The organism is Rahnella sp. RFA10(1/100) (assembly GCF_004195115.1).
Classification (GTDB): Bacteria; Pseudomonadota; Gammaproteobacteria; order Enterobacterales; family Enterobacteriaceae; genus Rahnella; species Rahnella perminowiae.
Genome location: NZ_SEWR01000012.1, coordinates 1 through 96,718, shown reverse-complemented (window position 1 = coordinate 96,718; position 96,718 = coordinate 1). Strand labels below are relative to the sequence as shown.

The 96,718-nt window shown below is 48.9% G+C and carries 96 protein-coding genes and 3 pseudogenes; 42 read left to right on the top strand and 57 right to left on the bottom strand.

What is annotated here, in order from left to right:
- The 3 genes from ETV65_RS25030 to ETV65_RS23350 all read left to right on the top strand — a co-directional run.
- A partial coding sequence (locus ETV65_RS25030) for a hypothetical protein (RefSeq protein ID WP_205951627.1) occupies positions 1-187 on the top strand: 187 nt, incomplete at its 5' end.
- Between the two features lie 36 nt (positions 188-223).
- Complete coding sequence (locus tag ETV65_RS23355) at positions 224-1,138, top strand: GntR family transcriptional regulator (RefSeq protein ID WP_129955472.1); 915 nt, start codon at positions 224-226, stop codon at positions 1,136-1,138.
- A gap of 210 nt (positions 1,139-1,348) precedes the next feature.
- Positions 1,349-2,710, top strand: coding sequence for an MFS transporter (locus tag ETV65_RS23350; protein ID WP_129955471.1), 1,362 nt, complete (start codon positions 1,349-1,351; stop codon positions 2,708-2,710).
- Positions 2,711-2,814: 104 nt separating this feature from the next.
- Here ETV65_RS23350 and ETV65_RS23345 read toward each other — a convergent pair whose 3' ends face one another.
- The 4 genes from ETV65_RS23345 to ETV65_RS23330 all read right to left on the bottom strand — a co-directional run bounded on the left by ETV65_RS23345 (position 2,815) and on the right by ETV65_RS23330 (position 7,404).
- A complete protein-coding gene (locus tag ETV65_RS23345; RefSeq protein WP_129955470.1) occupies positions 2,815-4,173 on the bottom strand; it encodes a NosD domain-containing protein in 1,359 nt (452 codons plus the stop codon).
- Positions 4,174-4,256: 83 nt separating this feature from the next.
- On the bottom strand, positions 4,257-5,678 hold the full coding sequence (locus ETV65_RS23340) for an MFS transporter (RefSeq protein ID WP_129955469.1): 1,422 nt from the start codon (positions 5,676-5,678) through the stop codon (positions 4,257-4,259).
- A 126-nt stretch (positions 5,679-5,804) separates the two neighbouring features.
- The gene (locus ETV65_RS23335; protein WP_129955468.1) at positions 5,805-6,815 is read right to left on the bottom strand and encodes a LacI family DNA-binding transcriptional regulator; all 1,011 of its coding nucleotides are present in this window, start codon (positions 6,813-6,815) and stop codon (positions 5,805-5,807) included.
- Between the two features lie 247 nt (positions 6,816-7,062).
- The gene (locus ETV65_RS23330) at positions 7,063-7,404 is read right to left on the bottom strand and encodes a helix-turn-helix domain-containing protein (RefSeq protein WP_129955467.1); all 342 of its coding nucleotides are present in this window, start codon (positions 7,402-7,404) and stop codon (positions 7,063-7,065) included.
- A 149-nt stretch (positions 7,405-7,553) separates the two neighbouring features.
- Here ETV65_RS23330 and ETV65_RS23325 point away from each other — a divergent pair, with 149 nt between their 5' ends.
- Positions 7,554-8,537: an NADPH:quinone reductase gene (locus ETV65_RS23325; RefSeq protein ID WP_129955466.1), complete on the top strand. Its 984-nt coding sequence runs from the start codon at positions 7,554-7,556 to the stop codon at positions 8,535-8,537.
- Between the two features lie 211 nt (positions 8,538-8,748).
- On the opposite strand, the gene ETV65_RS23320 is transcribed toward ETV65_RS23325, so the two are convergent.
- A complete protein-coding gene (locus ETV65_RS23320) occupies positions 8,749-9,195 on the bottom strand; it encodes a hypothetical protein (protein WP_238485895.1) in 447 nt (148 codons plus the stop codon).
- A 350-nt stretch (positions 9,196-9,545) separates the two neighbouring features.
- On the opposite strand from ETV65_RS23320, the gene ETV65_RS23315 reads away from it, so the two are divergent.
- From ETV65_RS23315 to ETV65_RS23300, 4 genes are all read left to right on the top strand, one after another.
- Complete coding sequence (locus ETV65_RS23315; RefSeq protein ID WP_238483234.1) at positions 9,546-9,977, top strand: MarR family transcriptional regulator; 432 nt, start codon at positions 9,546-9,548, stop codon at positions 9,975-9,977.
- 27 nt (positions 9,978-10,004) lie between these two features.
- The gene (locus tag ETV65_RS23310) at positions 10,005-10,739 is read left to right on the top strand and encodes an NAD(P)-binding domain-containing protein (protein ID WP_129955465.1); all 735 of its coding nucleotides are present in this window, start codon (positions 10,005-10,007) and stop codon (positions 10,737-10,739) included.
- A gap of 16 nt (positions 10,740-10,755) precedes the next feature.
- Entirely contained in the window at positions 10,756-11,520 is a 765-nt protein-coding gene (locus tag ETV65_RS23305) for an NAD(P)-binding domain-containing protein (RefSeq protein WP_129955464.1), read from the top strand.
- Positions 11,521-11,841: 321 nt separating this feature from the next.
- Positions 11,842-12,582, top strand: a complete 741-nt coding sequence (locus tag ETV65_RS23300; RefSeq protein ID WP_129955463.1) for an SDR family oxidoreductase — start codon at positions 11,842-11,844, stop codon at positions 12,580-12,582.
- Between the two features lie 167 nt (positions 12,583-12,749).
- On the opposite strand, the gene ETV65_RS23295 is transcribed toward ETV65_RS23300, so the two are convergent.
- Positions 12,750-13,373, bottom strand: coding sequence for a pyridoxamine 5'-phosphate oxidase family protein (locus ETV65_RS23295; protein ID WP_129955462.1), 624 nt, complete (start codon positions 13,371-13,373; stop codon positions 12,750-12,752).
- Between the two features lie 270 nt (positions 13,374-13,643).
- On the opposite strand from ETV65_RS23295, the gene ETV65_RS23290 reads away from it, so the two are divergent.
- From ETV65_RS23290 to ETV65_RS23275, 4 genes are all read left to right on the top strand, one after another.
- Positions 13,644-14,432, top strand: coding sequence for an alpha/beta hydrolase (locus tag ETV65_RS23290; RefSeq protein WP_129955461.1), 789 nt, complete (start codon positions 13,644-13,646; stop codon positions 14,430-14,432).
- Positions 14,433-14,535: 103 nt separating this feature from the next.
- Positions 14,536-14,859, top strand: coding sequence for an antibiotic biosynthesis monooxygenase (locus ETV65_RS23285; protein WP_129955460.1), 324 nt, complete (start codon positions 14,536-14,538; stop codon positions 14,857-14,859).
- Positions 14,852-15,244: an amino acid-binding protein gene (locus ETV65_RS23280; RefSeq protein WP_129955459.1), complete on the top strand. Its 393-nt coding sequence runs from the start codon at positions 14,852-14,854 to the stop codon at positions 15,242-15,244. The genes ETV65_RS23285 and ETV65_RS23280 overlap by 8 nt, the downstream gene beginning before the upstream one ends.
- Positions 15,241-15,951: a helix-turn-helix transcriptional regulator gene (locus ETV65_RS23275; RefSeq protein ID WP_129955458.1), complete on the top strand. Its 711-nt coding sequence runs from the start codon at positions 15,241-15,243 to the stop codon at positions 15,949-15,951. Before ETV65_RS23280 ends, ETV65_RS23275 begins: the two co-directional genes overlap by 4 nt.
- Positions 15,952-15,953: 2 nt before the next feature.
- On the opposite strand, the gene ETV65_RS23270 is transcribed toward ETV65_RS23275, so the two are convergent.
- A complete protein-coding gene (locus ETV65_RS23270) occupies positions 15,954-16,619 on the bottom strand; it encodes a glutathione S-transferase (protein ID WP_129955457.1) in 666 nt (221 codons plus the stop codon).
- A gap of 183 nt (positions 16,620-16,802) precedes the next feature.
- Between ETV65_RS23270 and ETV65_RS23265 the strand changes: the two genes are divergently transcribed.
- Complete coding sequence (locus tag ETV65_RS23265) at positions 16,803-17,369, top strand: TetR/AcrR family transcriptional regulator (RefSeq protein WP_129955479.1); 567 nt, start codon at positions 16,803-16,805, stop codon at positions 17,367-17,369.
- A 101-nt stretch (positions 17,370-17,470) separates the two neighbouring features.
- Here the strand turns inward: ETV65_RS23265 and ETV65_RS23260 are convergent, their stop codons facing one another.
- From ETV65_RS23260 to ETV65_RS23240, 5 genes are all read right to left on the bottom strand, one after another.
- A complete protein-coding gene (locus ETV65_RS23260; RefSeq protein ID WP_165383773.1) occupies positions 17,471-18,058 on the bottom strand; it encodes a hypothetical protein in 588 nt (195 codons plus the stop codon).
- 69 nt (positions 18,059-18,127) lie between these two features.
- On the bottom strand, positions 18,128-18,367 hold the full coding sequence (locus ETV65_RS23255; protein WP_129955456.1) for a hypothetical protein: 240 nt from the start codon (positions 18,365-18,367) through the stop codon (positions 18,128-18,130).
- A 1,289-nt stretch (positions 18,368-19,656) separates the two neighbouring features.
- On the bottom strand, positions 19,657-19,932 hold the full coding sequence (locus ETV65_RS23250; protein WP_014333818.1) for a ribbon-helix-helix protein, CopG family: 276 nt from the start codon (positions 19,930-19,932) through the stop codon (positions 19,657-19,659).
- Positions 19,932-20,567 (bottom strand): AAA family ATPase, encoded by a 636-nt coding sequence (locus ETV65_RS23245; RefSeq protein WP_129955455.1) that lies wholly within the window; start codon positions 20,565-20,567, stop codon positions 19,932-19,934. Before ETV65_RS23245 ends, ETV65_RS23250 begins: the two co-directional genes overlap by 1 nt.
- Positions 20,568-21,188: 621 nt before the next feature.
- Entirely contained in the window at positions 21,189-21,665 is a 477-nt protein-coding gene (locus ETV65_RS23240) for a nuclear transport factor 2 family protein (RefSeq protein ID WP_240782871.1), read from the bottom strand.
- Between the two features lie 91 nt (positions 21,666-21,756).
- On the opposite strand from ETV65_RS23240, the gene ETV65_RS23235 reads away from it, so the two are divergent.
- Positions 21,757-22,707, top strand: a complete 951-nt coding sequence (locus tag ETV65_RS23235; RefSeq protein ID WP_129955454.1) for a LysR family transcriptional regulator — start codon at positions 21,757-21,759, stop codon at positions 22,705-22,707.
- Positions 22,708-23,346: 639 nt separating this feature from the next.
- Here ETV65_RS23235 and ETV65_RS23230 read toward each other — a convergent pair.
- The 3 genes from ETV65_RS23230 to ETV65_RS23220 form a co-directional block, all read right to left on the bottom strand.
- Complete coding sequence (locus ETV65_RS23230) at positions 23,347-24,396, bottom strand: RepB family plasmid replication initiator protein (RefSeq protein WP_129955453.1); 1,050 nt, start codon at positions 24,394-24,396, stop codon at positions 23,347-23,349.
- Positions 24,397-25,189: 793 nt separating this feature from the next.
- Positions 25,190-25,897, bottom strand: a complete 708-nt coding sequence (locus ETV65_RS23225) for a GNAT family protein (protein ID WP_129955452.1) — start codon at positions 25,895-25,897, stop codon at positions 25,190-25,192.
- Positions 25,898-26,328: 431 nt separating this feature from the next.
- Positions 26,329-27,336: a LacI family DNA-binding transcriptional regulator gene (locus ETV65_RS23220; RefSeq protein ID WP_129955451.1), complete on the bottom strand. Its 1,008-nt coding sequence runs from the start codon at positions 27,334-27,336 to the stop codon at positions 26,329-26,331.
- A gap of 244 nt (positions 27,337-27,580) precedes the next feature.
- Here ETV65_RS23220 and ETV65_RS23215 point away from each other — a divergent pair, with 244 nt between their 5' ends.
- The 4 genes from ETV65_RS23215 to maa all read left to right on the top strand — a co-directional run bounded on the left by ETV65_RS23215 (position 27,581) and on the right by maa (position 32,374).
- Positions 27,581-28,822: an MFS transporter gene (locus tag ETV65_RS23215; protein WP_014333826.1), complete on the top strand. Its 1,242-nt coding sequence runs from the start codon at positions 27,581-27,583 to the stop codon at positions 28,820-28,822.
- Positions 28,823-28,840: 18 nt separating this feature from the next.
- Positions 28,841-30,274: a glycoside hydrolase family 32 protein gene (locus ETV65_RS23210; RefSeq protein ID WP_129955450.1), complete on the top strand. Its 1,434-nt coding sequence runs from the start codon at positions 28,841-28,843 to the stop codon at positions 30,272-30,274.
- 122 nt (positions 30,275-30,396) lie between these two features.
- Entirely contained in the window at positions 30,397-31,749 is a 1,353-nt protein-coding gene (locus ETV65_RS23205) for a carbohydrate porin (RefSeq protein ID WP_129955449.1), read from the top strand.
- A gap of 73 nt (positions 31,750-31,822) precedes the next feature.
- The gene (maa, locus tag ETV65_RS23200; protein ID WP_205951629.1) at positions 31,823-32,374 is read left to right on the top strand and encodes a maltose O-acetyltransferase; all 552 of its coding nucleotides are present in this window, start codon (positions 31,823-31,825) and stop codon (positions 32,372-32,374) included.
- Between the two features lie 41 nt (positions 32,375-32,415).
- Here the strand turns inward: maa and surE are convergent, their stop codons facing one another.
- Entirely contained in the window at positions 32,416-33,174 is a 759-nt protein-coding gene (gene surE, locus ETV65_RS23195; protein WP_129955447.1) for a 5'/3'-nucleotidase SurE, read from the bottom strand.
- 82 nt (positions 33,175-33,256) lie between these two features.
- Positions 33,257-34,474 (bottom strand): alginate lyase family protein, encoded by a 1,218-nt coding sequence (locus ETV65_RS23190; RefSeq protein ID WP_205951626.1) that lies wholly within the window; start codon positions 34,472-34,474, stop codon positions 33,257-33,259.
- A 314-nt stretch (positions 34,475-34,788) separates the two neighbouring features.
- On the opposite strand from ETV65_RS23190, the gene ETV65_RS23185 reads away from it, so the two are divergent.
- Complete coding sequence (locus ETV65_RS23185; RefSeq protein ID WP_129955446.1) at positions 34,789-35,676, top strand: ATP-grasp fold amidoligase family protein; 888 nt, start codon at positions 34,789-34,791, stop codon at positions 35,674-35,676.
- Positions 35,677-35,930: 254 nt separating this feature from the next.
- On the opposite strand, the gene ETV65_RS23180 is transcribed toward ETV65_RS23185, so the two are convergent.
- Positions 35,931-36,716, bottom strand: coding sequence for a MipA/OmpV family protein (locus ETV65_RS23180; protein ID WP_129955445.1), 786 nt, complete (start codon positions 36,714-36,716; stop codon positions 35,931-35,933).
- Positions 36,717-37,051: 335 nt separating this feature from the next.
- Here ETV65_RS23180 and ETV65_RS23170 point away from each other — a divergent pair, with 335 nt between their 5' ends.
- Both ETV65_RS23170 and ETV65_RS23165 read left to right on the top strand, forming a co-directional pair.
- Complete coding sequence (locus ETV65_RS23170; RefSeq protein ID WP_129955441.1) at positions 37,052-38,194, top strand: efflux RND transporter periplasmic adaptor subunit; 1,143 nt, start codon at positions 37,052-37,054, stop codon at positions 38,192-38,194.
- A complete protein-coding gene (locus tag ETV65_RS23165; protein WP_129955439.1) occupies positions 38,191-41,265 on the top strand; it encodes an efflux RND transporter permease subunit in 3,075 nt (1,024 codons plus the stop codon). Before ETV65_RS23170 ends, ETV65_RS23165 begins: the two co-directional genes overlap by 4 nt.
- A gap of 388 nt (positions 41,266-41,653) precedes the next feature.
- Here ETV65_RS23165 and ETV65_RS23160 read toward each other — a convergent pair whose 3' ends face one another.
- Complete coding sequence (locus ETV65_RS23160; RefSeq protein WP_014333835.1) at positions 41,654-41,821, bottom strand: general stress protein; 168 nt, start codon at positions 41,819-41,821, stop codon at positions 41,654-41,656.
- A 322-nt stretch (positions 41,822-42,143) separates the two neighbouring features.
- Here ETV65_RS23160 and ETV65_RS23155 point away from each other — a divergent pair, with 322 nt between their 5' ends.
- Both ETV65_RS23155 and ETV65_RS23150 read left to right on the top strand, forming a co-directional pair.
- Complete coding sequence (locus ETV65_RS23155; RefSeq protein ID WP_129955437.1) at positions 42,144-42,632, top strand: ferritin-like domain-containing protein; 489 nt, start codon at positions 42,144-42,146, stop codon at positions 42,630-42,632.
- Between the two features lie 62 nt (positions 42,633-42,694).
- Complete coding sequence (locus tag ETV65_RS23150) at positions 42,695-43,210, top strand: DUF892 family protein (RefSeq protein WP_129955435.1); 516 nt, start codon at positions 42,695-42,697, stop codon at positions 43,208-43,210.
- A gap of 102 nt (positions 43,211-43,312) precedes the next feature.
- On the opposite strand, the gene ETV65_RS23145 is transcribed toward ETV65_RS23150, so the two are convergent.
- Positions 43,313-43,795: a CinA family protein gene (locus ETV65_RS23145; RefSeq protein WP_129955433.1), complete on the bottom strand. Its 483-nt coding sequence runs from the start codon at positions 43,793-43,795 to the stop codon at positions 43,313-43,315.
- A gap of 25 nt (positions 43,796-43,820) precedes the next feature.
- Complete coding sequence (locus tag ETV65_RS23140; protein WP_129955431.1) at positions 43,821-44,297, bottom strand: DUF1003 domain-containing protein; 477 nt, start codon at positions 44,295-44,297, stop codon at positions 43,821-43,823.
- Between the two features lie 383 nt (positions 44,298-44,680).
- On the opposite strand from ETV65_RS23140, the gene ETV65_RS23135 reads away from it, so the two are divergent.
- From ETV65_RS23135 to ETV65_RS25265, 3 genes are all read left to right on the top strand, one after another.
- A complete protein-coding gene (locus ETV65_RS23135; RefSeq protein ID WP_129955429.1) occupies positions 44,681-46,003 on the top strand; it encodes a cation:proton antiporter in 1,323 nt (440 codons plus the stop codon).
- A gap of 104 nt (positions 46,004-46,107) precedes the next feature.
- The gene (locus ETV65_RS25270; protein WP_240782870.1) at positions 46,108-46,845 is read left to right on the top strand and encodes an alpha-amylase family glycosyl hydrolase; all 738 of its coding nucleotides are present in this window, start codon (positions 46,108-46,110) and stop codon (positions 46,843-46,845) included.
- 36 nt (positions 46,846-46,881) lie between these two features.
- Entirely contained in the window at positions 46,882-47,736 is an 855-nt protein-coding gene (locus ETV65_RS25265) for an alpha-amylase family glycosyl hydrolase (protein WP_240782869.1), read from the top strand.
- 22 nt (positions 47,737-47,758) lie between these two features.
- Here ETV65_RS25265 and ETV65_RS23125 read toward each other — a convergent pair whose 3' ends face one another.
- From ETV65_RS23125 to ETV65_RS23110, 4 genes are all read right to left on the bottom strand, one after another.
- Positions 47,759-48,745 (bottom strand): SDR family oxidoreductase, encoded by a 987-nt coding sequence (locus ETV65_RS23125; protein WP_129955427.1) that lies wholly within the window; start codon positions 48,743-48,745, stop codon positions 47,759-47,761.
- A gap of 122 nt (positions 48,746-48,867) precedes the next feature.
- Positions 48,868-49,773: a manganese catalase family protein gene (locus ETV65_RS23120; protein ID WP_129955425.1), complete on the bottom strand. Its 906-nt coding sequence runs from the start codon at positions 49,771-49,773 to the stop codon at positions 48,868-48,870.
- Positions 49,774-50,015: 242 nt separating this feature from the next.
- A complete protein-coding gene (locus ETV65_RS23115; RefSeq protein WP_129955423.1) occupies positions 50,016-50,387 on the bottom strand; it encodes a type II toxin-antitoxin system death-on-curing family toxin in 372 nt (123 codons plus the stop codon).
- Positions 50,384-50,605 carry a type II toxin-antitoxin system Phd/YefM family antitoxin gene (locus ETV65_RS23110; RefSeq protein WP_129955421.1) on the bottom strand — a complete coding sequence of 74 codons (222 nt, stop codon included), beginning with the start codon at positions 50,603-50,605 and terminating at the stop codon, positions 50,384-50,386. Before ETV65_RS23110 ends, ETV65_RS23115 begins: the two co-directional genes overlap by 4 nt.
- 123 nt (positions 50,606-50,728) lie before the next feature.
- On the opposite strand from ETV65_RS23110, the gene ETV65_RS23105 reads away from it, so the two are divergent.
- A complete protein-coding gene (locus ETV65_RS23105) occupies positions 50,729-51,421 on the top strand; it encodes a hypothetical protein (RefSeq protein ID WP_129955419.1) in 693 nt (230 codons plus the stop codon).
- A gap of 60 nt (positions 51,422-51,481) precedes the next feature.
- Here ETV65_RS23105 and ETV65_RS23100 read toward each other — a convergent pair whose 3' ends face one another.
- From ETV65_RS23100 to ETV65_RS23075, 6 genes are all read right to left on the bottom strand, one after another.
- On the bottom strand, positions 51,482-52,753 hold the full coding sequence (locus tag ETV65_RS23100) for an alanine racemase (protein WP_129955417.1): 1,272 nt from the start codon (positions 52,751-52,753) through the stop codon (positions 51,482-51,484).
- 11 nt (positions 52,754-52,764) lie between these two features.
- Positions 52,765-53,502, bottom strand: coding sequence for an amino acid ABC transporter ATP-binding protein (locus ETV65_RS23095; RefSeq protein WP_129955415.1), 738 nt, complete (start codon positions 53,500-53,502; stop codon positions 52,765-52,767).
- On the bottom strand, positions 53,499-54,143 hold the full coding sequence (locus ETV65_RS23090) for an amino acid ABC transporter permease (RefSeq protein ID WP_129955413.1): 645 nt from the start codon (positions 54,141-54,143) through the stop codon (positions 53,499-53,501). The genes ETV65_RS23095 and ETV65_RS23090 overlap by 4 nt, the downstream gene beginning before the upstream one ends.
- Positions 54,140-54,874 (bottom strand): amino acid ABC transporter permease, encoded by a 735-nt coding sequence (locus tag ETV65_RS23085; RefSeq protein WP_129955411.1) that lies wholly within the window; start codon positions 54,872-54,874, stop codon positions 54,140-54,142. The genes ETV65_RS23090 and ETV65_RS23085 overlap by 4 nt, the downstream gene beginning before the upstream one ends.
- Positions 54,875-54,923: 49 nt before the next feature.
- Positions 54,924-55,748, bottom strand: coding sequence for a transporter substrate-binding domain-containing protein (locus ETV65_RS23080; protein ID WP_129955409.1), 825 nt, complete (start codon positions 55,746-55,748; stop codon positions 54,924-54,926).
- Positions 55,749-55,859: 111 nt separating this feature from the next.
- A complete protein-coding gene (locus ETV65_RS23075) occupies positions 55,860-56,252 on the bottom strand; it encodes a RidA family protein (protein WP_129955407.1) in 393 nt (130 codons plus the stop codon).
- A gap of 402 nt (positions 56,253-56,654) precedes the next feature.
- Between ETV65_RS23075 and ETV65_RS23070 the strand changes: the two genes are divergently transcribed.
- Positions 56,655-57,407: an IclR family transcriptional regulator gene (locus ETV65_RS23070; protein ID WP_129955405.1), complete on the top strand. Its 753-nt coding sequence runs from the start codon at positions 56,655-56,657 to the stop codon at positions 57,405-57,407.
- Positions 57,408-57,535: 128 nt separating this feature from the next.
- On the opposite strand, the gene araC is transcribed toward ETV65_RS23070, so the two are convergent.
- The 5 genes from araC to ETV65_RS23045 all read right to left on the bottom strand — a co-directional run bounded on the left by araC (position 57,536) and on the right by ETV65_RS23045 (position 64,402).
- Positions 57,536-58,408 (bottom strand): arabinose operon transcriptional regulator AraC, encoded by an 873-nt coding sequence (gene araC, locus ETV65_RS23065; protein WP_129955403.1) that lies wholly within the window; start codon positions 58,406-58,408, stop codon positions 57,536-57,538.
- 27 nt (positions 58,409-58,435) lie between these two features.
- Complete coding sequence (locus ETV65_RS23060; protein WP_129955401.1) at positions 58,436-60,445, bottom strand: beta-galactosidase; 2,010 nt, start codon at positions 60,443-60,445, stop codon at positions 58,436-58,438.
- An 18-nt stretch (positions 60,446-60,463) separates the two neighbouring features.
- Positions 60,464-61,687 carry an oligosaccharide MFS transporter gene (locus tag ETV65_RS23055; RefSeq protein WP_129955399.1) on the bottom strand — a complete coding sequence of 408 codons (1,224 nt, stop codon included), beginning with the start codon at positions 61,685-61,687 and terminating at the stop codon, positions 60,464-60,466.
- A 359-nt stretch (positions 61,688-62,046) separates the two neighbouring features.
- A complete protein-coding gene (locus tag ETV65_RS23050) occupies positions 62,047-63,447 on the bottom strand; it encodes an APC family permease (protein ID WP_129955475.1) in 1,401 nt (466 codons plus the stop codon).
- Positions 63,448-63,586: 139 nt separating this feature from the next.
- On the bottom strand, positions 63,587-64,402 hold the full coding sequence (locus ETV65_RS23045) for a helix-turn-helix domain-containing protein (RefSeq protein WP_129955397.1): 816 nt from the start codon (positions 64,400-64,402) through the stop codon (positions 63,587-63,589).
- A gap of 178 nt (positions 64,403-64,580) precedes the next feature.
- On the opposite strand from ETV65_RS23045, the gene ETV65_RS23040 reads away from it, so the two are divergent.
- The 3 genes from ETV65_RS23040 to ETV65_RS23030 are packed head-to-tail and all read left to right on the top strand — an operon-like array spanning position 64,581 to position 67,542.
- On the top strand, positions 64,581-65,720 hold the full coding sequence (locus ETV65_RS23040) for a tyramine oxidase subunit B (protein WP_129955395.1): 1,140 nt from the start codon (positions 64,581-64,583) through the stop codon (positions 65,718-65,720).
- A gap of 53 nt (positions 65,721-65,773) precedes the next feature.
- Positions 65,774-66,196, top strand: a complete 423-nt coding sequence (locus ETV65_RS23035) for a RidA family protein (protein ID WP_129955393.1) — start codon at positions 65,774-65,776, stop codon at positions 66,194-66,196.
- 53 nt (positions 66,197-66,249) lie between these two features.
- On the top strand, positions 66,250-67,542 hold the full coding sequence (locus ETV65_RS23030) for an FAD-binding oxidoreductase (RefSeq protein ID WP_129955391.1): 1,293 nt from the start codon (positions 66,250-66,252) through the stop codon (positions 67,540-67,542).
- A gap of 65 nt (positions 67,543-67,607) precedes the next feature.
- On the opposite strand, the gene ETV65_RS23025 is transcribed toward ETV65_RS23030, so the two are convergent.
- On the bottom strand, positions 67,608-67,922 hold the full coding sequence (locus ETV65_RS23025; RefSeq protein WP_129955389.1) for a phage holin, lambda family: 315 nt from the start codon (positions 67,920-67,922) through the stop codon (positions 67,608-67,610).
- Between the two features lie 109 nt (positions 67,923-68,031).
- On the bottom strand, positions 68,032-69,279 hold the full coding sequence (gene sacB / locus ETV65_RS23020) for a levansucrase (protein WP_129955387.1): 1,248 nt from the start codon (positions 69,277-69,279) through the stop codon (positions 68,032-68,034).
- 640 nt (positions 69,280-69,919) lie between these two features.
- Between sacB and ETV65_RS23015 the strand changes: the two genes are divergently transcribed.
- A complete protein-coding gene (locus ETV65_RS23015; RefSeq protein WP_129955385.1) occupies positions 69,920-70,132 on the top strand; it encodes an ogr/Delta-like zinc finger family protein in 213 nt (70 codons plus the stop codon).
- 354 nt (positions 70,133-70,486) lie between these two features.
- On the opposite strand, the gene ETV65_RS23010 is transcribed toward ETV65_RS23015, so the two are convergent.
- From ETV65_RS23010 to ETV65_RS22950, 13 genes and pseudogenes are all read right to left on the bottom strand, one after another.
- Entirely contained in the window at positions 70,487-71,032 is a 546-nt protein-coding gene (locus tag ETV65_RS23010; protein WP_129955383.1) for a chorismate mutase, read from the bottom strand.
- Between the two features lie 197 nt (positions 71,033-71,229).
- Positions 71,230-71,685: a DUF5680 domain-containing protein gene (locus ETV65_RS23005; RefSeq protein WP_235174996.1), complete on the bottom strand. Its 456-nt coding sequence runs from the start codon at positions 71,683-71,685 to the stop codon at positions 71,230-71,232.
- A gap of 181 nt (positions 71,686-71,866) precedes the next feature.
- Positions 71,867-72,523: pseudogene (locus tag ETV65_RS23000) on the bottom strand (methyl-accepting chemotaxis protein); the annotation flags it as partial.
- Between the two features lie 248 nt (positions 72,524-72,771).
- Complete coding sequence (locus tag ETV65_RS22995) at positions 72,772-73,902, bottom strand: alkene reductase (RefSeq protein ID WP_129955380.1); 1,131 nt, start codon at positions 73,900-73,902, stop codon at positions 72,772-72,774.
- Between the two features lie 110 nt (positions 73,903-74,012).
- Positions 74,013-74,618, bottom strand: a complete 606-nt coding sequence (locus ETV65_RS22990; RefSeq protein WP_014333868.1) for a TetR/AcrR family transcriptional regulator — start codon at positions 74,616-74,618, stop codon at positions 74,013-74,015.
- Positions 74,619-74,687: 69 nt separating this feature from the next.
- Positions 74,688-74,948, bottom strand: coding sequence for a DUF1471 domain-containing protein (locus ETV65_RS22985; protein WP_129955378.1), 261 nt, complete (start codon positions 74,946-74,948; stop codon positions 74,688-74,690).
- Between the two features lie 132 nt (positions 74,949-75,080).
- Positions 75,081-75,902, bottom strand: a complete 822-nt coding sequence (locus tag ETV65_RS22980; RefSeq protein WP_120163810.1) for an alpha/beta hydrolase — start codon at positions 75,900-75,902, stop codon at positions 75,081-75,083.
- Between the two features lie 135 nt (positions 75,903-76,037).
- Positions 76,038-76,793 carry an alpha/beta hydrolase gene (locus tag ETV65_RS22975; protein ID WP_129955377.1) on the bottom strand — a complete coding sequence of 252 codons (756 nt, stop codon included), beginning with the start codon at positions 76,791-76,793 and terminating at the stop codon, positions 76,038-76,040.
- A 156-nt stretch (positions 76,794-76,949) separates the two neighbouring features.
- Entirely contained in the window at positions 76,950-77,630 is a 681-nt protein-coding gene (locus ETV65_RS22970) for a type 1 glutamine amidotransferase domain-containing protein (RefSeq protein ID WP_129955473.1), read from the bottom strand.
- 330 nt (positions 77,631-77,960) lie between these two features.
- Positions 77,961-79,376, bottom strand: coding sequence for an NAD-dependent succinate-semialdehyde dehydrogenase (locus ETV65_RS22965; protein WP_129955375.1), 1,416 nt, complete (start codon positions 79,374-79,376; stop codon positions 77,961-77,963).
- A gap of 99 nt (positions 79,377-79,475) precedes the next feature.
- Complete coding sequence (locus ETV65_RS22960) at positions 79,476-80,288, bottom strand: helix-turn-helix transcriptional regulator (protein ID WP_129955373.1); 813 nt, start codon at positions 80,286-80,288, stop codon at positions 79,476-79,478.
- Positions 80,289-80,405: 117 nt separating this feature from the next.
- A pseudogene (locus ETV65_RS22955) lies at positions 80,406-80,522 on the bottom strand (IS30 family transposase); the annotation flags it as partial.
- Between the two features lie 150 nt (positions 80,523-80,672).
- The gene (locus ETV65_RS22950) at positions 80,673-81,584 is read right to left on the bottom strand and encodes a LysR family transcriptional regulator (protein WP_047611445.1); all 912 of its coding nucleotides are present in this window, start codon (positions 81,582-81,584) and stop codon (positions 80,673-80,675) included.
- A 165-nt stretch (positions 81,585-81,749) separates the two neighbouring features.
- Here ETV65_RS22950 and ETV65_RS22945 point away from each other — a divergent pair, with 165 nt between their 5' ends.
- A complete protein-coding gene (locus ETV65_RS22945; RefSeq protein WP_129955372.1) occupies positions 81,750-82,448 on the top strand; it encodes a glutathione S-transferase C-terminal domain-containing protein in 699 nt (232 codons plus the stop codon).
- A 625-nt stretch (positions 82,449-83,073) separates the two neighbouring features.
- Here ETV65_RS22945 and ETV65_RS22940 read toward each other — a convergent pair.
- Positions 83,074-83,385 carry a helix-turn-helix transcriptional regulator gene (locus ETV65_RS22940; RefSeq protein ID WP_276320348.1) on the bottom strand — a complete coding sequence of 104 codons (312 nt, stop codon included), beginning with the start codon at positions 83,383-83,385 and terminating at the stop codon, positions 83,074-83,076.
- Positions 83,386-83,778: 393 nt separating this feature from the next.
- On the opposite strand from ETV65_RS22940, the gene ETV65_RS22935 reads away from it, so the two are divergent.
- The gene (locus ETV65_RS22935) at positions 83,779-84,819 is read left to right on the top strand and encodes a tyrosine-type recombinase/integrase (protein WP_129955369.1); all 1,041 of its coding nucleotides are present in this window, start codon (positions 83,779-83,781) and stop codon (positions 84,817-84,819) included.
- A gap of 387 nt (positions 84,820-85,206) precedes the next feature.
- On the opposite strand, the gene tssD is transcribed toward ETV65_RS22935, so the two are convergent.
- The 4 genes from tssD to ETV65_RS25260 all read right to left on the bottom strand — a co-directional run bounded on the left by tssD (position 85,207) and on the right by ETV65_RS25260 (position 87,821).
- Entirely contained in the window at positions 85,207-85,686 is a 480-nt protein-coding gene (gene tssD, locus ETV65_RS22930) for a type VI secretion system tube protein TssD (protein WP_129955367.1), read from the bottom strand.
- Between the two features lie 212 nt (positions 85,687-85,898).
- Positions 85,899-86,591: a hypothetical protein gene (locus ETV65_RS22920; RefSeq protein ID WP_129955364.1), complete on the bottom strand. Its 693-nt coding sequence runs from the start codon at positions 86,589-86,591 to the stop codon at positions 85,899-85,901.
- Positions 86,592-86,728: 137 nt separating this feature from the next.
- On the bottom strand, positions 86,729-86,944 hold the full coding sequence (locus ETV65_RS22915; protein ID WP_276320347.1) for a DUF2767 family protein: 216 nt from the start codon (positions 86,942-86,944) through the stop codon (positions 86,729-86,731).
- Between the two features lie 550 nt (positions 86,945-87,494).
- Positions 87,495-87,821 (bottom strand): four-helix bundle copper-binding protein, encoded by a 327-nt coding sequence (locus ETV65_RS25260; protein WP_129955360.1) that lies wholly within the window; start codon positions 87,819-87,821, stop codon positions 87,495-87,497.
- Positions 87,822-88,073: 252 nt separating this feature from the next.
- On the opposite strand from ETV65_RS25260, the gene ETV65_RS24965 reads away from it, so the two are divergent.
- The 8 genes and pseudogenes from ETV65_RS24965 (at position 88,074) to ETV65_RS22885 (ending at position 95,546) form a co-directional block, all read left to right on the top strand.
- Complete coding sequence (locus ETV65_RS24965) at positions 88,074-88,226, top strand: hypothetical protein (protein WP_165383771.1); 153 nt, start codon at positions 88,074-88,076, stop codon at positions 88,224-88,226.
- A 336-nt stretch (positions 88,227-88,562) separates the two neighbouring features.
- Positions 88,563-91,535 carry a formate dehydrogenase subunit alpha gene (gene fdhF / locus ETV65_RS22905; protein ID WP_129955358.1) on the top strand — a complete coding sequence of 991 codons (2,973 nt, stop codon included), beginning with the start codon at positions 88,563-88,565 and terminating at the stop codon, positions 91,533-91,535.
- Positions 91,535-92,026 carry a DUF1641 domain-containing protein gene (locus ETV65_RS22900; protein WP_129955357.1) on the top strand — a complete coding sequence of 164 codons (492 nt, stop codon included), beginning with the start codon at positions 91,535-91,537 and terminating at the stop codon, positions 92,024-92,026. Before fdhF ends, ETV65_RS22900 begins: the two co-directional genes overlap by 1 nt.
- A pseudogene (locus tag ETV65_RS22895) lies at positions 92,019-93,095 on the top strand (cytochrome ubiquinol oxidase subunit I); the annotation flags it as partial. The gene ETV65_RS22900 and the pseudogene ETV65_RS22895, both read left to right, overlap by 8 nt.
- On the top strand, positions 93,088-93,390 hold the full coding sequence (locus ETV65_RS25390) for a cytochrome ubiquinol oxidase subunit I (protein WP_346654676.1): 303 nt from the start codon (positions 93,088-93,090) through the stop codon (positions 93,388-93,390). The pseudogene ETV65_RS22895 and the gene ETV65_RS25390, both read left to right, overlap by 8 nt.
- Positions 93,391-93,400: 10 nt before the next feature.
- Positions 93,401-94,351 (top strand): cytochrome d ubiquinol oxidase subunit II, encoded by a 951-nt coding sequence (locus tag ETV65_RS22890; RefSeq protein WP_129955356.1) that lies wholly within the window; start codon positions 93,401-93,403, stop codon positions 94,349-94,351.
- A 251-nt stretch (positions 94,352-94,602) separates the two neighbouring features.
- On the top strand, positions 94,603-94,728 hold the full coding sequence (locus ETV65_RS25345) for a hypothetical protein (RefSeq protein ID WP_255466777.1): 126 nt from the start codon (positions 94,603-94,605) through the stop codon (positions 94,726-94,728).
- Between the two features lie 650 nt (positions 94,729-95,378).
- A complete protein-coding gene (locus tag ETV65_RS22885; RefSeq protein WP_129955354.1) occupies positions 95,379-95,546 on the top strand; it encodes a general stress protein in 168 nt (55 codons plus the stop codon).
- Between the two features lie 106 nt (positions 95,547-95,652).
- Here ETV65_RS22885 and ETV65_RS22880 read toward each other — a convergent pair whose 3' ends face one another.
- Positions 95,653-96,675 (bottom strand): zinc-binding alcohol dehydrogenase family protein, encoded by a 1,023-nt coding sequence (locus ETV65_RS22880; RefSeq protein WP_129955353.1) that lies wholly within the window; start codon positions 96,673-96,675, stop codon positions 95,653-95,655.
- Positions 96,676-96,718 lie beyond the last annotated feature (43 nt).

Below are 96,718 nucleotides of genomic sequence, written 5' to 3'. Positions count from 1 at the left end.
ATTATCACCGGGAACCGGAATTGCGCATTGTTTCCAGATAAGTGATGTAGGTTCCTGGCATATCAGGGCATTCATTGTCGTCATGATTCATTTCTCCTGTTTTGTTAACCCAGGTATCAATGAAAAAAACAAAAATCGTGAAATAAGAAAATTGATTTGTGAAACCCGACTCATAAAACGGTTTTAAAACCGTTTTTAATAGCAAGAAACATAAGGATCACCCATGAGCCGGTCACAAAAGTTACGTCATAACGTCGTCAACCAGGTTATCTATGATATGGATCGGGGGCATATCCCTTCACCGCTCCCATCCCAAAGTTCACTCGCGGAGATGTACAACGTTAGCCGCACCACAGTCCGTCATATTCTTGCTCATCTCTGCGAGTGTGGCGTATTGCAGGCTGCAGGAAGTGATTACCTGATCTTGCGTAAGCCAGAGAATAACGACGGTTTTGCCTGCTCCGGTGAACCGCTGGAGGCACAAACAAAAATCTTCGAACAGGCATTTTTCTCGATGATAAATCAGCGTCAGCTTCGCGCCGGAGAATCGTTCTCAGAACTTCAGCTCGCGCGTGCTGCGGGTGTCAGCCCGGTTGTAGTACGTGAATACCTCCTGAAATTTGGCCGCTACAACCTGATTGAAAGCGAGAAACGGGGTCACTGGAGCATGAAACGGTTTGATCAACGCTATGCGGAACAACTGTTTGAACTGAGGGAGATGCTGGAGACCCACGCCCTTCAGCGCTTTTTAAATCTGCCTGCTGATGACCCCCGCTGGTTTCAGGCAAAAGCGCTGCTTGAACGTCACCGGACCCTTCGTGACAGCATTGGCGACAGTTTTCGTAAGTTCTCTTCCCTGGACCGGGAGTTTCACGGGTTACTGCTTTCTGCAGCCGATAATATATTTTTCGATCAGTCACTTGAGATTATTTCTGTCATCTTCCATTTCCACTACCAGTGGGATGAAAGTGACCTGAAGCAGCGCAATATTATTGCCATTGATGAGCATATGACCATTCTGAGTGCCCTGATTTGCCGCAGCGATATGGACGCCATGCTGGCGATGCGTAACCACCTCCAGACAGCCAAACAATCGATGGTCCGCTCCATCAATCAGACTGCGTCTGTTTTCCATTAAGTACCGATTAAAAGCAGTAAACCATTATCAGGCGCACGCTTCAGTTAAAAGTTAAACGCAAAATAAAATGCCACTCCTATTTTCAATAACACGTCGGTTATACGACGGAAGATTCGTCAGGAGATGATAACAATCCTCCCCTGACGAATTAATGAGACCTTTCCATTAATCCATTAATGAAAAGTAATAATCAAATCTCAGGAGTCTGGCGTGGAAAAAAATAATATTACCCTCGACCGGCAGACAACGTTTGATCAGACCACATTCGCGGACATCCCAGTTCCGCCAAACGGTTTATTAGAGCGCTCTGCACGTATTAAACGGATCCAGACAACGGCAATGATCTTGCTATTTTTTGCCGCAGTGATTAATTATCTTGACCGCAGTTCCCTGTCTGTCGCGAACCTGACTATCCGTCATGAGCTGGGACTGAGTGCCACTGAAATTGGTGCACTGTTATCCGTGTTCTCCCTGGCTTATGGTTTCGCACAACTGCCCTGCGGCCCCCTGCTTGACCGCAAAGGTCCGCGTATTATGCTTGGACTGGGCATGTTTTTCTGGTCACTCTTCCAGGCAATGTCAGGCATGGTGCATACCTTCACACAGTTTATCCTGGTACGGATAGGCATGGGTATCGGCGAAGCGCCAATGAACCCCTGTGGCGTCAAGGTGATCAACGACTGGTTCAACATTAAAGCGCGCGGAAAGCCTATGGGGGTTTTCAACGCCGCATCCACCATTGGTGTAGCCATCAGCCCGCCGATTCTGGCAGCGATGATGCTCCTGATGGGCTGGCGCCTGATGTTTATTACTATCGGTATTTTGGGTGTGTTCCTGGCCATCGGCTGGTATATGCTTTACCGGAACCGCGAGAACGTGGAGCTGACCACTGTAGAGCAGGCCTATCTGAATGCTGGCAGTATTAACGCGCGTCGGGACCCGCTTAGCTTTGCAGAATGGCGCAGCCTGTTCCGTAACCGCACCATGTGGGGAATGATGCTGGGATTCAGTGGCATTAACTACACCGCGTGGCTGTATCTGGCCTGGCTCCCCGGCTACTTGCAAACTGCGTATAACCTTGACTTAAAAAGCACCGGGATGATGGCGGCTATCCCCTTCCTGTTTGGTGCGGCCGGTATGTTGATTAACGGTTTCGTCACAGACTGGCTGGTGAGACGGGGAATGGCCCCGATCAGGAGCCGCAAAATCTGCATCATTACGGGTATGCTTTGTTCAGCGGCCTTTACCTTTTTAGTGCCGCAGGCCACAACATCCATGAGCGCAGTGCTTCTCATCGGCATGGCGCTGTTCTGTATTCATTTTGCCGGTACCTCATGCTGGGGTTTGATTCACGTCGCAGTGGCATCACGCATGACGGCATCGGTAGGCAGCATTCAAAACTTTGCCAGCTTTCTCTGCGCGTCGTTTGCGCCGATTGTTACGGGTTTTATCGTGGATACCACCCACTCTTTCCGTCTGGCACTGATCATATGTGGTTGTGTTACGGCGCTGGGAGCGCTGGCTTATGTAATACTCGTACGGCAGCCTATTAGCGACCCGCGAAAAGATTAAAAGCTGAAGGTTGATTTGTATTATAGAGACTCAGTTAGGGTGCATCAGACGGGAGTGCCCGTCTGATGCAGGAATAGCGATAATGACGGGCGTTACTGCCGTTATTACACCGGCAGGCCCGGAACAGGAGTAGACCTGAAGGCGTTGACTGCCTTGTCCACTACAACCTGAGCATCACTACCGGAATCAAGAATGGTATTTTGAATGGACTCTTTTTCAATCTGTACCGTGGTCACGTCAAGCGCTTGCAACCCCTGAGTCGCCAGTAATGAGCTCACTTGTGTAGAGAAACAAGAGCCTGTAGCGTCCTGCACTTGCGATGCTTCGGTTGTAGCAACAACATGATTATCAGAAATATAATTCCCCTGACCTGATACCACTCGGATGATCACCGGTTTCGCTCCTGGCGGTGTAATGTACTGAGCATCTATCGTTTCCGAAATATGATTAGCAATGATCGAATTATGATCGCCGCTGATATACAGCAGGCCATACAAATCATCTAAGCCATTGTTGTAAGGCTGCATCGGGCCCCAGGGTTCACGCTCACGGAAGAAATGATTTGCAGATACCAGGTTTTCTGAACAACTGCCCTCAAAGACCAGCATTCCCGGATAAAATGAATGGAACCGGTTACTGCTGACAGACGAGCGTACTACGCCCGAAAAATGAATACTGCTTTTGCCGCGCGGGAAAATGTTGTTTGCAGTGATCAGAAGGCCACCAAAGTTCTGCGCATAAATTGAGTAACCTCGATAACCCGCGCCGATCAGATTATCGGTGACTTTTGAGGCCTGACCCGACCCGCGTAATTCTATACAGTTACCACACTCAGCAATGAAATTATTATGTATCGCCAGAGCATCGGCATTATAGACAGTCACGCCATGCTCTAAATACACCAGGCCCATGCCGCTGATGCGGAATGAATCCTGCGCGCTGGCAATATAAATGCCCGTTTTACCGTTGAGATAGGTGTTTTCAGGATCATCATTTCCTGAACCATCATCAACAAAGTGCAAACCATCGATGCAAAAATCAGCGAACTCGACCGAACTTATCCGCGGATCCCCGCTGCGCGCGACGTAAAAAGCGGCGCCGTCGGATTCTTTCGTGCCAACACCTGCGGGCAGTTCAATGAGGATACGGCTTCCGCCTGGCCACACTTCGTGCCAGTTAACCCATTCACTCTCAGGCGTATTAAACCGGATACTTGAAGAGGTGAATCCATGCCCGGAACCCATGATTTTCAGATAGCTGATATCTATAACAACTTGCGTGAGGAGAGGATAATCACCGGGTGGAATATAGATAACCGCCCCTGGCTTTCCGCCTTGATTAACATTCGTATCCGTTTGCCTGCTTTTAATATCCGCGATAATACTGTTAATGACCTCGCCAATATCTTCATACGGATTACCTTGATTCCAGTCAGTGACATCATAATAGTTTTGACTCGGCATGTGTAACATCCTTCTTTGACATTAATAAGTGATAAATTGGTAGCGCAACGTATCCGGCGCAGTCGTAAGGAGTCTTACTGACATTAATGCACGGGGATATCCTTAAACTCCTGCGACTGATCTGAACCGTTTTCCAGTTCACGTTTTGCGAGATCAACTTTTATTTTTTCAACAAGGGTATTATTGAGTTTGAAGTAACGCACCATGAACGCGCTGATAAAATAACTTACCATCGGCAGCAACGAGAACATGATAACGATGCCCTGTATGGTTTGTGCATTTTGCTCAGGTTTATTGGCTACATAACCGGTGAATGACAATATCCAGGCAACGATGGCCCCGGCGACAGCCAGCCCCATTTTGAGCATAAAGAGATTACCGGCAAAGGATATACCGGTCAGGCGTTTACCGAATTTCCAGTCACCATAGTCATCAACATCGGACATCATGGCCCAGAGAATAGGACCGGACTGAATTAAATGCAGGATATTAATAATGATAAATAAGCTTAACAGCGGTGTCAGTGACTTCGGGTCGACGAACCACAATGCGAAAGATAGGATACCCAGAATGATATTAATAATCCGGAATAGCTTTATTTTATCAAATCGGTCAGTGAGTGGCTTCGCTATCACACTGCCCAACATATTGCAGGCAACGCCGAGCGCCATAAATAAAGTAATAAATCCTACTGAGGCCTGCATGACATAGGTAGCATAATAGATAGTCACCGCACCACGAATAAATGCAGGGAAAACGTTCAGAAACGTAATCGAAATCATCAATAACCATTGGTCATTCCTGGCGATATCTTTTAAATCCTTCATCAGGGAATCGTTGGGCTTAATAGAAACCACACGCTCTTTAATACTGGAAAAACAGAACAGAAACATTAAGGTCGCGGCTCCGCCCATAATCATCATCGTCAACTGAAAACCCGATGCACGGTTACCGTTACCCAGCCAGTCGGTTAACGGTAAAATGGAGGAGGAGACAATAAGTGTCGCCAGACCATTGAGAAAGAAACGCCATGACAGACAACCCAGTCGTTCCTTTTGGTTCAGCGTAATCACGCCTGCGACCGAGCAATAGGGGATATTAATGGCGGTATAAATCAACGACATGATCAGATAAGTCACCCACGCATAAATGATTTTTCCGTTCATGCTTAAATCAGGCGTGGTGAACATCAATATGGCACCCAGACCAAAGGGCACAGCCATCCACAATAACCAGGGGCGGAATTTACCCCATTTGCTGTGTGTCCGGTCGCAAATTGCCCCCATGATGGGATCGCTGAAGGCATCGAAAATACGTATTACCAGGAATAATGTCCCTACGATGCCTGGAGATAAACCATATACATCGGTATAAAACCATGTCAGATAAAGTGCCAGCACGCTCCAGATCATACAGGAACCTGCATCACCCATTCCGTAGCCGATCTTTTCTTTTAGACTCAACTTTGTGTAAGCACTTTGTTTTTCCATTACAGTGGCAGACATAATATTACCTCGATAATGCGCAGTCATAAATTTGAAGCACGGGTTTTTATGACCCATGCCCGTACTGATAACAGAAAGGGAATAGGTTTTATCCTACCGGCAACGTTAAATAATGGAATATAGAAATTAAAAGGTCGTGATGTCCATATTGACGCTACTCTCACGTATAATTAACCGGGAGACAATTTCATACATTTCGATCCCTTCTTGTTTGCTTTGGTTTTTAACCATCTGGAATGCCAGATGTGCAATTTCATGTATCGGCTGTGCAACGCTGGTAATACCCTTTGTTTGCGCCAGTAAGGTGTTATCGAAACTGGCGATCGCAATATCCTGAGGAACAGAAATCCCTTGCTTCTTTAATCCGTCGATAATATAGCTGGCAGCGACATCGTTATATACCCAAAGGCATGAACATTCGTTTCGCCGGAGTGCTAATTTCTCGATAATCTTGTCAAGGATACTGATATGGCCCGACGTTCTCTCCCCTTCCCCTTTCGCTATCCAGAATTGGTTCTCTTTATTGAAAGTCAGCCCCTGACCGGTAATTTTTTTACTCCAGGCGGAGACTTTACGATTATCAACGCCCTCCTGGGCAACAAACCCAAAGGTGGTATGCCCGGTTTGTATAAAATGTTCCGCAATACTTTCCGCACCTTTACTCTGGTTGATAGAGACGGAATTAAAAAAACGTGAAACCTGCGTGACTACCGCGACCGGAATATGGGTAGCAGTTAACCATTCAGAAAGTTCGGCCTCTGCTTCTGTTGGCACCCAGAGCAGACTGTCAATTCCCATACCAATTAAGGTGTGGATAATCTGCTTATCCTGTTGCGGTTGATTCTGGTGTGTCTTAACAATCACCGATTTTCCAATGTACCTTGCCTCTTCTTCAAATGTCGCCAGCAACTCGCAAAAGTGAGGATTGACGAGATTTGGCACGACGACGGCAATCAGCCCGGAACATTTACCACTCAGCTGGAACGCGCTCTTACTGGGCACATAACACAGGTAATCCATGGCATCACGCACCGCTTTGCGTGTTTCAGGTATCACGCTGGGGTGATTATTCAGCACTCGCGATACGGTAGCCGTTGATACTCCCGCTTTTTTCGCTACGTCTTTAATGGATGCCATGATAATGAGATGCGTCGTTTAACAATTCTGTCACTATAAATTGTGATGCAGGTCAAAAATGTAAGCCAGTTCACATGTTGTTGCGTTACATGAAACCTTGTCTGCCCGCTCAGTTCGGCCTGAGTCGCTAAACGCATCCCGGATTGCTGCTACATCATTCGCAACTAATCCAATCTGTGGATGCCCGCCGCCAGCATTACAACGGCCGCAATAAAAGCAAAGGCAACGCCCAAAGTTAGAATCTTGATTATTTATCATCTCTTTGTTGCCAGGATATATAGGTGTCTCCCCAGCGCTTCATCGTGTCGAGTACCGGCTCAAGCGTAAAACCCAACTCAGTCAGTGAATATTCGACGCGTGGAGGAACTTCAGCAAATATTTCCCGGGAAATAATGCCATGAGCTTCAAGTTCCCTGAGTTGTAACGTCAATGAACGCTGTGTGACCCCGCCGATAAGCTTACGGAGCTCGCCAAACCGCTTGGTTCCCGTGAGCAGATAGTAAATGATCAGCGGTTTCCACTTGCCACCCGCTACTGCAATTGTTGCTTCGACGGTACACCGGTAATTCCGTTCTTGCTGAGTCGTCATTCTCAAAAACTCCATTAGTATACTTTTTATCTCTATATATCAAAAGTGTGCCTACTTTCCAACAGAGCTTATAACCACTAGAGTATCTCCGCAGAGGTGGCTGATATGGCCATGAATTTTTTACTCGTATAATGAATGGGTTATAAATTATGAAAGCTGCGTTTTATGAAACCCAGGGCCATGCTCATGATGTGCTGAAAATTGGCGAAGTATCCAAACCGGCACCAGGTCCTGATGAAGTGCTCGTGCGTATTTCTGTCTCCGGAATCAATCCGACGGACATTAAGGCCAGAACAGGTTTCTCTGCGAAAATGCCGTATCCACGTATCATTCCCCATCAGGATGGTGCAGGTGTGATTGAGGCAGTGGGCGGGAACGTATCATCTGAACGACTCGGTGAACGTGTCTGGCTTTATGAGGCGCAATATGGCCGGGCGACAGGCACTGCGGCTGAGTTTGTTGCTGTTCCGGCACATCAGGCCGTCAGGCTCCCTGACAACGTTTCATTTGAAACAGGTGCGTCACTCGGCATCCCCGCACTCACAGCCCACCGTTGTCTGTTTTCCGATGGTGATCTGAAAGGCTGTCGGGTCCTTATTCATGGCGGGGCCGGCGCAGTAGGAACAGCAGCAATATCATTAGCAAAATGGGCGGGGGCATGGGTCGCTACCACGGTGAGCAATGCAAAACAGGCAGAAATAGCGAGGACTCATGGTGCAGATTTGGTGCTCAACCGTACAACTGACGATGTGGCACGTACTATTTTGGCAAATACTGAGAATCTCGGTGTTGATCATATTGTCGATGTGGCTTTGAAAGAGAATTTTGATACCAATCTGGCTTGTTTGTCTCAGGGAGGTGTCATCAGCGCTTATGCAACAAGTCGCGCAACAGAAGAAATTTCCGTCCCACTTCTTAAGGCCATGACGCACGGTTGTGTACTCCGCTTTGTGTATATATACAACGTACCTCGTGAACTGAAACAAACCAGCGCAGCAGATATTAATGCCTGCCTTGAAACGGGGAACTATTCACCCGTAATAGGCTTAAATCTGCCTCTTGAGCAAATAGCGGATGCTCACTACGCTGTAGAATCTTCTGAAGTCATCGGCAAGGTCCTCGTACACCTCTGACCGGCTCAATAATTAGTGCAACGCGAGGTTATTCAGTAACAGGTAAGCCTGAAGGATTACGGTGAGCGAAATCGCCCTGAAATCCCTCAATTATCTGCCGCAGAAAAATTTTCTATGGCTGCTTTTTCCGGAAAAGGAAACCGTATCCGTCTGCACAGGACACCCACGCGACTGGTGGCGCATCGCATACCACATCTGTAAAAGAGTACCGTTACGACTGCATCAACGCACGGGTCTCGTCTGCCACACGCTGTAAGATTTGCTGCGCCTGTTCAAACGATCGGATATCGGTATAGCCAATCACCAGCCCGTAACGCTTCTGAGTCTGCGCATACCCGCTGGAGAGAGGCCGCACGTAGAGCTCGTGCTGCCTCCATAGCACGGCCAGCGCATTGTCCTGAATGCCACGCTGCAGAAAAGTAACAATGTGCATGCCGCCATCGGTCAGCTCAAATCCAGACAGCCCCGGAAAGCTCGTCTCAATAGACTCAAGCATTATGCGACGACGCTGCTGATAGAGAATGCGCATTTTTTTAAGATGGCGGTAGAAGTGCCCTTCGCTGAGAAACTGCGCAAGGATCTTTTGCGGCAACAGCGGCAGGCCAGTTTCAAGAATTTCCCCCAGCTCGCTGAAGCGCGTCACTGCCTCCTGCGGCATGACCAGATATTCGGATCAATTTTCCCTCTTTGATCTGCTCCCCCGTTGATTAACACACGGGATGTTTTGAAATACGTCCCCGGTAGTCAGAACGATTTCGTACTTCCGTTTCTCGTTCTTAGCAGACGACATGTCCCTCGGACCAAGCCGCTCCGTACCAAAGGCGGGCCTGTTCGAATCACGCAGAGCTATAGCACCCCGTCAGCCTTGAGCCTTCTTCCCTGATTTATGGTCATTGTAATAGCGCACGAATTACTCATTCATCACTCTTTAACTGACGAAAGGGTTACTATATGCTTTATCTTGTGCGCAAGATAATCAACAACAAGATAAGAGACTGGAGTATGAATATGCAGTCGCGACAGGAAACAGGAACACAACTTTCTTTTGCGCTCTACGGTGCGGCGAACCGCATGAACCGGTTACATAAGCCATTCCTGGACCCGCTGGGGCTTACCTTTCCGCAGTATCTGGTCATGCTGGAGTTGTTTAACGGCACACCACGCACCGTGGGTGAGATCGGTAATAAGCTCGGCATGGATACCGGCACCATTACGCCCATTCTTAAACGGCTTGAATCCGCCGGTCGCATACTCCGCACGCGGGACCGCGCGGACGAAAGGCGGGTGCTCATTACCCTTACGGATAACGGACGCGCTTTGCAAAACGAGCTGTGGCGCGTGACCGAAAGAATCAAATCAGCCTGTCAGTTATCGGATGCAAAGCTCGAGGAGTTACGAGATACCCTGAATAATTTTGCCCATCCTGCTGATAACCGCTAACCCCCCACGCAGATAAAAGGTACTGGTATGAAAATAGGCATTATTGGCGCAGGAAATATTGGTGCGACGCTGGCACATAAGCTCTCTGAGCAAGGTCATACGGTCAAACTGGCGAATTCAAGAGGCCCGGAAACGATTTCAGAGCTGGCACGCAAGGCCGGCGCAGTGGCGGTTGAGCGCCAGGAGGCAGTACGTGATGTGGAGGTTATCATCCTCTCCATACCTTTTGACAAGCATGCTGAACTGGCTGAACTCCTGCACAACATCCCGGAAAGCGTAATTGTCATTGATACGTCTAATTACTACCCCTTCCGCGACGGAGACATTGAAAAAATCCGTGAAGGCAAACCTGAAAGCGTGTACGCCAGTGAAATAGTCAGGCGGCCTCTTGTCAAAGCCTGGAACGCTGTTCTGGCCGAGACGCTGAAAGATAAAGGACTGGCGGCCGGTTCTCCGTCCCGTATCGCTATTCCGGTTGCCGGCGATAATCCGGCAGCAAAATCTGTTGCGCTGGAACTGGTGAGTCAGACCGGTTTCGATGCCGTTGACGCCGGTACGCTCAGCGAATCATGGCGGCAACAGCCCGGCACGCCAGCCTATTGCACTGAGCTGAAAGCAGGAGAGCTTGAAGCGGCCCTGCGGGCAGCGAATAAAACCCGCGCTCCATTGAACAGAGATGCGCTGATCGAGGAATTCACATCTGCAGGCGCTCAACTCACTCATGATGCTATCGTCAAACGTAACCGTGAAGTAACGGCCTGATTCAAAAGGTAACTTTATGACTAATAATGAAAAGTACCGCATTGCTGTCCTGGGAACAGGCCATATCGGTAAAACGCTTGCGCGCAGTCTCGCATCTGCCGGTCACTCCGTTAAGGTTGCAAATTCACGCGGCCCTGAAACGATAGCCCCCGACGTGCTTGCAACGGGTGCTGAAGCGGCCGATGCTGCCAGCGCCATGCAAAATGCGCAGGTTGTTATTCTGTCCATACCTATGGCGAAGCTTGTGGATATCGCCCCTCTGATAAGAAAGTTACCCCAGCATGTTATCGTTGCTGATACGTCAAACTATTATCCCCATCGCGACGGCAACATTGATACGTTCTCAGATGGTCAGGTCGAAAGCCTGTGGGTGGCGCATCTCCTGAACCGCCCTCTGGTAAAGGTGTGGAATGCAATAGGTTCAGATTCTCTCGCGACAAAAGGTACAGCAGAAGCAACGGCAGTACGTATTTCAATTCCTGTGGCGGGGAATATCGAAGAGCACAAAAAAGTGGTTATGAGCCTTGTCAATGAAACAGGATTCGACGCCTTCGATGCGGGCACGCTTGAGGAGTCATGGCGTCAACAGCCGGGCGCGCCCTGCTACTGTACGGATCTCACATACAATGAAATGAAGTTGGCGCTCGCCGCAACGGAAAAATCACGGCTGCCCGCGCGTCGGGATATTGCTGTGCAGGCAATTCAGGAACGAATGGGTGATAAACGATCCAATCCGAATGCAGATTATATTGTTCGCTTACACCGGGCTCTTTTTATGTAATCCGCAAGCCGTATCACTGACTGCACTAAAATCTGCTCTGGAATATCACCATTTCTCATTAAGCCCTGTTCCATTTATCGATATATGAGCGAGAAAGCATACGTCCTTTTTTCGCTCACAGCGGACGATTATATTGTCCGCTCCGTGCCAGAGGTGAACCTGTAAGCACACCCGTTTTAGTTCCCTGCACTTTTTAAGATCCCGGCCAGGTTGATCCTGGCAGGTCATCCATCACTTCACCACGGCATCGTTGAACAGATGACGGATGTGTGTAAGTTTCGTAAGGTAAGCGACGATTTTAAGAATAAAAAAGGAGTGGTTATGGGCAGATTTCACGGTAAACGTATTCTTATCACGGGGGGTACCAGTGGCATAGGGCTGGCGGGTGCGCTGCGCATTGTAAAAGAAGGTGGGCAAGTTGCCATCACGGGACTCAGTGAAGAACGTCTGGCACAAGCCCGCAAGTTATTACCGGACACTGCACTGATCCTGAAAAGTGATGCAGCCAGTGAGGCTGATATTAATGCGCTCGCAACGGCTGTCAGCAGTTGGGGACAACTTGACGGATTATGGCTGAATGCAGGTTACGCGGAAGTGGGTGCCCCTGAATCTGTGACAGCTGACGCCTTTAACCGCATGATGAATGCCAATGTTCGCGGGCCAATGCTCCAGCTTGCATCACTTTCCCAAAGGCTGAATCCCGGCGCATCTGTGTTGGTCACCGCGTCGTCTTCGGTCTATGAAGGCGCGGCAATGACGAGCCTGTATGCGGCAACCAAAGGTGCCGTTGTCGCCATGGTAAAAAGCTGGGCCGCCTCGCTTGCTACGCGCAACATTCGCGCCAACACACTGGTACCCGGGCCCATCGAGACTAATTTCAGGCACTTCATGCCCGATGAATCGCGGCAACAGTTTGAGGAGTTTGTGGTAAACCAGGTGCCTCTCGGACGAGCCGGTACAGCTGATGAAGCTGCCGCTGTCGCGCTTTTCCTGCTCTCCGATGATGCGTCTTACGTAACCGGAAGCCAGTATGCGGTAGACGGCGGACTGGTTCACTATTGATACAAAATCTGCTTCCCGCTTACAGGCGCCAGAGTTTCTCCTTTCAGACGGCTTCGTGCCTGAAGCGGGCTTAACGAACAGAGCAGAGGATCCCCCGCGCATCGTGGCGTGACTTTCATCTGCCAGCAGCTACCCCTGACCTTTCCGGAACTCACTTTCCGCAAGCATCAGTAAAGTGTGGTTTTTAATCGTCCGGGCAAGGCCTCGTCGTAAGCCAAACCATCAATTTCTGACTGCGAAATCATACTCAGGATACTGCCTGTGCTGGGAAGAGTCTGGCGCTCAATTTGTGTGGCAGGATCCCAAAGTTTTGAACGAATAATTGCCCTGCTGCACTGAAAGAAAACGCTGTTCACTGAAATGCGCAACACCGTTTTAGGTGTTTGATTATTGATTGAGAATTGATCAAGCAGAGCCGGGTCTTTACGGATCTCAGCTGTCCCGGTTATACGCAATGTTTCGCCAATGCCGGGGATTAAAAAGAGAAGCGCAACCCGGTTGTCATTTAAAATATTGCGCAGACTATCGATACGGTTATTCCCCCGGCGGTCGGGCAAAAGTATCGTTTTAGCGTCCTCGATGTGAATGAAGCCTGCTGGATCGCCTCGCGGTGATACGTCCAGACCCTCCGGTCCTGATGTCGCAAGCGCCACAAATGGCGAAGCCTCAATAAAAGGCCGGTAAGCCGGATGAATATGGTCAGTCACCTTTGTTAAAGAAGGTTTAGCTATCGCGCCGTAAAGTTGCTCAAGCTCATCACTGTCAGTAATCAGCATGTTTTCTTCAGCCATCTTATCCCCCTCCATTGATTTCAAAACAGTATGCACGCTGAGATGTTATCGCTGATGCTTTTTAGATGTCCATTTTTATGGCCTGGATACGTAGTGACGTTCCAAAAACCTTGGGAGATATTGCAGATGAATGGCAGCGTACGCATTAACCGGCGCAGGCAATTCCGGTCATTTATCGTTAAACACCCCAATTAAACAAGTAATATCTTGTTTAATTGATGAAGGATCGGATAGGTTAGTTATCCACTCACTTCACTACAGGGCGAAAACATGCCTATTTTGCATACAGAGCATGGCGATATCGCTTATCAGGATATCGGTACGGGGGACACAACGCTCTTCCTGATGCCGGGCTGGTGCCAGCCAAAAACCGTCTTCAATGACTTCTCTGAGCTGGCCGCCGTTTTCTTCCGTGTTGTCATTATTGACTGGCGTGGTCATGGAAAATCATCGACCGATGGTCAGGATTTTGACGGTGCGGCGTTATTAACAGACGCGTTGACCCTCATTGAACATCTCGGCCTGTCCCGCGTAGTACCGGTCTCCGTTGCCCATGCCAGTTGGATAGCTGTAGATTTGGTGGAAAGTTTAAAAGAACGTGTGCCTGCAGTGATATTCCTTGATTGGATCATGAATCAGCCTGCGGCGGCGTTTTTCACTTCAATCAAAGAAATGCAGCATGAAGATCGCTGGCAATATGCGCGGGATCATCTTTACGAATTTTGGCTGGCAGGAAGCGACTCCCCCATCATGAACCACCATCTGAAAACCGAAATGGCTGGCTCCAGCTACCAGCTTTGGCGGCTTGCAGGTCAGGTGATCGCCGGTGCCTATCATAAATACGGTTCACCGCTGCAACGCCTCGAAAAACTCAAAAACCCACCGAAGGCTACCCATATCTATTCCCTCGACAGAAACGACGAATACCTTGCTTTACAGCAGCGTTTCGCTACAACGCATGATTTCTTTAAGGTGAAACGTTTGGAGAATGCCAGAACTCATCTGGCCGTGCTTGAAAGGCCGGGGGATGTATTGGCGGGAATTATGGCATCGATATAAATCATTAATCGTTTTTCACAACACATTGATGCTTCGGCGACGACCGAAGCATCAGGCTTCTGTCGGCAATAAACTGACTGGAAATTAACGACGGAGCAGACTAATGATTGCAGTGCTTTTTGAGGCAGACGCCCTGCCAGAGGCTCAGGAAAGGTATCTTCAGCTTGCCTCTGAGCTGAAACCCTTATTATCAGACACGCCGGGATTTATCTCTATTGAGCGATTCCAGAGTCTGAGTACGCCCGGAAAAATCCTTTCTTTGTCATGGTGGGAAGATGAGGAATCTGTGGCGGGCTGGAAACAAAATGTTATACATCTGGCAGCGCAGAAAGAAGGTAAACAGTCAATTTTCTCATTCTACCGAATACGCGTTGCCCGTGTATTCCGTGATTACTCTTCTGATACGGGAGCACATCAGCATGTATGATATTCACGTCATTCTCAGTAATACCCCAGGTTCGCTTGGCTCACTTGGCCGCGTGCTGGGTACAAACGGTGTAGGACTTGAAGGAGGTGGTGTATTTTCGACGCCTGAAGCCGGACATGCACATTTTCTGGTTGAAGACGGTGAAAAAGCCCGCAAGGTTCTGACGGATGCCGGCTTTGATGTCATCCGCGTATGCCGCCCTCTGATAAGGAAATTATCTCAGGAACGGCCAGGAGAACTCGGAGAAATAGCTGACACAATGGCCCGAAATGGCATTAACATTCTGGTACAGTACAGCGATCACAGTAACCGGCTTATTCTGGTCACGGATGATGATATCCGGGCGGCTAAAGTCACTCAAAAATGGGCAATACACCCTGAATGACCCCTCTGAAAACCGTATATGACAGTGAGCCGGATAATTCGCTTGAGAAATCGATGTCACTGGTTGCGTCTGCCATCGCTGACACATCAAGGGTCAGCATTCTGTGTGCACTGATGGATGGCCGCGCGTGGACAGCAACGGAACTCAGCGTGGTAGCGGATATTGCTGCATCCACCACCAGCGGTCATCTTACCCGACTTCTCAGCAGCGGGCTGGTCATCTGTCTGACTCAGGGGCGCCACCGGTATTACAGCCTTGCGGGCCATCATATCGCCGGGTTACTGGAGAATCTCATGGGAGTGTCCATGCATCCCCTCATTTCCCCTCAATCCAGGACGCCGGTATCTCTGCGTTACGCACGAACCTGTTACGATCATCTGGCAGGAGAACTGGCTGTAAAAATTTACGATTTTATGCAGCAGGAAAAATGGATTGAGGCTGACGGCACTGCGCTGACGCCAGTCGGCAAAACACATTTTGAGAAACTTGGCGCGGTGCTTAATTCACGTCCGCGCCGTAAGTCTTGTTGTCCATGCCTCGACTGGAGCGAAAGACGCTTCCATTTAGGCGGTGATGCTGGCTCGGCACTCATGACACTTTTTCTGCAGAAAGGGTGGATAACCCGCACGCAGGGATATCGCGAGGTGCACCTGACCGGCAGTGGCAAGAGTGCAATGTATCGCCTGTTCGGTTTGAACTTAACCTGATCTCACATCCTTTCTCTGCAGGCGCGCTCTGCATCAACCATCGCTTTCCATTGCTGAACGGATGATCTGGCCTGCATTCTGGTATACCACTCACGCAATGCATTGCACTCTGCCGGTAAAGGAAGTTTCACTAATGCGGCAAAAATCATCCCTCCGATCACTGCGATATCCGCCATTGAGAAAGCGTCACCGGCGACATAAGGCTGCGTTTGTAGAACGCGATCAAAATAATGCATCCCTCTGATTGCCTTATCGCACATCCGGTTGCCCCATTCCGGATTTTGATACAATTCAACCTCTGGCCCCAGCCCCGGCGTTGCGTGATGGAAATACACGCTTACTGCATCAAGGAATTCAATTTCAGCACGCTTCGTCATCATATGAATAATGCCCTTCTCTTCCGGCGTTGTTCCTGTCAGCGCACATGACGGGTCCAGTGCATCCAGATACTGTGTGATGGCTGTACATTCGGCGATCAGCGTGCCGTCATCAAGCGCCAGAACAGGCAGCGTGCCCGAATAATTAATGGCGAGAAATTCGTTTTTTTTATGCTCACCCTTCCATAAATTGATCGGGACAAATTCTGTCTTTGACAGCCATCCTTTTTCTGCAAGCGCAATGCGCACACGTGCAGGATACGGTCCGTCATACCAGTCATAGATTTTCATCGGAGGAAGTTCCTTAACGCCAGTTAATGTGAGTGGATAAGTCATAGCCAATATCTACCTGTCAATTGGTAGTTTGATGTTGGACCTATATTTTGTGAGTGTCAACACCTGCCTGTCAGTTGGCAGGCTAAGACGGCAGGTGTATAGTGATGATATGAACTTGTGTTTAAGAAAGAGGCGATGATGAGCGTAAATGCACGGGAAGCAATATTAGCTGAGGCGAGGCATGCGGCTCAGAAGCACGGATATAACGGGATAAACTTTCGCAGTATTGCATCGGCAGTGGGTATCAAAAATGCCAGTATCTATTACCACTTTGACAGCAAGGCAAGCCTTGGCGCTGCGGTTGCCCACCGATACTGGCAGGATACCGCTCAGCACCTTGAGACCATACGCAGCACAAGTGCCAATGCCGGCGAAGCCTTAAAGCGTTATCCTGCTATTTTCCGTCAATCCCTTGAAGATGATAACAGGCTGTGTTTATCCAGTTTCATGGCCGCTGAATATGAAGACCTGCCTCAGGACGTTAAGGTTGAAATACAGGCTTTTGTTGATGCCAACGTCGCGTGGCTGAACCAGGTGCTTAGTGAGAAAGGTACAGGTAGTTCCGAGGATTACAAAAAGCAGGCCCTCGCTATTTATACAGCCGTCGCGGGCGCGCAACTGATTGCACGGATCCATAAGAACACTGAACTGTTTGATGAACTGATGGTGACTTATCAGCAGACAGGACTGATACCCATCATCTAGACGGGTCACAGCCACGCATCAGGAAATAGAACGCCCGCGTCTCTCCCGGTGTTTCAACCTGCAGTGAAAATAACATCGATCGCTGGCCATTCCGGTTAAGGCTAACGCAGCCTGGCGAACGTGGCGCGCACCTCGTCGACAAAGGCGAGTGGCTGCTCCAGCGCGAGACCAGGCACTGAGCAGAAAGGGATCTCTTCACCAGATTGCATTGTTATCAATACCGTATGCCTGAATGCTTCCTCAAAACCATCAACCGCCATTACAACTTCCCGGTCTGGTGGCCCGGCAATTTTATTTGCCTCAGCAACGCCGCCAAAAGGAATGATGTCGAGTTCAATATCCTCCAGTACTTGACGATGGGCATTCCCTTTTATCGTGTTTGCACCCGCTGCAGTTAATGCTTGCTTCAGGTCGTCAAACAGTTGCCACTCCTGAACAAAAACTGCGAAATCAATATCACGGGTACGGCGGCCGATGGCTCTCCCATACACATGGTGAAGCAGGATTTCGCGCGCCGTTGCACCCGCAATAAAGTAATGAATACCCTGAGCGCCGCAGATAGTTCGGAAAGCACAACAAACAAAAGTTTCATGACCCCAGCAGGGAATATCCCTCCTGCTGCAGTAACCTTTTTTCTTCCTGCCTTCCCTGGATGATGATGTAAAGTCCCGGCACATCAATGCGCGCATTTCCGGCGCTGTCGATAAAGTTAATGCGGTTTTGCGAGCAGTAATCCACCCGCGCCGGGGAAAGCCGATTCAAATAAGCAACACCGGCAAACTATTGACTGGCGTGAGAGTCCGTCTTTCAACGCCAGAAAGGGTCTCCATTCGGTGGACCGTTTTTACTTCCAGAGTAAAATGTGTTTTCTGCCCATATGAGGTAGTCAGTGTGGCGCTTCCATCAGTACCGCCCTCCCCTTCAGTAAGTTCATAATCTAATCTGATGCCGTAGGGCATATTTTCGGCAGCTTTTGTGACAAGTCGTTGAGGCTTCATTTGTTCACGCCTGATGTTTGTTCACGAATCATGAACAAAAAGGTTTTTATGCAACTCTGTATTGGTGTGGTTCAGGCATGATGAGGATATAGCCCCTGAGGCTGAGGCGGCCACAGCTGTGCTGATTTGTTACGACGTAGACACTGGCGGCGCGGCGCCAGGCCCTGCTTACTGAAAAAATGGAGCAGGATTTCGGGATGGGGTTACCAGGTTAAACAAAAAATTATTACCCATTTTTGTTCCAAAGCCTTACCCGCTGTTTCTGTGAATAAATCTGGGCACAGGTCAGCATTCATATTGGATGATTATGTGTTAAGTATGAATGGTTAAACATGAAATATGAAACATTAAGTTTGAAGTGTGAAGTGTGAAGTGTGAAACCGCACCTGATATTGATTTATCGTTTCTTATAACTTATTAGATATGAACTCATATTTATTACGTTAGAGGTGGCAGGAACCGTCAAGAGTGAGTTGTGAGTTAATACTTAACACTTAAAAAGGAGTAAATATTACTTATTATTCTCACTCCCCCCTTTCTAAAGGGCCAGCAGTTCAGTCTGGAGCTGCCATATCAATGCACCTGAAATTTATGTTAATTCATCATTCATTAACAACGCCTAATAAGTAATAGTTATGCATTCATAAGTATGAAATAATACCCTACGCGGCCATTGTATTGATCAGCTATCCTCTGTTCTTGAAAAGTGAACTCACCCCCACACAGTTCCTGTATTAAGTCATTTCACCGCGATGACTCCTAATCCGCCATGTCTCAACCTTGCGCCCAAAAAAACTCATCATTTAAACTTTATGAGGCATGAGGTGTGAGGTGTGAGGTGTGAGGTATTATTTTCATACTTCATACATATTATTTAATAATCGGAATCATTTGAAGATTAAAGGGAGCCTGGCCTTTCAGAAATAGCATACTTAACATTTCATACTTATTATTTATTAGCGTAAAATCAGGTTACAACTTCAACAACAAACGCAGTTTCGAGGGACCAAACTTCATAGGGTAATGAGCGATTAAAAACAGATTTTTGCATAGTTACTAAGTAATACTTATTACATCATAAGTAGGGTAGTGAATGGCAGACCTTATGAAACAAATTTCAGAATTTTAAAATAAAAACAGAGAGTTACCACAACGATAAAGCTGTGTTGGTCGGTAACTTCAGGTGGGGGAGGGGAGTTGTAGAATGGTGGGAAATTTTAAAAGAGCTAATTTTACCTGCAAACCTGGCAGTGGCAGCATCATACATAACTGCCCATGCCATTAAGATATCAAACCTTTTTTAGGTAGGCTTCCAATGCGTCGCGAATGATTGCGCTGACGCTTTTTGGGGCTACACCGATACGCTTATTATGGAGAGCAAGATCTTCAATCTCGCGCAACGTATTCTGAGGTATTGAGATGGTTGTCCTGGTCAGGATTTCCTGAGCCGGTTCCACAACCTTTTCGTCACCGTAGGGGCGGTCAGCCAGTCTGTTAGCCAGCGCGTCAGCCTCAGCTTCCGTAACAACACGACGATTTGAAAAAGGGGGTTTTTTTAGAGCCATTAAAATACCTCATTCATCAATGCCAGCACTTCTGCCTTGGCTTTTTCATTAGTTGTTTCCAGTACAGATTTACCTTCGGACATCACATCGCGGTAAACCTTTCGGTAACATGCGGTGGCAGTCAAAGGAATGAGCCCTTCAAACTCGCGAACATATTCAAGAAACTCATGTCGTTCATTGCCCTGCAACAGCGGGTTCGTGGTTGCCATACTTTGATAGCAGTACGCCTTAAGCTCGGGATTGAGATCTCGCATACTTTCCAGCTGCTGCTGCAATTCAACCATAGTATCAAGATCTAACTGTGAGCATTGATGTGGGGCGATAATCTGATGTGCGACCGTGCCTCCGGTGATTAGCTCACGGCTATTGCGACCAGCAACATCAACGATGACATGAGCAAATTTTTCATCAAGGCTTCTTAGCGTTTGAGAAATGTTATCTCGTTTTTCAATCAGGGTAATGGATGGGCTAATTCCCGCAGCTTCACGTTCTGCATACCACCTTGAAGCTGAACGCTGAACGTCAGCATCGACGAGACATACATCTTCGCCACGAAGGGCCAGGCCTACAGCCAGATTAATAGCAGTAGTGGTTTTGGCTGCCCCACCTTTATTGCATCCAATAATCGTGATCATTTGTCACCTGTGATATCGAAAATAGCATTTCCTAAATAATAACGCATAAAAGCTAAATGTGAAGTAATATTAACTAATTAATATTTATGAAGTAATACTTTTTCACTTTAACAAATCTAGCGCTCATTAAAAGTGACAACGTAACTCAAAATAATCTCAGGTTAATTATTTAAAAACAAATACTTATAATATTTTCAATCCTCAGTCATAACAAGCGGGATTAGAATTCATGAATAAAAGCCCGCCACTTATGATGACAGTGGCGCCTGCGCATCCGGTCAGTTTTGGGAAGCCTTCTTATTCTGGTTGAAACGGGGGTTCATCAGCTTCGGCGATCCGGCCGGCAGATATCACGTACTGTGGCCAAGGAGTTTTGAGGGAGAACAGACTGGGTTGCGGCAGTAATTGCACTTGCCGCGGCGGTCGCCCTGTTCAGGTTTAAATTCAAAGTGACACACGTCATTGCCGGCTGTGCCAGATATAGTCAGACCGGCAACTAAAAATAGCTAAAGTAGAATTCTGCGGTTTGCAACGCAGACAGCAGGATTGACCGGTTGCAATGCCATTCCTGCGCGCAGTTGAGGCTACGATTCTACTGCCATTGTTAGCGTTTAAACCTGATTATTCCAAAGGAACCAGCTGCATCGGCTTGCCTCCCAGTTTCGGAGCAAGTTTTTGCTGCACTGCGACAACTGACGCAAGTGGGCGCCATGCCACAGTCATGTTGTCAATAAAGCCCATATCGTCTAAATGCATGTGGTCCATGCCGTCAATAATATGGTCACCAAACTTAATGGTGAACACTGCAACAAAGTCTGCTCCGTCACGCAAAAGGAGCTTCAGCTCAAAGTCATCGATGGTCTCAAGAAGCCGGGAAACTATCTGAAAAACAAGTTCTTTTCCTTCAAATGGAACAGGAACAATTGGGCTGCGAAGTATGACATTATCCGCCATATAGGCCTCGAGCCCTTCAACGTGACGCTTGCCCATAGCGTTGAGATACGCATCGAGATGCTCAGTGGTGACCATGAAAAAATTCTCCTCATTAGTAAATTTCAGCCAGTGCCTGGTAAGAGACCAGGCACCTTTCAGGTTCATCCTAACGCCATTGATCGTGCGTCATTAAGCGGGGTAAAGTTCATTTCAGATATGACAAAAATGTCAGTAATGAAATTTTCGGGAGGAGATTGTGGATAGTTTCAGCGCACTGGGAGGGCTGGAGGTGTTTGTTCAAACAGCGAGGACACGGAGCTTTGCCGAAGCGGGGCGAAACCTTGGCATTTCTGCGTCCGCAGTCAGTAAAAGTATTTCCCGGCTTGAAGAGCGTGTTGGCGTGCGGCTTTTCCAGCGCAGCACACGTAGCGTCCGCCTTACCTCAGAAGGAGAGATGTTCCTCGAAAGGTGCGGACGCATTTTTGGTGAAATCCAGGCAGCGGAAGATGAACTCAGCGCAATGACACAACACCCACGCGGACGACTAAGGGTGGGTCTGGCACTTTCAGCAGGGTTGCCGCTGCCCGTCCTCTCAGCATTCATGGCGCGCTATCCCGAGATTGAACTCGATCTGGATTTCACCGATCGACTTGTTGATGTGGTCGATGAAGGATTTGATGTGGTAATTCGGGGGAACTCGCTTCGCGATTCACGTCTGGTATCCCGCCCGCTGGGACCCTATCGAGCCTGCCTTGTCGCCGCACCGTCATATTTGAAAGAAAAAGGTATCCCCACAAAACCGGACGATCTTTTGAATCATGCATGCCTGCATTATCGTTGGACGCCCACTGGCAAAATATACCAGTGGCCACTCGAACACACCGCCGGTACAGCAGCAATATCATCGCTGCCCTTGTCGATGGTATGCAATAGCCTGGACGCGTTGCTTTATATGACTCTTGCCGGGCGCGGGATCGCATGTGTGCCCGATTTCTCTGTCAGAACTCCGGTCGCTGAAGGACGCCTGAAAACCTTGCTGGATGCCTACGTAACGGATGCTAATACTATTCATATAATGTGGCCCAGCAACCGAAAAATGACGGCAAAGGTGCGCGCCTTCGTAGACTTTATGCACGCCAATTTCTGCGATTATTTGGTCACTCCGATGAATGACCCAAAGCGGAAGAGTGAGCATTCTTCCATCTGAAACCTGACTTTCCATCTGTACAATCTCCGCGTAAAGGTCGGAATTCTGTTTCTGAAGGGGTGTAGATTATCGGGGGTAGGGTCATTCCTCAGCCAGCTAAGCAGACCTCAGAAAAGTGGTCTTAAAAGTACCACGGTAAAAGTGACACTGTCTCAAACCTCTTCCAAGACACTTTAATCAGCTAAAAACTCAGACATTAATAATATCCACTATAGAGAGCATTAACCACTAGAGTGAGCATAAGAATTTACACGGAATTTGAAAACACTGTAGTGAGAAGCAACCACTGCAGAGAGTAACATCCACTAAAGTGAGTAAAACCACTATGGAGAGCATTAACCACTGGAAAGAGTAAATAGAGGTGAAGTGGAAAATGTAAGCAAGTACTAACCTAACTATCATAAGGGGCTTCAGGTTAGTAACTACTAGGGGGGTTAGGGTAAAACACGCAAACAACCACTAGAGCGAGTAAAGATTACTAACCGCAGTGGTTGGTAGATTTCATAATCGCTGAGTTTGCTGATTGCAGTGGTTGCGCTTCTCACTACAGTGGTTAATTTGCTTACCACAGTGGTTATGAAAAAAGCCTGCTGATAACACAACAGGCTTCGGGTCAGAGGGATAACGAAGGTATCGATACTATTTCTTTGCCTGTCGAAGTTGTTCAAGCAACTCAAGTTCTTCTTTCGTCAGCATTACCATCTCACGCGGCGCGCCAGGATCGACATCTTTCTCGGCAGGGATATCAATAATATGTTCATCGTCCAGGACATCATAGACATCATCGCCTATACCGGTCGGGATCTGAGCTGGTCGTAATTTTGGCCGCCTATAGTGGATACAGAAATACACGGCTTTACCGCGTTTGACCTCCGTATAGTCGAGATAGCCAATAGCCTTAAGTTGTTCCATTGCCTTACGAACAGTAGCGTTCTGAGTGATCGCTCGTGATGTCAGATTAAGGCGGGCACGCAGGCGCGACATGGATATGGGAGCGGGATCTGTCGGCAGGCTTTCAATAAAGGTATAGAGAGCCTGCGCCGACTCCTTGCGAGATAGTTCGTTGATTGCCCTGAGCTGAAGAAGAACTTTCTTATCGAATTGATACAACTCAAAAATCTTCGGATCCGCCTGTAACTCGACGACATCCTTTTTCGGGCTATATTTTGCTGACTGAACAAGGTGAGTAACATAATAGTCCCCCTCCTTATTGGAAAACGACAACGTGTTGGTTGCGATACGTTCCAGAGAGGCTTCCAAACGCGCCCTGAGCTTCGCTGAGGAGCGCGCGGAAGGAATGCCACATAATTTAGCGAACTCAACGAAAGGCAGGTATACAGAGTCTCCCAGGACCTTATGCTTGGCAAAGGCATGAATGATCCCGACCCATGTCTTGAAATCATTATCCATATCAAGCCGGGCACCGGTGATCTTAATGTTTTCATATCCTTCAGACTTGACGATCGAAAGTTGCTTGAGCTCCGAAGTGACATCCATGGAATTCATCTGACCTTTACGGCCCCGGGCAGTCGATTTCAACGTGGGTACAAATAAGCCCAACCGCATAAGTGCTACAGGCTGAACCGTGTTATTGCTGTTAGGAACCAGAGTAACAAGTTCACCTGTTCGCTTATCCGTTTCTGCGAAAGCTTTCGCTATCTCTATGTTTTTTGGCTCATTTCCAGACATTATCTGCTCTCACAATGAATGTGCATAAGAGTCTCTCTGTACACGATACAGTGGATACTAACACTCACTATAGCGGTTTTACTACCACACATAGTGGTTAATTTGCTTTTTATAGTGGTTGTTTTACTCCCTATAGCGGTTAACGATCTTCATTTTACCCATATAGCGCAAGGCCTCCAGAGGTGCGGGGATCTCTTTGGTTCTTTTAGGTTCTATTTGGATCTTATTATTGGATCGAACAAGAGGATAACTTTAAAAACAGAAGGTTAAATTTTCCGATAAGGATCCAAAATGACCATTGCAGCTCCGTATCTGGCAGGTGCATAAATTGTATATATCATGACAAGTCTTCGGACAGCCGGAAGACTTGTCATTTATTTTTCAGATAATTATCTCATTCCTTAGGGGATAACATTATGCACAGTACTGATGATGGTTTACTCACTCTAGTGGTTTTTAGTCACTCACCAGCGAAGTTAACTTGCTGTTCATAGTGGTTACTAAGCTCTCTATAGCGGTTAGTTTACTCCTTATAGTGGTTTCTTATGTCGATCAATCCCTTATAGCGCAAGGCTTGTAGCGAAGCGGGGATCTCTTTTGATCTATTAGATGATCTCTATAGGATCTTATTATTGGATCTGGCCTGTGGAAAAGTGGATAAAAAAGAAAGTGAGTTAAAATTTAACGGGAGGAGGAGGGCGGCTCATCTTCAGATAATCAGGTGTCTGACCTTAAGCTATGATGCGCACTGCTGATCTGGAAGCAGTGCGCATCGTTGGCAATGATGTACCTGTCAGAGGTGAGGCATAAATTCGGCCAGCCGGTGTTTTTGTTTTCTTCGTTCGTCAAGATTAGAGGGACTTAACCAAAGCTCCATAGCCTGTCTGATGCCATCCCATTCAGAGTCGATGATAGAATACCAGCGGACATCACGGCTGTGCCCCTTTGAAACCTGTGTTTGTCTGAGAGTACCTTCATAGGTAAATCCGAGTCTTTCTGCCGCACTGATCGCTGCCTCATGCAGGCTGTCACATTTCCATCCACACCGGCGATACCGTAATGTTTCCAGTACATAATAGAGCAATAGGAATATGGCCTCAGTACTGCAAAAGGTGCGTTTCATCAGCGGTGACCAGTTAATCCAGCCTATCTCTACAGAACCGTTATCAGGATCCATTCGCTGTAGCGCAAGAAATCCAACAGCTTTACCTGTAGATATATTGATTACTGCGTAAAAAATGGGATCCTTGCTTGCGGCAAGAGAAGCGATGTAGTAATCGCACTGTTTGATAGTGACGGGGCGTTTAATATGAAAGTACGTCCAGTCACGCTCATCATCAATACTGTGCCAGGCATCGAATAAGTCCCGGCTATGCTTAACGTCAATTGGCTCAAGATAGCAATATTTTCCTCTGAGGATAACTTTTTGAGGAAGCGCATGTGGCTGCCAGTCGGGTAATTCTTTACCCAATGTCTGACCATAAATATTTAATTCAGTCATAATAAATTTTACCTGTGTTGTTAAAATTAGTATATTGGGCCAGCACTGTGATTTTGTTTTTCTCCTGCACTATTATTCAATCCCTGATGCTCGCATATCGTAATTAAAATACTTATCGGTAAAAAAATAATTTATTTTAGTGCTGAATTTATGTTTACTCTAAAATATACACTAAGCCGTTGATTTATATTAGTTTAAATTAAAAGAGTATTTCTTTGTTTTATTAAAAATATGATTAAGATCACATGTTTATCTTAGTGCGATGAATAGCGGGACGCTGTAAAATGGCGCCATGATTCTTTATTGTTAGAATTAATACTGCATTGTATTATTTCATTCCATAATATAATGACAGCTTTTTATTCGGTATAACCGATACTACTGAATTTTGGATGAACTCATGCCAATTCATCGGCAGAGTTGAAGATAATTCATTTTACTGTATTCATTGACTCACGGAGCAGTAACGGGCTGTCAACTTTGATTATATCGCGATGGGATTTACCCTCTATAATGTGAAGTGCGCTGAGCCTGCCAATTTCATAATGGGGTAATTGTACCGTTGACAACGACGGCAGGAACAAATCACCGATCCCCACCATATTATCGTAACCTATAACTGCCACATCTTCGGGGATCCTCAGGCCTTGCGCCAGGAGCGTCTGGTACACCATAAACGCGATACGATCGTTACCGCAAATCACCGAATCGAATAAGGGTTTTTTCTGATGAATATGTGCCTGCACAACCGCTGGAATATCCCGATAATGCTCATCACCATATTCCATGTAATAGTGGTCGAGTGTCTCAGGAGCCAGCCCTGCCTCCATACATGCTTGTTCCAGACCTTTGCGGCGTCTGACAGTGGCAAGATGTGTTGCAGGCAAATGTAAGCAGAGCGGGCGACGATAGCCTGCAGACAAAAGTGCACGTACCGCTGCATATTGTCCATGTTCGTCATCCGGAATATAACTCGCTACCTGCTGATGCAGGCTTTCGCAATTGGCGAGCACACAGGGAAGGTTTAACAACTTCTCGGGTAGCGGCACCTGTCGCAATCCCATTGTTGTATAGATAATGCCATCCGGTCGGTGTGAGAGAAGCAAATCAACGATATTTTCCGGGCTGTCATCAGAAAACATGTTAACCACAAAGCTGTTCCAGCCATGCGCACGTGCTGTTTCTTCAATGGAGAGTGTGATTTCCACTGAAAAGGGGGTGGTGACGGTATCAAGTGCCAGCACACCGATGGTTTTTGCAATCGCGTGAGCGCCACGTATTTTTTTGGCCGATAAATCGGGCACGTAATTCGTCGCATCGATAGCAGATTGTACGCGTGACAAGGTCTCAGGCTTTAGACGTTCCGGGGAGTTTAGTGCCCTGGAAACCGTCATCAGTGATACATTCGCCAGTTTTGCCACATCTTTCAGGGACGCCATTCTTTTTGCTCCTGCCTGCTCATTACGCCACAGGTTATAAAACTAACTTGCTGATGTAAAAGGATCATACGTGATTTTGGTGTCCGGGTGTGGATTGCAGTGAATAAGAAAAGTTGATCATGATCTCATACTGCTTATGTTAACGTTAACTTTTGTGATTAACATCTAGAATTACAGCAAAACGGCATGCGCCTTATTTTATGTTAACGTTATCATTTGCGCTCCACCTCAGCATGAGATTGCCATGATGAAAACCCGTCATTCTCAAAGTTATCTGATACTCAGCGCTTTATTGTTCTTTTTCTTTGTAACCTGGTCCTCTACAGGCTCACTGCTCTCGATTTGGCTACATCAGGAAGTCGGTCTGAAAGCAGGGGATACCGGGATAATTTTTTCAGTGGTGTCTTTTTCCACTCTGTTTGTGCAAATTTGTTATGGTTTTATTCAGGATAAGCTGGGGCTGCGTAAGAATTTGCTCTGGTTTATCACGGCATTATTAATTTTTTCCGGTCCGGCCTATCTGCTTTTTGGCCATCTACTGAAAATTAACGTCTTTCTGGGCAGTTTTTTTGGCGGCATCTATATCGGTCTGACTTTCAATGGCGGTATTGGTGTCCTTGAGTCTTACACCGAGCGTGTCGCCCGTCAGAGCCAGTTTGAATTCGGAAAAGCAAGGATGTGGGGGTCGCTGGGTTGGGCTGTGGCAACCTTTTTCGCCGGGTTATTGTTTAATATTAACCCGAAATTAAATTTCGCGGTTGCCAGCTGTTCTGGTCTGGTCTTCTTCATACTTTTGATGCGCTTACGCGTCTCTTCTGCGCCTCATGCAATGCAGGAAGCCGTGGCAGGGGGAAAAGTCACGCTTGAGGATGCATTACGCCTGCTGACCCTGCCGCGTTTCTGGGCGCTGGTATTCTTTGTGGTCGGCACCTGTATTTACGGCGTCTACGATCAACAGTTCCCGGTCTATTTTTCCTCACAGTTCCCGACGCAACATGAAGGGAATGCGATGTACGGCTATCTTAATTCGTTTCAGGTATTCCTGGAGGCCGCAGGCATGTTCTGTGCACCATGGCTGGTAAATCGTCTAGGTGCTAAAAATGGTCTGATTTTCGCCGGCATGGTGATGGCGATGCGCATGGTCGCTTCCGGATTAGTGGAAGGCCCTCTGCTTATCTCTATCACCAAGCTGCTGCATGCGGTTGAACTCCCGATACTGCTTATCTCTATCTTCAAATACAACAGCCTTAACTTCGATAAACGTCTCTCATCCACGCTCTATCTGGTGGGTTTTGCCTGTACGGGATCCGTAATTGCCACCGTATTGTCACCCCTCGCTGGCTACAGCTACGAAAAATATGGATTTGCTCAGTCCTATCTGTTCATGGGGTTAATGGTGTTCTGCATCACCTTTATTTCTATTTTCCTGTTGCGTTCCGGTAAACCCTCAATGGATCCGCAGATACCACAACTTTCTACTATCTGAATGAAAAGAGAGAAAACGATGACCTATACAATTGCTCATGCTGAACAGGAACTTCAGGCTAAGCGCGAGATGCTAAACCTGCGCTGGTATCCGCGCTATCACCTTGCTGCAAGGGCTGGCTGGATTAACGATCCTAATGGCCTGATCTGGTTTGATGGCTGGTATCACGCCTTTTATCAGCATCATCCTTATTCCACTCAGTGGGGGCCGATGCACTGGGGGCATGCGCGGAGTAAAGATTTGCTTCACTGGGAGCACTTACCCGTTGCCCTGGCTCCGGAAGGACCGGAAGACAAAGACGGGTGTTTTTCTGGTTCGGCGGTGGTGGATGGCGATACCCTGGCGCTGATTTACACCGGACATAAATTTCACGGCGACGCCGGTAACGACGAGAACCTTTATCAGGTGCAGTGTCTGGCAACCAGTCGCGATGGTATTCACTTTAAACGTGAGGGGATCATTATCGATACCCCGCCGGACTTGCATCATTTCCGCGACCCTAAGGTCTGGCGCGAAGGGGATAGCTGGTACATGGTCGTCGGTGCGCGCGTTGGCGATACCGGGCAAATACGATTGTATCGTTCAGCCGATTTGCGTCAGTGGCAGGATGAAGGGATCCTGGATGAGGCGCAAGCCGGTATGGGCTTTATGTGGGAGTGCCCTGATTTCTTTACCCTTAATGGCAAACGTGTCCTGATGTTTTCTCCGCAGGGGATGGCCGCGCAGGGCTTTGAGAACCGCAATCTGTTCCAGAGCGGTTATCTGGTGGGAGACTGGCAGCCCGGAGAGCCGTTTGTCCGCACAGGGGAATTCGTCGAAATGGATCACGGACACGATTTCTATGCCCCGCAGAGTTTCCTGACACCGGATGGCCGCCGCATCGTGATTGGCTGGCTGGATATGTGGGAGTCGCCGATGCCGGAGCAACAGGACGGCTGGTCCGGGATGTTGTCTCTTCCGCGTGAGCTGAGTCTTACTGAAGACAATCGTCTGCAGATGCGCCCCTCGAAAGAGGTGGAAGCGCTGCGTCAGGCCTGGTTCCCGTGGCCTGTCAGTACCTTGAAAAACCAGCAGACACTCATGGCAAACAAAGGGGAGGCCATGGAAGTCGTGCTTTACTGGGATTGCGCAAGCAGTGATGCGGAACAGTATGGACTCAGCCTGGGAGAAGGTCTGCGTGTTTATGTTGATACGCAGATGCAGCGACTGGTGCTTGAGCGCCGCTATCCGCAGTACGGATTATGTGGCACGCGCAGTGTACCGTTGGTGCCCGGCGCTCCTCTGGCTTTACGTATGTTTATTGACAGCTCTTCGGTCGAGGTATTCGTTAATGACGGCGAGGCATGCCTCAGTAGCCGAATATATCCGGATGCCGATCGCCGCGAATTAAGTTTATTTGCCTGGCATGGAACAGCGACATTATCAGATGCCGGAGCCTGGCAGCTGGAATAAGCCCTGCCCAGTGTCGCAAATAACCCGTCTTTGATGATGGGCGGGTTATTACTGCGTTTATCTTCGGGCTGTATTTATACAAAAATGACACATTAATATAAATAATAAGAAGGTCTTTTCCGATGAATAAAATCTGGGTCGGATGTATTTTGACGTCTGTATGTACCTCGGTAGCCCATGCACAGGGTACGCTTTCCCTCGAACAACGGCTGGAACAAATGGAGCAGCGGCTGAAAGTCACGGAGCAGCGCGCGGCGGGTGCGGAGGCTGAAATTCGCGCCCTCAGGCAGGAGAAGCAATTGTCCCACGTAGTAAACAATACTCCCGCGGCTCCTGCGACTCCCGCGCTTCAGCTCACCGGGAATGGTGATATTAAATTTTATGGAGACGTTGAATTTAATATGGATGGTGCCAGCCGCACGGGCAGCCTGACGTCGATAAAAACCAGCACAAATAAAAACTGGGCGCCGGGAAATAAAGAGCGCTGGGATATGAATGGCCGTATTCTCCTGGGGTTTGATGGTCTGCGAAATGGGGTTAATGGAAAATATGCCGGATTCAGCGTTCAGCCGTTGGCTGATATCAACGGAAAAATGAACCTCGACGATGCGGCATTTTTCTTTGGTCAGCAGGATGACTGGAAAATTAAAATTGGTCGCTTCGAGGCCTGGGATATGTTCCCGCTGAATCAGGATACGTTCATTGAATATTCCGGTAATACCGCTAACGATCTCTACAGTGACGGTTACGGTTACATCTATATGATGAAAGAGGGTCGCGGGCGCAGCAGCAGCGGTGGCAATTTCCTGCTCAGTAAGACACTTGATAACTGGTATTTCGAACTCAACACGCTTATAGAAGATGGCAGTTCGCTATTTGTCGACAATAACTATCACGGCAATGCGTTAGATAACCGTAAAAATGTGGTTTATGCCCGCCCGGTTATTGCCTGGCAATCCGGCGAGTGGTCAGTCGCCGCCGCGGTCGAAAGCAACCTGGTGAATAATGCCTACGGATATCAGAATACGCAGGGTGTTTGGGTTGACCAGTCGAACCGGACCGGTTACGGAATGACGATGAGCTGGAACACGCTTAAAACTGATGCAGAAAACGGTGCGGTCGTTAACCTGAGCACGGCTTATCTCGACGCAGCTGACGAAAAAGATTTCAGCGCAGGCATCAATGCCTTATGGCACAGGGTGGAAGTGGGTTACATCTACGCGCACAACAATATCGACAAGTTCAATATGGCCGGGGTAGCCGGTGACTGCGACAACGACTGTGCGATTCTGGCGCCGGGTAAGTATGACATTCATACCCTTCATACTTCATGGCACCTGCCTGATATCATGGATATGCCTAACTTCAATATTTACCTGGGGGCTTATGCCTCCTGGCTTGAATCACCGACGATTAAAACGGGTAATACGGATGACCGTTATGGTGCACGCGTGCGCTTTAAATACCTTTTCTAAACACCGGTTGCCGTAAAAACCTGGCGCTGGAAATTGGCATGAGCGCATCACTAAAGGATATCGAAGTATGACGTTGAATATAGAAAAACAAAAAATGATCGCCGGCGAACTCTATGAGAGCGGTGATGCATTACTCATTAGCGAGCGCAGGCGCGCACGCCAGCTTTTACATGGTTACAACCATTCATCACCAGATGATGAAGAACTGCGTAAACAGTGGCTTAACGAGTTGTTAGGAAGTCATCAGGGCGCGTATATCGAGCCGACTTTCCGCTGTGATTACGGTTATAACATCCATGTAGGAAAAAATTTCTACGCCAATTTTGACTGCGTGATCCTTGACGTATGCGAGGTGCGTATTGGTGATAACTGCATGCTGGCACCAGGAGTGCACATTTATACCGCTACCCATCCGCTTGATGCACAGCTGCGCATAAGCGGGAAAGAACTCGGCAAACCGGTGACGATTGGTAATAACGTGTGGATCGGTGGACGTGCGGTGATCAACCCAGGTGTCACCCTGGGTGATAATGTGGTGGTGGCTTCCGGCGCGGTCGTGACAAAAGACGTGCCGTTTAACTGCGTCGTGGGGGGGAATCCGGCCCGTATCATTAAGCGGCTTTAGACACCGGTGCCGCAGTCGGTGGAAAAGGGGGGATAAATAATTTAGCCGTTTTGACGCGTTACACCACGGTCAAAACCTAATTGTGTCACGCTGATCCCCCCTTGTTGCAAAATGGCGGCTTCTGTTTCAGGAGCATCCGGTAAGTTTTGCCTTTTCAGGGAGAGCCAGAAGTACTCAAGATCGCGGGGGTCGCGATGCGAAATAACATCAATATCGTGCAGATATCCCTTTCCCTGACGGGTAAAGGTAAATGCTGGTAAGTCCGGGTTAATGGCAACGGGAAAATTGATGTTAAGACATCCGGCTTTAAAAGTTTCATTCTTCCAGAGCGCTTCGATAGTGGCAGCGCCCCGGGTTTCTGCGACTGTCCAGGGAACACTATTGCGGTCCGTAAAAGCCTGGCTGAGGGCAAAGGACGTCACCCCCATCAGCATGCCGGTCATTGCAGCGCCAATGGTGCCGGAAAAAACGGTCTCGGTTCCCAGATTGGCCCCTCTGTTAACCCCTGAAAGCAGCAACGTTGGCTTTTTATCTTTCATCAGATGACCGAGCGCTAACGCTACACAATCTCCGGGTGTCCCGGTCACAGCGTATCGTTGTGCTCCTCTCTCACTCAGACGTAACGGACTGTGAAGGCTGAGTGAATGTGACGTGCCACTCTGATCGTGGACGGGAGCCACTATCCAGACATCGTGAGAAAGTTGGTGAGCAATTTTCTCCAGAACGGCCATACCGGGAGCATCGATACCATCATCATTGGTTAATAATATTCTCTCGCATAGCATACTTTGTTGAGGCATAGATTCTCCTTAAACGGGATAAGCTAAGTTGTATAAACGTGGGGATTACGTATGAAAACCGGTAACAAGTTTGCCAAACTGGTTATTTCAACGTGTAGACCAAAGTACCGTATCCGAGCTGGTCGTAACCTCCGCTGTTAGGCCCATAATCTCCACCACCGCCCTCGGGACTGGCTTTTTTTGCAAAAGCTTCGACGTAAGGGGACGTTATCCCTTTCAGCACAACATAATGATTATAAAAAAGCGCCCAGATTGGCCTCATCTGTCCGCGTGATTTGTCGGAAATGACGGGCTGGGTAACATCACTATTGGTATACGGGGTGTAGGGCACATCATGCATTAGGTTATACTTTGCAACGTATTCGGCGCCAAGCAAAGCCCGGTTATGGTCGTAACCGTATAAATCGTCTCCCTGATTCCAGGCCATTTGGCAGAACGCACCAAGCAAAGCGACATCCAGTAATGAGTGAGCCTGATCGCGGCCGCTTTCCTGGACTTGTCCGAGAGAAGAACCGTAGAGTTTCCACACCAGATGCTCAACCGAACCATTACCCTGACCGTATTTAAAATACGTCATCGCCTCATTGTAAATATCACGGCGATCCGTGAGTACGCCGATAGCTAACATGGAGTCCATATTAGCCAGATCCCAGTTGGCCCAATAGTGATCAATTTTCGCCCCGTTATGATGGTTGAGGAAATCCTGATTCATAGGATAGAAGACGCTCAGCATCATAGTTTGGAAATCATGAAAATCTGTTGGCTTCCAGAGGACAGAACTGCGCAGTATCTCTGCCGCATTTGCAAACTGATAACCATACAGGCCTGAGGCCAGATACCGGTCAGATCCTCCCCTAATCGCCGTAAGTGTCGTCGTCCATGCGTTTAAAATACCGATAGCCTTGCGGGCATAGGCATCGTCGCCGGAGATTTTCCAACGTAATGCCAGTGCGTAAGCCGCGGCAGCGTCGTTGAATAAGGTGCCGTAATTCTCAGTATGAATGCCGTCCTTTCCTCGATAGATTACGGCCTGTGGATTAGCGTGCCAGCCAAGGGATGCATGTTTATTTTCCAATAACCTCTGCCAGCCATCCCTATAGGGCTGAGCGCCTTGTGTCACTTTGGTATGCATCCGTATAAAATCTTTCTGGGTATGCAGAAGTCCCGGGTGGATAAATGGCGTAACCGCTTCTGCCCGGGCGCTGGTTATGGGTGCAATAATCAATACCCCGGTTAACATCAGGCATGAAAAATAAGGGAGGTGCCTGTCCCGTGCTGCATGATTTTTATAAAACGTCATTGTAAATTCTCCCTTTATCTTTTAATAAACGTATGGGCGTATATTCCATTATTTGATGAAGCTGTGTGGTTGGTTTTTATTCCATTGCAAAGATATCTGTAGCAAGCAGAAGCGTCACTGATTTTATTGTAAATAAATATCATTAAACCTGGCTTTAATATAGCTGTTTCACCGATAAGTTAGGTGTCTAATATGTAGTATGCTTCATATATTTTTGTGTTGTGTTAACGGTACATTGTGTTTTCCTTGACGAAATATTGATTCTCTTCGGTGAGTATTGCATGGCATTTTTTATTCACCTCGGGAACAGACTCATGAAATCTTATAAAATGGCCTTGAAAAAGGTAGAGTACAAGCTGAAGTTAGTCCGTACATTTTTTATCAGTGATTTACGTTACCGGATGCGAAAGCATCAACAAGAGTTTCGCAGAGTGCCTGATTTTGAAAATCCACAAAGCCTGAATGAGAAGATAAATAACAGAATGATCTTCGAAAGAGACCCTTTCTTTACTATGCTGGCGGATAAAATTGCAGTCCGGGAGTACGTGAAAACGAAAATTGGAGACGATTATCTCGTCCCGCTTTTAGGGGTCTTTGAGAGGGCTGAACTTATTGATTTATCTCATCTTCCTGAGCGGTTTGTATTGAAATGTAGTCATGACAGTGGCAGCGCGATTATCTGCAAAAATAAACATCAGTTCGATGAGCGGGCAGCAAAGAAAAAGCTTAATGATCATCTTAATCGGAATATGTATTATGTCACGCGTGAATGGCACTACAAGGATATCAAGCCTTATATAATCTGTGAAAAATTTATCGATGTCTTCGGGGGGAAACCCTTACATCTTATTCCTGAAGTCTATCGAGTTCATTGTTTTTCAGGTAAAGCACATATTACCGAAGCTGATTTTACTGATGCCATGAATAATGAGTATGTCAATGTTTATGACCCGCACTGGAAAATTCTTCCGCTCACCATGGGTTACAATAACTCCCCGCATGAAATCGCTGAACCTGTTCTTTATCGCCACATGATCGGCCTTGCGGAAAAGCTGGCGGAAGGTATCGCTTATTGCCGGGTGGATTTTATTGCCGATGCAAGCCAGATTTATTTTAGTGAGATAACCCTCACGCCATGCAACGGAAGGATACAGATATCCCCCGTGCACTGGGATTATTTTCTGGGGGAGTTGTGGGTGTGATTTTTCAGTTTAATTATGCAGGATTATATTTTTGCTTAGAAAAAACCCAGGGCATGTCTGAAATATCCTGAGAATGAGGGCGGCGATAATATCAAAAATACGCAATAGTAGGCGAAAATATAAAACAAAATGATCAAAACCAGCATGGCGATATCTCCTTTCATCCGGGTCGCCTTTAGTATAGGAGAGTAGAAAGATTGACGTATGAAAAGTCGCCGTTTAGGACGACTTTTCATACGTTCATGTTCAGTCCATCAGAAGGTATAAAGCACACCAAAATTGTAAGTTGTACCACCGCGCTTAACCACAATCGGGCTGTTACCCGCTTTGTCGTCCAGCCAGGTGTAATCGGCACTGACAACGCCGCCCCAGTGCGACGTGAACTGATGACTCCAGGTCAGGCTGCTGTCTACGCCATAGAACCCCCCGGCGGACTGATAAGGTGCGAAATTAGTGCGGTCGCTTTGTTCGCGGCTCACGCCATAAAAGGTGTTCATATAGCGCCGGTCGCCAAAGAGCGCCGCCGACTGAAGCGCGACAGTGTCGGTGTCGTTTTGTACCGGCAGTACCGTGACGGAAGTCTGATAATGTACACCTTGCCCGTCTGTCAGTGGCAGAGTGGCTTTGCCTTCAAAAGACAACCACGGTGTTGCTGACCAACCCACTGCGAGCGCGGTATTCATGGTCGCATCGATATTTCCCATGCCTTTGAGTTTATTCGAGCCATCCCGCCAGGTGGAATTTCTGTCTGTCCGCCCCAGGCTATATCCCAGCGTATGCTCCAGATACAGGCCGTTATCCGCCTGCAGGTCATAACCCACACCTTTCAGCGAATCGAAGAAAAAGGCGCCATCGCGCGCCTGAATGACCGGCGCAACCAGCCAGTGGCGCTGATCGGAACCGCTGTAGCGCGGCGCGCTTTGTGCGCCCATGCCGACGGTAAAGGTTGGCGCAGGCGGAGTGTTGTCGGCCATTGCCTGCAGCACTGTGGCGGACAGGCTGAAACAGGTCATCTGCAGCATTAGTTTTCTGGATATCATTGTGATTCCTCATCACCCAAACATATGGTTCGTAGCGGATTGCAGCCGCGTCTGAAACCCGAAGTATGAAGAGGCCGTGTCAATAAACTGTCGGGGAATTATGAAGAAACCGTCAAGACGGCCCCTGTGCAGACAAAGCGGATCCTGATTGTGGAGAATGACGCCGATGTGACGGACATTTCCGGGGCGCATTTAAACGCTGCACATGTGCTGTCGCTGTGCCGGTCAGCAATCTTGCAAAAAAGTGTTCATCTTGACGGTTCCTTGATGAAATATTACGGGAATCTGGACAGTGATTGGATTGAATAGCGATATCTCAATTCAGGAAGACTGTCATGGCTGTTACCTTCACCGATTATGCGCGGCATGCTGTTCGCCATTTATCCGCCTCCGGCCGGATACTTCCCTTCATTCCTGCTGCCTGTCTGGCCATTATTGTTATGGTGCTGATAGGTTGTGGTGACAAAACCCATAAACAAACTCCCCCGGTCAGGCCGGTACGGGCAATTCTCGCACCGTCCCCGGTCGCGGTGGGTTCTCTGATTCAAACGGGTGAAATACGCGCCCATGAAGAGGTTACGCTCGGGTTCCGGCTGGACGGGCGCATTCTGACGCGGCAGGCCGAGGTGGGAGATCGTGTGATCGCAGGTCAGGTTCTCGCCACACAAGAAAGCGATACCAGCCGCAACCAGCTCAGCAGTGCGCAGGCCGATCTGAACAGTGCCCGCGCGGCAGAGCAGGTGGCCTCGCTCAATCTCAGGCGTATGCAGTTACTGATGCCTTCGGGGGCTATTGCCCGATCGCAGCTTGATAGTGCCCAGGCTGACTGGCAGGCTGCCCGCGCGAAGCGTCAGAGCAGTGAAGATGCGCTCAAAAATGCGCAGGAAAATGTGTCCTGGACAAAACTCATTGCTCCGGCTGACGGAGTGGTGACACAGGTCAGCGCGTCGGCAGGACAAGTGGTCAGTGCCGGACAGTCTGTGATCACCCTGGCCAGTGGCAGCATTCGCGATGCCGTATTTGATGTGGCTGATCCTCAGTCTGTTCCTCAGCAAGCTGACAGCCTGTTTAATGTATCGCTACTTTCGGCCCCTTCCGTAGTGGCCCAGGGGCATTTCCGCGACGTCAGCCCGCAGGCCGATCCGCAAACCCGTACCTGGCGTCTGCGCATCACCCTGGATAACCCGCCACCGGCCATGGCACTCGGTGCCAGTGTTCAACTTACACTTAACGCGTCAGGTCCGCTTTTGATAGCACTGCCTGCCTCTGCGTTGACCCGTACCGGGAATAAACCGGCCGTTTTTGTTGTGGATGAGAAAACACAGTTGTTGCATTTAAGGCCAGTCGTTATCGGGTGTTACAGTACCTCTGAAATATTTATATCTGCCGGTATCCGCTCTGGCGAAAGGGTGGTCATTGCGGGTGTCAGTAAACTTCGAGACGGTGAAAAAGTTATCCCCGGGGAGGACAGCGAATGAAAATGTCTTCCCCGGTCGGGGCTTTCAACCTTTCAGCCTGGGCGCTGAATCATCAGTCGCTGATCGCCTTTTTTATGTTGCTGTTAATGGCGGCGGGTATCATCAGCTATGAGCAACTCCCCCGGAATGAAGACCCGGCGTTTACCATTAAAACTGCCGTGGTGTCTGCGAGCTGGCCGGGTGCAAGCGTGGAGGACACGGTTAATCTGGTCACCGATACGCTGGAGAAAAAACTGCAAGAAACGCCTTATCTTGACTTTGTCCAAAGTGAAACCCATGCAGGGCAATCAGTTATTTTTGTGAACCTTCGCGATGACACGCCCCCTTCAGAAGTCGCGGGTATCTGGTATCAGGTGCGTAAAAAGATGCAGGATATTGCGCCGTCACTGCCAGCGGGTGTGCAGGGCCCGGCGGTGAATGACGAATTTGATGACACATTTGGCACCATTTATGGCTTTACTGCAGAAGGTTTCACGCCGCGTGAGCTTCGTGACAGGGTCGATGATATCAGCCGCAGTCTGATGTCGTTGCCGGATATGGGGAAGATCAATCTGCTGGGTGTGCAGGAGGAGAATATTGTCCTCGCATTCTCACCGGCGCAGCTGGCGGGAATGGGACTGGATTTGCAACAAATCACCGATGCGCTGAAGGCGCAAAATGCGGTTGAACCTTCAGGCGTCTTGCGAAGCGATCGTGAAAACATTGCCTTGCGGGTGAGCGGCGCACTGACATCAGAGCAAAGTTTACGTGCCGTGACGCTGCATATTGCTGGGCGCTACATTCCGCTGACGGATATCGCGACCATTAGCCGCCAGGATGCCGAGCCTCCGTCACCGGCATTCCGGGTCAACGGTCAGCCTGCTATCGGTCTTGCCATATCCATGGCTTCTACCGGCAATATGCTTTCTTTCGGCAAGGCGCTCAATGACCGGATGGCTGCTATTGGCGCGCAGCTCCCGCATGGTATTGAAATGGTTAAAGTCGCGGATCAGTCGACAGTGGTTTCGCAGGCTGTGAGCGGATTTATCCGTGTATTAATTGAGGCTGTGGTCATTGTGCTGGCAGTGTCCTTCGTCTCATTAGGCACCCGTGCCGGGCTGGTGGTGGCTGCGGCGATCCCCATCGTGCTGGCGATGACGTTTATCGGCATGATGCTGGCGGGCATAGGCTTACAACGTATTTCACTGGGGGCGTTAATCATTGCCCTGGGGTTGCTGGTGGATGATGCCATGATCACCGTCGAGGCAATGGTATCCCGCATTGAGGCCGGTGATTCTAAATGGCGGGCAGCAACTTACGCATTCGAAACTACGGCTTTCCCGATGCTGACCGGCACGCTGGTGATGATAGCGGGCTTTATTCCGGTCGGATTTGCCGCCTCAAGTGCGGGAGAGTATTGCTATTCTCTCTTCGCCGTGGTGCTGATCGCACTTTTATGTTCGTGGGTAGTGGCCATCCTTTTTTCACCGCTGATCGGGACCTGGCTGCTACCTGAAAAACTGACATCACACGCGGAAAAACAGGGCAGACTGATGCGTTTCTATCAGCGTCTGCTCAATCAGGTTCTGCAAAAACGTGTGGCGACTCTCAGTATTGCCTGCCTTTTGTTAGGGCTTGCCGCTTATGCGACCACGTTTATGCAGGGCGAGTTTTTCCCTGCGTCTGATCGCCCGGAACTGCTGGTCAGCCTTACGCTTCCTGGCAACGCTTCTCAAAGCGACACCGCACGGCAAGCCGGGCGGCTGGAGCATGCCTTGAAAGACAATCCGAACATAGACCATTTTTCTACGTATGTGGGGTCAGGCGCGGTGCGCTTTTACCTGCCTATGGATGTGCTACTGGATGATGAAAACACAGCACAGCTGGTTGTTGTCGCTAAAAGCCTTGAGGACAGGGATAAATTACGTGCGCAATTGGAAACAGTTTTAGCCCGGGATTTCAGCGATATCACGACGCGTGTTTCGCCGCTGGAACTGGGGCCACCGGTAGGCTGGCCGGTAAAATATCGTATCAGCGGACCGGATTACGCGAAGGTCAGACAGATTGCGCAGCATCTCGCCAGTGTGCTCGGAAACAGTCCCGAGACCCGTGAAGTTAACCTGACCGCCGGTGAACCTGAGCGGGTCATCACTTTGCAGGTGAATCAGACCGCAGCACGCGCAGCGGGCGTTTCCTCCGAAAGTCTCGCCACATTGCTTAATACCGTCTGGTCAGGCAGCGTTGTCACCACCGTCAGGGATAAAAACCGGCTGATTGATGTTGTTCTGCGGGCAAATAAGCGTGAACGTCAGGATTTGACCACGCTGTCCGGGCTGATGATCACGACGGCAAACGGGCAGAAAATCCCCCTCAGTCAGGTGGCGACACCTGTCTGGGGCATTGATGACCCGGTTATCTGGCGTCGTCAGCGCCTGCCGTTTATCACTGTACAAACTGATTTAGCCGCAGGGCTGCGTGCAGAGACTGTTTCTCAGCAACTTGCCCCTTTGGTGTCACGCATCAGGGCAACTTTACCGCCGGAATATACGATAGAGGAGGGTGGTGTGGTGGCAGAGTCGGACAAAGGCAACAGCTCGGTATTCGCGGTACTGCCGGTCACACTGTTTGTTATGCTGATCTTACTCATGATCCAGCTTCAGCGATTCTCCCGTATGCTTCTCGCGTTGTTCATGGCCCCATTCGGGCTGATTGGCATTGTGTTGGCAATGTTGCCGACAGGTACGCCGATGGGATTTGTCGCCTTACTCGGTATCATCGCTTTAGCAGGCATGATTATCCGCAACGCGGTGATCCTGATCAGCGAAGTGGACAATAACGTCAGGGAGGGTCTTGACCGCGATGAAGCCATCAAAGCGGCGGCACAACACCGCTCCCGGCCTATATTACTCACGGCTTGTGCTGCAATACTGGGAATGATCCCGATCGCTGAGCAGGTTTTCTGGGGACCTATGGCCTATGCGATTATCGGCGGTCTCATCGTTGCCACTTTCGTCACGCTTACTGTTTTACCCGCTTCGCTGAGTATTATTATGCAGTTTGAAAAGAATCATGTTAATGCAAAGTTAAACTAAGCTGATGAACTTCAGTCACGTAACAGTAGCACTCACTGTCGTACAGAGAAGGAGCCAGCCTGCGAGGTCTGGCTGTAACCTGTTCACGATAATGTTAGTTCTGTGCAATGCTCAGGCAGGTGAAACGTGATTCAAAAGAATCTTATGAATAGCTGGAAAAACGTTGAGTCAATGGAGAGTATTCCGCAGTCTGTTTCAAAGAAATTAATTAGAAGGTTGTAATAAAGGGAGGGCCTCAATAACTACAATACCGGAGGGATGGGTATAAAGTTAAATGCTAATTTTAATCGATACGATTACCTATATTAATACCGCGGATAACAAACAAAGCCCGCGGAAAGTACCGCGGGCCCGGGTGGGACAAAATATAGCCCTACATGATTAAGTACTAATCATTATCATGGCTATGCTGTCCACCCTTTTTGCCGGCTTCACTTGCACGTTCGCGGTCATTAGCGAAGTTACCCCCGCTTTTTTGCCCGCCTTTTTTACCGGCTTCTGATGCTTTCTCATGGTCTTCTGCAAAATTACCTGATCCACCACGATGTTCGGCCATAATATCCTCCTATCGGATTAGTACAGTTTTTTAGAGTAAGAGCATCCTGATATGAATATACAGGATGTTTTACCTGAAGAGCATGTGCTCACGTTCAATAATAATAGGGTTTTTCTGGCTGTCAAAATTTTTATTTATATTTAATGGGAGGTGAGTGGGATGTGTCATAATATACAATCGCAACCCGCTATTCTTTAGGCGGTTTACGGAATCTGCTGTGGTTGGATATTATAATTTTGTTTAGGAAAAATCCTAAACCTATATATTAACAATTAAAACAACTATTATTAATAACTCACATAAAAAACATGACGAGGCAATTATGGCTATTACGACATTGAAAGATCTATTTATTCATGATTTATCTGACGTTTATAGTGCTGAGCGCCAAATTACCAAGGCCTTACCGAAGATGGCACGGGCGGCGACCAATCCCAAACTGGTAGAAGCCTTTAAACTCCATCTTGAAGAAACACAAGGCCAAATTGAACGGCTGGATCAGGTCGTGGAATTAAGTGATGATCTGCGCATTAAACGCATGAAATGTCATGCCCTGGAAGGCCTTGTGGCTGAAGCGCAGGAATTGATCGACTCAGTTGAAAAAGGTGAGGTTCTGGATGCCGGTCTGATCGGTGCCGCGCAAAAAGTTGAACACTATGAAATTGCCACATACGGCACTCTGGTCGCAATGGCCAAAAAATTAGGTTATACCGACGTTGCTAAATTACTTCATGAAACGTTGGAAGAAGAAAAAAGAACCGATGAGAAACTGACCCTTCTGGCGGAGTCCGATCAGGCTTCAAAAGGCTAACTTCCGTTGGGTTGCGATCGTCCGGATGATTGTTTTATTCCTCTGTTTATAAGGAGTTTGTTATGGCCACTTCAGAAGCGTATGAGAATTACATTGACTGGGTGAGGGATGCTCACGCCATGGAACAACAAGCCGAAACGATGTTATCAAAAATGGCGGATCGGTTAGAACACTACCCGGTTCTTCAGCAAAGAATTAAGCAGCATATTACCGAAACGCAGGGGCAACAGCGACTGGTTGAGGGCGTTTTAAACAACCTTGATACCTCGCGCTCCGTGCTGAAGGATACCGCCGGTAAAATGACGGCGATGGGTCAGGCCTTTGGCGGTATGTTTGCCAGTGACGAAGTCATAAAAGGCGGGATCAGCGGTTACGTATTTGAACATTTTGAAATTGCCTCATACAGTTCTCTTATCGCTGCTGCTGAGCATGTGGGCGATCTGGAAGGTGCCCGCGTTTTTCGGGAGATTAAAATTCAGGAAGAAGAAATGGCTCAATGGTTAGCCGAACATATGCCTGAACTGACGAAACAATTTTTGTCCCGTGAAGAAGACCCGGACGCAGAAGCGAAACGCTGATACTGAGCACGCATTTTACGTTCATGAGCCCCGGCATCGGGGCTCTACGCGTTTAATAAAATGATGAATCCGCCAATCTCAGGCTGTTCCCGTCATATCCCGTTATAAAAGTGCAGCCAGCTTTTCAAGAGCGAAAATGGAGGCCTGCAGGAGAACCGCTTCACTGTCGCCGTCAAAATGTCTCACTTCTTGTCGTTGTTTACCTGGCCCGAGATACCAGCCAAACCAAACGGTGCCGGCAGGTGTCCCGTCTTCTCCCCCTTCCGGACCCGCATAGCCACTGACAGAAAGCCCGGTGTCCGTGCCAGCCATTTCGCTGGCACCTTTTGCCATCTCTTTTACGGTCTGAGCACTGACGGCGGTAAATTTAGCCAGCGTGTCTGTACTGACATGAAGCAGTTGATTTTTCGCCCTATCATCGTAGGTAATAAAACCGCTCGCATAGGGTACGCCGCCCTCGGAAGCCGCGCATAATGCCATCCCTACCATACCGGCTGTGCAGGATTCGGCACTTGCCAGTGTAAGGTCTCTGTCCTTGAGTACATGAACCACCTTTTGCGCCGCGTTTAATAATTGCTCATCCATTCCTGTTCTCCTTCTCTTGCTCAAGCTACGAAGAGGATTCACACCTGTTGCCCGCCAATTTTTCCACTAATTTTGTAAGATGTTCTATCTTGTCATGAAGCTGCGCAATTTCTAAATCTGCTTTTACATTCACGTCAGATTCGATTTCCTTACGGATTTGATCGTTCTTCTCCTGGCGTTTTTGATTCATCATAATCGCGGGGGCGGTATAAGCTGACTGGAAAGACAGAAAAAGATTAAGCAGGATAAAAGGGTAGGGATCAAAAGCTGATTTCTTAATAAATACATTATAGCTTGTCCAACCCAGAATTATACCCGTTTGTATAAGGATAAATTTCCAGGTTGCAATAGCACCGGTGATTCTTTCGGCAAGTTTTTCACCGAAATTACCTGGCTTCCTGCATTCTTCCGGATCGTTTATTAATGTCGCATGCTCCTCCTGACTTTTTTTTCGAAGTTGTTGCAAGTGTTCTCTGTCTTTGGGGTCCATGATTTCAGCCATATCATCATCCTCTCTGAATTAAGGCATAAAGTTACTTTATTATACATTTCCGATGGGTAAGGTATATCAAACGGTTTTTTCTAAAAGCTGTACATGAAACTTTTTTGTATAATTTCCGCACTACCTTCTGTGTGCCTGTCTATTTAATAAACAATTTAGTATGCTTAAATATAAAATAATGAGCATAACGCGATATTACATCGATAAGATTTTTCTTATTTAAGATAAGCGGTTAAATACGAAAAATACATAAATTTAAGTATTTACCAGCCTCAACGAAGAGAATAAAAACAGCTTGAATTTTTTACAACTGACGGATTGCTGTCATTATTAAAATTTACTGAAATGAATCATATACAAGAAAGCAGTGCAGGAGGTGAGAGATGAATTTTCTCGACTGGATGATTGCGGCTGGCATCCTTCTACTGACTATGTCGATGCTGACTGGCTGGTTAAACAGAACGCCTGTGCCTATGTTCGGTCTTTATTTAGTTGTCGGTATCGCTTGTGGTCAATGGGGACTGGGACTGGTAAATATCGATGTCTTTAGGCATACCTCCATGATCAGCCGGGCGACAGAAATTGCTATGGCGGCATCATTATTTATTACCGGGTTAAAATTGCGTTTTTCCTTTAGTGCGCCGGTCTGGAAAATTGGCGTGGTTCTGGCGCTTCCCACCATGTTATTAACCGTCGGCGGTATGATGCTTATTGCACACTATCTGGCGGGCTTTTCCTGGCCCATCGCGTTGGCCTTTGGCGCGATTGTCGCGCCTACCGATCCGGTGTTAGCCAGCCTGGTGGCCGTCAATGACGCCAGAGACAGTGACTGGCTCAGGTTGTCATTATCCAGCGAAGCCGGTCTCAATGACGGGACGGCATTACCTCTGTTGATGCTGGCATTGATTTTCTTTCATGCAAATGAAGCCCCTCTTTCCGCTGATCAGTGGATCCACTGGCTGTCCGTTGACCTGCTTTGGGGATTATTCGCAGGTCTGACCCTCGGCTTCGGGCTGGGCAGGGGCGTTGGCCTGCTCGCGACACGCTCACGACATTTACAACAGGATGTAGCTCCCAGTGATTTCATTGCGCTCGCACTGATGGCCCTGAGCTTCTCACTGGCCACCTATATAAACGCTTCGGCTTTTCTGGCCGCTTTCGCGGCCGGGGTTGGGCTGCGCAGCGCTGAAGTTAGCGTACAAAAACGCCATAAACAGGATGATGAGAACGGTGAAATCCCTCCCGCCGAAACGATGGTAAATCCTCATTCCCGGCACCGTCTTGAAGAACAGGGGCCGGTGAAGTCCGTCGGATTAGTTATCGGTGACGCGTTATCTTTTGGGGATACGGTCGAACGGCTGCTGGCTGCAACCTTAGTTATTTTATTGGGCATGACGTTAGCGCTGCATTGGGATATTGATGGACTGATGCTTGCTGTGGGGTTGTTTGTGGTTGTGCGTCCGATAGCCGTGTTACTGATGACCTGGGAAATGGCCTATTCCTGGAAACAGCGAATGATGATGGGATGGTTAGGTATTCGGGGTATTGGCAGTATTAATTATATCGCTTTTGCCCTTCTTCACGGTTTGCAAGGCGAAGAAGTAACCAGAATGGTTAACTGCGCAGTGACATTAATAACGTTCAGCGTACTGCTGCATGGTGTTACGGTTGGGCCGCTGCAGAAATGGCGGCGTAAGAAAAAATAGCTATATTGGCGAAGACGTAGCCGCTGATTGTCGCGAAATCATTATTTGCCGCTAAAGTTATTATAAGCACGGTTCAGAATAGGGTTTAAAAAGAGAGTGAGGCGATGAACAGTGACTGGTATAAAAATGCCATTATTTATCAGGTTGATACCGCTTATTTTTTTGATGCGAACAACGACGGGATTGGCGATATCAGCGGTATTCTTAAACACCTTGATTACATTCGTGGTCTGGGGGCTAATGCACTCTGGCTGACACCTTTTTATCTGACTCCTTTCCGAGATGACGGATACGACGTAAAGGACCATCTCACAGTAGATCCGCGTTTTGGTGATATCGCCGATATGGTGATGCTGCTTGAACAGGCTGAAGAAATGGGACTGCGGGTGATAATTGAATTAATTTTACAGCATACCTCAAGCGAACATCGATGGTTTCAGGAAGCCCGGAAAGACCGTCATTCGCCGTACCGCGATTATTATATCTGGGCAGATGAACCCCCTGAAAATGACGATCCTCCCATGTTTCCCGGGGTAGAAAAGAGTGTCTGGAGCTGGGATGAGACTGCGCAGCAGTATTATCGACATATGTTTTATCATGATGAGCCGGACTTAAATCTGGCTTGTCCCGCCGTGATAAATGAAATTGAGCGGGTGATCCTGTACTGGCTCCGGCTGGGTGTTTCCGGATTCAGGCTTGATGCCGCTTCGCACCTGATAAAACAAGCCGGAAAAGGAGATGTCAAAAAAGGTCTCGGGTTACTGAATCATTTACGAAATTTTGTCGCCGTCCGGCACCCCGAAACTATTTTATTGGGCGAGGTTGATGTTCCGCCACAGTAATATAGCGATTATTTTGGCGATAATGATCGCCTGCATATGTTACTGAGTTTCTCACTAAACAAGGCTATGTTTCTTTCCTTCGCACATAAAGATGCCCGCCCCTTGGTTAAGGCGTTGGATGATATTCCCACCCCACCGGCAAGGGCCTGTCTGGCTAACTGGTTGCGTAACCATGATGAACTGGATCTGGCGGGATTAAGCCCGGCAGAACGACGTGATGTTATAAAAGAATTTGGTCCTGAACAGGATACGCATATCTATCAGCGCGGACTGAGACGACGCTTAGCTTCAATGTTTGAAAATGATACAGCAAAAATTGCTATGGCATATTCGGTGTTATTTTCATTACCGGGCACACCTATTATTCGCTATGGTGATGAAATTGGCATGAGCGAGAATCTGTCCCTGAACGAGCGGAATGCCGTAAGAACACCCATGCAGTGGGACACCACCCGGAATGCCGGTTTTTCTCAAGCTGAACGCGATAAACTGATCGCGCCAGTGATGGTAAGAGGACCCAACCGTTACCGGCTTGTGAACGTCAGTAAATCACAAATTCAAAACCATTCACTGCTGCATCTTGTCAGCAACATGGCCCGGACGCGGCTAGGGTGCAAAGAAATAGGGTCCGGTACTCATAAAATCATCGACATGAAAATGCCCTCCCTTTTTGCCATTCGTTATGACTATGACGGGGATGCTTTGCTGATGATTACCAATTTAAGCGATAAAAAAGTGCAGGTTGAGCTAAACGAGCCAGAAATTATGATGCTCACCGAACTGCTTGCCGATGAAGAATATGCTAAGTCAGGACTATTGAAAGCAACAGACAGGTTTCCGGTCAATGGCTACGGCTACCGCTGGTTTACGCTCAAATTCACTCGCGAATGAATGCAACGTATACAATACCGAATTACTTTTTCCTGCCGCTTTTTCGCCATAATAGGGCACAAAAAACGGCGCTAAACATTGTCAGCGCCACTTTACCCGTTCGCGCGGGATCGATGGCAATAACACTGTCCTTCGCTTCACCGCTGAACTTTCCCTTGCTTGTGTGATGACCATTAACGGGCGTATAGAGATTATCGTCTTCATTTATCGGGTGAGGTTCTGACTGCATTTGTCCTCCCCATGCTTTTTTGGACATCAGCTTATCCAGCCATCCCGGGAAAAACATATTGCCAAGAATGGACTGTACAGTGGATATCCCGACCCATAATTCCCTCGGGGCTAAAAGAGAGGCTTTATATATGGCCTCCGCTATCGCTTCCGGCTGGTAAACCGGGGCTACCGGACGGGTGGTCCGGGGCAGCTTGTTACGCGACCATTCAAACTGCGGCGTATTAACGGCGGGGAGATGCACCATCGTCAGCCGGATAGTTGATTTTGAGTGGATAAGCTCTGAACGCAGTGCATCAGTAAAACCACGTATAGCGGCTTTCGCACCACAATAGGCAGATTGCAGCGGAATAGATCGATATGCTAATGCTGAGCCAATTTGAATAATATGCCCCTTATTTTGGGCCGACATAATTTTTAATGCTTCCCGTGTACCATTAATTACACCGTGATAAGTGACATCTGTAACACGTTGATATTCTTGCTGACTCATTTCAGTGAAAGGGGAGATGACCGTACACATGGCGGCGTTTATCCAGACATGGACTGGCCCAAGGGTATTAACAATCTGAGTCGCGGCATCTTCCATCTGACCGGTGTCGGCAACATCTGCACTCATCCCAAGCGCGCGGACGCCTGTCGATTCTATTTCTTTGATTGTTGCTGTGAGACCTTGCTGGCTACGGGCAATAACAGCCACATCATAACCATGCTGTGCAAAGCATAATGCCGTGGCTCGCCCAACACCCGCGGTCCCCCCCGTAACCACGACTAAAGGCATAGAACACCTCCTATTATTTCATTTCTGACATTATCTATCGCTGTGGAATATTGAGGACCGATATTCATATATCCCTATAATCAGCGCCTGCGTATACAGGCGGCAGGCGCTGATTAGGATATTCAGGTCTTAGGCTTGATGATATCTGGCTTGGTGTTTTCAATAGGGCCGGTGGAACCAAGCTCAGCGCCCGTGACAGGGTTTATCGACGGGTCAGACTGGGTCCGTGCTTTCATCGCATCCAGCTGGGACTGCTGTGCTGCATCCAGGCTGACCGAGGCTTCACCCGTTCCGCCATCAACCGCAGGCTGAGGCTGGTCAACATACTCGAATGTCTTATCAGAATTCCAGCTACCACGGACAGTGCCACCTTCTGACATGTTGTAATAGACCTGAGAAAATTGTGGCAACGGCGGTAATTTGCCCGGCGGGAAATTATCCTGGATCGCGTATAACGCTTTTTCAAAGGACTGCTGATGCGCGACTTCACGGGTCATAAGAAAACTGAGCGCGTCTTTAATCCCCGGATCGTCTGTTACATTGATTAAGCGTTCATAAACGATTTTTGCGCGGGCTTCCGCCGCAATGTTTGAACGCAGATCCGCTGTAGGTTCGCCGATGGTGTCAATGTAAGCAGCACTCCACGGCACGCCGGCAGAGTTAACCAGTGCGGGACCGCCGCCATACAGCAGAGAGGTAATATGGCTATCATTCCCTCCACCGGTGAGAGAACGATAAAGGTCTGCCTCTTTTTCGGTCCCTTCAGCCAGCTCACCTTTTGCGCCTTTATTCAGCATACCGACAATAGTACCGATAATTTCCAGATGACTGAGCTCTTCGGTGGCAATGTCGAGTAAAAGATCTTTCCTGCCCGGATCGTCATCTCCAATCCCCTGCGTGAAGTAGCGGCAGGCTGCCGCCAGCTCTCCCTGAGGACCGCCAAATTGCTCGAGTAATAAATTTGCCAGGCCGGGATTCGGCCCTGCGACACGAACCGTATATTGCAACTGCTTGATATGTTTAAACATGAAGTTTCCTCATTCAAATCGATGAAATATGGGTTGAGCAAATTAAGCCTAGAAAAGGAAAGGGAGATTAACCATAAATAAGGGAAGGATATGAGCATCTGATAACACGTTTAGGATTTTTCTGCATAGAGCAGTTAAAGAGGAAAACTGATCGCCTCAATAACCCTTTCTTTGAAGAGCTTCCCCTGGTGTTATCAGCCACAGAATGTTAATTACACGTATTAAAAGGTGGGAATTAATTTTCAGATCGACTGTTTCAGGATTTCAGCAATATGCCACACATCCAGATTCCCCTGCGCTGCAGCGACAGTCAACTCTTCATGGTCTGGAGAAAACCGAAGAGAAATCCCGTTACGGCGCAGGAACAAAACTGTTGATGCAAATGCCGTTCTTTTATTTGCGTCATTGAAACAATGTCCCCGCGCTATGGCCAGAAGGTATGCAGCAGCCAGAACGTATATATCATTCTCGCCTTCATAAATGTGGCGGTTTAAAATTCGGGTTGCCATACTGTCTATCCGGCCAGGATCGGCATAGCCTGCAAGACCTCCGTAAGCTGCAATCATACGTTCGTGAATACTGATGATGTCTTTACTGGAAAGAAAATAAATCATCGGTTTTTGAGTGCTTCAAGCGTTTGGCCATGTTCAGTAAACAACCAGTCAAAATCCGATTCCGCCTGTATTTTTTGCATTTTTTCATATTGCTCAGCATCAATGACAATGACAGGTTTTGCGGACCGGCGTGTGATCATGATAGGTTCACCGCCGGACACGCCATCAAGGACCGCTGCCAGTTCATTTCGGGCCGTTGTAAAATTTATCGCTTGCATCGTTATCACCTCAATGAAATGTACACCCCAGTTGTACAACTCAATGTACACTTAAAAATGGTATTTTTCAACGCCGCACTCATGACTATTCACACACATGATTATGAATAAGTAAGGATCACTATGTTCAGTAAAGCACAGCGGGTTGCCTTTCCTGCCCTGGTTATCTCGGTATTTTTGCTTACCGGCTGTCCTCCCGCTGCTGAATTCACTCAATGGGAACGTCCTTCTACGACGGAAGAGGGGGTAAAAGCCGCGATGACACAATGTGGTGATCCGGTTGGCTATACACTGAATAACCTGCCCAGAAATGAGCAGGCACTGCAATTCCTTTGTATGCAGCGTTTGGGTTTTACACGTAAGGACGGGTTTGATTTTTGTGAGGTGATGGGAAAACTTCCCGCCTGCGTTGAAAAAAAACAGGGACATCCGCTCAGTCAGTCCCAGCTCGAAGCGCTGCCGTTTGAAGCTGATGAAGGATTCTATCCGATTAAACCGGATTCCAGCCGGTATGAGGATATGCAAGTCACCTGGCGTAAGGTGGGCGCGCCAGGGGGAGGGTTGTCGACGCAAGTTGCCAATGATCGGGAGGCGCTGCCGGTGATGTACGCCTGCGGTTATCCAAAACCGCTCGGGTCCAATCTGGCGGTTGCCAGCATTGGACGTACAGCAAAAGCCCAACGCTGCATGATTGATCATGGCTTTGAACCGAAGAACAAAATGATGCTGGTTTGCCGGCCTTACCCGCAGGTGACGGGATGTGAAAATTTATTGAAATATTCATCCGCATTAAATGAAGTCTCTCCGCGCGCATAGTAACTATCTGCAGTAAGCAGTGTGAACCTGCGCCTCCATCGCTATGATTCGATGCTTCACTCAGAATGCTGTTTCCAGTGAGTCTGTGACACAATAATCATCATCTACCAATGGCAAATACCGCCATTTATCGAACGCGGTACAGGGATGTGAAATACCACAGCCCACCCAATCACCAGGCTTTAATGTATCCTCATCCGGCAGCAACAAATATGCATGTTGATCGTTCACCTCGCGGATACGCATGCCAGAAGCCGCACGAGGGGCGCTGCCATCAACATTGCGCACCCACAGCGGATTCGGCAGGTCCTGGTCAAAGGGCACATCACGGCGTCCAAAATCAACAAACGCCAGCCCTGGCTCTGGGCGAGATAACACCCGCCCCCAGATTTCCAGCGCTGCCTCAAAATGATACCGGGCATCAGGTTGGGAAAACGGGGCGATGCGGGCATATAACCCGTTATCGTGTGCCATATAGGCACCCGATCGGATCAGCGGTGTGATCGGTAGCGACAGCCGGGCTTCGTTAAAACAGGTACTGACCACATCAAACCAGGCACCGCCACCGGCGCTGAGAATAATGGTGTCGCTGCTGAACAGCTGCTTCTCGGCCAGCAGCGCAGCGGTGGCGATCAGCATCTGACAATAATCTTGCACCCTGGCGATACCGGTGGCGTCACGCTCCGCCCCCAGCGCACCTTCATAACCCGCTACGCCGACCAGTTGCAGGGCAGGGCAGGCAGCGATCGCGGTCGCGATCTCCAGCGCTTCGCGCTGGGTACGGCAGCCGGTACGTCCGCCACTGACGGACATCTCCAGCAGTACCGCAATGCGGCTGTCGCTGAGATGTTGCTCCAGCAAACGAACTCCTTGCATTGAATCGACGTAGCAAAGAAAGCCATGGTCGGGATGCTGCTTTTGCCATTCGCCTATCCAGTGAATACCGGCGGGGTCGACCAGCTGATTAGCGAGAAATACGTTGCGAATACCAAACTGGCGCAGCGCCCGTACCTGCGCCGGGGTGGCAGCGCTCAATCCCCAGGCACCGCCTTCAGTGACGGCACGACGCAGGATCGCCGGAGACATAGACGTCTTAGCGTGTGCCGCCAGCATCACGCCCTGTTCATGACAAAAATCTGCCAGCTGACGCAGATTATTTTCCAGCGCCGATTGCTTCATCAGCATCAGCGGGGAAAACACCATGTTGCTGGCAAATATCGGCGTGCCAGCCGGTAACGGCGCATCGCCGCGGCCTGCAACAGATTTAAAGCGTGGCGCGGGTTGGATCGCATCCAGCAGACCATCTGCCATCAGCGGTAAATGAATTGACATAGCGCCTCCAATTAATGCTCAAGCACTCGTGACAAAAATTGCTGAGTGCGGGGATTCTGTGGATGAACGAAAATCTGCTCAGGCGATCCCTGTTCAGCAATTACACCCTGATCCATAAACACCACGCGGTCAGCGGTTTTGCGCGCAAAACCCATCTCGTGCGTGACCACGACCATCGTCATACCTTCACGCGCCAGGCTGCGCATCACCTCCATCACTTCGCCGACCAGTTCGGGATCGAGCGCCGAAGTTGCTTCATCAAAAAACATAATTTTAGGTTCAACCGCCAGCGCCCTGGCAATGGCTACGCGTTGTTGTTGTCCACCTGACAGCTGCGCTGGATAATAGTGTGCGCGCTCAGCCAGACCGACGCGGGTCAGGGCTGCCATGCCGCGTTTATTCGCTTCGGCTTCAGACAGTTTCTGCGCTTTAATCAGCGCCAGTGTCACGTTACCGAGTGCGGTTTTGTGGGGAAACAGGTTGAACTGCTGGAACACCATCCCGACATGACCACAAATTTCCCGGTTGCGTTTATTGTCGTGCAGCGGCACATCGTTGACCCAGATTTTCCCCTCATCGGCTGTTTCCAGTCCGCTCATAATGCGCAGTACGGTACTTTTTCCTGAACCCGATGCGCCAATCAGCACCAGCACTTCGCCGGGCGAAACATCAAGGCTGATCTCTTTCAGTACCTGAGTGGTACCAAACGATTTAGTAATACGGCTCAGCGTAATGGCGGATTTGCTCATGATAACTGACTCCTGGTTTGATGATGTTGAACCCAACGGGAAAGCGGAAAACACACAACGAAGTACAGCACGGCCACCAGACCGTAGATCACCACCGGCTGGCCAATGCGATCGACAATGGCCTGCCCCTGATGCATTAGCTCAGACATGCCGATCATGCTGACGATCGACGTATCCTTAATCAGAGAAAGATACTGGCCCACCAGCGGCGGCAGCACAATGCCGCGTGTCTGTGGCAGGATCACGCTAAAAAAGGTCTGGTATTTAGACAGGCCGAGGATCCACGAGACTTCCCATTGTCCTTTCGGCACCGCTTCGATCCCGGCACGAAACACTTCAGCGATATACGCGCCCTGATAAATGCTCAGACCCAGTATCCCGGCAGCAAACAGGTTGATTTCATAGCCGAAATACGCCACCCCGAAGTAGATAAACATCAGGGTGATCAATACCGGGGTTCCGCGAAAAAGCTCGGTATATAACACGGCAACTTGTTGTGCGACTGGCAAACGGCTGGTTCGCAGCACGGCGGTGAGCAGACCGAGTAGGGTACTGCCGATAATCGCCGCCACCGACAGAAGCAGGGTGACACCCAGCCCCTTCAGCAACAGCGGTAACGAGCTGGTGATCAGGTCGTTCATAGCGCGTTCTCCCGCTTCAGTGGGTTAGTCAGCCATTTTCTTGCCCACCAGGCGGGCTTTTTTACCCGGGTCACCAGCGGCGGATGAAACATCCGTCGTCCTGCCAGGTTACCGAGCCAGGCAAACAGGTTGCTGAGCAGCAAATACACCACCGTCACCACGCTGAAAGTCTGGATATAGAGCAGGGTACGGGCGTTGATCACCGTTGCCGTGCCGGTCAGTTCGGGTAAGGCAATCGCCGACAGCAGCGAAGTACCCAGTAGCAACTGGATCAGATTATTGATAATGGCTGGCCACACCGCGCGTGCGGCCTGGGGTAACACTACGCTGAGAAACAACTGACGGCGCGGAATACCGAGGATCCACGCGGCTTCCAGCTGTCCTTTCGGCACGGACTGAATCCCGGCACGAAAGATCTCCGACAAATAAGCACCGACGTTAATGCCCAGTGCCAGCACGCCAGCAGTAAAGGCGCTCATGGTGACGCCGAGCGAGGGCAGACCGAAAAAGATAATGAAAATTTGCAGCAACACCGGCGTATTACGGATGAATTCGACGTAGCAGTGACTCAGCCAGCGTAGCGGAGCTAACGCGGAAGCTTTCGCCAGTGCTGCCAGCAACCCGAGTGCGACGGCCAGCATGAAAGCGAGAAGAGTGACCTGTAGCGTGAGCCAGGCGGCGGTCAGGAAAGTCTCGCCATAACTCCACAGGGTTAGCCATTGATAACTCATGAATGGACTCCTTCCTGCGGCATAGCAAAAGCTGCCACGCCGCAGGTGATCAGAATTGCGGGTTCAGTGGATAACGCGGTTTATCGCCAAACCATTTTTGATACAATCTGGCATTCTCACCGGAAGCGTTGATCTCAAACAGGAACTCATTCAGGTAGTTCAGCCACGCCTGGTCTCCTTGTTTCACGCCAAAAGCGTTGTACTCCAGCGGCACCAGCGCTTCGTTGGTGACGGCGAGCGTCGGATCAAGCTTGGCCTGATAAGCGAGGAAGTTGTTATCCTCGATCATCGCATCAGCCTGACCCTGTTTCACGGCAAGGATCGCTGCCTGAGAGGAATCGTATTCCTGAATTTTCACGTCGATACCCATGCTGCGTACTTCGTCACCATTGGTTGACCCTTTCACCGTCGCGATGGTTTTTCCGGCCATGTCATGCGCCGATTTGATACCGCTCTCTTTACGGACCAGCATCGCTTCGCTTGCCACCACATACGGATTGGTGAAGCCGATCTCTTTGGCGCGTTCCAGATTACGTGTGAAGTTACAGAACACCACGTCCACTTTGTTGGTTTGCAGGTTAGGGATGCGGTTGGCGCTGGTGGTGTTCACCATCTCCAGTTTCACACCCATCTCTTTCGCCAGCGCTTTCGCCAAATCGACGTCATAACCATCAGGATTGCCGTCTTTATCGTAAAAGCCGAAAGGAGCGAAACTCAGGCAATCACCCACGCGCAGCGTGCCACGTTGCAATACGGTTTGCAGCGCCGATTGAGGTGCCGCACCCGCCTCTTTTTTTTCTTCCGTGGGAGTACAACCGGCAACGGCCAGCATGACCAGCGTTCCGGCGATGATTTTTAACGAAATTGCATTCATTATTTTTCTCGCTTATTAAATGGAGACAACATGAAAAACATGAGTTATTAACGGACTGCCGTGGTGTTGGCGAATAAATAAAAATCTCAGGTGGTTATCAGATTAATAATATTATTTTCTATCAGCACGAAAGCATTTCATATCCACTTCCACTTTGCAGTCGACGACTAAATCCTGCACGCTACAAATACGTGCCGGTGGATTTCCGGTAAATATATCGCTGAAAACTTTATTAAATGAACTGAAGTAACGTGCGTCAGTTAATACCGCTGTAACGTGAACCACATCCTCCACTGTATAACCCGCCTCACGCATAATGGACAGGCAGTTATCAAATGCCAACCGGGTCTGTTCGATGATGCCGCCTTCCACCACTTCGCCCTCGCGCATTGGTGTCTGACCCGAGATATATAGCCAGCCATCGGCCTCTACTGCTCGTGCGAACGGCAGTTTTTGCCCACCGGTACCGGTGCCGCCTTCAATACCATAACGTTTGATCGTCATGCAACACTGCTCCTTTTTGTTCTGAGAATGCCCATTTGTACGGCATGGCAGTAGTCTGGTATACCGGACTGTTATCTGCAATATCGGATTGCCCAAGATTTGCACAGGTTTTTTATTTTTGCAATATGTCGTGAGGAATTTAATTTTTGTGATGCCGTCGCGATCGCAAAATAAAAATGAAAGAAGCAAGTTTCCGAATGGAAATGTTATCCCTCTCGTAATTTAAAAAAATAATCTGCACGTTATGCGCAAAAATGAGGCCCCAAAATAGAACAAGGAAATATAAACTCAGCCAATAAAATTTTAATTAACGGGGATGGGTTAACGACGACTCTCGGTGTATGATGCTTTTCTTTTTTACTGTCTGGCGTGATCGCCTGACTGCATCAGGAGAATTTGCTTATGCCGGACGAGAAACTATCGCGTGCGCGCGGCGTTGACCGTGTTATCGACATTTTTCGCCAGTTGCATATCGCTCGTCAGCCCATGGCGATCCGAGATTTGATCGACGCCACCGGTGCGCCGCGTTCCAGCGTATATGAACTTGTCAGTCTGCTGAGTGAGGCTGGGCTGATTGAACTGGATGCCGACGGCGCGGTGTTCTTTGGTCGTGAAATGCACTACTACGGTGCAGATTACATGGCGCATAACGATCTCATCCGCCGTGCACATCAGTTAATGGTTGAGATAGTGGCCCGTCTTGGTGAGACGGTGCAGCTATGTATGTTGGAAGGGGATAAGTACACCGTAGTTCTGTCAGAAAGTAGTGCCCACCCCTTCAAAATCACTTCTGATATCGGGGTGCGGGTACCGATTACCTGGACGGCCACCGGCCGTCTGCTGCTCAGTAATTGGTCAGACAGTGCCATTCTCGATCTCATCCCTGAAGAAGATTATCGCCTGGCAAACGGGCAGGTCCTCGACAAGCAGGCGTTCCTCGAAGATATCCATCGTGCCGGACAACTGGGATATTGCCTGACCGAAGGTTTGTCAGAGAGTTTTACCTGCTGTATGGCAGCACCGATTCGTTCGCGTAGCGGGCAGGCGATAGCCGCTATCTGCTTTATGGTGAGCCGCGATACGCCTGAGGAGCGCCGTCAGATGTTACTGAGAGAGTTGATCGTTTTCGGGCAAAAATTGTCTGATTTCACCTGAGTCCGACACATTTTCTTAGTCAGGTGATAACTTTCAGTTCCGTGTCATGATACGTTTTTTATAAAACAGTCATTATCAGCCATGACCCTACCCTAAAATCCTGCTCCGTTGGCGTCAGATTTGGCACGTTAGCCCTTCATTGCAGCATAGCGTTTTCGGTATTCCCCTGGGGGAATACCATTATGTTTGCGAAACACCCGTGTAAAATAGACCGGATCGCTATAGCCCACCGACGCTGCCACCTTGCTCAGCGGCAATGCCGTGGTCTGCATCAGCCATTTTGCCCGATTAATGCGCTGCATCTCGCGCCAGGCGTAAATAGTCTGCCCCAGATTGTTTTTAAACAGGTGCGCCAGCCGCGAGGGCGACAGAAAAACCATCGCGGCCAGCCTTTCAATTCTCATCTCCTGGGCGATATGTTCGTTCAGGTAATCGCAGACTGCGTTGATACGTGGGTCATGGGCATGACGGTTACTGATCGGCTGCAACTGAAAGCAGTTTATAATTAGCCGCTCCAGTGCATTCATCGCCAGCGCTTCGGAGAAAGGTACTGAGTCGTTATAGTGGCGGATTACTTCGTAAAACAGATCGCGCAGCACCAGTTGTTGCTGCGGGTCGTTGACCATCGTTTTGCCAATGCCATGAGTGGTGTGATCCCACTTCAGCCAGTCGACCCAATAGGGCCGCGGGATAAAGTAAATCCACAGATGATCCCAGAACTCACTATGCTCATCACGCCCGTAGTGGTGGGATACGCCGGGCGGGAACAACAGCAGTTCATTTTCGCGAAACAGCAGTGCCCCGTCCCCTGCTTTGGCCCGCGCCTGGCCGCGCAGGGTCAGGTTGATGATGTAGCCCTTCATCCCCTGAGGGCGGTTAATATAGTAGTCGAGCTTCGATCCACGGCTGATGGGGGTAAAACCGGCAACTACCCAGGCGTTAAAGGTGAAGGTTTTTATCAATGGCGAGAAGTTCAAAAGCTCATTGATATCCAGTTCCATATCTTCTCCGCCGGTAGTCATGTGCCGTTAACTTTCGATGATACTAAAGTCCCAGCCTTTGAGACGCAATGGCTCACCGCAGGCCACTGTTTTACCGCTCAGCAGTTCAGTGCCTGCCGTTTCCGCGATCGCTTCCTGATTATCAGCGCTGTAGTTAAACAGGAAGTGGATATACTTACCGTCGCGGTTACGCATCGTTCTGGCGACCAGCGGATAACGATGGATGGAGGTGCGTGAACGTAAGCTCAGCCCATCGGTCAGCGTGTCAAAAAGCTGCTGAATCAGCGATTTGTGTGGCAGGAAGCCAACATATAGCGCCCGTCCTTTACCGTAATCAGCCTCAGTGGCCGCCGCGTATTCTCCCCAGGCCGGATGCTGGTAGCGCAGCAGCGTGCGGGTGCCCGGCGCAGGGGTCAGCAGTTCCATCCACAGTTCGACATTATTATGTGCACGGCAGTCGATCGCTGGCGTACAGGCAGCAACAGTTACGTCCTCAGGTAGCGTGAACTGGCTATAGGTTACGCCGCAGGCCTGACACAGGATGCCCGGCTGGGCACTGCTGCGCACCTTCACGTTCTCGTCGCTAAAACCAGACTTAAAGCCAATCAGCGCTCGCCCTCCTTGCTCAATATAGTGGTTTATGCGCGCCAGCAGACCGTCATCAGCGGCGTAGAGACCAGGAACAATAAGCGTTTTATAGCGCGAGGTTTCATCAGTTACGTCATTAATGATATCCAGCGCGATATTATGATCATAGAGCGCGTCGTGGAAGCGACGGAAAATATCGTTGTAGACGTTGCCCTGAGCATTACCGGGACGAAACTGGTTAAGCGCATCCATCGCTTCGTTGCTGATCAACAGTGCGACATCATTCTCCGCGCGCAGCCCGGCAAGCTTAGGGGAGAGGCGGGCGAAATCGGCGCCGATAGTCGTCGCTTCTTGCCAGGTGGCGTTGCGCGAAAAGTCGTGGCTCAGCAAACCCTTCCAGTAGGTTTCAAAAGCGTTGTGAATGGAATGCCAGTGCCAGTAGGAAACCATCGCCGCGCCGGCGGCCACGTGGCTGAAGGCCTGCAGCCGCAACTGGCCGGGGAACGGCGTCCACTGGGCGAACCCCTGCGCCTGCGTTTCAAGAACGAAATAGTTATTTCCCCCCTTGAGTGCGCGGGTGATAGCACCGCCAAAGGCGATTTCCCGCCCGGTCAGGTGCTTCTGGCTGGGGTGATAGATATCAACCCCGGCGATATCCAGTGCCTTAGCGGCGGCAAAATGGTCAACCCGCGGCTGCACGCCAAACGAATAGCCGCGCCACTCAAAGTCAAAATTATGGGTCACGAACTGATGAGGGAGCGAGTACTCCCGCACGATCTCCGCCTGCCAGGCCAGATATTCCGTCACCTGCTGGCGCTGATAGCATGAGAAGGCGCAGGCGAGGCTGGCATTAATGGTGTTCTCAACGGGCGGGAAATCATCCCAGGAATCGATGCGGTTACTCCAGTAATCGAGGCCGAAGTCGTGATTTAGCGTGTCGAGGCTGGTGTGTTTTTCGCGCAGACTGCGTACAAATCCCGTCTGCATATAATGTCCGACGTTGTCGTAGTGCTTTGTTTCGTTATCCAGTTGCCAGCCAACAATCGCCGGGTGGTGGTGCACGTGCGCCAGCAGGGTGCGGATAATCTTTTCCGCATAGCGGCGAAAATTAGGATTAACGATATCCATAATCTGCCGTGGGCCGTACTTCTGCTGCCCCCCGGCGGTGGTAACGAGAATATCAGGGTATTTAGCGACCAGCCAGGCCGGTACCGCATAGGTGGGAGTGCCGATGATCACCGCGATACCCGCTTCGTGCATCGCGTTAAGCACACGATCGATGTGGTAAAAATTATATTCACCTTCCTGCGGCTCCAGCGTGCTCCAGGTGGATTCTGCAATACGTACGACATTGATGTTCGTTTCGCGCATCAGTGCGATATCTTTCGCCAGTCGGTCCTCCGGCATATATTCGTCGTAATAAGCGACACCGTAATATAAATCAGACATAGAGTTTACCTCATGAAGTTAGTGTGCGGCTGCGGACTGCGGGGCGAAAAATCGCGCTTTATCCAGCGTGATAAAGGAGAGCAGAGTGAAGCACAGGGCTATGCTGCCAAGCACCACGTAGCTGCTGGTGAAACCCAGGCTCTGGTACATATGGCCAATGCCGGTAGAGAGGAAAATCGAGCTGAAGCTTTTGGCGAACTGAAAGCCAATCAGATAGACGGTGGCGGAAAGCATAGGGTTAAAGTTAGCGGCGATATATTTCAGCGCAGCAACCAGCAGCACTGAACTTTCAAAGCCGTGCAGCAGTTTAATCAGGCTGATGGAGACCGGGCCGATCGCCCAGGCAGAACCGATAATGCGCAGACTCATAATTATGCCACAGTACAGCAGGGCGTTTTTAGGGCCGATTTTATTGACGAACCAGGGCGCGAAGAACATCACTACCGCATCAAGGACAATTTGCCCGGTCGTCAGGTAACCAAAGACTTCCGCACCGCGCGCCTTGCTTTCAAAGAAGTGGCTGTAATAGATAGCGAACTGCTGGTCGTAAGTTTCATAGACCGCACCGACGCCAATCATGTAGGCAGCGAAGAACCAGAATTTCTTCATCTTTAGCAGAGCGGTGGCGTCATCAAAAGTCACGGGAGAGCCTTTGCTCTGCGGTTGTGCTCCTGCATGGGTGGTGTCGACCCGGGTTTTCCAGACGACAAACAGCAGGCAGACCCCGGCAGCGCTGGCCAGCCAGAAAATCATGTTCTGATCGACGCCGTAGAGCTTGCCGGCGGCAAACGTACCTATGGCAGCACCAATCCCGCCGAACATACGCGCCCGACCAAATTCAAATCCGGAGGCGCGGCTGACCTTATCAATATAGGCTTCGCAGATGCCACAGCCAGCGCCATAGGCCATGCCTATATAAACCCCTCCAGCCAGTGCGCCGAGAATCACGTTGTACTTCAGCAGTGGGGCGAAGACATAAATCCAGTAGGGAGCAAACAGTGTAATAATGATGGCCAGCATCCACATCAGGTGTTTGCGGTAGACCAGTTTGTCGGAGATAAAGCCAAAAAGTGGTTGCACACAAACCGCGATGATAGCGGTAAATGAGTAAACCAGACCGACATCGGTATAGCTGATGCCGATGGTTTCCGTCAGCCAAAGTGACAGATAGGGATAACAGCAGCCCCAACCGATGAAGAAGAACAGGAAGAACAGGCAGCTAATTGAATAATTTTTTTTCATGATACCCTCGTTTCCTCACACACGAATCTTGATGTAGAGACGCGAGCAACGTTACCGTTTTGCGCGACGGGGAGTCATAAACGTTTCGCTACCGACCAGTAATAACCTGCTACAGCGAGACGCGCGTGAGCGGCTTCACATTATGGGGGGACGAGAGATCCCAGTCACAGTATTCGGCGGAAGGGAGGTCAGGGGGTGTGAGCCTGTTTATTTTCCCGGGAAATAGACGTCGCTGACGTAACGGGAAGCGCTACGGGTAGAAGTAAAAACGAGGGCAGCGTTATAAAAGAGAAACGAACAATAACGCTGACCGCGAATATGCCTGATATTTTACAAGCCGGGTGCAATGAAGAGATAAATCATTTTGACTTTACTGCATGCATCTTACGCCTCGCCGATAACAGGTAACCAGCACCGGCACAAACAGCAAGAAACCAGGGAATAAATTCCACCAGCTTTGCATCACCGCCACCTGTGAGTAGCTGCAGGTTGTTGATCGCCATGATAATGGTAACCGACATGGTGATAAGTGCGCCCATTGGTGCCCACAGCACTTGCCACGCGCTGTGATTGTGTTTGCCAACACGCCGGAAAAACCGGATAACGGCAGCAGAGACCCCTACCTGAAGTATCAGGATCGACAAGGTCGCAATCGCGGAGCCGAAGGCGAAAATCTGGACTAACGGATCCATATTGGTGCCGCCCATTCCCATCAGCAGCAATAGTAGAATCACACTGTGGGCATGGCTGGCCTTGTGCGGCGTTCCGTTGGCCGGGTGAGTTTGGCACAGTTCTTTCCAGATCAGGCCATCACGGCTGATGCTGAAGATATAACGCGAAATGTTGTTATGAAATGCCAGTGCAGCAGCAAACAGACTGGTGATCAGCAGCACGGACATGGTTTCAACGGCCCACTGACCGACATATTCGCGGGTAATATCAAAAATGAAGTTTCCAGGGTCTTTACGGGCAATCTCCACAATCTGATCAAAACTATAGGCTTGCACCAGCGACCAACTGGTAAAGCCAAAGAAAACGGTAATTATCAGCAGTGCGCAGAGGGTGGCGCGCGGCACGGTTTTATGCGGATCGCAACACTCTTCGGCATAAATCGCCGTTGACTCAAAGCCGATAAATGAAGCGATACAAAAAATAAACGCAATACCGAGATTGCCGTGACTAAACACGGCCGGATCAAATGAACTGAAGTTCAGTGGCCCCGGCTTTTTTATCAGCAAACTGACGTCCGTCAACAGCACAATTGCCACTTCCGCGATCATCAGCACTCCCAACAGTTTCCCCCCGACTTCTACCCGTTTAATACCGAAAATCCAGGCAATAATGGTAAACAGCATACTGAGTGCCCACCAGGGAATATGTAGCGCAAGATGCTGTGCAAGGAACTCTTGGCTAAAGAAGCCGAGCATGGAAATTATGGCTATCTGAATAGAGAGGTAGGCAATCAAGGCCAGTACTGACGCGGAGGCCCCCCAGTTTTCTCCCAGGCCTTTTGATATATAGGTATAGAAAGCTCCTGCGTCATTTACATAGCGGCTCATCGCTATGTAGCCCACAGAAAAGAGCATCAGAATAATGCAGGCCATAATATAAACGGCCGGAACACCGCCGCCATTCCCCGTAAAAATTGCCACAGGCAACCCACCAATAACCCCTGTCAGGGGGGAGGCAGCGGCAACGACAAAGAAGACCAGAGAAAATAAACCCAGGGAGTTTTTTCTTAACCCATTAATGTTACTCATCGCCAGCGCCCTATTTGTAAGTGGATATAGGACAGCATCATTTCCCAGCGGCGCCAGCGTGGGATAGAACAAATCGGACAGTCATATAGTGCAACATATGCACTTTTTTAGTGCCACCTTCTGTTAACTTGAAAATAACCTAATGGTAACTAATGCGCTCGGCATGGGCGGCAAGAAGTATACGGCGCTGGAAATCAAGCGGGGTGGTACTGATCAGTTTTTTGAATTCGCGCAGGAAATGTGACTGATCACTGAAACCCAAATTCAGTGCCAGTTCGGAAAACGAGACGCTGGCACCCTGATGTAAGCTGTTCAGGGCAGACTGGCAGCGCATGATGCGGCCAAATGCCTTCGGAGACATACCGGTATCCTGGCGAAACTGTCTCTGGATGGTACGACAGGTATAGCCAGTTAATGCCTCCAGTTGCCCGACACGGAAATTGCCTTTCTGTTGCAGGATTGTGCGAATAATTGAAGCCGTCACCGTTGACGTTTTGCGTGCCAGTCGCGGCGTAAAATAGTTATTAAACAAGGTGATTTGCTGTGCAAATAACTCAGTGCGCAGGATTTGCTCGCAGGCCTGACGTGCGTCCGGAACCACGTCCAGAAAATTAAACTCGCGGTCGGTCAGATCTTCTGCCATCACATCGAGAAAATCCGGAATGACACCAGGGGCAAAGCGCACACCGAAATAGCGGTGGTTTGGGATTAACCTTGCGCTGCGCGCTTCAAGAGTGGTTCCGCATACCCGCGCCATGGGATGAATGGTATCGCAGTCAAAGACAATATCTACGCAACCATCCGGTACCGCGAGGGTCAGAGGGGCAGACGGAGATACCTCGAAACTGTAAAAATGGGAAATGGCCGAATTCTCAGCGTTCATCAGCGAATATTGTCTCGCTGCACTGAGCACAAACCACGGCTGTTCCGGATTGATAATGTTTGTACAGGACATAAGCCCCCCGCCATAACAAAGAACATTTCCTGTCTCTGCAATTCGGATGCCATATCCGGCGATCTCTTTTTCACAATGTCGCAAATATTCAATACAGCCGTTTTCCTATCCCGTAATTTTCATCGTGTCGCGAAACGATTAACAAAAATGTAACCCACCCATTAACGGAGTAACTGGCATGTCTGACGCCGCTAAAATTGATTTTATCTATCTTTCCGAGCAGGACATGATCCGTGCTGGTGTAACTGATATGACTGCCTGTGTTGACACGATGGAAAAGATGTTTGCTCTGCTATACCAGGGAGATTATCGCATGGCCGGAGCGAACAACGATTCACATGGGGCAATGGTGACTTTCCCGAACGACTCACCGTTTCCCAATATGCCTAAACCGACAGCTGATCGTCGCTTTATGGCGATGCCCGCCTATCTCGGCGGCGATTTCTGCACTGCAGGTATGAAATGGTATGGCTCTAATATCGCCAACCGGCAGAAGGGATTACCACGATCCATTCTGATGTTTACGCTAAACGATGCGGATACTGGGGCACCACTGGCGTATATGTCGGCAAATTTGTTGTCAGCCTACCGCACGGGGGCTGTACCCGGTGTCGGCGCCCGCCATTTAGCACGTCGCGATGCACAGGTGATCGGGTTGCTGGGGCCCGGCGTTATGGGGAAAACTACTGTGGCGGCGTTTATGGCTGTCTGCCCGCAGATAAACACCATCAAGGTGAAAGGCCGTGGTCAGAAGAATCTCGACAGCTTTATCGTTTGGGCCAGAAATACCTTTCCTCAGATCACCAACATCCAGGTCGTCGATAGCCTTGAACAGGTGGTGCGTGATTCGGATATCGTCACCTATTGCAGCTCCGGGGAAGTCGGCGATCCGGCAACTTATCCGTTGGTAAAACGCGAATGGGTCAAGCCTGGTGCTTTTCTCGCCATGCCGGCGCTGTGTAACCTTGACGAAGGCATGGAGCAACCCGATGTGCGTAAAGTGCTCGACAATACCGGGCTTTATCACGCCTGGTATGAAGAGGTCCCGAAACCTGCCCATCACACCATCCCCGTAATAGGCGTGCGGTTTATGGACATGCTGGCGGCCGGGAAATTGTCCGCTGACCAGTTGGAAGACATCGGCAAGATTGTTGCCGGAGATGCGCCGGGGCGCCAAAGCGATGACGAAATCATCATCATGTCAGTCGGCGGTATGCCGGTTGAGGATGTGGCCTGGGGTACTGTTGTCTATCGCAATGCGCTTGAAAAAGGGATCGGCCTCAAACTCAACCTGTGGAATGCGCCTGTACTCTTCTGAGTACCGGACAAGTCACGTCTTCACCTCCAATAATCTGATCTTACAGGTACAAAATGACCCAAATTACTAAAGTAAAAACCGGCTCAAAATTTGAAGAACGGGGGAGTTATTCCCGCATTGTTGCTGTCGATAACTGGATTTTTGTCTCCAATACGGCCGGCCGGGATCCGCGTAGCAACGAAATTCCTGACGACGTGACTGAACAAACACTCCAGGTTTTTGCAAATATTGAGATGGCTCTGGCAGCGGTCGGTGCCACGCTTTCCGATGTGGTTTTTTCCCGGGTATATATTCAGGATCCGAAGGATGTCGCTAGCGTGATGGAGATTATTGGTGCGAAGTTTCGTGGCATCAATCCGGCGACCACGGTGACCTGTCCACCGTTGGGATCGACCGTTTATAAAGTTGAGTTAGAAGTTACCGCCTGGCGCGGGGCTGGAAAAGCGGAAGTGGAAGAAATCACCGTCGGGTCTTAGTGCCGGGTTCTTTTACTGAATTTTTGCATATTAAACCACTTAAGAAGGTTGCTATGGCTCCGGCAATAACTCCTGTTCAGACTTCCGCCACTTTCCCTGCCGCAACGACTGTGGTGGTGATCGGGGGAGGCATCGTTGGCCTGACTGCTGCACTGGCGCTGGCTGAACGTAAAATCCCTGTAGTTTTATTGGAAAAAGGCGCTATTGCAGGAGAGCAATCATCCCGTAATCTCGGATGGGTACGTAAGACCAGCCGTCTTGCCGAAGATATTCCGTTAGCGCTGGCATCGGATCGGCTCTGGGCGATGATGCCGCATCGGCTGGGAAGTGATGTGGGTTACCGCCAGGCGGGGATAATGTTTGTTGCCCGCACGCAGGCGCAGATGGCTTTGTATGAAGGTTGGCTCAAATCGGTTGCGCACCTGTCACTTGACTCGCGTTTGCTTAGCCGGCACGAAATTGCTGCAATGGTCCCCGGGGGCAGAGGGCAATGGGCTGGGGGGATCTATACGCCTTCCGACGGACGTGCCGAACCGACACTGGCTGCCAGCGCGATAGCAAAAGCTGCGATCGCCAGAGGAACCTTTATTGTGGAAAATTGCGCAGTGCGCAGCCTGACACTTTCTGCCGGGAAAGTCAGTGGTGTGGTCACGGAACGAGGCGAAATTCGTTGCGATCAGGTGCTGCTCGCCGGCGGGCTCTGGTCGAGGCGTTTTTTGGGCAATCATGGCGTATCCTTGCCGACCTTACCATTAATCTGCTCGGTATTGCGCACTCGTCCGATGGCTGGCCCGACAGAAATAGCAGTTGGCGCACCGGATTTTTCTTTCCGAAAGCATCAGGATGGCGGGTTCATTATTACCCAGCGCGGCGCGCTGGACGCCTCACTGGTACCGGACCATCTATTGCTCGGATTACGCTATTTGCCCCAGCTGCGTGCACAGCGCGACAATTTACGCATTTCGCTGGGTAAGAATTTTTTGCATGACCTGACGCTGGCACGTCATTGGAGGGCAAAAAGTATCACGCCGTTTGAGAAGGTGCGGATGATGGATCCCCCTGCCAACCGGGCACTTAATCAGGAAGCAATGGATAATTTAATGGCAGCCTGGCCCGCATTCGCCAAAGCGGAGATTGCCGATACATGGGCTGGAACGATTGATGTTACACCAGACTCCAACCCGGTTATCGGACCTGTAAACCGAATACCCGGTCTGACGGTTGCAACGGGTTTCTCCGGTCATGGTTTTGGTACTTCGCCAGCAGCCGGACAACTGGCGGCCGATCTTGTTTCCGGCTGTCAGCCAATTATTGATCCCGCTCCGTATCGATTTGAGCGTTTCTGAGACAGAAATGATTTATTGCCACTTGGTGCTTTGACCGAAAAGGGGATGTTAAGCCGCTCATCAGTTTACTTCCCTAATAATTTCTTCTGAATATAACTGGTTAAATATTCCCATATTTTTCTGACGCCGATAAAACCAATGATACCGCCGATACTCATCGTCATATTTTCAGAGGCTCCAAAGTATAAACTTATTGAAATCGCAGTTATAGTGAGAGCTCCACAAAGTAACGCTTCGCATATTATCTCCCGTCGGGAGCCTTTCAAATATATTGTCCTGAGCAGTGCCATTAACATTGACATCATTACACCGCTGGCAAGAGAATCCTGGCGAAAAAAAAGCGTTAAGAACAACATTATTAATGGATGGTCGGGTTTCAAAATAAAGCCTTTTTACCTTTGAGGTCTGATGAGGCATATAACTTTCAGATACTATGACTCATTTAATCTGCCCCTCCGCAAACAGTATGCGGAAGGGCAGATTACCTCATTAATTTAAAATAATGTTTTTCATTGGCGGGATATACCCGTAATCAAACACGCGCTCTACAAATGAACGGTTTCCCTTAAGGACAATTTTTACGGTAGGAGCTTCTGTCCCACCAATACGATAATTACCGTCGCTTGTCGGAACGTTATCAATAAAGGATGTCACCAGGCCATTGGGCATGACGCAATGTGAGTAGGTCTGGAAGGGCTGAGAAGGCGGATTGCCTAACACCAAACCGGAGCCGTTCATCGGAGAATACGGGCCGGTAAGGTTATCACTCAGGAAGCCGTAAACACCGTCAGGACCTGTCAGACCATCTGCATAAGTAAATTTATGACTGATAGTGAATAAGTAATATTTTCCATCCTGGAAGACAAAATGCGGGCGTTCGGTTTGATCATTCACACCGACAGCCGTGACCAGAGGTGGGAGAATTTCCCATTCGTCTCCCGACAGATCTTTGGCGACGGCCATACCAATACAGCCCACCTGGAATTTCGAATTACCCACATCACGATGGCCCGGCGGCAGGATACCCATTTCCTCTTTGCCAACGATGTGAGAACCGCGTTCACCCGCCACATTTCCTTCAAATACCATGTAGAGCTTCCCGTCATGGGGATCGATAAACGGGCTTGGATCCCTGAAGTTCCAGTACGGATTTTGACTTTCAGTTTGGTAGTACACGCCGTCAGCTGAAAATAATGATTTAACCTCGTTGAAACCGGCCAGCGTTACACCTTCTTCTGAGGTCAGCACTTTGCCTCTCACTTTTGCAATGGTCGCTCCCGGCGTGACGCAGGTATAATAAAGATCAATATCACCGTCTTCATTAAGCAAAATGGGTGTTCCTGCCCATTCGCGGGCTGTAGGGGAGACACCTTCTGCCATAACACGCCCGCCAAAAATCCAATCTTTACCCGTACGGGAATACCAGTAACAAATTCTTGCGCGCCCGTGGCGATTATTCCAGTCACTGGTGATGTCATAATTTCCTTCCGCATCGAGATACTCTGAATTATTGTTATTACGCTGAGCGGTAAGCGTGAAAATAACGGACCATCCGTCTACAGAAACCACCGTACCGTCTAATGACCGCAGGGGCATAGTATCCCAAATAAATACTTCATCACTCATGACCGGAAAATCGGCGCTCACAATCGGTTGGGTGGTGGTAGGGTCGTTTTCGTTGACCTTAAGAGCATCAGCACGAGTCCAGATTGTCGGTGTATAATTTAAATTTGTCATGTAAATATCCTTTAATTAAATAAGTATTAAGAGTGTTTGACGTTTGAAGTCGTAAGAATAGTTGCATGATTAAATAAGGCATGCACTCAGTTGATGTTGTGCCATTATGTATACATAATTTATATGAAATACCTTATGTATATGTTTTTGGAATGGAAGTTGTGTAGTTGGCTACATATTATTTTTTCATAGTCAGGAAAGGAAGCGAATTCTATCCTCTACCGGTTCATCACAACTTCTAGTAAAATAGCTAGCAAACGAGATGGGCTTACTCATTATGAATGTCCAGCGAAAAAATAATCGGTTTAACTGCGGGAAATAGCACGAAATTCTAAATAATTATTAATAAATCCTTAGGAAGAAATATTTTGAATTACTTTTCAATGTCAATTTAATTTGTTGTGTGAGGGTTAAGACAGCTATAAATTATTTAATTTTTATGGAATGTATCAGACAGTAAGTACACAACATCTTTAAGGAAAGCGTTATGTCAGGAATGATTTTATTTTCTCCTCTTTATTTTGTTTGCATCCCACCCATTTCTTCTGCGCTCTCAGTCGAAGTAAGACAATCATACCCCACGCAATATAATTTTTAACATTCAATGAGTTAGCATGATTACATTAACGAGGCTTTACCTATGATGCGTTGCCCGCTTTGCAATCACTCAGCACATATACGAACCAGCCGATACCTGTCACAGCAAACCAAGGAGTCATATTATCAATGCCAGAACATAGAGTGTTCATGCACTTTTAAAACAATTGAAACCGTTTCTAAAATCCTCTGCAGCCCAACCTTTGAAAAAACAGAAGATGCAGGCTGGAATCAGGAAGAATCCTATTTAAAATAGCTAGCGACCACAGATTAATATTGTCTATCATATTCTGCGCTTTTATTAAACAAATGAAAAAACTAAGGTCTTTAATTTGTTTGAAGCGCATTCTATTGATCACTTTTAGTGAGAATTAACAATACACTTAGTTTGATTGGGGACGAGGCTTGAATGGAGAGGGCGATCCATCAGTTAATTTCCTGCTACCAAGATCAATTGATCGTTAAGATAAGCCACTCTGGACAGAGAATTTGAGATCCATTTTGAAACGCACAGAATGCTATACCGCTCAGCGAGCTGGCTCAACATCCCATGTTTGCTGAAGTGGATCGTTATTCCTTTCGTCCTGGTTGCTGTATTGATGAAAGGCCGTTATTTAATACGCCTGATATGCACTAAAGAGCCGATCAACATTTTTTTATCCGCATCTGTCAGATGCGGTGCCTGCAATAGACTAAATATTTCTGACTCGTCTGACTCACGGAAGCCGCCAGCAAGTAATTTCTGACTGATAGCTTCAAGAATCTTTTTATCCTGCAGAGAAATGGACGCCCTGACGTCATCCAGGCTTCTTTGCGTACCCGTGCGGTCGGGTGGTTGAGATAACCACTGGGCAAAGTAACGATACTGAATCGCCTTTGCGACATCCATTTGCGCCTGAATAAAGGGCTGTATTGAGCTGCCGTCGAGCCCTGACTCTTCAGCCTCCTCACGGGTACGGGTTAGGACACTTTGTTCCCGGATCATATCTTCTACAGGCAGATGGTGTGCGGCTTTATAATCCGCGACATCTTTCATGTCCAGCATGCGCTGATTCATGGCTGAAGTGAGGGAGGAAATCGCAACGGTGGACACGGAAGCCGCAAATACGGAACCCACCATAAACAATGATGATAAAAAAACCACGATGTAAGCCATAGAACCCTCTGACGCAACAGTAAACATGAGTTAGGTACTCTACTCAGGTAATAATACCGTTCCGTGACAAAATACCTTCCGTTAATCCTAAAAGTGAGTCATCAGTTGATGAAGTGAAAGAAATTGTTGGAGAAAATCGCCGTTTTTTTTGCCCGATTATATTTATTTAATATGACTTCTCATCGGGAGAGGAGCCGCTAACATAATGACCCACCACAGAATTTCATTTTAAAGCAGGTTTCCCCCTGACTTTGAATGAACTCATGTCCCTGAAATTTATCAAGGCAGCCAAACACATCATTGAAGTAATGCAAATCCGCATAAATACTTTCTCTGGGCCCCCTGATGGGATAACGATGATCTGCCTGTCCACGGTTCTTACGCGCAATAAACCTGAGATTACGCATTGTCCTCTCATCCAGGGACGGTATTGTGGCACCGCCATTAAATTGCATACACCAAATTGGATTATTGTTTAGCGAGATAATTATCTGTCCGAAAACGATTTTACCTTCCGTAAAGTAGTTTCTGTACGAATAATTATCCCTACTGTATTCAATGAGATTCACATCATTCTGAGGTAATTTTCTTATAATTAATGTATCGGGTGCAGTGTATAGAAAGCGATTTGCTTCGATTAAAAAATCCTTCATTAATATGTTTTTTCCTGCCTGCAATTAAAGAGTCGTAAAAATAGTTAAAAATCTTTTATTTGACAAGTTTCAAAAGTGAAATATTTGTTAATAGTTTATTCCCCTGTAGCGTCAGAAATTTTTCTGACGCTACAGGGAGCGGATAAACAGCAATGCCCCGTTTAAGAGGTTTAAATCCTTATCAGAGTTTAAACATGCTAACCGCCTTCACCAGTCGGACAGCCTGATCCTCCAGTAACTGCGCAGCTGAAGAGGCTTCCTGAACCAGGGAGGCATTTTGTTGTGTGACGCTGTCCATCTGGTTGATCGCAGCATTGATCTGACCGATGCCGGTACTTTGTTCAACACTGGCGATAGAAATTTCACCCATAATGCCGGTGACATTGCTTACGCTGCTCACGACGTTCGAAATAGTTGAGCCCGCCTGAGCGACCAGACGGGTACCTTCATCCACCCGGGTAACGGATTCCTCAATCAGACTTTTAATCTCTCTGGCTGCTGTCGCAGAACTGTGTGCAAGGCCACGTACTTCTGTTGCAACGACCGCAAATCCTCTTCCCTGCGTTCCGGCCCGTGCAGCCTCCACCGCAGCGTTGAGCGCCAGAATATTGGTCTGGAAAGCGATGCGGTCGATGACGCTGATGATGTCGACAATTTTCTTAGAGGCGTCATTAATCATGTCCATGGTCACCACAACCTGACTCACCACATCGGCACTTTCGGTGGCAACAAGTGACGCTGATTTGGACAAGTTATTTGCCTGATGGGCATTGTCTGCATTTTGTTTTACGGTGGATGTCATCTGCTCCATCGCAGAGGCCGTTTCTTCAAGCTCAGCCTGTATGAATCTCAGCTCTACGCGTGGCGCAGTAAGCAACAATAGCAACTGACATCGTCTGAACGTGAAAGCGAACTGGCTACTCCACCTTCGTTTGTCCATAGCTCATGCTTCATAATATTGCTTCCATGATCCTGACCCAAAATCCTGCTCCATTCAGAAACTCAGCACCGATCCCTGTATTACCGCCGGTGATTAAAATAACTTTATTTTCAATTCCATTGTTCATGATATGCCCTTTAAATTTGTTAACGCTGCGCGTTGTAAACCGGATAATCAGTAAAACCTTCACCCGTCCCGCCATACAGCGTGGCGGCATTAAGATCGTTAAATGCCCAACCCTTCGCAATGCGTTCAGGGAGATCAGGGTTAGCGATAAATGGACGACCAAATGCGATGAGATCAGCCAACTGCTCCTCAACCATCCGGGCACCACGTTCTGCTGTGTATCGACCGGCATAGATGATGCGTCCACTGAATATCGCGCGGATCGCACGGCGGAACGCTTCGGGTAAGTCGGGAGCATTTTCCCAGTCGGCTTCGGCTATAGACATATAGGCCACACCGGCGTTTTCCAGGATTTTTACAGCTTCGACGTAGGTTTTATGCGGATCACTTTCAACCAGGCCGATATAGACGCGGTCTTCATCTGTGCTGGAAAATAAAGGCGTGAAGCGAACGCCCAGCCGGTCTGGCCCTATTGCATGAGAGATAGCCTGCACAATTTCATCCAAAAACCGCAGTCGATTTTCAATAGAACCGCCGTATTCATCCTTACGCTGGTTTGCATGCTCTGAAATAAACTGATTAACCAAATAACCATTCGCAGCATGGATCTCGACCCCGTCAAAACCTGCACTGATGGCATTTTTCGCCGCCTGGGCATATAAATTCACGAGGTCTTTAATTTCTGACCGCGTCAGTTCGCGAGGAACCGAAGGGGTAACCAACGTGCCCGTACCTGGCCCTGTCTCAATAAAAGCCTTTGCTTGTTCAGCCTGAATGGCTGAAGGAGCAACAGGGGCACTTTCTTCTGGTTGCAATGCAGAATGAGAAACGCGTCCCACATGCCAAAGTTGTGCAAAAATAATCCCCCCTTCGGCATGGACAGCGCGGGTCACTTTTTTCCAACCCTCAATTTGTTGCTCAGTATAAATTCCCGGTGTCCATGCATAACCTTGTCCCCGGGGCTCAATCTGAGTGCCTTCAGTGATCATGAAACCTGCACCCGCGCGTTGACGGTAATATTCGGCCATGAGGTCGCTGGGCACATTACCGGGTTGTTCACTTCTTTGGCGCGTCAGTGGGGGGAATACAATGCGATTTTTAAGGGTATAAGGGCCAAGCTGAGTTGGCTCGAATAAGGCTTTATGATTCATAAGGATTTTCCATGAGTGATCATCGTAAGAGGCGACATTAAGTGACAAATATTAGACCGGTCGTATATTAAACGGGTACAAAAAACGACTCTATACTGAGTACCCCCTTGCTAGGGGGTAATATGAATAATTTTTCTTGTCGTGATCAGCGCTGAATCAAACGGGCCAGTATTTCGAACAATCTTGACCATTACGCTTGCACCTACCCAAAGCTGGTAGAGGCTTTCTGCCACAGTGCGAGGTGTATCGTCAATAGTGAGAGACCCCTCGGCTACGCCCGTTTCTAACGCTTGTGCCAGACGCGAGATTATCCCGGAAGTGCCTGCCTCGAGCGTTAAGCGCATCGTGTCCGAAAGATCGGCAACTTCAGCGCCTAATTTCACGGCAAGACACTTACCCTGACAGTCAGAGAACGACTGAGATTCTCGCCACTGCTGCCAGTAGTTCATCAGTCGCTGAGCCATATTGAGACCTGGCTGGCCCAGTGTCCTGTCGATATCGGCGAGATAATCATCAAAATAGTGTGCCAGCATATCTGCGCCAAAAGCTTCTTTCGAACTAAAGTAATGATAGAAAGAGCCTTTAGGCACACCAGCATCTTTAAGTATTTCGTTCAATCCGACCGCAGAAAATCCTTTACCCGCCATAATACGCTGGCCTGTCGCCAGAATATGCTCGCGGATTTCATTGTTATGTAGTTGCGTTGTAGTATTCATATGTTCAATCTATCAAGAACTAGACCAGTCGTCTACAGGCAAGATAAAACTATTCCATTTTGCTAACGCTTATTTGTAGATTTCAGCAGTGCCGTACAGATGGTTATCGCCACCGGCTGAAATAATACGGTAAGACGTTGCGCCATGTTCAGTCGCTTTCGCCGCCAGTTTGTCCTGCAGGTCGCTCAAATTGCTTCCGACAGCTGAAGCGTTGATCACCCCAATACTTTGTCCCTTCACAGGTACAGCGTTGACTTCGGTCGCGGCAAAAGTGGCAAAAGAAGCGGCAGTGAGTACGATTACAGCAAAGGCTTTAGTTAGTTTTTTCATGATCATATCCTCATTAAATTATTTTTAAGCACACGTTAAACGTGGGCAAGGGTAGGCACTGAATTCTTTTTAAAATTCGTTCAATGCCTGGGGAACGGGTATAAATGGGGACCTTGTATGTCCCTTATCGCATTACTCTTCAATGAATCTCAGCAGGTCTTCATTAATCGTCCCGGCTTGGGTGATTGTCATCCCGTGGCCAAATCCAGCATAGACCTTGAGCTGCGCATCTTTGACAAGTTGCGCGGACAGAATGGCAGAGTCAGCCAGCGGAACGATCTGATCGTCATCACCATGCATGATCAGGGTTGGCACATCGATTTTCTTAAGGTCATCAGTGAAATCAACCTCAGAGAACTGTTTGATACAATCATATTGACCTTTGATCCCACCCCGCATTCCCTGAAGCCAGAAGCTTTCCCTCACACCCTCAGAAGGCGTCTCTGACGAACGGTTATAGTTGAAAAACGGCGTGGTTAAATCCTTGTAGAACTGAGAACGATCTTTTTCGACCGCAGCACGGATGCCATCAAACACTTCCATAGGCAGACCGCCAGGATTTTTCTCACTTTGCAGCATAACCGGAGGTACTGCGCCGATAAGAACGGCTTTGCTGACGCGTGCCGAGCCATACGTACCGATATAGCGTGCGACTTCACCACCGCCAGTCGAGTGTCCAACCAGAACAACGTCGTGGAGATCTAACTGTTCGATGAGTGATGATAAATCTTCAGCGTAGGTATCCATATCATTGCCGTCCCACGTCTGACTCGAGTTGCCATGGCTGCGGCGATCGTGAGCGATGACACGGAACCCCTGCTGACCGAAGAACAACATTTGCGCGTCCCATGCATCACTTGATAATGGCCAGCCGTGGGAGAAAATAATGGTTTGTCCCTTGCCAAAGTCTTTGTATGCAATCTTAGAACCGTCTTTCACCTGAATAGTTTTCATCTCTTTATTCTCTTTTCTGTTGGCGACGCCTCATGGGCGGAGCATTTGATTTAAAAGTATTTTTCTTCGTATATTTACTTTTACACTGGGTGGTCATTGACAGAATGACTGGCCTAGAAAGCATTTAACTGATGTTTACTGAGATAAGCTTTGTGCCGCTTTCTCGATCAGGGTCGCAATTTTTTCCGGTTGCGATGCGTAAATGGCATGGTTACCTTTCAATTCAGTGACGGTGCTGTGCGCGCGTTTAGCCATGAAGCGCTCCAGTTCTGGATTAATAGCACGATCCTGCGTCGCCACGACGGCCCAGCTTGGCTTCGTTTTCCATGCAGGAACGCCTGCCGGGGCAGCGAATGCTGCTACTGCGGTCATGACTTGAGATTGCGCCAACAGATTTGTCTCTTTGACCGGCAAGTCAGCGGCAAAGTCAGCGTGGAAATTTTCCGGTTTGATATAAAGGAAGTGATCTGGCGTTTCAGTAATTGACTGAGCGGCTGGCGGATATTTTTTGGCCAAACTCAGCAATGATTCACCTTGCTCCGGCTGGAACGCTGCGATGTAAACCAGCCCCGCAACAGAGGGATCATTTCCCGCGTCACTGATGATCATCCCGGCGTAGCTATGGCCAACCAGCAGTGATTTACCACTTTGTAATGCCAGAACGCGTCGAGTCGCCGCGACATCATCAGCCAGCGAGGTTTGCGGCTCCTGAACAATCGACACTTTGTAGCCCGCTTTATTCAGAATGCGAGCCACCGGATCCCAACCTGAACCATCAACAAAAGCGCCATGTACCAGAACGATGTTTTTTACCGGCGCAGCCATTGAAGACTGAGCATAAACAGACAGAACCAGGCTTAAAGCCAGCGTGGTCAATGATTTTTTAAACATGATGTATTTCCTTCAATTGTCATTTTTTAAGTTAATACCCTGACATCCTGGCTCCCTGCCTTACAGGCCAGCGGACGGACATTCAGGTGTGTAATGTTGTCCAGATTTGCTCAGTGGGGGAGGGCTTAAAGAACTCCCTCCCCACGTGATTAACCGTTATGCACCCAGCTGTTTAATCAGTTCTTCTGCCGCCTCGGTAGAGGAGGTTGGGTTTTGCCCGGTGATCAGCAGGCCGTCAGTAACAACATAAGAACTCCAGTCCGCCCCTTTCGAGTAAATCCCGCCTTTGGCAATCAGCTCGTCTTCTACCAGGAAAGGCACAATCTGCGTCAGGCCCACGGCGTCCTCTTCGCTGTTGGTAAAACCGGTGACCTTACGGCCTTCTACCAGCGGTTTTCCCTCCGGGGTTTTGACATGGCGCAGCACGCCAGGCGCATGGCAGACCAGAGCGACGTGTTTGTTTGCCGCCAGGAAGGCTTCGATAAGGGCGATGGAGTGTTTATCTTCGGCCAGGTCCCACAGAGGGCCGTGACCACCCGGATAAAAAACGGCGTCGTAATCAGCCTGTGAAACGCTGTCGAGACGAACCGTTGACGCCAGGTGTGCTGTTGCTTCGGGGTCTGCCTCAAAGCGGTGGGTCTGCTCGGTCTGGAAGTCAGGCTCATTACTTTTTGGGTCTAACGGCGGGTTACCGCCTTTCGGTGAAGCCAGCGTAATTTCTGCGCCAGCGTCTTTAAAGGCGTAGTAAGGTGCAGCCAGCTCTTCCAGCCAGAAGCCGGTTTTGCGGCCGGTGTCACCCAGTTTGTCGTGTGAGGTTAAGACCATCAGAATTTTCATCATTACTCTCCAGTATTTCAAAGTGATAGTAGAATTAGACCAGTCGTCTAATGAGTTCTTAAATAAAAATGTTTCACCTGTGCCTGTTATTCCGGCCAACTCTGCGTGCTGTTTGATTTTTTCGGAACGGCTGTCGTGCTATGTCGCTTAGTCGCCGTTGCCATGTGAGTAAGCTAACACTGAATAGACCGGTCGTCTACAGATAGTTAATAAAACTTTTTGGTCTTTTATGTGCCAGGCACCTTCTCATAGCAGATGCCTGTCACGATGAGATAAACCACTCATTTTACTGCTTATTCAACTGCGTTTTTTCACGTATCGATAATGCACTTAGTCAACTTTCTTTGCCCAAACTGCCTGAGCATTTGTGAATTCACGCAGGCCAAAGTGCGAGAGTTCGCGACCATACCCACTTTTTTTCACACCACCAACCGGGATGCTGGCATTAGTGGCAGAAAATCCGTTGATGAATACGCCTCCGGTTTCTAAGCGCCGCGCGATTCGCTGGGCACGGGAAACATCGCTGGTCCAAAGGTTGCCCCCTAAGCCGTAATCGCTGGTATTTGCAAGCTCAATGGCATGCTCGACGTCATCTGCGATAGTAATGGCTGCAACAGGGCCGAAGGTTTCCTCATCAAATGCAGCCATTCCCGGGCCTACTTCGCCCAATACGGTAGGCTCATAGAAGTTGCCGGGGCCCGAGATTTTGTTCCCCCCAAGAAGAAGTGTCGCGCCGGCTGCGAGAGTTCGTTCTACTTGATGATGTAATTCATCACGCAAATCTTTTCGCGCCATGGGCCCGATTCTATTTTGCGGGTCCAGCGGATCGCCAACGTTCAACAGTCTGACGGCCGCGATGAATTTTTGTGTGAATTCCTCCGCGATGGGTTTTTCCAAAATAAACCGTTTCGCGGCTAAGCACACCTGGCCCGCATTTTGGAATCGCGCTTCAACACCCGCTTTAACAGCCAAATCAATATTGGCGTCAGCGAGCACAATAAATGCGTCTGATCCACCTAGCTCAAGCAAGCTTTTTTTCAATGCTTTGCCTGCAATCGCCGATACGGCAGAACCCGCCCGCATACTCCCCGTCAATGTCACTGCTGCAATGCGATCATCCTCAATCACTTCTGCAACCGTTTCGTTATCAGCAATAAGATTGGCGAATAAACCTTTAGGGAAGCCTGCACTCTCATAAGCATCCTGCAAAGCATAGGCAGAGCCCATCACATTGGGCGCGTGCTTGAGGATAAAACCGTTACCCGACAGCATAATCGGGCCCGAAGCGCGAATGACCTGCCATAAAGGGAAGTTCCAGGGCATGACGGCCAAAATAGATCCAATCGGCAGATAGGAGACATGTACCTGATCGTCATTTTCGACAGAAACAGGCTCATCTGCGAGGATTGCCGGGCCATTGGTGGCAATCCAATCAATAGTCGCTGCACACTTCTCGACTTCTGCGCGGGCAGCCGCGAGGGTTTTTCCCATTTCAGCGGTGATGATCCCTGCCAAATTTTCTGAGCGCTCGCGCAGAATCGCGGATAAACGACGATAAGCTTCTACGCGTTTAGACATGGGAGTAGCACGCCACAGGCGAAAAGCCGCGTTATTACCTGCCAGCATGCCTTCTACTTCGTCTGCAGTTTGGAATGCATAAGTCGCGATCAACTCGTCCGTCGCAGGATTACGTGAAGTCGCGACATCAATAGAAAGCGTATTCTGTGTGACATGTTGGGATGACATAGTTTTTGCCTCATAAACGGTTTAAGAGAAGCACGTTGTGTGCTTCGATAAAATCCAGTTTAGGCAGGTCGAATCATCCCTGGAAGGCGTCTTGTTATCCTATGACTGGGAGTCACAGGCAACGTGCCGGGGAATATAGGTCACCAGAGAGAGGTCGGGTCTCCCCTCTGGCGTGAGTGCAACGTAGGTAAATTCAATATGTCCGGAAGTGGGATGCAAAAGCCGCTTGCTCCCCTCTCCCATGCCTTTCACTTCCGTATCCAGCCACCACTCCTTGAATTCCGGGCTTTTTTCAGAGAGTTCTTCAATGAGATGGTCAAAAGGCTTTTTGTCCTGAGCATGGGCGCGTGACGCGCGGAAAACGGAGATCATCCCTCGTGCCATCGGCTCCCAATCCAGGATCTGCGTGCGATACGGACGATATAGAAACAGCAGTCGCAACGTATTACGTTCATGAGGTTGAAGCGAACCATAATCAATAAACAAATCAGCGATAGCATCATTCCAGGCGAGAATATCAAGTCGGGCATTTCTCACATATGCCGGAATGGGATCGATAGCGCGCACTAAACTTTTCAGGCCATCACTCACACCATCCGCGAGGGGATGGGGTACCGGCTCTTCGCGCGGTGAAAGGGCAAAAAGATGGGATGATTCGATTCTGTTAAGTTTAAGAACTTTGGCTATACGCTGGAGTGCATCTGCCGAAGGTTTAATCTCTCTCCCCTGCTCAAGCCAGGTATACCAACTCACACTGACTCCAGCCAGGACGGCGACTTCCTCACGACGTAAACCGGGTGTACGGCGAGTACCCTGTTGCATGCCGAAGTCCTGAGGATTAAGGCGTGCGCGCCGGCTTACAAGGAAAGCACCGAGTTCACGACGCTGCTCTGAAGTGGTTTTTTTAACCATAATAGCCTGCCTATAAATGTGCCTGTTGTGCCAACGCTTCATCAAGATGCTGATGAATCTCTTCTTTCTTCATCTGAACCCTATGCTCAACGGAATGATTTATACACAAAATCCTTCATTTAGCTGTCTGGCAACACTGTTAAGTCTTTGCTGGTTGTGAACCGATAAGTCAGTTCCTTTTGGAAAATATTGTCTGAGCAGCCTATTCGTATTTTCATTTGAGCCACGTTGCCACTACCGGATGCGAGGTAGGGAATGGTAAAGCGACCCCTGAAAACATTATGCTTTTGCATTTTTACACAGCCTGGGCCGCTAGCAAACGCTGAGAGAACGTCTGATCGTGCTAAAAAAGCTGCGACTTCGATATCGAGCGCATCCTATAAGTTAGGATTTCACTGCTGAGCGCAAGAACTCAACAAATGCGCGTACTCGCGCCGATAGATGACGATTCTGGGGGTAGAGAATCGAAAAAGGGCGAGAGCAGCCGCTGTATTTTTGAAGGACCTCTACAAGGTCTCCACGCCTTAAAGCGTCCCCCACTGCAAAGCGATAGGTTTGATAAAGGCCTCCGCCCGCGTTAACCCAAGCGACAGCCCCTAACGCATCATTATGTACGCGCATCCGGCTCGTTATCTGTTTCTCGATTGAAGTACCTAATTCATCGGTGAACAGCCACTGCAGCGGGCGCCCTGTATTCGGTGATATGTACTGGATGCAATCGTGTTGATTGAGCTCATCAATACGGTATGGTTCACCTTTTTTTGCAAGATATGTCGGAGTTCCAAATACCCCAAGCGAGGCGTCCTCAAGCTTTAAGGCGACAAGACGCGAATCTTGCGGAACGCCTAGCCTGATTGCTAGGTCGAAGCCTTCTTCAACAAAGTCGATTATTTTGTCCGAGATACTAATCTCGATATCGATCTGCGGATAAAGATCAGTGAACTTGGGCATCAAGGGTAAAAGGCGAAACGTTCCGTAAGCAGCACTGACGCTAATGCGTAGCGGTCCGCTAGGGACGGTTTGTGAACCCGTGATCGCTCGCTCAGCCTCGGCGATTTGCTCAAGCGCTAGATGACATTCTTTCCAATAGAGCTCGCCCTCCGTTGTAAGCTTGACGGCGCGGGTGGTCCGCAAAAAAAGACGTACTCCGAGGCGCTGCTCGAGCCGACTGATCGACCGACTGACTGCGGCCGGCGTCAGACCGAGAGTCTCAGCCGCACTGGTGAAGCTGCCGGTCTCCGCTGCTCTGCAGAACTGTTCAATACTGCCAAGCTGAAGTGGGTTACCTGCTGCCATATTGATTACCATTTGTAATAAATGAATTGATTATTACATGGTTTATCAACCAGGAACAACGCATTAAAGTACGTCTACAGCTTCAGCAACACAGTGACAAGGCCGCGCTACTCAAGCAGTGCACGGTTTTGACCTACACCTCAATTTACTTTTAGGAGCGACACAATGACTAGCAAACTGAACGTTTTTACTTCGCCTTCGGCTTTCCCTAACCCACAGCGCCTGCGCCTGTTCATGCATGAAAAGGGAATCGCTGATCAGTTCCAGGAGACTATTTACGACATGACGCCGGTTGGCGAACAGCGTGGATGGCGTCACTTGAAAATGAATGCTTGGGGTGAGACGCCGACTCTCGAGCTCGCTGACGGTAGCTATATCTCCGAAACTGCAGCTGTCGTCCGTTACCTGGACCAGTCCTACCCCGGCCGCAAGATCATGGGGGATACGCCGCTGGAACAGGGCTTGGACAACATGTGGGATAACCGCATCTGGGTTCACATTCTGTATCGAATCGTCACGGCTTTCCACGTTCTGCATACCGGTCTCGGCTTCAAACTCGAATTGACGAAGAACGAAGCTTGGGGCGAACACTGCCGTAAAGAAGCGTTGGTCCATGCTGCACTGGTCAACAAACATCTTTCAGACGGACGCCAATGGCTGCTGGGGGGCGACGAGCCTACTTTCGCCGACATCACGCTGGCAACCGCGATCGCGTTCTCGAAGTTCCCGGTGAATGCTACGCCGCTGGACGAACGTTTCGAGTTCCTGGACGCATACTGGCAGCGCTGGCAGCAGCGTCCAAGTTTCCAGGCTGCATATGCAGACCGTAGCAGCGGTATCCCTGAGCTCGAAAACAAGGCGTGATCTAACTTTAAAGTCGCGCTAAATCCAACCGTGGATTTAGCGCGATCGAAGAGGCCTACTTTGGGGCGGTATGAGTATTCAGGAATTTGCAGCGCTTCCCTGCGAACGAAAACGCTATGTTGGTAACGGTTTTTAGTGTTGCAAATGCGCGCAGTGCATGGAGGCGACACCCCATTTTGAAAGGAACGTTATCGGTAAGGGTCGCCGGTAGCGCGGCGCAGCCGCCCTGGTTTTATAGGTAACACCGATGCTCAGCCCTCGTCCTGCCAGACCATTCCCGCTAACAGCAATGAAACGTCAAGGTACGTGGCCGGAGTGGTCCTGGCGAAGCGCCTTTGGCGCTTACGCGCGTGTACTTCAACGTTAACGCCACATCTCTTAAAGCGACACATTTTTAATAGTTACAACATTCACTTTTAAAGCCACTTTGTTCCGGGCCTTTGGCCCGGGGCGGGGCAGCTTTTCAGGGGGGCGGAGGTGTTACATTGTTTATTTCAATGAAACATCTCTCCAACTCGTTTGGTTTTCATTCCGCAAAGGTCCGTGGGCGTCAGACTTCTTGATGCAGGCTCAGGCATAACGCGTTAAGGCTCCAGCAGATCAGGTGAACAAGCGCGTTCAATTCTCACGTCGGTTCGCTGTGACCCGCTGTGCGTTGTCCGCGACCATACTGGCGTGGCGGACAATTCATGACCCGTTTGAATGCCGTACTGAAGGATTTCTCGGACTCATACCCAACCGCGCGGCCAATCTCAGCAACTGAGTCGCGGGAATGCCTCAGCCTGTCTGCGGCGAGCGTCATTCTCCAGCGCGTCAGGTAGTCCATCGGCGAAAGGCCGACGAACTCCTTGAACCGAAGCGCAAAGGTTGTGCGTGACATGGCGGCTTGCCCGGCGAGCTTCTGCAGAGTCCATTTCGCGTCGGGTGCCTCATGCATGGCATTGATCACCGCACGCATGCGCTTGTCCGCCAGAGCGAACAGCCAGCCGACATCATCACTGTTCCTCGCAGTTTCCTAAATTAGCGCTTTGGAGTAACAATTAAGTACGCATAATCATAATTATGTTAAAAGAACCCACTCTCTCCCAAAAATTCCTCACTTCACTGTAGATGATTCTTTTTTACTAACTTTATATAATGGGACTTATATAAAGTTAGCCATCTACTGGGATGGCTGGTATTCTATCCAGTAGTTACAGATGCAAATGATTCTTCACCGTGGATCGCGTACAGATACCGCTACGTGAAATCTGCAAGGTAAATCCCCTGCATCTTTCTCAGAATCCACGTAGCGTTGTCAGTGACCGGGAGTTCGCTTTTTAAGCTATCTATGGGTAAATTAACACCAACGAACCAGATGCTGCCTGTTATCCAGGCCGAAGAAGATGTTCTGGACAGGCTTAAGGAGTTTGTACAAGATCGGGAAGCCTTTTCACCCAATACCTGGCGGCAACTGATGAGCGTAATGCGGATCTGCCACAGATGGTCGATAGATAATCGCCGCCCATTTTTGCCTATGCTTCCGGCCGACCTTCGCGATTACCTGAACTGGCTGCAAGAGAACGGCCGAGCCTCTTCAACAATTGCGACGCATGGCTCATTGATTTCGATGTTACACCGTAACGCCGGTCTTACACCGCCAAACGCTTCCCCTCTGGTTTTCCGGGCGGTGAAGAAGATAAATCGTGTTGCTGTCGTTACTGGCGAACGTACTGGCCAGGCCGTGCCCTTTCGTCTTGAGGATCTTCTTGGGCTTGATGCATTATGGTCTGGTCCTGCATCACTTCGCCAAAAACGTGATCTGGCTTTTCTGCATGTCGCTTACAGTACTTTGCTGCGTGTCAGTGAAATATCCCGTCTCCGCGTTCGCGATATCTCCAGGGCAACAGATGGCAGGATCATCCTTAACGTGAGCTATACCAAAACGATTGTTCAGACTGGCGGGCTGATCAAATCTCTCAGTTCGCAATCCTCGCACCGGTTGTCAGAATGGTTATCGTTGTCTGGTATTAGCACTGAACCTGATGCCTTCCTCTTTTGTCCGGTGCACCGTTCGGGGAGTGCAACTTTTTCAATCACCCGTCCGCTGAGCACGCCGGCGATGGAATCCATTTTTGCAAATGCCTGGCGTACGGTGGGTGCAGCAGAAACCCTCAGCCCAAATAAGGGGCGCTATAAACAGTGGACCGGTCACAGTGCGCGCGTAGGAGCTGCCCAGGATATGGCAGGCCGTGGTTATGCCGTAGCTCAGATTATGCAGGAAGGGACATGGAAAAAGCCTGAAACTTTAATGCGTTATATCCGTAACCTTCAGGCGCATGAGGGGGTTATGATTGATCTGATGGAAAAAAAACCATCAGGACAAAATTAATTAAATATGAATTCATAAAAAATAAGTATGAATTATGATTTTAATCTATCTGTTACTTCACTCAGAAACGTGCTGGGCCAGGATGGTGGTCAGGTTTAAACAGGGCGATTTTTCATGAGAAAGATGGGTCAATGGCCTGCTGACGTTACCATAATAGGGAGAGTGATGTGTAGTCAATGAGTGGGTAGCACGCCAAGAATCAATTAAATTGGGCCAAGATGTCATCCGGTCGAGTTAAAGACCTAATCAGTTAATGCCATTCAGGAAATCATTCAGCGTTCATTTTCTTTTTTATCTGGATGCTGCTTTTGGTTTGAAGGCTAACCAGACTGATTAGGCATTTTTTGCCTGAAAAAAATCAGGCAAAAAAACTGTTACTAAATGGGGTCATGCGCAACAGCGATCATTCCATGAATCGCGGTAGATAATATTCCCGTCAGTGTACTTCCAAGTAATCGCTTCATAACGTAACTCGAGCGTTTCCAGATGCGTACTGCTCATACCATTTGGAGCTAGGTACGGCGCAATCGTCGTGAGCTTGACGTTATCCAAGATGATATTGAAATACTCAGCCTCGATGCCAGATTCCAGGATGCGGTACATCTTGATTGTTGCCTTTTTCATTGTTCGACCTTCACACACAGCGCGATACAGGAGTGGTGTAGTCTGATCGAATTCTTTCACTATCGAGATAGGCCGATGAACGCGCGTTCCTGTGAGTTTTCCCCATTGTGGATCAACGGGAATAGTGACGCCGTGGGAGAATGATTTTAATTCGATAGAGCCTAAGCGCAGTGGCATCATGCAGCTACCGACAACGGGAGAGCCGTTTTCATCTTCAAGCCATAAGTGAGCGGGAGTGGACATTTAATTTCCTTATAAATTAATCATCATTTAACGTAGCGATAAAAAATAACTATTACGATCACGAAAAATAGAGGCACAGGCCATAAAGGGCCATCAGGGAGAAAACGCACTAGAACAACTGCAAATATAAGTGTTAGTACGGCGGGTCCGTACATCGAAAATAATGACTTGAAAAATCTCTTAAAAACCCTTCTGATAAAATTCATCATATTTTATCTAATCATCTTGATGATGATGTCTGTAATATCACCATCCGATCCCCACAGTGCTTTAAATGCGCCAGCCCGCTCAAACAATGGCTCTATCAGGAAGTACATCATTTCCAGTTCTTGAGCATATAGCGCAGAGTAGTACGCAGGGTAAGTAAAGCGAAGACGATCTGCACTATTTGCTGCTTTCTGGACTATACCATATATGCCAAGCCCACCAACAACCCCGCCCGCCCTGCGTCCTGCTAGTGCGCTGATTTCAAGATTTAGATTCATGCCGATGGTAACGGATGATGCAACAGCTAAAGAAAACCCGACATTTGTGAGTGAACTTGCAGCAATATGGACATTCACAGCCATAAGCCGCTGCTTGATGTGTTCTAATTGAGTAGTTGTTTTAAATTTAAATATTTCTCCGAAATATATTTTAAGCATGTCGTACGCAATATTGCCATTTTGGAGAAGATGGTAGACTCCTTTAGAAAATCGAATATCCTCAGTCTTTTGTTTCTGACAGACGTCCTGATATTCATCCGTGAAACAGGATGTGTAATACAATGCACGCTGTGCGCCTGCACCTATCGTTTCAATCTGATTTGATACCTCTTCTCTAACACCCGTTAATGCGTGATCGAGCTTTAACGCAAGAATCTTATTGGCCTGTAAATGGCTGATAATTTCATCATTACCGTACATAATCATTCCTTGCTGATGCCATTAAGTCCGTATGGATATTCAATTTACCATAACATGCGCTCACCGCCCCGCCCCAGACGCCCTCCGCGCGCTTTTCCCCTGAAGACACCCTTTCTTGCGGCTTATCCGACACAACGTCAGGCTGGTCTGTACGTTTCCAGTACTTTGATTGGCTCTTTCATACATGTAATCATCGATTCTGGCCGCTCAACCTTTGCTGTTAGCGCTGTTCTCAACAGATCCGCTATCACTATGTGTTTAGGTTCAATAGCCAGGTCATGTAACGTAAATACTAAATCTCCAACAATCCGGCACATTTGATCGTACAGTTGGTCCGTTTCCTCTGTACTTATAGCAACCTCATAATTGTTTGTATCGGTTGTATATTATCAAACATCCCTAATTAAATTGCGGTTAAGTTGTATTTGTGTGCGTTAGCACATGAAGCCGACAAATAGTGTCACATAGGATACCTCAGCTTATGGTCGCCGGTGACGCTGCGCAGCCCCCCGCCCTGCAAGACCATTCCCGCTTACAGCAATGAAACGTTTAATTACGCGGTCGGAGTGGTCCTGGCGAAGCCAGGGCGTATCTCCGCGTTAGCGGCAAAAGCGCTTACGAGCGTGTACTCTAAAACCAAAGGAAAACCTCTTAAAGCGACACAACCGCAGTAGTTACAACATTCATTTTAAAGCCACTCTGTTCCGGGCCTTTGGCCCGGGGGCGCGGCTTTTCAGGGCGGCCAGGTTCCACACGGGTGTTACCGCTGTGCACGGTCCGTTATTAAGGGCCAGCTCGGGAGCTTCAGATTTGCACGGAGTAGTAGAAGGAAATCATGTGAATGTTGTAACTAAATTCGGGTTGTTAAAAGCCTGCATTGCAGGCCTTTTTAAGAGAGGAAATTTACGCGGCGACCTTACTGCACATATCGGCACACTGCCGGCAGCGCTTCGCACAGTACTGACAGTGGTCATGCTGATGTTGCGAACATTCTTCAGCACAGGCGGTACAAATGTCCGCACACAGATAACATATCTGTTGCGCATAGCCGCTTTGGAGCGCCAGAAAATGCGCGGCAAGACGACAAATCGCGGCGCATTGCATGTCCAGCCGGATACAAGCTTTCATCATGCCAATGTCTTCTTCGTTAAGGCAGGATGTAGCACAGTGATCACATGCTTCAGCGCATTGATAACATTCATCGATAATCTCCTGATTATTGATCTTCATACAAGCCTCCTAATTAAATTTAACACCTTTCAAAGTCTGAATAATATTTCACGATAAGCAAGTTCAGAGTGTCATAATAACAATTTATTATAAGAGACTCCTGGTGAATAATCATTTAATACAAACAGAGGCTTGCTATACATTTAAATGTCAGGACAGCCATTGTTATCCTTTTTAATCACATTACACGCGATACCTGTGGCTATACTTTAAGTTCGATTAATTCGATTAATATGACGGGAGGTTGTTGTAATGACAGGCATCACTGATCAAGATAAAAGTAAATCCGGGCAAGATCATGAACGGGATAAGGATATTCATAAGCGGGAAAGGAATAAACCTCAACCAGATTATCAAAAAGATCATCCTGCAGATGCACCGGAGTCAGGCAATAAGAGGTTGTAATACAAAGATATATATCCTGCGATATGTAATGAAATGCGTTTCAGCAGGCAGCCATGTTCCACGGTTCTCACGATTGTCTGTTCTAAGCCCTGTTGATATAGCACTCCACGCCGGGGATAATTCCATGCTTTTATGATCCTGACGCAAATATATCAATAAGATAAGGTATCTTCGCTTAGCCCTCCCTTTTTCCTGATTTACAGATTTATCTGAAGAATATGTAAATCTGGCGTTATTAATTGAAGAAAAAAGCATGTTAGCTAAGCTCATATACATAACCTTACAAACCAGCAGGGCGGAAATTGCCTTTTTCATTAACCGGAACGCGGGGGTTTAATGAACCAACAAACATGCACGATTTTGTATAACGGCGAGCCTTTAACGGGGAGGATTAATCAACCGCTGATTGATTTTCTGCAAGAACAGGGGAAAAAACTGCCACATGTTTGTTATCACCCTGCGCTGCCACCGCTGGAAACCTGCGATGTGTGCTGGGTAGAAGCGGATGGTGAAAAAGTGCGCGGTTGCACGCTCACTACCTATGATGGTCTTGCAGTGAACAGTCAGAGCGACGCCATACGCGCAGCGCAGGAAGAAGGGATGGATCGCATACTTAACCGCCATGAGCTGTATTGTACGGTTTGCGAACACAACACCGGTGACTGCACCCTGCACAATACTGTCGCCGATATGCATATCCCGATTCAGTATTACCCTTTCGAGCGAAAACCCTACGGGAAAGACCATTCTAACCCTTTTTATACTTACGACCCGGATCAGTGCATTCTCTGTGGTCGTTGCGTTGAAGCCTGCCAGAACGTTGAGGTGAATGAAACGCTGACCATCGATTATACCGAAGCTCATCCGCGCGTACGCTGGGATGGCGGGACTCAAATCGCCGGTTCAAGCTGCGTCAGTTGTGGGCATTGTGTCACTGTGTGCCCGTGCAACGCACTGTTGGAAAAAACCATGCAACCGGATGCCGGTCCGTTTACCGCCATGCCTGAACCGGTTAAACGTCCGCTGATCGATTTCGTTAAAGCCCTGGAGAACAGTATTGGCGCGGAGCCGGTGACGGCTATTTCCCTGATCGATAATGCGCTGCGGCAGGCGGAAATCAAGCGGACGAAGACGGTATGTACGTATTGTGGCGTAGGATGCAGTTTCGAAATGTGGACGCGTGACCGCCATATACTGAAAGTGCAGCCTGTGGCGGAGGCGCCGGCAAACGGTATCTCGACCTGCGTAAAAGGAAAATTTGGCTGGGATTTTGTCAACAGCCCGGAACGGCTGACCACACCACTGATCCGCGAAAATGGACGCTTCCGCCCTGCCAGCTGGGACGAAGCGCTGGAGACCGTTGCCCGCCGGTTGCGTGAAATCGCACAACGTCATGGGGGAGACGCCATCGGTTTTATTGGTTCAAGCAAGGCCAGCAATGAAGAAGCTTACCTGACGCAAAAAATTGCCCGCCTGATTTTTGGCACCAATAATGTTGATAATTCCTCACGCTACTGCCAGAACCCGGCCACACAGGGGCTTTTCCGCACGGTCGGCTATGGTGGCGATGCGGGAACCATCAAAGATATGCAGCAGGCTGACCTGATTATCACGATCGGCAGTAATCTGGCGGAAAACCATCCGGTGATTGCCTCACATATCAAGCAGTCACATAAACACCGGTCGCAAAAACTGCTGGTGGTCGATCCCCGGCGGCATGAAATGGCCGACCGCGCAGATCTGTTCCTGCAAATCAAGCCGGGAACCGATCTGGTCTGGGCTTCGGCCATGTCACGTTACATGTTTGACCACGGTTATGCCGATGAAGAGTTCCTGAACCAGCGGGTCAATCAGGTCGCGGAATATTATGCCTCTCTTATGCCGTTCACGCTGGAATATGCCAGTGAGATCACGGGCCTGAGTGTCGAAACACTGGTATCAGCCGCGGAGATGATCGGCCAGGCGAAAAGCGTCTGTCTGCTGTGGGCGATGGGGATCACCCAGCACAGCCACGGAGCCGATACCAGCACGGCGCTGTCGAATTTACTGCTGGTGACCGGCAATTATGGCCGTCCGGGCACCGGCGGTTATCCGATGCGCGGCCACAACAATGTTCAGGGGGCCAGTGATTTCGGTTGCCTGAGTAATGTTTATCCCGGTTATGAAAAAGTCACCGACCCGGCGGTGCGTGAAAAGTGGGCGAAAGCCTGGGGCGTCGACCCTGCGGCACTCTCTGACAAGGCGGGCGCAGACAATTTTAAGATGGTACAACAGGCCGATAAAGGTGCGCTGAAGGCGATGTACATCATCGGAGAGGAGACCGCATTTTCCGATGCAGATTCGACGAATGTTCATGAGGCTTTCAGCAAACTGGAATTTATGGTGGTCCAGGACATTTTTATGAGCCGTACCGCAGAATTTGCAGATGTGGTGCTGCCTGGTTGCCCGTCTGTGGAAAAAGAAGGCACCTTCGTGAATACCGAACGGCGTATCCAGCGTTTTTATGAGGTAATGAAACCGCTGGGTGAAAGCCTCCCGGACTGGAAAATCCTGACGATGCTGGCCTCCAAACTTGGCCATCCCTGGTATTACCAGCATCCTGGCCAGATTATGCAGGAAGCGGCAAATATCGCCGGGATTTTTGCCGGTGTCAGTTATGAACGCCTGTCCGGATGGCAGTCTCAGCTTTGGCCGGTCAGTGCTGACGGTAAAAGTACGCCGCTGCTGTATACCGACAAATTCCAATTTCCCGATGGCAAAGCACGACTGTATCCGCTTGAGTGGCATCCGCCCATGGAGGAATCCGACAGCGAATACGATTTGCTGCTCGATAACGGCCGCATGCTTGAGCACTTCCAGTCAACTAATCAGACCGGCAAAGGAGGAAGAATCACTTCCCTTTCGCCAAACTGGTATGTGGAAGTGGGCCCTCAGCTGGCGGCAGAACGTCAGTTACAGGAAGGGGATTGGGTACGCCTGACTTCGCGCCGCGGCTCGCTGGAAGTGCCGGTGCTCATCACGGACCGTGTGGCCGGTAACGTGTTGTTTATTCCCATTCATCATGGAAAACCCGGCGTGAATGGCCTGACCGGAGAGCACCACGATCCGGACGTGAATACCCCGGCTTATAAGGAAATCGCGGTCACGATGACCAAACTGGAGCGGACTCCGCAACCTGATCCCCTGCCGCGAGAAAACTTCCGCTATGGTCAGCGCACCCCGATCAACCAGGTGCCAGCAGAAGATAAATGGCGTCAGGATGGTTATCGCCTGCCGCCTGAACATGTTGAACATCCGGAGAAATTCTAATGGCTGAACGACAGGAATATCAGGTGCCGCCTGCCAGCACCGAAACAACCGCACAGGAAATGCTGCATACCTTAACCGAGAGCCTGCATGAGCATGGGTTTTTACGTTTGCTGAACGATGTGGTACGGGCAAATACGGATATCGCGCGTATTCTGGTCGACGGGATGAATCAGCCCGGTAGCCAGAATGCCATGCAAAACCTGTCCCTGCTGTTTATCACGCTGAGCAAAATCCCGCCGGAGCATTTTAATCATCTGCTGCAGGCGCTCAAATCCGGCGTTATGGCGGTACGCCAGGATAATGAGCGTAACGAACCGAAACACGAAGAGACGGCGCCCGGGGTGCTCGGCATGATGAAACTGCTCAATGATGAGGATTTATGGCGTGGTCTGATGCCGATCGTTAACGGCCTGAAAGCCTTTGGGGAAGAGATACAGAAAGAAGAGCAGAAACCTGTGACCCGAAATACCGGTAAAGAAACGCATGAGTGAAACTGACTGGGTGCTGCTGCTGTCACGCGGACAATTTGCGCTCACTATGGCGATGCACATCACGCTGGCTGCACTGACCTTAGGACTGGCTCCGTTTCTGGTATGGTTCGAAGCCCGCTGGCTATGGGGTAAACAGGCAGCCTCGGGTACTGCCCTGCACTTCTGGCTGAAAATTTTTGCCATCACCGTTGCCGTTGGAGCCGTTTCCGGCGTAGTGATGGAATTTCAGTTCGGCACCAACTGGTCGGTATTTTCGCAAAAAGCAGGCGGCATTATCGGGCCACTGTTGTTTTATGAAGTGCTGATCGCCTTTTTTATGGAATCTGGGCTGACGGGCGTGATGCTATTCGGGATGGGGAAGATCCCGCCGAAGTGGCATTTTGTTATCACCTGTCTGGTCGCAGCCGGAGCATTGTTCAGCGCCTTCTGGATCCTTGCCGCTAATTCCTGGATGCAGACGCCGGCGGACTTTATGCGTGACGCAAACGGTAATTTCCATCCCACAAACTGGATGGCGTTTCTTTCAGCCCCCTCTTTCGCTTGGCGCTTTTTCCATATGGTGCTGGCCTCACTGATTGCTGTCGCATTTATGATTGCCGGTATTGGCGCATGGCGTCTGCTTCATCATCCCGCTGAAGCCACCTCAAGGATCATGGTGAAAGCAGCCATCTGGTTCGCGGTTGTTGCAACGCCGGTACAAATCGTGGTCGGTGATCAGCATGGGGAAAATACGCTTCACTATCAGCCTCAGAAAGTGGCCGCGATGGAAGGAAGCTGGCATCAGCCCGCCCCCGGAGAAGGTGAACCTCTGCGGCTGTTTGCCTGGCCGGATCAACAGGCGCAACGCAATCAGCTGGAAGTAGCGATACCGATGATCGGTTCTCTTTATCTTCGCCATAATCTGACCGGTCATATTAAGAGTTTGAGTGAATTTCCTGAGCATGAACGTCCTCCCGTCGCTGCGGTTTTTTTCTCGTTTCGTATCATGGTGGGATTGGGTTTACTGATGTTGATGACCAGTGCGGTAGCGGCGTACCGGCTTAAACGCGGCAGATTGTTTGATGCCAGACTATTGCTCTGGTGGCTGGTCTGGACGTCTCCGTCAGGTTTTATTGCCATGCTGGCCGGCCGGCTGGCTGGTCACCGAACTTGGCCGTCAGCCCTGGACAATTTTTGGCATGCTGCGCACCGCCGAGAGTGTATCCTCAATGCCACTCTCATGGGTCATCACCTCATGTTGCGGTGTAATAGTGATTTATGGTCTGGTCTTCGGTTTTGGTTTGCGGCACTTTCTGCGCTACGCCTCCGGTCCTTTACCTCAGGGATCGGATGTGGTGGTGACCGCGATACCGACCTCAACCTGAGGAGCTCGTGATGGAATGGTTAGCCGATCTCTCTGCGGCGATGCTGTTATTTTCATTGCTGATGTATCTGATGCTCGACGGTACGGATTTAGGTGCCGGGATGCTGCTTATTTTCTTTAACGATGAGAAACAAAAGCGGTCCATTGTAAAGTCAATGCTACCCATCTGGGATGCTAATGAGACATGGCTGGTGTTGCTGGCCGGCGGATTGTTTGCACTTTTTCCTGCCGCTTACGCCCGCCTTTTCAGTGCCCTGTATATCCCGGTATTTGTAATGTTGCTCAGTCTGATTTTACGCGCATTAGCGCTGGAATACCGGGATACGGTCTCAGGGAGGATTCGTGCCTGGCTTGATAAACTTCTGCCGGCGTCTTCTGCTCTTGCCGCATATTGTCAGGGGATCTGCGCAGGTTTAGTCGTCAGCGGTAATATTGCCGCTGGCGCGTATTCCTGGCTGGGCTTATATCCGATGCTCAGTGGTATAGGGTTGATTTGTGCGTATATGTTGCTGGGCTGCGGCTGGATACGCTGGCGCGTCGCTGAAAAGAAGGAAAAACGCACCCTCAGACTTACCCGTTATTTTTTACTGCTGAGTCTGGGTTTGTTTTTAATTATACAATGTATGAATCCTGCACCGTGGCAGCAGGTATGGCAACTGGCCTGGGGTAAGGGGTTGATCCTATTAATTGTCCTGTTATGGCTTTTTTCGCTTTTGGCATTACAGAAGCTTAGCCCGTTCAGACAACTGGCCGTTACTCTTATTTTACTGGCTGCCATCGTTATACAGACCGGGATAGGCATTTACCCTGAGCTTATTCCGGGGGAAATGAACTTACACAGGGTGGCGTCCGGCGGTATAACACAAGTGTTCCTTCTGACCGGTATTGCCTTTATTATTCCGATCACGCTTCTTTACCATAGCTGGGCCTTTTGGGTATTTCGCGGAAAAATAGAAAAGTAATAAAACAATAAGCTATCACCGTGCAGGCATGCTGCTTCAACTGCGTATGTGGTAATAATGCGCAGGTTTATAAAAGGGAGTGGTAATAACTTCTTTAGGTTAACCGGGCCTTTATAAATCAGTAAATTTTATATCACAGCATACGTAAAACTCACCGATCGGAAAAATCCTATAAATACTTATCCCGGCGCGAAGTATTTATTCCCTCTGACTATACTTATAACTTATTCATAGAACCCATTGGAGGCCATATGCTTAAGAATAGCGATCCTGATAATAGCCAGTGTGATCATAAAAGAGATAAAGACAATCCGCAGCCAGACTACAAAAAAGACGATCCTCATAATGCGCCGGAATCAGGTGATAAAAATATCTGACCCGGCCCCTGAAATGAGCCCCCTCCTGAGGGGGCTCATTTCACTCCTGTGCTTAAATATTTATTATTAATCAGTTATTTTTCATGATCACAGCACAGCCTGAGCATCTGCCAGTCGTTTTCCTCGTTGAATGTAAACTCTCCAGACTATGTATGATTCTCTCACAGCACCTGTATACGGCATGCAGCGAAAGGCGATCTTCGTATATTCAAATAAATCATTAATTATGTTTCATTGAGTAAAATAATCGCTTACCCACCTGCGAAAAATACCCATTTTTCAGAGAAAGCAAACCCCGGTATAACTCCCACTAATATCATGGAATTACCGGGTTACTCATATCAATATCTTATTCAGTCAACCTCCCGATTGGGACTTTTCTTAATAAAATCCAGCATTTCACCACGCAGTATCTGTTATATTTTACAAAACAACGAATTATGTCTGATATTAAAAGTAAAGATATTACTCTTGCTGTTTCACGCGGAGATGATTATTTAATTTTTAGCGACACCCGGCTTGACGCATTATTAATACACGCTATTATTAGAAGTGAGCACATGCTCTTCAGGAAATATCATCTTTATAATAAATCCCATTAAGGATGATGTTACAAGTAAATAACTTTTAAAATCCGATAGGAGGACATTATGGCCGAACATCGTGGTGGTTCAGGTAATTTTGCAGAAGATCCAGAAAGAGCATCTGAAGCCGGTAAAAAAGGCGGACAAAAAAGCGGGGGTAACTTCGCGAATGACCGTGAACGCGCAAGCGAAGCCGGTAAAAAAGGTGGACAGCATAGCCATGACAATGATTAGTTAGCTTAATCGTATGAATGTTATGTAGTTATGTATTAGCATTAAAGGCCCGTGGATAATTCTGCGGGCCTTACCTTTGGCTTCCACGTTGGTTAAGCTAAAGATGTCAGAACTGAATAACGCCTTTGATGAGCTGGCGGTTATTGATGATTTTTTCTTCGTAGATTTCGGCCAGCCCGCTAAATGGATAACGGTGCGTCAGCATCATGTCCGCCGTTAACACTCTGTCAGCCATCAGCCTGCCCACTTTTTCAAAATCCTCCCGGGTTGCGTTACGGCTGCCCATCATGGTGGTTTCTTTTTTATGGAACTCAGGATCTGAAATAGTCAGATCCCCTTTAAATAACCCGACAAAAACGATGCTACCGCCATGACGGATCAGATTGACTGCATTGTTCATGGCCTGCTGGTTGCCGGTGGCATCAATAAGCTTCTGCGCCAGAGAACCGCCAAATGCTCCACACAACTGAACGTCAAAGTTCTCTTCTGAGGGATCGATACTCAGTAATCCCAATTTTTCTTTTACATGCTGACGACGTTCCGGACTGGTATCAGCCACCACAACCCGGGCCCCGTCCGCTTTGGCGATGGCCGCCACCCCCAGGCCAATCGGACCTGCGCCCACGACCAGCACCTGATCGCCGGGGCTGATGGCGGCGCGGCGAACGGCATGAGCACTGATAGCAAAAGGTTCGGTCAGCGCTGCGGCTTCGGGGTCTATACCCTCCGCATCAAGCAAATTGCTGGCAGGTATGCTCAGATATTCACAGAACCCGCCATCCTGATGAACGCCGATCACTGATATCTTTTCACAACAGTTGGTATTCCCCGTGAGGCAAGCCGGGCATTGATGACAGGCGACATAGGGAATAACGGAAACCTGTTGTCCGGTATTAAATTGGTGAATATTTTTGCCCAGCCTGACTATCTCCCCGCATATTTCATGACCCAGTACTCGCGGATAGCTGAAAAAAGGCTGTTTCCCGCGCCACGCATGTATATCCGTTCCGCAAATACCCACGGTTTTAATTTTTAGCAGCACATCATTATCACCGGGAACCGGAATTGCGCATTGTTTCCAGATAAGTGATGTAGGTTCCTGGCATATCAGGGCATTCATTGTCGTCATGATTCATTTCTCCTGTTTTGTTAACCCAGGTATCAATGAAAAA

Excerpts from the sequence above, each read along its gene's own strand:
- ETV65_RS23355 (WP_129955472.1), top strand. The coding sequence starts at position 224 with ATGAGCCGGTCACAAAAGTTACGTCATAACGTCGTCAACCAGGTTATC.
- ETV65_RS23345 (WP_129955470.1), bottom strand. The coding sequence starts at position 4,173 with ATGCCGAGTCAAAACTATTATGATGTCACTGACTGGAATCAAGGTAAT.
- ETV65_RS23340 (WP_129955469.1), bottom strand. The coding sequence starts at position 5,678 with ATGTCTGCCACTGTAATGGAAAAACAAAGTGCTTACACAAAGTTGAGT.
- ETV65_RS23335 (WP_129955468.1), bottom strand. The coding sequence starts at position 6,815 with ATGGCATCCATTAAAGACGTAGCGAAAAAAGCGGGAGTATCAACGGCT.
- ETV65_RS23330 (WP_129955467.1), bottom strand. The coding sequence starts at position 7,404 with ATGACGACTCAGCAAGAACGGAATTACCGGTGTACCGTCGAAGCAACA.
- ETV65_RS23325 (WP_129955466.1), top strand. The coding sequence starts at position 7,554 with ATGAAAGCTGCGTTTTATGAAACCCAGGGCCATGCTCATGATGTGCTG.
- ETV65_RS23320 (WP_238485895.1), bottom strand. The coding sequence starts at position 9,195 with ATGCCGCAGGAGGCAGTGACGCGCTTCAGCGAGCTGGGGGAAATTCTT.
- ETV65_RS23315 (WP_238483234.1), top strand. The coding sequence starts at position 9,546 with ATGCAGTCGCGACAGGAAACAGGAACACAACTTTCTTTTGCGCTCTAC.
- ETV65_RS23310 (WP_129955465.1), top strand. The coding sequence starts at position 10,005 with ATGAAAATAGGCATTATTGGCGCAGGAAATATTGGTGCGACGCTGGCA.
- ETV65_RS23305 (WP_129955464.1), top strand. The coding sequence starts at position 10,756 with ATGACTAATAATGAAAAGTACCGCATTGCTGTCCTGGGAACAGGCCAT.
- ETV65_RS23300 (WP_129955463.1), top strand. The coding sequence starts at position 11,842 with ATGGGCAGATTTCACGGTAAACGTATTCTTATCACGGGGGGTACCAGT.
- ETV65_RS23295 (WP_129955462.1), bottom strand. The coding sequence starts at position 13,373 with ATGGCTGAAGAAAACATGCTGATTACTGACAGTGATGAGCTTGAGCAA.
- ETV65_RS23290 (WP_129955461.1), top strand. The coding sequence starts at position 13,644 with ATGCCTATTTTGCATACAGAGCATGGCGATATCGCTTATCAGGATATC.
- ETV65_RS23285 (WP_129955460.1), top strand. The coding sequence starts at position 14,536 with ATGATTGCAGTGCTTTTTGAGGCAGACGCCCTGCCAGAGGCTCAGGAA.
- ETV65_RS23280 (WP_129955459.1), top strand. The coding sequence starts at position 14,852 with ATGTATGATATTCACGTCATTCTCAGTAATACCCCAGGTTCGCTTGGC.
- ETV65_RS23275 (WP_129955458.1), top strand. The coding sequence starts at position 15,241 with ATGACCCCTCTGAAAACCGTATATGACAGTGAGCCGGATAATTCGCTT.
- ETV65_RS23270 (WP_129955457.1), bottom strand. The coding sequence starts at position 16,619 with ATGAAAATCTATGACTGGTATGACGGACCGTATCCTGCACGTGTGCGC.
- ETV65_RS23265 (WP_129955479.1), top strand. The coding sequence starts at position 16,803 with ATGAGCGTAAATGCACGGGAAGCAATATTAGCTGAGGCGAGGCATGCG.
- ETV65_RS23260 (WP_165383773.1), bottom strand. The coding sequence starts at position 18,058 with ATGCGCGCATTGATGTGCCGGGACTTTACATCATCATCCAGGGAAGGC.
- ETV65_RS23255 (WP_129955456.1), bottom strand. The coding sequence starts at position 18,367 with ATGAAGCCTCAACGACTTGTCACAAAAGCTGCCGAAAATATGCCCTAC.
- ETV65_RS23250 (WP_014333818.1), bottom strand. The coding sequence starts at position 19,932 with ATGGCTCTAAAAAAACCCCCTTTTTCAAATCGTCGTGTTGTTACGGAA.
- ETV65_RS23245 (WP_129955455.1), bottom strand. The coding sequence starts at position 20,567 with ATGATCACGATTATTGGATGCAATAAAGGTGGGGCAGCCAAAACCACT.
- ETV65_RS23240 (WP_240782871.1), bottom strand. The coding sequence starts at position 21,665 with ATGAACCTGAAAGGTGCCTGGTCTCTTACCAGGCACTGGCTGAAATTT.
- ETV65_RS23230 (WP_129955453.1), bottom strand. The coding sequence starts at position 24,396 with ATGTCTGGAAATGAGCCAAAAAACATAGAGATAGCGAAAGCTTTCGCA.
- ETV65_RS23225 (WP_129955452.1), bottom strand. The coding sequence starts at position 25,897 with ATGACTGAATTAAATATTTATGGTCAGACATTGGGTAAAGAATTACCC.
- ETV65_RS23220 (WP_129955451.1), bottom strand. The coding sequence starts at position 27,336 with ATGGCGTCCCTGAAAGATGTGGCAAAACTGGCGAATGTATCACTGATG.
- ETV65_RS23215 (WP_014333826.1), top strand. The coding sequence starts at position 27,581 with ATGATGAAAACCCGTCATTCTCAAAGTTATCTGATACTCAGCGCTTTA.
- ETV65_RS23210 (WP_129955450.1), top strand. The coding sequence starts at position 28,841 with ATGACCTATACAATTGCTCATGCTGAACAGGAACTTCAGGCTAAGCGC.
- ETV65_RS23205 (WP_129955449.1), top strand. The coding sequence starts at position 30,397 with ATGAATAAAATCTGGGTCGGATGTATTTTGACGTCTGTATGTACCTCG.
- surE (WP_129955447.1), bottom strand. The coding sequence starts at position 33,174 with ATGCCTCAACAAAGTATGCTATGCGAGAGAATATTATTAACCAATGAT.
- ETV65_RS23190 (WP_205951626.1), bottom strand. The coding sequence starts at position 34,474 with ATGACGTTTTATAAAAATCATGCAGCACGGGACAGGCACCTCCCTTAT.
- ETV65_RS23185 (WP_129955446.1), top strand. The coding sequence starts at position 34,789 with ATGAAATCTTATAAAATGGCCTTGAAAAAGGTAGAGTACAAGCTGAAG.
- ETV65_RS23180 (WP_129955445.1), bottom strand. The coding sequence starts at position 36,716 with ATGATATCCAGAAAACTAATGCTGCAGATGACCTGTTTCAGCCTGTCC.
- ETV65_RS23170 (WP_129955441.1), top strand. The coding sequence starts at position 37,052 with ATGGCTGTTACCTTCACCGATTATGCGCGGCATGCTGTTCGCCATTTA.
- ETV65_RS23165 (WP_129955439.1), top strand. The coding sequence starts at position 38,191 with ATGAAAATGTCTTCCCCGGTCGGGGCTTTCAACCTTTCAGCCTGGGCG.
- ETV65_RS23160 (WP_014333835.1), bottom strand. The coding sequence starts at position 41,821 with ATGGCCGAACATCGTGGTGGATCAGGTAATTTTGCAGAAGACCATGAG.
- ETV65_RS23155 (WP_129955437.1), top strand. The coding sequence starts at position 42,144 with ATGGCTATTACGACATTGAAAGATCTATTTATTCATGATTTATCTGAC.
- ETV65_RS23150 (WP_129955435.1), top strand. The coding sequence starts at position 42,695 with ATGGCCACTTCAGAAGCGTATGAGAATTACATTGACTGGGTGAGGGAT.
- ETV65_RS23145 (WP_129955433.1), bottom strand. The coding sequence starts at position 43,795 with ATGGATGAGCAATTATTAAACGCGGCGCAAAAGGTGGTTCATGTACTC.
- ETV65_RS23140 (WP_129955431.1), bottom strand. The coding sequence starts at position 44,297 with ATGGCTGAAATCATGGACCCCAAAGACAGAGAACACTTGCAACAACTT.
- ETV65_RS23135 (WP_129955429.1), top strand. The coding sequence starts at position 44,681 with ATGAATTTTCTCGACTGGATGATTGCGGCTGGCATCCTTCTACTGACT.
- ETV65_RS25270 (WP_240782870.1), top strand. The coding sequence starts at position 46,108 with ATGAACAGTGACTGGTATAAAAATGCCATTATTTATCAGGTTGATACC.
- ETV65_RS25265 (WP_240782869.1), top strand. The coding sequence starts at position 46,882 with ATGTTACTGAGTTTCTCACTAAACAAGGCTATGTTTCTTTCCTTCGCA.
- ETV65_RS23125 (WP_129955427.1), bottom strand. The coding sequence starts at position 48,745 with ATGCCTTTAGTCGTGGTTACGGGGGGGACCGCGGGTGTTGGGCGAGCC.
- ETV65_RS23120 (WP_129955425.1), bottom strand. The coding sequence starts at position 49,773 with ATGTTTAAACATATCAAGCAGTTGCAATATACGGTTCGTGTCGCAGGG.
- ETV65_RS23115 (WP_129955423.1), bottom strand. The coding sequence starts at position 50,387 with ATGATTTATTTTCTTTCCAGTAAAGACATCATCAGTATTCACGAACGT.
- ETV65_RS23110 (WP_129955421.1), bottom strand. The coding sequence starts at position 50,605 with ATGCAAGCGATAAATTTTACAACGGCCCGAAATGAACTGGCAGCGGTC.
- ETV65_RS23105 (WP_129955419.1), top strand. The coding sequence starts at position 50,729 with ATGTTCAGTAAAGCACAGCGGGTTGCCTTTCCTGCCCTGGTTATCTCG.
- ETV65_RS23100 (WP_129955417.1), bottom strand. The coding sequence starts at position 52,753 with ATGTCAATTCATTTACCGCTGATGGCAGATGGTCTGCTGGATGCGATC.
- ETV65_RS23095 (WP_129955415.1), bottom strand. The coding sequence starts at position 53,502 with ATGAGCAAATCCGCCATTACGCTGAGCCGTATTACTAAATCGTTTGGT.
- ETV65_RS23090 (WP_129955413.1), bottom strand. The coding sequence starts at position 54,143 with ATGAACGACCTGATCACCAGCTCGTTACCGCTGTTGCTGAAGGGGCTG.
- ETV65_RS23085 (WP_129955411.1), bottom strand. The coding sequence starts at position 54,874 with ATGAGTTATCAATGGCTAACCCTGTGGAGTTATGGCGAGACTTTCCTG.
- ETV65_RS23080 (WP_129955409.1), bottom strand. The coding sequence starts at position 55,748 with ATGAATGCAATTTCGTTAAAAATCATCGCCGGAACGCTGGTCATGCTG.
- ETV65_RS23075 (WP_129955407.1), bottom strand. The coding sequence starts at position 56,252 with ATGACGATCAAACGTTATGGTATTGAAGGCGGCACCGGTACCGGTGGG.
- ETV65_RS23070 (WP_129955405.1), top strand. The coding sequence starts at position 56,655 with ATGCCGGACGAGAAACTATCGCGTGCGCGCGGCGTTGACCGTGTTATC.
- araC (WP_129955403.1), bottom strand. The coding sequence starts at position 58,408 with ATGGAACTGGATATCAATGAGCTTTTGAACTTCTCGCCATTGATAAAA.
- ETV65_RS23060 (WP_129955401.1), bottom strand. The coding sequence starts at position 60,445 with ATGTCTGATTTATATTACGGTGTCGCTTATTACGACGAATATATGCCG.
- ETV65_RS23055 (WP_129955399.1), bottom strand. The coding sequence starts at position 61,687 with ATGAAAAAAAATTATTCAATTAGCTGCCTGTTCTTCCTGTTCTTCTTC.
- ETV65_RS23050 (WP_129955475.1), bottom strand. The coding sequence starts at position 63,447 with ATGAGTAACATTAATGGGTTAAGAAAAAACTCCCTGGGTTTATTTTCT.
- ETV65_RS23045 (WP_129955397.1), bottom strand. The coding sequence starts at position 64,402 with ATGTCCTGTACAAACATTATCAATCCGGAACAGCCGTGGTTTGTGCTC.
- ETV65_RS23040 (WP_129955395.1), top strand. The coding sequence starts at position 64,581 with ATGTCTGACGCCGCTAAAATTGATTTTATCTATCTTTCCGAGCAGGAC.
- ETV65_RS23035 (WP_129955393.1), top strand. The coding sequence starts at position 65,774 with ATGACCCAAATTACTAAAGTAAAAACCGGCTCAAAATTTGAAGAACGG.
- ETV65_RS23030 (WP_129955391.1), top strand. The coding sequence starts at position 66,250 with ATGGCTCCGGCAATAACTCCTGTTCAGACTTCCGCCACTTTCCCTGCC.
- sacB (WP_129955387.1), bottom strand. The coding sequence starts at position 69,279 with ATGACAAATTTAAATTATACACCGACAATCTGGACTCGTGCTGATGCT.
- ETV65_RS23015 (WP_129955385.1), top strand. The coding sequence starts at position 69,920 with ATGATGCGTTGCCCGCTTTGCAATCACTCAGCACATATACGAACCAGC.
- ETV65_RS23010 (WP_129955383.1), bottom strand. The coding sequence starts at position 71,032 with ATGGCTTACATCGTGGTTTTTTTATCATCATTGTTTATGGTGGGTTCC.
- ETV65_RS23005 (WP_235174996.1), bottom strand. The coding sequence starts at position 71,685 with ATGAAGGATTTTTTAATCGAAGCAAATCGCTTTCTATACACTGCACCC.
- ETV65_RS22995 (WP_129955380.1), bottom strand. The coding sequence starts at position 73,902 with ATGAATCATAAAGCCTTATTCGAGCCAACTCAGCTTGGCCCTTATACC.
- ETV65_RS22990 (WP_014333868.1), bottom strand. The coding sequence starts at position 74,618 with ATGAATACTACAACGCAACTACATAACAATGAAATCCGCGAGCATATT.
- ETV65_RS22985 (WP_129955378.1), bottom strand. The coding sequence starts at position 74,948 with ATGAAAAAACTAACTAAAGCCTTTGCTGTAATCGTACTCACTGCCGCT.
- ETV65_RS22980 (WP_120163810.1), bottom strand. The coding sequence starts at position 75,902 with ATGAAAACTATTCAGGTGAAAGACGGTTCTAAGATTGCATACAAAGAC.
- ETV65_RS22975 (WP_129955377.1), bottom strand. The coding sequence starts at position 76,793 with ATGTTTAAAAAATCATTGACCACGCTGGCTTTAAGCCTGGTTCTGTCT.
- ETV65_RS22970 (WP_129955473.1), bottom strand. The coding sequence starts at position 77,630 with ATGAAAATTCTGATGGTCTTAACCTCACACGACAAACTGGGTGACACC.
- ETV65_RS22965 (WP_129955375.1), bottom strand. The coding sequence starts at position 79,376 with ATGTCATCCCAACATGTCACACAGAATACGCTTTCTATTGATGTCGCG.
- ETV65_RS22960 (WP_129955373.1), bottom strand. The coding sequence starts at position 80,288 with ATGGTTAAAAAAACCACTTCAGAGCAGCGTCGTGAACTCGGTGCTTTC.
- ETV65_RS22950 (WP_047611445.1), bottom strand. The coding sequence starts at position 81,584 with ATGGCAGCAGGTAACCCACTTCAGCTTGGCAGTATTGAACAGTTCTGC.
- ETV65_RS22945 (WP_129955372.1), top strand. The coding sequence starts at position 81,750 with ATGACTAGCAAACTGAACGTTTTTACTTCGCCTTCGGCTTTCCCTAAC.
- ETV65_RS22940 (WP_276320348.1), bottom strand. The coding sequence starts at position 83,385 with ATGCATGAGGCACCCGACGCGAAATGGACTCTGCAGAAGCTCGCCGGG.
- ETV65_RS22935 (WP_129955369.1), top strand. The coding sequence starts at position 83,779 with ATGGGTAAATTAACACCAACGAACCAGATGCTGCCTGTTATCCAGGCC.
- tssD (WP_129955367.1), bottom strand. The coding sequence starts at position 85,686 with ATGTCCACTCCCGCTCACTTATGGCTTGAAGATGAAAACGGCTCTCCC.
- ETV65_RS22920 (WP_129955364.1), bottom strand. The coding sequence starts at position 86,591 with ATGTACGGTAATGATGAAATTATCAGCCATTTACAGGCCAATAAGATT.
- ETV65_RS25260 (WP_129955360.1), bottom strand. The coding sequence starts at position 87,821 with ATGAAGATCAATAATCAGGAGATTATCGATGAATGTTATCAATGCGCT.
- ETV65_RS24965 (WP_165383771.1), top strand. The coding sequence starts at position 88,074 with ATGACAGGCATCACTGATCAAGATAAAAGTAAATCCGGGCAAGATCAT.
- fdhF (WP_129955358.1), top strand. The coding sequence starts at position 88,563 with ATGAACCAACAAACATGCACGATTTTGTATAACGGCGAGCCTTTAACG.
- ETV65_RS22900 (WP_129955357.1), top strand. The coding sequence starts at position 91,535 with ATGGCTGAACGACAGGAATATCAGGTGCCGCCTGCCAGCACCGAAACA.
- ETV65_RS25390 (WP_346654676.1), top strand. The coding sequence starts at position 93,088 with ATGCCAGACTATTGCTCTGGTGGCTGGTCTGGACGTCTCCGTCAGGTT.
- ETV65_RS22890 (WP_129955356.1), top strand. The coding sequence starts at position 93,401 with ATGGAATGGTTAGCCGATCTCTCTGCGGCGATGCTGTTATTTTCATTG.
- ETV65_RS25345 (WP_255466777.1), top strand. The coding sequence starts at position 94,603 with ATGCTTAAGAATAGCGATCCTGATAATAGCCAGTGTGATCATAAAAGA.
- ETV65_RS22885 (WP_129955354.1), top strand. The coding sequence starts at position 95,379 with ATGGCCGAACATCGTGGTGGTTCAGGTAATTTTGCAGAAGATCCAGAA.
- ETV65_RS22880 (WP_129955353.1), bottom strand. The coding sequence starts at position 96,675 with ATGACGACAATGAATGCCCTGATATGCCAGGAACCTACATCACTTATC.